The organism is Enemella evansiae, from assembly GCF_002250705.1.
In the GTDB taxonomy this organism is placed as follows: domain Bacteria; phylum Actinomycetota; class Actinomycetes; order Propionibacteriales; family Propionibacteriaceae; genus Enemella; species Enemella evansiae.
On the sequence record NZ_NMVP01000005.1, the window covers coordinates 1 to 110322 of the forward strand.

The 110322-nt window shown below is 68.9% G+C and carries 122 protein-coding genes and 1 other RNA gene (1 of these 123 only partly in view); 43 read left to right on the plus strand and 80 right to left on the minus strand.

From position 1 onward, the window contains the following. Positions 1–300 (minus strand): IS110 family transposase (locus tag BI335_RS05635; RefSeq protein WP_144009076.1); only part of this gene is annotated, 300 nt, incomplete at its 3' end. 302 nt (positions 301–602) lie between these two features. Then, positions 603–794 (minus strand): hypothetical protein, encoded by a 192-nt coding sequence (locus BI335_RS21795; protein WP_208109379.1) that lies wholly within the window; start codon positions 792–794, stop codon positions 603–605. A gap of 69 nt (positions 795–863) precedes the next feature. Here BI335_RS21795 and map point away from each other — a divergent pair, with 69 nt between their 5' ends. After that, complete coding sequence (gene map / locus BI335_RS05640; protein WP_229119461.1) at positions 864–1712, plus strand: type I methionyl aminopeptidase; 849 nt, start codon at positions 864–866, stop codon at positions 1710–1712. A 5-nt stretch (positions 1713–1717) separates the two neighbouring features. Here map and rnpB read toward each other — a convergent pair. Both rnpB and BI335_RS05650 read right to left on the minus strand, forming a co-directional pair. After that, an RNA gene (rnpB, locus tag BI335_RS05645) (RNase P RNA component class A) lies at positions 1718–2066 on the minus strand. A gap of 47 nt (positions 2067–2113) precedes the next feature. Beyond that, the gene (locus tag BI335_RS05650; RefSeq protein WP_094403364.1) at positions 2114–2554 is read right to left on the minus strand and encodes a DoxX family protein; all 441 of its coding nucleotides are present in this window, start codon (positions 2552–2554) and stop codon (positions 2114–2116) included. A gap of 88 nt (positions 2555–2642) precedes the next feature. Here BI335_RS05650 and BI335_RS05655 point away from each other — a divergent pair, with 88 nt between their 5' ends. Beyond that, a complete protein-coding gene (locus BI335_RS05655; RefSeq protein WP_094403363.1) occupies positions 2643–3221 on the plus strand; it encodes a TetR/AcrR family transcriptional regulator in 579 nt (192 codons plus the stop codon). Here the strand turns inward: BI335_RS05655 and BI335_RS05660 are convergent. From BI335_RS05660 to BI335_RS05675, 4 genes are all read right to left on the minus strand, one after another. Then, on the minus strand, positions 3209–4663 hold the full coding sequence (locus tag BI335_RS05660; RefSeq protein WP_094429887.1) for an RNB domain-containing ribonuclease: 1455 nt from the start codon (positions 4661–4663) through the stop codon (positions 3209–3211). The two genes, BI335_RS05655 and BI335_RS05660, sit on opposite strands and share 13 nt — an antisense overlap. Positions 4664–4716: 53 nt before the next feature. Next, the gene (locus BI335_RS05665) at positions 4717–5412 is read right to left on the minus strand and encodes a zinc ribbon domain-containing protein (protein WP_094429888.1); all 696 of its coding nucleotides are present in this window, start codon (positions 5410–5412) and stop codon (positions 4717–4719) included. 117 nt (positions 5413–5529) lie between these two features. Then, entirely contained in the window at positions 5530–6114 is a 585-nt protein-coding gene (locus tag BI335_RS05670) for a histidine phosphatase family protein (RefSeq protein ID WP_094428178.1), read from the minus strand. Then, positions 6107–6973, minus strand: a complete 867-nt coding sequence (locus BI335_RS05675) for an acyltransferase domain-containing protein (protein ID WP_094428176.1) — start codon at positions 6971–6973, stop codon at positions 6107–6109. Before BI335_RS05675 ends, BI335_RS05670 begins: the two co-directional genes overlap by 8 nt. Before the next feature lie 19 nt (positions 6974–6992). On the opposite strand from BI335_RS05675, the gene BI335_RS05680 reads away from it, so the two are divergent. The 3 genes from BI335_RS05680 to BI335_RS05690 all read left to right on the plus strand — a co-directional run bounded on the left by BI335_RS05680 (position 6993) and on the right by BI335_RS05690 (position 10680). Further along, positions 6993–8495 carry an aminopeptidase P family protein gene (locus tag BI335_RS05680; protein WP_094403358.1) on the plus strand — a complete coding sequence of 501 codons (1503 nt, stop codon included), beginning with the start codon at positions 6993–6995 and terminating at the stop codon, positions 8493–8495. Positions 8496–8567: 72 nt separating this feature from the next. Then, entirely contained in the window at positions 8568–9680 is a 1113-nt protein-coding gene (corA, locus tag BI335_RS05685) for a magnesium/cobalt transporter CorA (RefSeq protein WP_094356416.1), read from the plus strand. Between the two features lie 10 nt (positions 9681–9690). After that, on the plus strand, positions 9691–10680 hold the full coding sequence (locus BI335_RS05690; RefSeq protein WP_094428172.1) for an aromatic ring-hydroxylating oxygenase subunit alpha: 990 nt from the start codon (positions 9691–9693) through the stop codon (positions 10678–10680). On the opposite strand, the gene BI335_RS05695 is transcribed toward BI335_RS05690, so the two are convergent. The 4 genes from BI335_RS05695 to BI335_RS05710 are packed head-to-tail and all read right to left on the minus strand — an operon-like array spanning position 10659 to position 13673. After that, positions 10659–11495, minus strand: coding sequence for a 2-deoxy-5-keto-D-gluconate 6-phosphate aldolase domain-containing protein (locus tag BI335_RS05695; RefSeq protein ID WP_172421755.1), 837 nt, complete (start codon positions 11493–11495; stop codon positions 10659–10661). The genes BI335_RS05690 and BI335_RS05695 overlap by 22 nt on opposite strands. A gap of 7 nt (positions 11496–11502) precedes the next feature. Next, positions 11503–12000, minus strand: coding sequence for a YflT domain-containing protein (locus BI335_RS05700; protein ID WP_094356413.1), 498 nt, complete (start codon positions 11998–12000; stop codon positions 11503–11505). Between the two features lie 45 nt (positions 12001–12045). Next, on the minus strand, positions 12046–12708 hold the full coding sequence (locus BI335_RS05705) for a VOC family protein (RefSeq protein WP_144009077.1): 663 nt from the start codon (positions 12706–12708) through the stop codon (positions 12046–12048). Between the two features lie 2 nt (positions 12709–12710). After that, positions 12711–13673 (minus strand): HpcH/HpaI aldolase/citrate lyase family protein, encoded by a 963-nt coding sequence (locus BI335_RS05710; protein ID WP_094429890.1) that lies wholly within the window; start codon positions 13671–13673, stop codon positions 12711–12713. A 54-nt stretch (positions 13674–13727) separates the two neighbouring features. Between BI335_RS05710 and BI335_RS05715 the strand changes: the two genes are divergently transcribed. From BI335_RS05715 to BI335_RS05725, 3 genes are read left to right on the plus strand one after another with little or no spacing between them, the layout of a single operon-like run. Beyond that, positions 13728–14978, plus strand: a complete 1251-nt coding sequence (locus BI335_RS05715) for a magnesium transporter MgtE N-terminal domain-containing protein (protein ID WP_094356410.1) — start codon at positions 13728–13730, stop codon at positions 14976–14978. After that, positions 14978–15547: a DUF1003 domain-containing protein gene (locus BI335_RS05720; RefSeq protein WP_094428164.1), complete on the plus strand. Its 570-nt coding sequence runs from the start codon at positions 14978–14980 to the stop codon at positions 15545–15547. The genes BI335_RS05715 and BI335_RS05720 overlap by 1 nt, the downstream gene beginning before the upstream one ends. A 21-nt stretch (positions 15548–15568) precedes the next feature. Beyond that, positions 15569–16768: an Mrp/NBP35 family ATP-binding protein gene (locus tag BI335_RS05725; protein WP_094429891.1), complete on the plus strand. Its 1200-nt coding sequence runs from the start codon at positions 15569–15571 to the stop codon at positions 16766–16768. Between the two features lie 99 nt (positions 16769–16867). Here BI335_RS05725 and BI335_RS05730 read toward each other — a convergent pair whose 3' ends face one another. Genes BI335_RS05730 through BI335_RS05740 form a run of 3 tightly spaced genes read right to left on the minus strand, consistent with a single transcriptional unit; the run spans position 16868 to position 19578 of the window. After that, positions 16868–17872, minus strand: a complete 1005-nt coding sequence (locus BI335_RS05730; RefSeq protein WP_094429892.1) for a DUF368 domain-containing protein — start codon at positions 17870–17872, stop codon at positions 16868–16870. A gap of 45 nt (positions 17873–17917) precedes the next feature. Then, positions 17918–18706 carry an NAD(P)-binding domain-containing protein gene (locus BI335_RS05735; protein WP_094428158.1) on the minus strand — a complete coding sequence of 263 codons (789 nt, stop codon included), beginning with the start codon at positions 18704–18706 and terminating at the stop codon, positions 17918–17920. Further along, positions 18706–19578 (minus strand): pyridoxal-phosphate dependent enzyme, encoded by an 873-nt coding sequence (locus BI335_RS05740; RefSeq protein WP_208109381.1) that lies wholly within the window; start codon positions 19576–19578, stop codon positions 18706–18708. The genes BI335_RS05735 and BI335_RS05740 overlap by 1 nt, the downstream gene beginning before the upstream one ends. 93 nt (positions 19579–19671) lie before the next feature. On the opposite strand from BI335_RS05740, the gene BI335_RS05745 reads away from it, so the two are divergent. After that, entirely contained in the window at positions 19672–20172 is a 501-nt protein-coding gene (locus BI335_RS05745; protein ID WP_094428154.1) for an Lrp/AsnC family transcriptional regulator, read from the plus strand. A gap of 248 nt (positions 20173–20420) precedes the next feature. Here the strand turns inward: BI335_RS05745 and BI335_RS05750 are convergent, their stop codons facing one another. The 5 genes from BI335_RS05750 to dapA form a co-directional block, all read right to left on the minus strand. Further along, entirely contained in the window at positions 20421–20807 is a 387-nt protein-coding gene (locus tag BI335_RS05750) for a sec-independent translocase (RefSeq protein ID WP_094356403.1), read from the minus strand. An 18-nt stretch (positions 20808–20825) separates the two neighbouring features. After that, a complete protein-coding gene (locus BI335_RS05755; RefSeq protein ID WP_094428152.1) occupies positions 20826–22163 on the minus strand; it encodes a S1C family serine protease in 1338 nt (445 codons plus the stop codon). A 16-nt stretch (positions 22164–22179) separates the two neighbouring features. Further along, complete coding sequence (locus tag BI335_RS05760; RefSeq protein ID WP_094428150.1) at positions 22180–23712, minus strand: zf-HC2 domain-containing protein; 1533 nt, start codon at positions 23710–23712, stop codon at positions 22180–22182. Continuing rightward, positions 23709–24368, minus strand: coding sequence for an RNA polymerase sigma factor SigE (gene sigE / locus BI335_RS05765; RefSeq protein ID WP_094359248.1), 660 nt, complete (start codon positions 24366–24368; stop codon positions 23709–23711). The genes BI335_RS05760 and sigE overlap by 4 nt, the downstream gene beginning before the upstream one ends. Positions 24369–24447: 79 nt before the next feature. Then, positions 24448–25338, minus strand: a complete 891-nt coding sequence (gene dapA / locus BI335_RS05770; protein WP_229119462.1) for a 4-hydroxy-tetrahydrodipicolinate synthase — start codon at positions 25336–25338, stop codon at positions 24448–24450. Between the two features lie 75 nt (positions 25339–25413). Between dapA and BI335_RS05775 the strand changes: the two genes are divergently transcribed. The 3 genes from BI335_RS05775 to BI335_RS05780 are packed head-to-tail and all read left to right on the plus strand — an operon-like array spanning position 25414 to position 26662. Beyond that, the gene (locus BI335_RS05775; protein ID WP_094359244.1) at positions 25414–26112 is read left to right on the plus strand and encodes an O-methyltransferase; all 699 of its coding nucleotides are present in this window, start codon (positions 25414–25416) and stop codon (positions 26110–26112) included. After that, on the plus strand, positions 26109–26303 hold the full coding sequence (locus BI335_RS21800; protein ID WP_229119463.1) for a hypothetical protein: 195 nt from the start codon (positions 26109–26111) through the stop codon (positions 26301–26303). The genes BI335_RS05775 and BI335_RS21800 overlap by 4 nt, the downstream gene beginning before the upstream one ends. Further along, on the plus strand, positions 26297–26662 hold the full coding sequence (locus BI335_RS05780; protein ID WP_229119464.1) for a GNAT family N-acetyltransferase: 366 nt from the start codon (positions 26297–26299) through the stop codon (positions 26660–26662). Before BI335_RS21800 ends, BI335_RS05780 begins: the two co-directional genes overlap by 7 nt. 33 nt (positions 26663–26695) lie before the next feature. On the opposite strand, the gene glgC is transcribed toward BI335_RS05780, so the two are convergent. After that, the gene (gene glgC / locus BI335_RS05785) at positions 26696–27925 is read right to left on the minus strand and encodes a glucose-1-phosphate adenylyltransferase (RefSeq protein WP_094359240.1); all 1230 of its coding nucleotides are present in this window, start codon (positions 27923–27925) and stop codon (positions 26696–26698) included. Positions 27926–28067: 142 nt separating this feature from the next. On the opposite strand from glgC, the gene glgA reads away from it, so the two are divergent. After that, positions 28068–29261: a glycogen synthase gene (gene glgA / locus BI335_RS05790; RefSeq protein WP_094429940.1), complete on the plus strand. Its 1194-nt coding sequence runs from the start codon at positions 28068–28070 to the stop codon at positions 29259–29261. A gap of 155 nt (positions 29262–29416) precedes the next feature. On the opposite strand, the gene BI335_RS05795 is transcribed toward glgA, so the two are convergent. From BI335_RS05795 to BI335_RS05820, 6 genes are all read right to left on the minus strand, one after another. Further along, entirely contained in the window at positions 29417–29584 is a 168-nt protein-coding gene (locus tag BI335_RS05795) for a DUF3117 domain-containing protein (protein ID WP_094359238.1), read from the minus strand. A 145-nt stretch (positions 29585–29729) separates the two neighbouring features. Beyond that, complete coding sequence (locus tag BI335_RS21805) at positions 29730–30221, minus strand: DivIVA domain-containing protein (RefSeq protein ID WP_094359236.1); 492 nt, start codon at positions 30219–30221, stop codon at positions 29730–29732. After that, positions 30221–30997 (minus strand): LOG family protein, encoded by a 777-nt coding sequence (locus BI335_RS05805; protein ID WP_094429894.1) that lies wholly within the window; start codon positions 30995–30997, stop codon positions 30221–30223. Before BI335_RS05805 ends, BI335_RS21805 begins: the two co-directional genes overlap by 1 nt. After that, positions 30994–32085 (minus strand): succinyl-diaminopimelate desuccinylase, encoded by a 1092-nt coding sequence (dapE, locus tag BI335_RS05810; protein WP_094429941.1) that lies wholly within the window; start codon positions 32083–32085, stop codon positions 30994–30996. Before dapE ends, BI335_RS05805 begins: the two co-directional genes overlap by 4 nt. A 10-nt stretch (positions 32086–32095) precedes the next feature. Continuing rightward, positions 32096–32329, minus strand: coding sequence for a helix-turn-helix domain-containing protein (locus BI335_RS05815; RefSeq protein WP_094359233.1), 234 nt, complete (start codon positions 32327–32329; stop codon positions 32096–32098). After that, entirely contained in the window at positions 32329–32952 is a 624-nt protein-coding gene (locus tag BI335_RS05820) for a DUF2975 domain-containing protein (RefSeq protein ID WP_094429895.1), read from the minus strand. The genes BI335_RS05815 and BI335_RS05820 overlap by 1 nt, the downstream gene beginning before the upstream one ends. A 95-nt stretch (positions 32953–33047) precedes the next feature. On the opposite strand from BI335_RS05820, the gene dapD reads away from it, so the two are divergent. Continuing rightward, positions 33048–33983: a 2,3,4,5-tetrahydropyridine-2,6-dicarboxylate N-succinyltransferase gene (gene dapD, locus BI335_RS05825; RefSeq protein WP_094429896.1), complete on the plus strand. Its 936-nt coding sequence runs from the start codon at positions 33048–33050 to the stop codon at positions 33981–33983. Positions 33984–33988: 5 nt separating this feature from the next. Continuing rightward, a complete protein-coding gene (locus tag BI335_RS05830; RefSeq protein ID WP_094429897.1) occupies positions 33989–34861 on the plus strand; it encodes a hypothetical protein in 873 nt (290 codons plus the stop codon). Positions 34862–34932: 71 nt separating this feature from the next. Here the strand turns inward: BI335_RS05830 and dapC are convergent, their stop codons facing one another. Further along, positions 34933–36060, minus strand: a complete 1128-nt coding sequence (dapC, locus tag BI335_RS05835; RefSeq protein ID WP_324252823.1) for a succinyldiaminopimelate transaminase — start codon at positions 36058–36060, stop codon at positions 34933–34935. Further along, entirely contained in the window at positions 36057–36383 is a 327-nt protein-coding gene (gene fdxA, locus BI335_RS21810; protein ID WP_208109383.1) for a ferredoxin, read from the minus strand. The genes dapC and fdxA overlap by 4 nt, the downstream gene beginning before the upstream one ends. An 87-nt stretch (positions 36384–36470) precedes the next feature. Between fdxA and BI335_RS21330 the strand changes: the two genes are divergently transcribed. Both BI335_RS21330 and BI335_RS05845 read left to right on the plus strand, forming a co-directional pair. After that, on the plus strand, positions 36471–37022 hold the full coding sequence (locus tag BI335_RS21330; protein WP_172421757.1) for a hypothetical protein: 552 nt from the start codon (positions 36471–36473) through the stop codon (positions 37020–37022). A 42-nt stretch (positions 37023–37064) separates the two neighbouring features. Further along, entirely contained in the window at positions 37065–38015 is a 951-nt protein-coding gene (locus tag BI335_RS05845; protein WP_094429900.1) for an endonuclease/exonuclease/phosphatase family protein, read from the plus strand. Positions 38016–38269: 254 nt separating this feature from the next. On the opposite strand, the gene BI335_RS05850 is transcribed toward BI335_RS05845, so the two are convergent. The 12 genes from BI335_RS05850 to pepN all read right to left on the minus strand — a co-directional run bounded on the left by BI335_RS05850 (position 38270) and on the right by pepN (position 53716). Next, positions 38270–39058: an MOSC domain-containing protein gene (locus BI335_RS05850; RefSeq protein ID WP_094429901.1), complete on the minus strand. Its 789-nt coding sequence runs from the start codon at positions 39056–39058 to the stop codon at positions 38270–38272. 40 nt (positions 39059–39098) lie between these two features. Beyond that, a complete protein-coding gene (locus tag BI335_RS05855) occupies positions 39099–40754 on the minus strand; it encodes a VanW family protein (RefSeq protein WP_094429902.1) in 1656 nt (551 codons plus the stop codon). A gap of 133 nt (positions 40755–40887) precedes the next feature. Then, complete coding sequence (locus BI335_RS05860; RefSeq protein ID WP_094359218.1) at positions 40888–41418, minus strand: flavin reductase family protein; 531 nt, start codon at positions 41416–41418, stop codon at positions 40888–40890. After that, positions 41411–42361 carry an N-acetyl-1-D-myo-inositol-2-amino-2-deoxy-alpha-D-glucopyranoside deacetylase gene (mshB, locus tag BI335_RS05865; RefSeq protein ID WP_229119465.1) on the minus strand — a complete coding sequence of 317 codons (951 nt, stop codon included), beginning with the start codon at positions 42359–42361 and terminating at the stop codon, positions 41411–41413. The genes BI335_RS05860 and mshB overlap by 8 nt, the downstream gene beginning before the upstream one ends. A gap of 17 nt (positions 42362–42378) precedes the next feature. Further along, complete coding sequence (locus tag BI335_RS05870) at positions 42379–43218, minus strand: zinc-binding dehydrogenase (protein WP_094429903.1); 840 nt, start codon at positions 43216–43218, stop codon at positions 42379–42381. Positions 43219–43275: 57 nt separating this feature from the next. Continuing rightward, a complete protein-coding gene (locus BI335_RS05875) occupies positions 43276–44943 on the minus strand; it encodes a peptide ABC transporter substrate-binding protein (protein WP_144009078.1) in 1668 nt (555 codons plus the stop codon). Positions 44944–45192: 249 nt separating this feature from the next. Continuing rightward, positions 45193–46260, minus strand: a complete 1068-nt coding sequence (locus tag BI335_RS05880; RefSeq protein WP_094429905.1) for an ABC transporter ATP-binding protein — start codon at positions 46258–46260, stop codon at positions 45193–45195. Then, positions 46257–47351 (minus strand): ABC transporter ATP-binding protein, encoded by a 1095-nt coding sequence (locus tag BI335_RS05885; RefSeq protein ID WP_094359209.1) that lies wholly within the window; start codon positions 47349–47351, stop codon positions 46257–46259. Before BI335_RS05885 ends, BI335_RS05880 begins: the two co-directional genes overlap by 4 nt. Before the next feature lie 10 nt (positions 47352–47361). Then, positions 47362–48306 carry an ABC transporter permease gene (locus BI335_RS05890; RefSeq protein WP_094359207.1) on the minus strand — a complete coding sequence of 315 codons (945 nt, stop codon included), beginning with the start codon at positions 48304–48306 and terminating at the stop codon, positions 47362–47364. Further along, positions 48299–49237 carry an ABC transporter permease gene (locus tag BI335_RS05895; RefSeq protein ID WP_094403330.1) on the minus strand — a complete coding sequence of 313 codons (939 nt, stop codon included), beginning with the start codon at positions 49235–49237 and terminating at the stop codon, positions 48299–48301. The genes BI335_RS05890 and BI335_RS05895 overlap by 8 nt, the downstream gene beginning before the upstream one ends. A gap of 125 nt (positions 49238–49362) precedes the next feature. Beyond that, positions 49363–50973 (minus strand): peptide ABC transporter substrate-binding protein, encoded by a 1611-nt coding sequence (locus BI335_RS05900; RefSeq protein ID WP_094429942.1) that lies wholly within the window; start codon positions 50971–50973, stop codon positions 49363–49365. Positions 50974–51220: 247 nt separating this feature from the next. After that, positions 51221–53716, minus strand: coding sequence for an aminopeptidase N (gene pepN, locus BI335_RS05905; RefSeq protein ID WP_094429906.1), 2496 nt, complete (start codon positions 53714–53716; stop codon positions 51221–51223). A 57-nt stretch (positions 53717–53773) separates the two neighbouring features. Between pepN and BI335_RS05910 the strand changes: the two genes are divergently transcribed. Then, positions 53774–54766: an LLM class F420-dependent oxidoreductase gene (locus tag BI335_RS05910; RefSeq protein WP_094429907.1), complete on the plus strand. Its 993-nt coding sequence runs from the start codon at positions 53774–53776 to the stop codon at positions 54764–54766. Positions 54767–54985: 219 nt separating this feature from the next. Here BI335_RS05910 and BI335_RS05915 read toward each other — a convergent pair whose 3' ends face one another. The 3 genes from BI335_RS05915 to BI335_RS05925 all read right to left on the minus strand — a co-directional run bounded on the left by BI335_RS05915 (position 54986) and on the right by BI335_RS05925 (position 58029). Beyond that, positions 54986–55897 (minus strand): type IV toxin-antitoxin system AbiEi family antitoxin domain-containing protein, encoded by a 912-nt coding sequence (locus tag BI335_RS05915; protein WP_094429908.1) that lies wholly within the window; start codon positions 55895–55897, stop codon positions 54986–54988. A 136-nt stretch (positions 55898–56033) separates the two neighbouring features. Beyond that, complete coding sequence (locus BI335_RS05920) at positions 56034–57371, minus strand: MFS transporter (protein WP_208109384.1); 1338 nt, start codon at positions 57369–57371, stop codon at positions 56034–56036. Positions 57372–57459: 88 nt separating this feature from the next. Next, on the minus strand, positions 57460–58029 hold the full coding sequence (locus BI335_RS05925) for an NADPH-dependent FMN reductase (protein ID WP_208109385.1): 570 nt from the start codon (positions 58027–58029) through the stop codon (positions 57460–57462). A gap of 192 nt (positions 58030–58221) precedes the next feature. Between BI335_RS05925 and BI335_RS21335 the strand changes: the two genes are divergently transcribed. The 3 genes from BI335_RS21335 to BI335_RS05945 all read left to right on the plus strand — a co-directional run bounded on the left by BI335_RS21335 (position 58222) and on the right by BI335_RS05945 (position 62562). Next, positions 58222–59355, plus strand: coding sequence for a hypothetical protein (locus BI335_RS21335; protein ID WP_166646883.1), 1134 nt, complete (start codon positions 58222–58224; stop codon positions 59353–59355). 171 nt (positions 59356–59526) lie between these two features. After that, positions 59527–61740, plus strand: a complete 2214-nt coding sequence (locus BI335_RS05940) for an NADP-dependent isocitrate dehydrogenase (protein WP_094428126.1) — start codon at positions 59527–59529, stop codon at positions 61738–61740. A gap of 201 nt (positions 61741–61941) precedes the next feature. Then, positions 61942–62562, plus strand: a complete 621-nt coding sequence (locus BI335_RS05945; RefSeq protein ID WP_172421759.1) for a type 1 glutamine amidotransferase — start codon at positions 61942–61944, stop codon at positions 62560–62562. 4 nt (positions 62563–62566) lie between these two features. Here BI335_RS05945 and BI335_RS05950 read toward each other — a convergent pair whose 3' ends face one another. Genes BI335_RS05950 through BI335_RS05960 form a run of 3 tightly spaced genes read right to left on the minus strand, consistent with a single transcriptional unit; the run spans position 62567 to position 65009 of the window. Further along, complete coding sequence (locus BI335_RS05950) at positions 62567–63148, minus strand: GNAT family N-acetyltransferase (protein ID WP_094356105.1); 582 nt, start codon at positions 63146–63148, stop codon at positions 62567–62569. Positions 63149–63150: 2 nt separating this feature from the next. After that, positions 63151–64434: a low temperature requirement protein A gene (locus tag BI335_RS05955; RefSeq protein WP_094429911.1), complete on the minus strand. Its 1284-nt coding sequence runs from the start codon at positions 64432–64434 to the stop codon at positions 63151–63153. Beyond that, complete coding sequence (locus BI335_RS05960; RefSeq protein WP_094356103.1) at positions 64431–65009, minus strand: TetR/AcrR family transcriptional regulator; 579 nt, start codon at positions 65007–65009, stop codon at positions 64431–64433. The genes BI335_RS05955 and BI335_RS05960 overlap by 4 nt, the downstream gene beginning before the upstream one ends. Before the next feature lie 64 nt (positions 65010–65073). Between BI335_RS05960 and BI335_RS05965 the strand changes: the two genes are divergently transcribed. Continuing rightward, positions 65074–66414 (plus strand): MFS transporter, encoded by a 1341-nt coding sequence (locus BI335_RS05965; protein ID WP_172421761.1) that lies wholly within the window; start codon positions 65074–65076, stop codon positions 66412–66414. A gap of 9 nt (positions 66415–66423) precedes the next feature. Continuing rightward, positions 66424–67245 (plus strand): HAD-IIA family hydrolase, encoded by an 822-nt coding sequence (locus tag BI335_RS05970; RefSeq protein WP_094356101.1) that lies wholly within the window; start codon positions 66424–66426, stop codon positions 67243–67245. A gap of 10 nt (positions 67246–67255) precedes the next feature. On the opposite strand, the gene BI335_RS05975 is transcribed toward BI335_RS05970, so the two are convergent. After that, positions 67256–67600, minus strand: coding sequence for an iron chaperone (locus BI335_RS05975; RefSeq protein WP_094429913.1), 345 nt, complete (start codon positions 67598–67600; stop codon positions 67256–67258). A 48-nt stretch (positions 67601–67648) separates the two neighbouring features. Between BI335_RS05975 and BI335_RS05980 the strand changes: the two genes are divergently transcribed. Next, entirely contained in the window at positions 67649–68050 is a 402-nt protein-coding gene (locus BI335_RS05980; protein WP_094356099.1) for a DUF3224 domain-containing protein, read from the plus strand. 13 nt (positions 68051–68063) lie between these two features. Here the strand turns inward: BI335_RS05980 and BI335_RS05985 are convergent, their stop codons facing one another. Genes BI335_RS05985 through BI335_RS05995 form a run of 3 tightly spaced genes read right to left on the minus strand, consistent with a single transcriptional unit; the run spans position 68064 to position 69840 of the window. Continuing rightward, a complete protein-coding gene (locus tag BI335_RS05985; protein ID WP_094429914.1) occupies positions 68064–68810 on the minus strand; it encodes a DUF429 domain-containing protein in 747 nt (248 codons plus the stop codon). Then, complete coding sequence (locus tag BI335_RS05990; protein ID WP_094429915.1) at positions 68807–69370, minus strand: AAA family ATPase; 564 nt, start codon at positions 69368–69370, stop codon at positions 68807–68809. Before BI335_RS05990 ends, BI335_RS05985 begins: the two co-directional genes overlap by 4 nt. Continuing rightward, on the minus strand, positions 69370–69840 hold the full coding sequence (locus BI335_RS05995) for a methyltransferase family protein (protein ID WP_172421762.1): 471 nt from the start codon (positions 69838–69840) through the stop codon (positions 69370–69372). Before BI335_RS05995 ends, BI335_RS05990 begins: the two co-directional genes overlap by 1 nt. Positions 69841–69898: 58 nt before the next feature. Between BI335_RS05995 and BI335_RS06000 the strand changes: the two genes are divergently transcribed. After that, a complete protein-coding gene (locus tag BI335_RS06000) occupies positions 69899–70270 on the plus strand; it encodes a DUF4186 domain-containing protein (RefSeq protein WP_094428107.1) in 372 nt (123 codons plus the stop codon). A gap of 24 nt (positions 70271–70294) precedes the next feature. Beyond that, positions 70295–70792: a DUF6630 family protein gene (locus BI335_RS06005; RefSeq protein ID WP_094429917.1), complete on the plus strand. Its 498-nt coding sequence runs from the start codon at positions 70295–70297 to the stop codon at positions 70790–70792. A 4-nt stretch (positions 70793–70796) separates the two neighbouring features. On the opposite strand, the gene BI335_RS06010 is transcribed toward BI335_RS06005, so the two are convergent. Then, on the minus strand, positions 70797–71378 hold the full coding sequence (locus tag BI335_RS06010; protein ID WP_094429918.1) for a dienelactone hydrolase family protein: 582 nt from the start codon (positions 71376–71378) through the stop codon (positions 70797–70799). Positions 71379–71449: 71 nt separating this feature from the next. On the opposite strand from BI335_RS06010, the gene BI335_RS06015 reads away from it, so the two are divergent. After that, positions 71450–72016, plus strand: a complete 567-nt coding sequence (locus tag BI335_RS06015) for an ArsR/SmtB family transcription factor (RefSeq protein WP_094429919.1) — start codon at positions 71450–71452, stop codon at positions 72014–72016. A 9-nt stretch (positions 72017–72025) separates the two neighbouring features. After that, positions 72026–72463: a VOC family protein gene (locus tag BI335_RS06020; RefSeq protein ID WP_094429920.1), complete on the plus strand. Its 438-nt coding sequence runs from the start codon at positions 72026–72028 to the stop codon at positions 72461–72463. Positions 72464–72466: 3 nt separating this feature from the next. Here BI335_RS06020 and BI335_RS06025 read toward each other — a convergent pair whose 3' ends face one another. The 12 genes from BI335_RS06025 to BI335_RS06080 form a co-directional block, all read right to left on the minus strand. After that, complete coding sequence (locus BI335_RS06025) at positions 72467–73195, minus strand: hypothetical protein (protein ID WP_094429921.1); 729 nt, start codon at positions 73193–73195, stop codon at positions 72467–72469. 25 nt (positions 73196–73220) lie between these two features. Then, positions 73221–73796: a GNAT family N-acetyltransferase gene (locus tag BI335_RS06030; protein WP_094429922.1), complete on the minus strand. Its 576-nt coding sequence runs from the start codon at positions 73794–73796 to the stop codon at positions 73221–73223. A 105-nt stretch (positions 73797–73901) separates the two neighbouring features. After that, positions 73902–74363, minus strand: a complete 462-nt coding sequence (locus BI335_RS06035) for a hypothetical protein (RefSeq protein ID WP_094429923.1) — start codon at positions 74361–74363, stop codon at positions 73902–73904. Positions 74364–74366: 3 nt separating this feature from the next. Continuing rightward, entirely contained in the window at positions 74367–74612 is a 246-nt protein-coding gene (locus BI335_RS22360) for a helix-turn-helix domain-containing protein (protein ID WP_411266748.1), read from the minus strand. Next, complete coding sequence (locus BI335_RS22465; protein WP_411266749.1) at positions 74500–75333, minus strand: NUDIX domain-containing protein; 834 nt, start codon at positions 75331–75333, stop codon at positions 74500–74502. Before BI335_RS22465 ends, BI335_RS22360 begins: the two co-directional genes overlap by 113 nt. Then, positions 75317–75739, minus strand: coding sequence for a VOC family protein (locus BI335_RS06050; RefSeq protein ID WP_172421763.1), 423 nt, complete (start codon positions 75737–75739; stop codon positions 75317–75319). Before BI335_RS06050 ends, BI335_RS22465 begins: the two co-directional genes overlap by 17 nt. A 156-nt stretch (positions 75740–75895) precedes the next feature. Beyond that, positions 75896–76645, minus strand: a complete 750-nt coding sequence (locus tag BI335_RS06055) for an ABC transporter permease (RefSeq protein ID WP_094429924.1) — start codon at positions 76643–76645, stop codon at positions 75896–75898. 1 nt (position 76646) lies between these two features. After that, positions 76647–77393 carry an ABC transporter permease gene (locus BI335_RS06060; protein ID WP_229119467.1) on the minus strand — a complete coding sequence of 249 codons (747 nt, stop codon included), beginning with the start codon at positions 77391–77393 and terminating at the stop codon, positions 76647–76649. Beyond that, complete coding sequence (locus BI335_RS06065; RefSeq protein WP_094429926.1) at positions 77393–78301, minus strand: ABC transporter ATP-binding protein; 909 nt, start codon at positions 78299–78301, stop codon at positions 77393–77395. The genes BI335_RS06060 and BI335_RS06065 overlap by 1 nt, the downstream gene beginning before the upstream one ends. 89 nt (positions 78302–78390) lie before the next feature. Beyond that, positions 78391–79053: a response regulator gene (locus tag BI335_RS06070; RefSeq protein ID WP_094429927.1), complete on the minus strand. Its 663-nt coding sequence runs from the start codon at positions 79051–79053 to the stop codon at positions 78391–78393. After that, on the minus strand, positions 79050–80219 hold the full coding sequence (locus tag BI335_RS06075; protein WP_094429943.1) for a sensor histidine kinase: 1170 nt from the start codon (positions 80217–80219) through the stop codon (positions 79050–79052). Before BI335_RS06075 ends, BI335_RS06070 begins: the two co-directional genes overlap by 4 nt. Positions 80220–80426: 207 nt before the next feature. After that, complete coding sequence (locus BI335_RS06080; protein ID WP_144009080.1) at positions 80427–80648, minus strand: hypothetical protein; 222 nt, start codon at positions 80646–80648, stop codon at positions 80427–80429. A 57-nt stretch (positions 80649–80705) separates the two neighbouring features. Between BI335_RS06080 and BI335_RS06085 the strand changes: the two genes are divergently transcribed. Next, positions 80706–80954: a hypothetical protein gene (locus tag BI335_RS06085; protein WP_094400291.1), complete on the plus strand. Its 249-nt coding sequence runs from the start codon at positions 80706–80708 to the stop codon at positions 80952–80954. Between the two features lie 49 nt (positions 80955–81003). Here BI335_RS06085 and BI335_RS06090 read toward each other — a convergent pair whose 3' ends face one another. The 4 genes from BI335_RS06090 to BI335_RS06105 all read right to left on the minus strand — a co-directional run bounded on the left by BI335_RS06090 (position 81004) and on the right by BI335_RS06105 (position 82506). Further along, entirely contained in the window at positions 81004–81411 is a 408-nt protein-coding gene (locus tag BI335_RS06090; RefSeq protein ID WP_094400289.1) for a RidA family protein, read from the minus strand. Between the two features lie 108 nt (positions 81412–81519). Next, entirely contained in the window at positions 81520–81942 is a 423-nt protein-coding gene (locus BI335_RS06095) for a PIN domain-containing protein (protein WP_094429929.1), read from the minus strand. Further along, a complete protein-coding gene (locus BI335_RS06100) occupies positions 81939–82154 on the minus strand; it encodes a type II toxin-antitoxin system VapB family antitoxin (protein ID WP_094400284.1) in 216 nt (71 codons plus the stop codon). The genes BI335_RS06095 and BI335_RS06100 overlap by 4 nt, the downstream gene beginning before the upstream one ends. Positions 82155–82272: 118 nt before the next feature. Continuing rightward, positions 82273–82506 carry a FitA-like ribbon-helix-helix domain-containing protein gene (locus BI335_RS06105; RefSeq protein WP_094400282.1) on the minus strand — a complete coding sequence of 78 codons (234 nt, stop codon included), beginning with the start codon at positions 82504–82506 and terminating at the stop codon, positions 82273–82275. A 557-nt stretch (positions 82507–83063) separates the two neighbouring features. Here BI335_RS06105 and BI335_RS06110 point away from each other — a divergent pair. The 5 genes from BI335_RS06110 (at position 83064) to BI335_RS06130 (ending at position 86988) form a co-directional block, all read left to right on the plus strand. Next, on the plus strand, positions 83064–83939 hold the full coding sequence (locus BI335_RS06110; RefSeq protein ID WP_172421764.1) for a sensor histidine kinase: 876 nt from the start codon (positions 83064–83066) through the stop codon (positions 83937–83939). Further along, entirely contained in the window at positions 83936–84592 is a 657-nt protein-coding gene (locus BI335_RS06115; RefSeq protein ID WP_094400278.1) for a response regulator, read from the plus strand. The genes BI335_RS06110 and BI335_RS06115 overlap by 4 nt, the downstream gene beginning before the upstream one ends. Positions 84593–84683: 91 nt before the next feature. Continuing rightward, positions 84684–85397, plus strand: a complete 714-nt coding sequence (locus tag BI335_RS06120; RefSeq protein WP_094429930.1) for an ABC transporter ATP-binding protein — start codon at positions 84684–84686, stop codon at positions 85395–85397. Next, a complete protein-coding gene (locus tag BI335_RS06125; protein ID WP_094400274.1) occupies positions 85394–86206 on the plus strand; it encodes a hypothetical protein in 813 nt (270 codons plus the stop codon). Before BI335_RS06120 ends, BI335_RS06125 begins: the two co-directional genes overlap by 4 nt. Then, a complete protein-coding gene (locus BI335_RS06130; protein WP_094400272.1) occupies positions 86203–86988 on the plus strand; it encodes a hypothetical protein in 786 nt (261 codons plus the stop codon). Before BI335_RS06125 ends, BI335_RS06130 begins: the two co-directional genes overlap by 4 nt. Positions 86989–87463: 475 nt before the next feature. Here the strand turns inward: BI335_RS06130 and BI335_RS22470 are convergent, their stop codons facing one another. From BI335_RS22470 to BI335_RS06160, 4 genes are all read right to left on the minus strand, one after another. Further along, complete coding sequence (locus tag BI335_RS22470; protein ID WP_411266750.1) at positions 87464–87646, minus strand: hypothetical protein; 183 nt, start codon at positions 87644–87646, stop codon at positions 87464–87466. A gap of 490 nt (positions 87647–88136) precedes the next feature. Then, positions 88137–89210, minus strand: coding sequence for a redox-regulated ATPase YchF (gene ychF, locus BI335_RS06150; RefSeq protein ID WP_094356083.1), 1074 nt, complete (start codon positions 89208–89210; stop codon positions 88137–88139). Between the two features lie 1173 nt (positions 89211–90383). Next, positions 90384–91472, minus strand: a complete 1089-nt coding sequence (locus BI335_RS06155; RefSeq protein WP_094429931.1) for a GNAT family N-acetyltransferase — start codon at positions 91470–91472, stop codon at positions 90384–90386. A 72-nt stretch (positions 91473–91544) separates the two neighbouring features. Next, positions 91545–92843, minus strand: coding sequence for a M18 family aminopeptidase (locus tag BI335_RS06160; RefSeq protein WP_094429932.1), 1299 nt, complete (start codon positions 92841–92843; stop codon positions 91545–91547). Positions 92844–92971: 128 nt separating this feature from the next. On the opposite strand from BI335_RS06160, the gene BI335_RS06165 reads away from it, so the two are divergent. From BI335_RS06165 to ilvA, 3 genes are all read left to right on the plus strand, one after another. Next, positions 92972–94516 carry a DNA recombination protein RmuC gene (locus tag BI335_RS06165; protein WP_229119468.1) on the plus strand — a complete coding sequence of 515 codons (1545 nt, stop codon included), beginning with the start codon at positions 92972–92974 and terminating at the stop codon, positions 94514–94516. A 351-nt stretch (positions 94517–94867) separates the two neighbouring features. Next, positions 94868–96073, plus strand: coding sequence for a DUF480 domain-containing protein (locus tag BI335_RS06170; protein ID WP_229119469.1), 1206 nt, complete (start codon positions 94868–94870; stop codon positions 96071–96073). A gap of 29 nt (positions 96074–96102) precedes the next feature. After that, the gene (gene ilvA / locus BI335_RS06175; RefSeq protein ID WP_208109388.1) at positions 96103–97356 is read left to right on the plus strand and encodes a threonine ammonia-lyase IlvA; all 1254 of its coding nucleotides are present in this window, start codon (positions 96103–96105) and stop codon (positions 97354–97356) included. Positions 97357–97361: 5 nt separating this feature from the next. On the opposite strand, the gene BI335_RS06180 is transcribed toward ilvA, so the two are convergent. Beyond that, complete coding sequence (locus tag BI335_RS06180) at positions 97362–97745, minus strand: MerR family transcriptional regulator (RefSeq protein WP_166646887.1); 384 nt, start codon at positions 97743–97745, stop codon at positions 97362–97364. A 22-nt stretch (positions 97746–97767) separates the two neighbouring features. Between BI335_RS06180 and BI335_RS06185 the strand changes: the two genes are divergently transcribed. Genes BI335_RS06185 through BI335_RS06195 form a run of 3 tightly spaced genes read left to right on the plus strand, consistent with a single transcriptional unit; the run spans position 97768 to position 101210 of the window. Beyond that, positions 97768–98550: an alpha/beta fold hydrolase gene (locus BI335_RS06185; protein ID WP_208109389.1), complete on the plus strand. Its 783-nt coding sequence runs from the start codon at positions 97768–97770 to the stop codon at positions 98548–98550. Then, entirely contained in the window at positions 98547–99713 is a 1167-nt protein-coding gene (locus BI335_RS06190; RefSeq protein ID WP_172421766.1) for an MFS transporter, read from the plus strand. The genes BI335_RS06185 and BI335_RS06190 overlap by 4 nt, the downstream gene beginning before the upstream one ends. Positions 99714–99734: 21 nt before the next feature. Next, complete coding sequence (locus tag BI335_RS06195) at positions 99735–101210, plus strand: MDR family MFS transporter (protein WP_229119470.1); 1476 nt, start codon at positions 99735–99737, stop codon at positions 101208–101210. Here the strand turns inward: BI335_RS06195 and solA are convergent. The 4 genes from solA to BI335_RS06215 are packed head-to-tail and all read right to left on the minus strand — an operon-like array spanning position 101125 to position 104865. Next, a complete protein-coding gene (gene solA, locus BI335_RS06200) occupies positions 101125–102276 on the minus strand; it encodes an N-methyl-L-tryptophan oxidase (RefSeq protein ID WP_094429934.1) in 1152 nt (383 codons plus the stop codon). The genes BI335_RS06195 and solA overlap by 86 nt on opposite strands. Further along, positions 102276–103037 (minus strand): amino acid ABC transporter ATP-binding protein, encoded by a 762-nt coding sequence (locus tag BI335_RS06205; RefSeq protein WP_094429935.1) that lies wholly within the window; start codon positions 103035–103037, stop codon positions 102276–102278. The genes solA and BI335_RS06205 overlap by 1 nt, the downstream gene beginning before the upstream one ends. Beyond that, positions 103034–103954, minus strand: a complete 921-nt coding sequence (locus BI335_RS06210) for an amino acid ABC transporter permease (RefSeq protein WP_094429936.1) — start codon at positions 103952–103954, stop codon at positions 103034–103036. Before BI335_RS06210 ends, BI335_RS06205 begins: the two co-directional genes overlap by 4 nt. After that, positions 103954–104865 carry an ABC transporter substrate-binding protein gene (locus tag BI335_RS06215; RefSeq protein ID WP_172421767.1) on the minus strand — a complete coding sequence of 304 codons (912 nt, stop codon included), beginning with the start codon at positions 104863–104865 and terminating at the stop codon, positions 103954–103956. The genes BI335_RS06210 and BI335_RS06215 overlap by 1 nt, the downstream gene beginning before the upstream one ends. Before the next feature lie 189 nt (positions 104866–105054). On the opposite strand from BI335_RS06215, the gene BI335_RS06220 reads away from it, so the two are divergent. After that, entirely contained in the window at positions 105055–105957 is a 903-nt protein-coding gene (locus tag BI335_RS06220) for a LysR family transcriptional regulator (protein ID WP_094405713.1), read from the plus strand. Here the strand turns inward: BI335_RS06220 and BI335_RS22260 are convergent. Next, on the minus strand, positions 105954–106085 hold the full coding sequence (locus BI335_RS22260; protein WP_267489859.1) for a hypothetical protein: 132 nt from the start codon (positions 106083–106085) through the stop codon (positions 105954–105956). The genes BI335_RS06220 and BI335_RS22260 overlap by 4 nt on opposite strands. A gap of 39 nt (positions 106086–106124) precedes the next feature. Next, a complete protein-coding gene (locus BI335_RS06225; protein ID WP_094429938.1) occupies positions 106125–107024 on the minus strand; it encodes a LysR family transcriptional regulator in 900 nt (299 codons plus the stop codon). A 117-nt stretch (positions 107025–107141) separates the two neighbouring features. On the opposite strand from BI335_RS06225, the gene BI335_RS06230 reads away from it, so the two are divergent. Then, complete coding sequence (locus tag BI335_RS06230) at positions 107142–108374, plus strand: MFS transporter (protein WP_094405711.1); 1233 nt, start codon at positions 107142–107144, stop codon at positions 108372–108374. Between the two features lie 3 nt (positions 108375–108377). Here the strand turns inward: BI335_RS06230 and BI335_RS06235 are convergent, their stop codons facing one another. Then, entirely contained in the window at positions 108378–109067 is a 690-nt protein-coding gene (locus tag BI335_RS06235) for a DUF2848 domain-containing protein (RefSeq protein ID WP_094405710.1), read from the minus strand. Positions 109068–109176: 109 nt separating this feature from the next. Between BI335_RS06235 and BI335_RS06240 the strand changes: the two genes are divergently transcribed. Next, a protein-coding gene (locus BI335_RS06240; RefSeq protein WP_094405709.1) for an MFS transporter crosses the window boundary here: on the plus strand, positions 109177–110322 show its 5' portion. The gene runs 192 nt beyond the window's last position; 1146 of the gene's 1338 nt are visible here — the first part of the coding sequence; it begins with the start codon at positions 109177–109179; the stop codon falls past the right edge of the window.

A 110322-nucleotide genomic window follows, 5' to 3' on the forward strand; every position in this document is an offset into this window, starting at 1 on the left:
CCGGGTGGTCTTATCGGGCCGGTTGACCTCGATCACCTCGATCCCGGCCGCCAGCAGATGCACCGTCAACCCGGCCCCATACGAACCGGTCGACTCGACCCCGATCGCGGTGATCGGTCCGTGGCCGACGACCCAGTCCACCAACGCGGCATAACCCGCGCGGGAGACCGGGAACTCCCGATCAGCCAACAACACCCCGGTCTCGGTGAGCACGACCGCGTGATGGGTGCGTTGATGGGTATCGACCCCGGCCACCACCGGGGTCGGGTCTTGAGGCGTGGCATGGTTGGTGGTCATCATGGGTGATGTCTCCCTCTACAACTGGATCGAGGGATGACCTCCCAGGCCGGGCGGACACCACAGTGATGAGACACCGATCAAGGTCCTATCAAGTCACACCCGCCCGGTCTGGCCATCCAAACCGAAAGAGGGGCCCGGCGGGCCGGCCGTCGACAAGTCGCGTTCAAGGCACCCAACCAACAGCGCCAGTGTCGAGATCGGTCAAACGAACAACCCAGACCCCAAAGACATCATCCCCAAGGCCACCGGACCCCCACCACCATCCTCACTGTGTCGAGATGAGCCGCCGTGGGCCCCCCGCATCACTCGTCCTTGTCGTTCCACTTCGGGTCGTCGTCCCAGGCCTCATTGCGCTCCTGGACGGTCTCCAGCGCGTTCTGTGCGGCCTCCTTGGTCGGGTACGGACCAAGGCGATCCTCGGCCCGGCCGCCGTCGCCGTGTTCGACCTGACGGGTCTTGAGGTTGTAGTACCAGAGGTCTTCGCGCTCGCTCATCCTGCTCCTTCTCATCGGCCCTGTTCGCCGACCGCTGGCCGGCTGGTGGAACGGCATATCATCGCTGCCGTGACCGTAGTGCAACAGTATCCGGTGAACCCCGTCCGCCCCGTCCCGGCGCGCATTCCGCGTCCTCGCTATGTCGGCAGGGACCGGCCGGAGCCCTACACCGGGTCGAACGTGCAGTCGGCGGAGGTCATCGAGAAGATGCGGGCGGCCGGGAAGCTGGCGGCACAGGCACTGGCCGAGACCGGCAGGCATGTCGCCCCCGGGGTGACCACCGACGAGCTCGACGCGATCGCGCACGAGTTCATCTGCGATCACGGCGCCTATCCCTCGACCGTCGGCTACCGCGGTTTCCCGAAGGCGATCTGCACCTCGATCAACGAGGTGATCTGCCACGGGATCCCCGACCAGCGGCCCCTCGAGGACGGCGATCTGGTCAAGATCGACCTCACCGCCCACCTCGACGGCGTACACGGCGACAACTGCGCCACTTTCTTCTGTGGTGAGGTTTCCGAGGAATCGAGGCTGCTCTCGGAGCGCACCCACGAGGCGATGATGCGCGGCATCCGCGCGGCCAGGCCGGGCCGGCAGGTGAACGTGATCGGCCGGGTGATCGAGGCGTACGCCAAGCGCTTCGGCTATGGCGTGGTGCGTGACTACACCGGGCACGGGGTGCACACCGCATTCCATTCCGGGCTGGTGATCCCGCACTACGACGCGCCACAGTTCGACGATGTGATCGAGGTCGGGATGACCTTCACCATCGAGCCGATGATCACCCTGGGCGGCATCGACTGGGAGATGTGGGACGACGGCTGGACCGTGCTCACCACCGACCGCTCCCGGGTGGCGCAGTGGGAGCACACCGTGGTGATCAACCCCGACGGTGCGGAGATCCTCACCCTGCCCTGAGATGGAGGACGAGGCAGCCGGTAAGCCGGATTCTGTCGAGGGCGATCATCCATCTGCGACCGTTGTCACCAACGGCCTGGTGCGACCTACCCGGCAGCTCGGGCGAGCAACCCTCGAACGCTGCCTGTCTGGTCTTGCTCCGGGTGGGGTTTACCAGGCCACCCCGGTCACCCGGGGTGCCGGTGGTCTCTTACACCGCCTTTTCACCCTTACCCCGGCGCGAACGCCGGGGCGGTCTGTTTTCTGTGGCACTGGCCCGCGGGTCACCCCGGGTGGGCGTTACCCACCACCCTGCTCTGTGGAGTCCGGACTTTCCTCGACACCCATGGGTGCCGCGATCGCCTGGCTGCCTCGTCTGGGCACGATTCTAGGGCGGCGGCGACCGCGCGACCAATCCACGGTCAACCGACGACGACCACGAGACAGGCGGCCAGGAAGACCACCTGGGTCAGCGTCCGCGCCCACAGGGGCATCGAGACCATCGGGCTCTGTCTGAACTTCGTCTGGACGCGCCAGTTCGCCGGGAACATCACCACCAGCAGCAGTGCCAGGCAGCCCGCAGCGAGACCGCGGGTGAGCGGGACCAGCAGGCCGACCGCTCCGGCGAGTTCGAGAACGCCGGTGATGGTCACCAACAGATCCGGCCGCGGAAGCACCGGCGGGACCATCATCACCATCCCCCGGCGCTTGGCCGGGGTGAAGTGGGCGGACCCGGTGACCAGGAACATGGCGGCCAGCCCGAGGGCCACGGCCGTGCTCCAACCGTCCAGCGGTGCATACCCGAGCCAGCCGACCAACCGGGCGAGACCGGTCGTCACGAGCAGGATGAGCAACGGCGCCATGATCGGACTCCCCGCATCTAGACATTGACTAGATTGAGTGTCGGCGATCGAACTTGCCAGTGTCAAGTTTCCGATCTAGGTTGCCGCCATGACGCCATCGGGAACGAGCTATCACCATGGCAATCTGCGGGCCGAGCTGCTGGACCACGCCGCAGCCATGGTTGCCGAGGTGGGCCCGGATCGGGTGACGCTGCGCCGACTGGCCACCGCTGCCGGGGTGTCCCATGCCGCTCCGGCGCACCACTTCGGCGACCGGCGCGGGCTGTTCACCGCCCTGGCCGCTCAGGGCTTCGAGCGGTTGGCGGCCGCACTCGGCGAGAGTGTGCAGGATTTCGCGGGACAGGCGGTTCGCTACGTCCGGTTCGCCCTCGACCACCCCGGCCACTATCCGGTGATGTTCGACGCCGCCCTGGTGCACACCGACGATCCGGCGCTGGTCGCCGCCATGGCAGCAGCCCGGGCACGGCTCGACTCAGGCGCCGCCCAGGTCGCCGACGAGCAGCGGATCGACACCGTGCGGCTCGTCGGATTCTCCGTGGTGCATGGTTTTGCGACGCTCTGGCTGAACGGGGCACTCGATCCGCGGTACACCGCCGAGGACCCCGAGACCTGGGTGCGGCGGATGACCGCCGCACTCTTCACCCCCGCCGGGACTCAGGCGGACTGAGCAGCCTCCCCCGGGCCCACCTCAAAGCGGACCTCGCCCTTGGCCACATCGGCCTTGACCAGGGTCGCGGTGACCTGCTCGCCGAGCGGCAGCTGCTTCCCCGTCACGTTCGCCTCGACGGCGGGGTCGGCGACGACCAGGCGGCCCTTGGACCCGTCCTCGTCGATGCTGACCACGGTGCCGGTGAACTGTTCCCCGACCCGGGTCGAGAGCACCAGCGCCTCGGTCAGGTCGACGATCCCGCGTTCGTACTGCTTGGCCCGCCGGTCCGAGGCGGCCATCGTCTCGGGCAGCCCGTCGAGTTCGCTGGTCACCCACTCCGGTACCGGCTCCCCCGCGCTGATCGCGACACAGATCTCCCCGGTGTAGCGGTCAATCAGCCGGCGCAGCGGCGCGGTGCAGTGGGCGTACTCGATCGCCAGCGCGGCGTGCTGCGCCTGCTCGGGTACCGTGCCGTTGAAGGCCGCGTAACCGGCCCCGCGGAACAGGGTCGTGCAGGCGTACATCATCGCCGCATCCCTGCTCCTGCTGGGATCCAGGCTGCGCACGAACTCCGGATAGTCCATCTCGGCCGGCCAGTCGATGCCGAGCGCACGGGCGGTGGTGCGGAGCTTGCGCAGCGAACCCTCATCGGCCGGCGGCAGGGTGCGGACGATGCCGATCTTGGCGGCCAGCATCAGCTGCGCGGCCGCCATCCCGGTGAGCAGCGAGATCTGTGCGTTCCAGCCCTCCACCGGCAGCGTGGAGCGGAACGCCAACACCCAGGAACCGTCGTCGGCGACGTGCACCTCCTGCTCGGGAATGTTCAGGCTGACCCCGCCGCGTTCGCGCTCCACCTGTTCGCGCAACAGCCCGACCTCCTTGAGCAGCTGCAACGATTCCCCGGCGGTGCCGTCGTCGAGCTGGGCCTGCACCTGCTCGTAGGTCAGCCGGGCCCGGCTGCGGACCAGCGCCCGCTGCACACTCGGTTCGGTGCACTGGCCGCGCTCGTCGACCGGCAACCGCCACAGCTGCGCCGGGCGCACCTGGTCCTCCAGCAGACTGGCGGCATCCTCCGACAGCTCCGGCGGATGCAGCGCGGTGCGCTGGTGCGGGGCATAGAAGGTCTGCCCGCGGCGGTGCGCCTCCGCATCGATCGGGCCGCCGGGATCGACGAAGGCGGCGACGTCGGCGATCGCATACCAGACCAGGTAACCGCTGCCGTCGCGCTCGATGAACAGCGCCTGATCCAGATCCATCGAACCGGGCGGGTCGATGGTGACGAACTCCAGGCCGGTGCGATCGGTCTGCGGCAGCCGCGGTGCGGCGGCGGCCCGCTCGGCGGCGGCGGTCACCTCCGGCGGGAAACCGTCGGGGACGCCCAGCTCGGTCCGGAGTCGCTCCAGTCCCTCGGCCAGTTCCGGCGGCACGGTCTGGAGAATCGGCGCAGGACGGATGGGCATCGTTGCTCTCCTTCGTCAGGCTCGGTGTTCGGGGCGGAGTACCGGGGGCGAAACTACAGGCCCGAGTTCGCGGTGCGCACCAGGATCCGGCCGCACTCCTCGCAGCGCAGCACCTCATCGGCGGGTGCGGCGGCGTACGCCCGCAGGTCGGCGGCGTTCAGGTCGAGCCGGCATCCGCTGCAGCGGCCGTGCACCAGTTCGGCCGCGCCGACCCCGCCCTTGCTGGCGCGGGTCTTCTCGTACGCCGCCAGCAGGGCCTCGGGGATCTTGGCAGCGATGGTCGCCCGCTCGGTACCGGCGTGTTCGATCTTGGTGTCCAGTTCGCCGACCTGACCGTCCCGGGTCCGCATCAGCGCCCGGATCTCATCCTCCAGGGTGCCGCGCCGCTGCTGCAGCTCGCCGAACCGGCTGGTCGCCTGCTCGAGTTCCTCCATCACCTCGAGCTCGGCGTCCTCCAGATCCGAGATCCGCCGGGTGAGGTGCTCGACCTCGTCGATCAGGCCGCGCAGCGCCTTCGGGTCGGTGATCGCACCGGAGTCGATCCGCTCCTGGTCGCGGACCTTGCGGGCCCGGACCGGCTCCAGGTCGGCCTCGGCCTTCGCCTGGTCGCGCTGCAGGTCGCTGACCCGGGTCTCGGCCTCGGTGTAGTCGCCGAGCAGCTGCTTGCGGTCGGCCAGCATCCCGGCGATCTGCTGATGTTCGGGCAGGGCGCCGCGCTGGTGCTGCAACTGCGCGATCTCGGTGTCCACACCCTGCAGGGTGAGCAGTTGCTGCTGGGCTGCTGGTTCGGCTTTGATGTCGGCTCCCCTGTGGACTGGAACATAGGACTCGTGCCCCGCGATCCTAGCGCGCGGGAACCGGGGCGTTCAGCGTTCGGTGGTCAGGTTCCAGCGCCGGATCGCCGGCGATTCCTTCTCCCAGCCGAGCACCGAGATCGAGGCGGTCTCCAGCGGGAAGCTCGCCCCGTGTTCGATGCCCAGGCCCAGCCAGGCCAGCGTCAACACCCGCAGTGAGTGCCCGTGGCCGAAGCAGATGGCGCGGTCGACGCCGCTGCGGCGTACCCGGTCGACGACCCGACCCAGCCGCTGCAGCACCTCCTCGGCCGTCTCCCCGCCGGGGACCGCACCGGTCCAGATCCGCCAGTCCGGCACCTGCTCGCGGATCTGCACCGAGGTGAGCCCCTCGTAGTCGCCGTAGTCCCACTCGGCCAGGTCCTCGGTGACCTCGTAGCGCCCGCCGAAACCGGCCAGGTCGGCGGTGTGCCGGGCCCGCAGCCGCGGGCTGCTCAGCACCAGGCCGAAGTCGCGGCCGCGGAGCAGCGGTTCCAGCGCACTCGCCTGCATGGCGCCGACCGCGGTCAGATCCAGATCGGTACGCCCGGTGTGCCGGCCCGACTGGCTCCACTCGGTCTGCCCGTGCCGGACCAGATAGAGCTCGGTTTGGTCAGCCATGTGCAGAGAGTATCCCGGTCCGGACCTGCCAGTGCTGCCCCGCGGCCAACCGGTCGGCGACCAACCGTTCCAGGCTGGTACGCCGCGGCAGCACGGCCGGATCGGTGGTTCCCCGGCGCCGGTAGGTGAAGAAGATCGCGTCGGCGTCCCCGGGGCTGGTGCCCTGCTCGGTCAGCGCGAACCGCTCGGCGAAGCTCGCGATGTTGCTGCCCGGCAGGCCGGCGCCCAGTTCCGGGTCGAGCAACCAGCTGGTGCAGCGATAGCGCACCGGCAGCCGGTCCGGGAAGTGGCGGGCGAAGAACTCCTCGGCGAGGGCGAGCGATTCGTCGACCGCGGCCGGGGTCAGCGAACCGGTCTGCGGGATGTGGATGGACGCCTCCCACCCGCCGCCGTCGAGTGCGGCCAGTTCGTACTGCAACCGGCCCAGCCAGAACAGTCGGCCGGCCCAGGCGATCCGCAACCAGCGATGGGTGTGCAACCCGAACTCCCCGAAGGTCTGCCGGTGCACCCACACCTGCTGGCCCAGATCGGACAGCGAACGCCAACCCAGCTCGTCGGGGATCTCGCGTTCCCGCAGCCGCTGCACCACATCGTCGGCGGTGGCGATCATCGCCAGCATCGGCAGCAGCCCGGCGCCCAACGGGTGGTCGGCGTCGTCGTCGGTGTAGAGCTCGGCGCCGGGGTCGTCCAGGTGCGCCACCAGGGCGGCGGCGAGCTCGTTCAGCCGGGCCACCGCGGCGGGGTCGGCGCCGATGGCCGGGATCCGGGTCAGCAGATCGAAGAGGTCGTCGTCGTGGAATCCGAGCAGCGGCAGGCGGGGGTCGAGGTGCTCCTCGCGGAGACGGAGGCGTACGTCCACCCGGCCTATGATGCCCAATATGAGTGAGCAGCAGCCGAAACAGCCCGCCCGCGGAGTGCCGTTCTCCGAGGCGTTCAAGGAGTTCATCCCGACCGGATGGGCGCCCTACGCCACCGAACTGCCCGAGCCGCTGGCCACCGCCGCGTGGACCCCGGCGCGCCGGAACAAGGTCAGCGAGCAGTTCCCCGGTGACCGGCTGGTGATCCCCGCCGGTGGGCTCAAGGTGCGCTCCAACGACACCGACTACCGCTACCGCCCGCACTCGGCGTTCGCACACCTGAGCGGGTTGGGCAGCGACCGGGAACCGGACGCGGTGCTGGTGCTGGAGCCGACCGACGACGGCCACGAGGCGACCCTGTATTTCAAGCCGCGGGCACCGCGGGAGGCCGAGGAGTTCTACGCCGACGCCCGCTATGGCGAGATGTGGGTCGGCCAGCGCGAGTCGCTGGCCGAGATGGAAGCGCTCACCGGGGTGTCGGTCGCCGATATCGCCGATCTGGAGGACGCGCTGGCGAAGAACCTCGGCAGCACCCGGGTGCGGATCGTCCGGGACGCCGATCCGGGGCTCACCGAACGGCTGGATTCGCTGCGCAGCAAGGAGACCGAGGCCGCGGTGACCGAGACGACGGCGACCGAGGAGGCCGACCAGCAGCTGGCGACCGCACTCAGCGAGCTGCGGTTGGTCAAGGACGAGTTCGAGGTGGAGCAGCTGCGGCAGGCCTGCGCCGAGTCGGCCAAGGCGTTCGAGGCGGTCGTCCGGGATCTGCCCGAGGCGGTCCGTCGGGGCCGCGGTGAGCGCTGGGTGGAGGGCGTCTTCGGGCTGCACGCCCGGCACGCCGGCAATGCCGTCGGTTACGACACCATCGCCGCCGCCGGCAACCATGCCTGCACCCTGCACTGGATCCGCAACGACGGCGACATCCGAGGCGACGAGCTGCTGCTGATGGACGCCGGGGTGGAGCTGGACACCCTCTACACCGCCGACATCACCCGGACCCTGCCGGTCGGTGGCCGGTTCACCGACGCCCAGCGCGAGGTCTACGAGGCGGTGCTGGAGGCCCAGCAGGCCGGGATCGAGGCCGCTCGGGCGGGTGCGAAGTTCCTGGACGTGCACAATGCGGCGATCGCGGTGATCGCGAAACACCTGCACCAGTGGGGAATCCTGCCGGTCGAGGTCGCCGAGACCCTCGACCCGGAGACCGGCGGCCAGCACCGCCGCTGGATGGTGCACGGCACCTCGCACCATCTGGGCATCGACGTGCACGACTGCGCCCAGGCTCGCCGGGAGATGTACCGCGAGGGTACGCTGCTCCCCGGCATGGTGATCACCGTCGAACCGGGTATCTACTTCCGCGAGAACGATCTGCTGGTACCCGAGCGGTTCCGCGGGATCGGCGTACGGATCGAGGATGACATCCTGATCACCGAGGACGGCAACGAGAATCTGTCGGCGATGCTGCCGCGCAGCGCGGCCGAGGTGGAGTCGTGGATGGCTCCACTGCTCGACGCCGACCGGGGCTGAGGGACAGCCGAGGGGTCGATCACCGGGCCACCGTCGTGAAGGAGCATCGAGTGCAGTCCGAAGGAGGTCACCATGGCAGACCAAGGCCCGCGCCGGCCGGCGACTCAGCCGACGCGTCCCCGCTACCCCTCCCCGCTCCGCGGACTGAGCAGACCGAAGCCCCGGATGCTGCAACCGGAGGGTTCGGCACCGCCGAGCTCGGTGGTGGCCTGGGCGCACTACGTGGACGGGGTGCGGGACGACTGCACCGAGCTGGAGGTGGCCACCGAGCGCGCCCTGCGCGGTGAGGGGTTCGTCTGGCTGGGGTTGAAGGATCCCTCCGATGAGGACATGTCCGGCTTCGCCAAGCAGTTCAACCTGCACCCGCTGGCGATCGAGGACGCGGTCGAGGGCCACACCCGCTCCAAGCTGGAGCAGTTCGGCGACACCCTGTTCGCGGTGATCTCGACGGTCGCCTATGTCGATCACACCGAGCTCACCGATTCCTCCGAGATCGTCTCCACCGGTCAGGTGATGATCTTCGTCGGCAGCAACTTCGTGATGACGGTACGCCGCGGTGAGCATGCCCAGCTGCGGACGCTGCGATCCCGACTGGAGGCCGATCCGGGGCGGCTGATGCGCGGCCCGGCCGAGGTGCTCTATTCGGTGATGGACAAGATCATCGACGACTACATGGGGGTGGTCGCGGAGTTCGAGAAGGACATCGACGAGATCGAGGGGCTGGTGTTCTCCCGGCAGGGGGCGCACGAGATCAACCGGGTCTACAACCTCAAACGCGAGCTGATCGAGTTCAAGCGCTCGGTGGTGCCGCTCGGTGCCCCGCTGCAGGCGCTGGCATCGCGGCCGATCGTCACCATCCCCGAGGACGCCCGGGCGTACTTCCGCGAACTGAGCGACCATCATCTGGAAGCCCGGGAAGCGGTGCAGTCCTTCGACGAGGTGCTGTCCACGATCCTGTCGGCGGCGCTGGCGCGGGCCAGCGTCGAGGACAACCAGGACATGCGCAAGATCTCTGCCTGGGTTGCGATCGTGGCGGTTCCCACGATGATCGCCGGCATCTATGGGATGAACTTCGAGAACATGCCGGAGCTGAGTTGGAAGTATGGCTACTTCCTGGTGCTCGGGCTGATCGCGATCGTGATGCTCTCCCTCTACTTCGGCTTCCGCCGCAACCGCTGGCTCTAGGAGGCCGAACATGTTCGAGGGATTCGCCCGCCAGTGGACGCCGGTGCTGCCGCTGCGCCGGATCGGAGCGCGGCCGCAGCGGGTGGCGGTGGCGGGTGAACAGCTTGTCGTCTGGCGGGTCGACGCGGACCGGGTCGGAGTGCTGCTGGATCGCTGTCCGCACCGCAGCGTCTCCCTGGCGCTGGGGAAACGGACCGCCGACGGTGGCATCCAGTGCGCCTTCCACGGTTGGCGTTTCGACGATGCGGGCAGCTGCACCCGGATCCCGTTCAACCCGGACCTGACGGCCGGTCACGGCCGGGACCGGCGCGGTGCGACGGCGCTGCCGCATCGCGAACTGGGTGGTCTGCTGTGGGTGTTCACCGGATTCGATCCGGACACCGAACCGCAGCTGCCCGAGACCCTGCTGGATGACTCGCTGATCCGCTTCACCCATACCGAGACCTGGGACGCGCACTGGACCCGGGCGATGGAGAACATGCTCGACTATCCCCATCTGCCCTATGTGCACCGCAACACCATCGGCCGGTTCGTGCGGGCCAAGCAGACGCCGGATTCCCAACTGCACCAGGAGATCCGGGACACCGACTTCGGTTACGACCTGGTCCCCTGGCTGGACGAGAACGACCCCGGGGCGACACTGAAGTGGTACGCCCCGAACTCGATGGTGCTGGACACCCTGCCGGCGCCGCGGATGATGCGGATCCAGGTCTACTGCATCCCGGCCGAGACCGACCGGGTCCGGATGCTGCTGATCACCACCCGCAACTTCGCCCGCAATCCCGCCGCCTCGCTGGCGTTCAACCGGTTCAACACCCTGGTGCTGCACCAGGACCGGGCCGTGGTGGAGTCCTCGGATCCGGTGGTGGTGCCGCGCGGCGCGGTGGAGACCTCGGTCCCGACCGACCGGGCCACGTTACGGTTCCGCAGCTGGTTCAACCGGGAGCTGCGCGACAGCGTGGTGGCCGATCCGCGGGCTCAGCGGCCCGCGGAACGATAGGAGCGGACGCAGGCCGCGAATCGCTCGGTGATCTCGGCCAGGCCCGTCGACCGGGTGGTGGCGTCGCGGTGCAGTTCCTGCAGCGCATGCCACCAGACCGCCCGGCCCACCGCGAAACCGGAGAACCCCTCGCCGGCAGCCTGCGCGATCCGCTCCTCCAGCACCGCGATACCGCGGCCGGCGCCGGTGACCAGCAGACACTCCGCGCCCTGTTCGTCGGCGGTCTCCCGCAGCATCCGGTACGCCGCAGCGCCCGCCTGCGGCGGCACGGCCCAGAAGTCCACCTCGGCCGCCTCGCCCAGGGCGCGCATCGCGGCCGCCGTCGATTCCGCCGGCTCCGGGTCGTCACCGTCATCGGTGCCGGCGAGCCGCAGTTCCACCAGCACGTTGGCGTCGGCGGCATGGGCGGCCCGGCAGGTCTCGGCGAGTCGCCGCCGCATCGTCTCCGGGGCCGCACGATCGACGGAATCGTGACGGAGCAACACTTTCACGTGGTCGGGCCGGTAGCGCCGCAGCAGGTCCGGGAGCTCCTCCGGACCGGGGTCGTCATCCCCGGCCGCGTCGAGCGCGATCGGCAACGCGAGCTGGAACCGGTGGGCCCGTGCCCACTCACCGATCCCCGGCTCCAGCCGATGGTCGATGACCAGACCAGTCTCCCGCCGACCACCGGCGGCCGGCACCAACCCGTCGAGCACCAACCGGATGGCCTCGGTGACGAACGGTTGCTCCCCCGCCTGCGGCGGCCCGTCGTGACCGAACAGTTGCCGGATCAGCCACCGACGGTCGTCGACGGCGAGCAGCAGCAGATCGGCCACGGCCGACTCACTGGAAGTCGGCGGCGCGGGCGCCGGGCAGCTTGGCCAGCTCCTCACGGGCCTGGGCGGCGACCTTGTGCTCGCAGAGGATCTCGTATTTCGAGGGGACGGTGGTGCGGACCGAGTTGAAGTCGCGCTTGCCGCCGGTCATCGAATAGGCGAGGCCACCGAAGATGATGCTGATCACCACCGCGACCAGGATCGCGACGAGCAGCATCACCAGGAAGTTGTTGCCCTGGGTGAACAGCGACAGCAGGATGCCGACGAGCAGACCGGTGCTGATCCCCGACAGCGCCGAGGACCGGATCACCGTGGCCCAGCTCTTGCGGCCGGTGACCCGCTCGATGAGCTTCAGGTCCGTGCCGACGATCGCCAGGTTCTGCACCGGGAATCGGTTGTCGGCAAGGAAATCCACGGCTCGCTGGGCGTCTTCATACTTCTCGTAGACCCCGACCGACTGCGGGAACTCGAGTTCGAAGCTCAGCCCCTGGAATGGTACGGACATGGTTTCCTCCCGGGTTCGGCGTGGGGCCCAGTCTACCGAGACCGATCAGTCCTCCGTGAACACGCAGAACTCGTTGCCCTCCGGGTCGGCGAGCACGTCCCAGGGCCGGTCGTCGGCGCGCGGCGACACGATCCTCGCACCGGCGTCGGTGAACTCCTCGACGCTGCCCCAGACATCCCAGTGCAACCGGTTCTTCCCCTGCCTGGGTTCCGGTACGCCGACGAACACCATGCTCTCGAACGGCAGCCCGGCACCGGTGATCCACCACCAGTCGACATCCGGTTCGGTGTCGGCGGGTACGCCGAACCGCTCACCCCACCAGCGGGCCTGGGCACCCGGATCGGCACAGTCCAGCACCAGTTCGTACAACCGGTACGTCGGCACCGTCTCCCGCACGAACACGCAGAGCTCGAGCCCGTCGGGTGCGCGCAGCACCGTCCAATCGGGATGTTCGGCGACCATCTCGGCACCGAGTGAGGTGACATCCTCCACCGAGGCCGCATGCACATCCAGGTGGGCTCGGGCCTTCTGCGTCTTCGGTTCGGGCACCACGTTCACCCAGACGGTCTCCTCCGCGACACTCCCGCGCAGCGGCTGCGGCTCCCCCGGATCGCGCAGGTCGGCGTCCAGGCCGAGCACCGCCGCCCAGAACTCCACCGAGGTCGCCTGGTCGTCGGTGTCCAGAGCCAGATCCTTGAAGCGCGCCATCTTCACTCCCCGTCGTAGATGTCGGTGCCGGCATCCCGGGCACCGTCGTCCAGCCCGGCCGCGCGGCCCTTGGCGACGATCCGCTGGGCGATCTTCATCCCGGCCTCGTCGACCATCTCGTCGTCCACCACGATCGCCCCGACCGCGCCACCGGCGGACGCGGTCGCTGCGGCGTACGCCTCGATGATTCGTTGCGAGCGTTCGAAGTCGGCCCTGCCGGGGGTGAAGATCTCGTTGCCGGCGGCGACCTGGTCGGGGTGCAGCACCCATTTGCCGTCATAACCGAGGGCGGCGCTGCGCCGGGCCGAGCGGCGGAACCCCTCCAGATCGCGGATCGCGACGAACGGCCCGTCGATCGCGGCCAACCCGTGCGCCCGGGCGGCGACCAGGATGGTGAACAGCACGTGGTGGAAGGCGTCGGCGTCGTAACCGGCCGGCTGCTCCCCCACATTGGTGGATGCCATCCCGACCGAGGCCATGAAATCCCCCGGCCCGAAGACCAGCGACCGCATCCGCGGGCTGGCACCGGCGATCGCCTCGACCGCCAGCAGCCCGCGGGCGTCCTCGATCTGGGCCTCGATCCCGATCCGGCCCACCTCGAGACCCTGCCCCCGTTCGAGCTGGGTGAGCAGCAGATCCAGGGCGACGACCTGGTCGGCGGACTGCACCTTGGGCAGCACCAGCGCATCGATCCGCGCCCCGGCGCCGGAGACCACCTCGATCACATCGGCATAGGTCCACTCGGTGCTCCAGTCGTTGACCCGCACCGTCAGCAGCGGCGCCGCCCAGTCCTGCCGGAGCGCGGCCACGATCCGCTGCCGCGCCTCCACCTTGGCGCTCGGCGCCACCGCGTCCTCCAGGTCGAGGAAGACCGCATCGACGCTCAGCCCGCGGGCCTTGGCGAGGAAACGGTCCGACGACCCGGGCACCGCCAGCACCGTGCGGCGTACCTGTTCAGCGTCCATGCCACGACCCTAGACCGGACACATCCGCTGGTCGGTAGGCAGTAACCTTCCCGGGTGACTTCCTCGACCTCCATCTTCATCTCCCGGATCCGCGGCATGAATGTCGTGGACGCCGGCGGTGACCAGATCGGCAAGGTCCGCGACGTGGTCATCCAGGTCCGTACCGAGGGCCGGGCGCCGCGGGCGAAGGGCCTGGTGGTGGAGCTGTTCGCCCGGCAACGGATCTTCGTGAACATGGCCCGGGTGCACTCCATCGACGCGCAGCAGGTGGTCATCTCCGGCACCATCAACACCCGCCGATTCACCCGCCACGAGGCCGAGACGCTGGTGATCGACGACCTCTTCGACCGCCGGGTGCACCGGCGCAACCACACCGAACCGGTGACGGTCTACGACATCTCGATGCAGCAGGTCCGGGGCCGGGAGTGGGAGCTGGCCGAGGTGGCGGTGGCCGAGGTCGCCGGCCGCGGATTCCGGCGCAAGCCGCACGTCACGATCGTCGACTGGTCCGATGTCGATGTGCTGCGTCCCTCACCGCAGAGCCGGGAGCACGACCAGGTGCTGGCCGAGCTGGAGGACATGCACGCCGCCGATGTCGCCCGCGAGCTGCACGACATGGATCCCGAACGCCGCGCCCAGGTGGTCGAGGCGCTCGACGACGCCCGGTTGGCCGATGCCCTGGAGGAGCTGCCGGAGAGCGAGCAGATCGAGGTGATCTCCAGCATGGAGGTCGAGCGCGCCGCCGACATCCTCGAGGAGATGGACCCCGACGACGCGGCCGACCTGATCGCGGGGCTCGGCGAGGAGAAGGCCGAGGAGTTGCTCGGCCGGATGCAGCCCGAGGACGCCTCCGACGTCCGCCGCCTGCTGGTCTATGAGGAGTCCACCGCCGGTGGCCTGATGACGCCGGAACCGGTGATCATGCCGCCCGACGCCACCGTCGCCGATGCGCTGGCGAAGGTCCGGATCGCCGAGCTGACCCCGGCTCTGGCCTGCATGGTGCACGTCTGCCGCAGCCCGCTGGAGACCCCGACCGGACGCTACGTCGGCGGCGTACACATCCAACGCCTGCTCCGCGAACCCCCGTCGACGCTGATCTCCCAGCTGATCGACGACGACCTGGAACCGCTGCCGGCCGATGCACCGCTGACCGCGGTGAGCCGCCACTTCGCCACCTACAACCTGGTGAACGCGGCGGTGGTGGATGCCGACCAGCACCTGGTGGGTGCGGTCACCGTCGACGACGTGTTGGACCACATGCTGCCCGCCGACTGGCGCGGTCAGCACATGGAGGGAGGTGACTGATGGCCCGCGAACGCGCCGAGAAGCGAGACCGGCCCGAGAAGCGGGATCGGGACAAGGGCGACCGCGACCGGCTGAACACACCGGGACGGGAGAGCAGTCGATTCCCCCGGATCCGGATGGACGGCGACACCTTCGGCGAGTTCGCCGAGGCCTTCGCACGGTTCATGGGCACCGCCGGCTTCCTGATGTGGATGACGATCATCATCATCCTCTGGATCGCGTGGAACACCCTGGCGCCCGAGTCGGTGCGCTTCGACCCGTTCCCGTTCATCTTCTTGACCCTGGTGCTGTCCCTGCAGGCGTCCTACGCCGCCCCGCTGATCCTGTTGGCGCAGAACCGGCAGGAGGCGCGGGATCGGATCTCGGTCGAGGACGATCGCCGGCAGGCCGCACAGAGCCGGGCCGACATGGACTTCCTGGCCCGCGAGATCGCCAGCGTCCGGATGAACGTCGGCGAGCTGGCCACCCGCGACTACATCCGTTCCGAGCTGCGCAAGGAATTGCGCGAGCTGCTGGCCGAGCACGACGAGCCCGCAGCTGGTCCCGAACGCGGTTCGGTCGGGGGTTGATCCCGAGATAGGCTGGCACTCATGTCCGAAGCGCCGACCATCCAGTACGCCGACCCGGATCACCCCCTCGTACCGCGGGTGACGACCGCCCTGGCGACGGTCAACGACCCCGAGATCAAACGCCCGATCACCGATCTGGGGATGGTCGAGCGGGTGGACATCGACGCGGCCGGTGAGGTGTTCGTCGGCATCCTGCTGACCACGGCCGGTTGCCCGTTGAAGGGCCCGATCGAGCGCGACGTGACCAATGCGGTGTCCCGGATCGCCGGGGTGTCTGGGGTACGCGTCCAGCTGGGCGTGATGACCGAGGAGCAGCGCGCCGAACTGCGCAAGACCCTCAACGGCGGCCGGGCGCCGCGGGAGATCCCGTTCGCCCGCCCCGATTCGCTGACCCGGGTGATCTGCGTCGCCTCCGGCAAGGGCGGGGTCGGCAAGTCCTCGGTGACCACCAACCTGGCGCTCGCGCTGACCGCCCAGGGCAAGAAGGTCGGCGTACTCGATGCCGACATCTATGGCCACTCGATCCCTGCCATGCTTGGGATCGCCGACGCCCGGCCGACCTCGATCGGCGATGAGAACGAGTCGATGATCCTGCCGGTGCCGACCAACGGCCTGCAGGTGATGTCGATCGGCATGCTGAAGCCGGAGCGCTCCCAGGTGGTCGCCTGGCGCGGCCCGATCCTGGACCGGGCGCTGACCCAGATGCTGGCCGATGTGCACTGGGGCGACCTGGATTTCCTGCTGGTCGATATGCCGCCCGGTACCGGTGATGTGCAGATCTCGATGGGCCAGAAGCTGCCGAACGCCGAGGTGATCGTGGTGACCACCCCGCAGGCGGCGGCCGCCGAGGTCGCCGAGCGGGCCGGCACGATGGCCTCGATGATGAACCAGCGGGTGATCGGGGTGGTCGAGAACATGGCCTACCTCGACTTCACCGCCCCCGACACCGGCGCCAACTATCGGATCGAGTTGTTCGGCTCCGGTGGCGGCGAGCAGGTGGCGCAGACGCTGAGCACCCGGCTCGGCTATCCGGTGGCGCTGCTCGGCCAGGTCCCGCTGGACGAGTCGCTGCGCGCCGGCGGCGATGAGGGTACGCCGGTCGTCGAGTCCGCGCCGGAGCATCCGGCCGCGATCGCGTTGAGCGAGTTGGCCGCCGGGATCGGTGCGAAGAAGAAGTCGGTGGTCGGCATGCAGCTCGGGCTCAGCCCGGTGGGCCGCTGACGCGCGGGCGAGACACCAGAAGCTGACACGAGGCCCCAGTTGCAACTGGGGCCTCGTGGCAGTTTCTGGTGTCTCGCGCGGAGGGGTGGCTCGGTCGAGTCAGCCGACCGGGGCCGGGGCCACGGCGGCGGCCCGGCGCCGCATCAGGACCCGCTCGATGCCCCACATCACCAGCACGACGGCGACACCGACCACGAAGAGCCCGATCGCCGACCACGGTGCGGCGGGCATTGCGAGCAGCGAACCGTCGGCGGCCTGCCAGGGCCACAGCGCGCGCAGCGAACCGGCCATCAGACCGAGCATCACCAGCAGGGTCCAGCGGCGGTGCTTGCGGAGCAGCCAGTTGAGCACCTGCACGAAGGTCCCGAGCCCGACGATCGCGCCCAGCGCGAACACCGCGAGGTAGCCGAAGTCCCGGTTGCTCACCGCGGCCAGCGTCGGGGCGTACAGGCCCATCGTCAGCAGCAGGAAGGACCCGGAGACGCCGGGTACGACCAGCGCGCAGATCGCCAGGGCGGCGGCGACGAAGACGAAGACCGGAGAAGGATTGGTCGCGGCCGCGCCCGGGTCCCGCAGGCCGAGCAGCCAGAACAGCCCGGCCGCGACCACCAGCACCACCGCGAGTTCGAGGACCCGGCGGCCGGCCCCGCCCGGGGCGCGGGTCTGGGTGCCCAACATCGAGATCGGCACCAGCAGGCTGGCCAGCACCATGCCGGCGAAGAGGGCCCGGGACAGTTCCGGGCTGCCCTGGACGAAGGCGTGCATCACACTGGACAGCGCGACGATGGCGGTTCCCATGCCGATCAGCACCGGGATCACCAGGGACCAGCGCACGGCCCCGATCTGCTCGCGGAACGCCTGGCCCCGCGTCCTGCCCTCCGGGGGTCGGATCAGTCCGACGACCCCGCGGACGACGTGGGAGGCCGATCCGATCAGCTCGTCGTAGCAGCCGACGACCAGGGCGACGGTACCGCCGGAAACGCCGGGTACCAGCTCGGCCATGCCGATGAGGATGCCGCGCAGCCAGTTGATCAGCAGGGCGAATGGGGATCGCCGCGGTGCACTGGGTCGGGCGTCGGACTCTGGGCGCGTTTCGACAGTCATGAGGCTCCGCGGAGAGGGTGACAAAGTCCAAACGGTACCTGCGGTTCATGGTGAACCCAAGGAATTGTGAGCAATGCCACGGGATCGGGCCGCGACCTGGTCGAGGGCGGCCGCCAGCCGTGCCCGGCCTGCCGGGCCCAGCCAGGCGTGTCGAACCAGTTCGTTGATCCCGCCCGGGGTCTCGTGGTCGCCGACCAGGACGGCCAGCGAGCGTCCCGGATCGGCGAGCGACTCACCCAGCCCCAGCGCCATCCCGCGGACGAATCCTTCGGCAACGGCGGGTTCCAGCCCGCGGCCGGACAGCCAGTCGGCGATCGTGGCCAACAGGTCGAGCTGGCTGGAGAGCGTCGCGGTGGCCGCCGACAGGGCTTCGAACCGGTCCTCGTCGGGCGGCACCAGCACCTCGCCCAGGGAGCCGAAGATCTCCTTGCTCGGTTGATGTTCCGGGAAGATGGCCGTGATGCCGTGGTGCGCCCGGACCGCCGGGAGCGGGATCACCCGCACCACCTGCGGCTGCTCCGGCAGCAGCTGCTCCAGGTCGGCCAGTGAGACGCCGGCTGCCGCGCTGACGAGCACGCGGCCGGCCGGGACGCACAGGTCTCCGAGCACGGCGGTGACCGCCCTGGGCGGGACCGTGAGCAGCACCAGCTCGCACCGATCGACCACCGCCTGATTGCTCGACTCCACGCGCACCGCGTCGTATCGAGCGGCGAGCGCGCCCGCGGTCCGCGCTCCCCGTGGCGAAAGAGAGATGCCCGGGGGTTGTTCGGTAGTGGCCAGGCCGTCGACGATCGCCTCGGCGATGGCACCGACACCGATGATGCCGATTTGCATCAGATCTCACCCATTGCCGGATTCCGGTTGGCGCCGGTGATGATCGTTGCGATCCGTTCCCCACCGGTGCGGCCGGCGGCGATCGCGGCGATGCCGGCGGCACCGGCCGGTTCGGCGCGCAGAGCCAGGTGCCGTTCGATGAGCGCCATCCCGGTCCGCAGCTCGGCATCGCTGACCAGCACGATGTCGTCCACGGCATCGGTGACGCGGGTGAGCGCCTCGGGGTGCGGGCGTGGGATCGTGATGCCCTCGGCCAGCGCCGAGGTCGGGCGCACCGCGATCGGCCGCCCGGCCCGCCAGCTCTCGCGCATGGTCGGCGCGGTGGCCGGGTTGACGCCGACGATCCGGACGTTCGGGGCGTACGCCCGCAGCCCGAGCGCCAGACCGGTGACCAGGCTGCCGTCCCCGATCGGTGCGACCAGGGTGTCGAACTCGGCAGCGGCGAGCTCGTGGGCGATCGTCGCCGCACCTTCGGCGATGGCCGGGTCGACACCGTCGACGATGAGGCGTACGCCGTCTCCCTCCGCCTCGGCGGCGGCGCGTTCGCGGGCGGCATCGAACCCCTCGGCCACCTCGATCACCGTCGCGCCGAAGGCCGCCATCCGTTCCCGTTTCACCGGGTTCAACTCCGTGTGCGCGTACACCCGCGCGGCCGCACCGCGCGCCGCTGCGGCGTACGCCACGGCCTGGCCGAAGTTTCCGCTGGAGGCGCAGACCACCGTCTCGCCCGGGGTCAGGTCGCGCAGCGCGAAGCTGACCCCGCGGCCCTTGAAGGAGCGCAGCGGATTCAGCGTCTCCACCTTGAGCGTGACCCGAACACCGAGCGCGGCGGAGAGCAGGGGGTCCTCGAACTGCGGGCTGTCGAGGAACACCGCGGGAATCGCTTGCCTGATTGACGAATCATCAAAGTCCATGCCGCCAAACCTAGGGATCATCGCCCGGGTACCGCTTGCAAAGTTTGCGCCATGACGCAACAATTTTGCGTGCCCGGAATCCGTCTGCAACTCGACGAGATCGACCTCCGTCTGCTCGACGAACTGCAGGCCGACGCCGATCGCACACTGCGCGAACTCGGTGAGCTGGTCGGCCTGTCGCCCAGTGCGGTGCAGCGACGGATCCAGCGGTACAAGAACAGCGGGCTCATCCGCACGGTCGCCCGGATCGCACCGGACCAGGCTCCTCAGGTCACCCGCGCGCTGGTTCTGCTCTCGCTGGCCGACGAATCGGTGGAACACCACCGGCGGCTGGCGGACACCCTGCGCGCACATCCGGCGGTGCAGCAGTGCTTCCTGCTGTCGGGCCGCTACGACTATGCGGTCCTGGTGTCAGCCGCCTCGATCCCCGAGCTGCGCGACCTGGGTAACGAGCTGTTCAAATCCGACGACAACATCCGCCGCTACGACACGATGTTCGTGCTGGATTCGGTGAAGGATGGTGCCCCGCTGCCGGCACGGCTGCTGTTCTGAGTGTCAGCGCGCGAGCTCACCTCGACACGCGATGAGCGTAGAAATCGGAGGCGAGCGTCGGGGCTACAGCGCCGCCGCGCGAGCCGACAGAAGCCGGAGGCGAGCGTCGAGGCGGCGCGCCCCGCGATGCAGGCCCACCAAGGAGAAATCCCGCGTCAGCCAACCCGCCCACACCAGAAACCGACGCGAGGATTTCGACGACTGGGCCGAAGAGCGGGGCTACAGCGCCGCCGCGCGAGCCGACAGAACTACGTCGCCTCGGGGTCGAAGGGGGCCATGCCGAGGCCGGAGCCGACCTTCTCGTCGCGGGCGTCGCTGAGGTTGCTGCGGACCTGGGCGACCTCGGCCCGGACGTCGGCGTCGGCCTGCTGCAGGTCGCGCTTCACATCGTCGATGACCGGCTGCACCTCATCGAGGAGATGCTTCTGCACAAAGGCGCGGGGGTTCAGGTCGCGGATGTCCACATCGGTACCGAGCTCCCGGGACAGCGTGGACTGCGCATTGTTGGCGACCCCGCGCAGGTAGTGCAGCACCCGAGCCGCCTTCTTCGCGAACTCCGGCAGCTTCTCGGGGCCGAAGAGGATGACTGCCAGCACCACCAGCAGCACGAATTCCCCGGGGCCGACATCGAACATGGGGGCCAGCCTAGCCGCTCAGCCGACCCTCGATCCCAGGGTGACCGCGACCTCGCCCCGGCCGCGGATCGACAGCTTCACCTGCTCGGTCGGCCGGTGGCTGCGGACCCGCACGATCAGCTCGGTTGCGGTGTTCACCGCCTTGCCGTCCACCGACTCCACGACATCACCGCTGCGCAGCCCGGCAGCGGCGCTCGGCCCGCCCGCCTGCACCGAGGCGAGCCGCACCACCCCGTCGGCGTCGGCGCTCACCGAGGCACCGATCACCGGATAGGTGGCCCGGCCCTCGCGAACCAGTTGATCGGCGATCTCCCGCACCTGATTGATCGGGATCGCGAAGCCCAGACCGATGTTGCCGCCGCGGTCGGCCGACGAACTGCCGCCCAGCGTGAGAATCGCGGAGTTCACCCCGACGATCCGGCCCTGCGCGTCGGCCAGCGGCCCACCGGAGTTGCCCGGGTTGATGGAGGCGTCGGTCTGGATCCCGTTGATGTACGCCACCGCGTCGTCGGCGCTCTGCCCGCCACCGACGCTGAGGGGCCGCTCGACGGCGGAGACGATCCCCGAGGTCACGGTGCCGCCGAGGCCGAGCGGGGCACCCACCGCGACGACCGGCTGGCCGGGGCGTACCGAATCGGAATCGCCGAGCTGGACCGGTACCAGCTGATCGCGCTGCGCGACCCGGATCACCGCCAGGTCGTAGCTGGGGCTGCGGCCGACGATCTCCGCCGGCACCCGTTCCCCGCTGGGCAGCTGGACCTGCAGCTCGCCGCCGCCGGAGGCCGGTTCGACGACGTGGTTGTTGGTGATCAGCAGGCCACCGGGCCCATCGATCACGAACCCCGACCCGGTACCGGTGCGGCCGGCGTTGCGGAAGGCGATGGTGACCGTGCTCGGCAGCACCGCCTCGGCGACCTGGCTGACATCGCTCGGGGCACCGGCCGGTCCGCCGGCTGCCCGCTCGGGCGTCGGCCGGGTGCTGCTCGCCCCGGCCGGTGCCGGCAGCGCGGTCGGCGCGCCACCGGTCGCCACCGGCGTACCGGGGCCGGTCGAGCGCGCCAACCACATCCCGCCATAGCCGGCGCCGCCACCGACGAGCAGCGCGGTCACCGCGGAGACCGCGACCACCGTGGCGAGCCGGGGCCGCGGCGGCGACTGCCGAGCTGGCGGTGGCAGCGGAGCGGTCGGTTGCGTCGGAGCGACCGGGCCGGGCGGCACCGGCTGGTACGGCGGCTGGTTCGGGACCTGCGTCGGGGGCGGCGGGGTGACGTGCTGCCAGGGTTCGGGTCCCCAGGATGGGCGCTGGAACGACGGCTGCTGATCTCCCCCGTGATCACCGCCGGGCCACTGGCTCACTGTCGGCTCCCGGACATCAGCCACCGCCCAGGATCCGCTGCCAGCCGTCGACCACCCGCTGGGTCCGGGTCCGCAGCACCGGCGGGTCGTGCGGCAGCGACGCGACGGCGGTGGCCGCCACCTCCTCCGACCCGTCGGTGACCACGGTGATCACGGTATCGCCGCTCTGCCAGACGAGTGTGGTGGTGATCCCCAGACTCCGGTACGCCCGCAGCTGCGGATCCCAGACGAAGCCCTCGGGCGCGCCGCCGAGCGCACCGCGCTGCTGGATCACACTCAGCGTGGTCACCCCGTCGCCGTAGACCGTGTGCAGGGCCTCCTCACCACCGCCGGCGGCGTTGTCGATCTCGCCGCGGCGAACCTGCACCAGATCCAGTCCGGCCAACCGGTCCGAACAGCTCCAGCCCTGCTGGGTCAGCACCCGTGCCTGGGCCGGGCCGGTCCCGGAGAGGGTGAGGGTGTCCTGGGCAGCCAGGGCCTGGACGCCGCCGGAGGCCGCCCCGGCGCCGATCCGTACCCGGCTGAAGCCGGCGGAGAGCACGGTCTGCCCCTGCTCGTCGAAGGTCTGCTGCCACAGCACCACCGCGGTCTGCCGGTCCAGCCACCAGCGGGCGACGACCCGGCCGCTCTCGTTGCGGGCCTCGACCACCTGGCTGTCGTGCCCGGCGATCACCGGTCCGGGCGCGGTCGCCAGCTCGTGGTGGGCGGCGGCCAGTTCGGCGGCCGTGGCCCCGGGGGTCGCACCGGGGGCGGGCCACCAGCTCTGCGCGGTCTGCTTGTCGGAACCGGCCGCCAGCACCCGGGTCCCGGTGGCCGGGTCGGTGACCACCTGCGCGCTGGCGACCCAGTAGCCGTTGAGGTGCCGCACCTGGACCTGCTGGGTGCCGGAGATCGGGGTCGCGGTGCCGGCGCTGTCGGCGCGCTGCAACCACTGCCTCGCCTCGGGGCCGGGGACCAGCACGGTCGGCACCGGGGGCGCCACGGCGCTCTCCACCCGGGGGCCGCCGCGATCGGTGCCCCGCACCGCGGCCACCGCCCGGTTGCCGATCCCGTCGTCGGCGAGCACGGCAGCGAACTCCCGGCGCGCGGTCGAGGTCGGGTCGATGGCGGGGGTGTGGGTGGGCGGCGCGGCGACCCAGCCGACACCGACTGCCCCGACCAGTCCCAGGCAACTACCGGCGACCGTGCCCAGGGCCAGCACCCGGACCCGGCGGCGTCGGCTCGGCAACCGGGTGCCGCCGCGCGGCGCGCGGGACCGGCCGGCGTCGAAGGGGCGGGCATAGAGCGGGGTGGCGTGGCCGTCCCCGGCGATCGCGGTCAACCGGTCGGCGAGATCGCGTGGCGCCGCGGGGTCGGGGGCGCTGGAGCGTACCCGGTCCTGGAGCCGGCGCAGCTCATCGAGCTCCTCGCGGCAGCCGGGGCAGTCACTGAGATGGGCGAGCAGGCGTTGCCGATCGGGGTCGCCGAGCGCGCCGTCGACGAATGCCGACAGCGCATCGTGCCGGTCGGGGCAACCACCGCCCCGCCGGTGCCCGCCCGAAGCGGTCACCCCTGTTCTGCCTCCACGCCCAGGTAACGACGGCGGGCGCCGGTGGGTTCCCGATGCGCCAGGGCGGAACGCAGTTGCGCCCGGCCGCGGTGGATCCGGCTGCGCACGGTGCCCAGCTTGAGGTCGAGCACCTCGGCGATCTCCTCGTAGCTGAGACCCTCGATATCGCAGAGCACGACGCAGGCCCGGAACTCCGGCGACAGGCCGGCCAGGGCGCGGGCCACATCATGATCGAGATCGGCGTCGGCGACCGCGTCCTGCGGCTGCCGGGCATCCCCGCCGAGCCGCTCCTCGGGGTTGTCGCCGAGCCCGTCGAAGCGGATCCGGCGCCCGCGGCGGGCCTGATCGAGGAAGAGGTTGGTGGTGATCCGGTGCAGCCAGCCCTCCAGGGTGCCGGGCTGGAACCGGTGCAGCGAGCGGAAGACGCGGATGAACGCGTCCTGGGTGAGGTCCTCGGCATCGTGCGGATTGCCGGTCAGTCGGTACGCCAACCGGTAGACCCGGGCGGAATGGTCGCGGACCAGCTCCTCCCAGGTGGGCGGCACCCAGTCGGGATCGGCCGTGGGGTCGGGCTTCTGGCGTCGCCTGGCGTTGGTGGTCTCGGGATCCTGCTCAACCGTGGTCGACTGAGCGCGCCAGCGTCCGGTCAGCGGCATCGATCCCCCTCTCGACGTCATCGGGTCCTCATCATGGCGGATGAACCTGTGCGTCACCTGTGAGCGGCTGTGGGGACCCCTAGAGCAGACCGGAGGAGGTCAGGGCGTCGGCGAAGGTACGCCGCTGCTCGTCGGTGGCCTCGATCATCGGCGGCCGCAGCCCACCGACCCCGCGGCCCTGCAGCTCCAGGCCGGCCTTCACCATGATGCAGCCCTGGGTGGCGAACACCCCGGTGAAGGTGGGTTCCAGCCGGCGGTGCAGCTCCAGCGCCTCGGCGACCTCGCCGGCCACGAACCGTTCGATCATCTGCTTGGCCAGCGCCCCGGTGAAGTGCGTCGAGGTGCCGACCAGCCCGACGCCGCCGATGGACAGCAGCGGCAGGGTGGCGGCATCGTCACCGGAATAGAAGGCCAGGTCGGTCGCGGCCATCACCCGGCCGGATTCGGTCAGGTTGCCCTTGGCGTCCTTCACCGCCACGATCCGCGGGTGCTCGGCGAGCCGCTTCAGGGTGTCGGTGGCGATCTCGGCACCGGAGCGGTGCGGGATGTCATAGAGCATGATCGGCAGCTCGGTCGCCTCGGCGACGGTGCTGAAGTGCTGCACCAGCGCCGGCTGCGGCGGCTTGGAGTAATAAGGGGTCACCACCAGCAGACCGTCGGCGCCGGCGGCCGCGGCCTGTTCGGCCAGCTCGACGGTGTGCCGGGTGCTGAACGTGCCGACCCCGGCCAGCACCTGGGCCCGGTCCCCGACCGCGGCGACCACGGTGCGCAGCAGGTCGGCCTTCTCCGCATCGGTGGTGGTCGGCGACTCACCGGTGGTGCCGGAGATGACCAGCGCATCGTTGGCCATCTCATCGACCAGGTACGCCGCCAGCTCGGCCGCCTTCTCGTGGTCCACCGCACCCTGCGCATCAAAGGGTGTGACCATCGCGGTCAGCAGGCGGCCGAAGGGCAGATTGGCGGTTGGCATGGAGGCGATGTTACTCGTCGGCATCGGTCGGGCGTGGGTACTACCCACCCGTGTGCCGACGCTAGGCTGACCTGTGTGAATGCGAACCCAGGCGGCAACAGCAGTTCTCGTACCGCGAGCAATCGCGGCCGGTCCGGCAACCAGGCGGCACCGCGCGCCGCGTCCTGGTCGTTCGCCGAGGACTTCGCGGCCGAGCCCGACGGCGCGGCCGATGCCCGGGTGGAGGCCGGCGAGCTCGGGGTCACCCCGGTCTCCCGCGGTGCGGCCAGCCTGCTGACGGTGCTGGCGAAGTCGATCGGCGCCCGTGCGGTCGTCGAGATCGGCACCGGCGGTGGCGTGTCCGGGCTGGCCTTCTTCGCCGGCATGGGCGAGCAGGGCATCCTGACCAGCGTCGACCCCGAGCACGACCACCAGACCGCGGCCCGGAACGCCTTCACCTCCGCCGGGATCGCGAACCGCCGCTTCCGGTTGATCGCCGGTCAGCCGCTGGACGTGCTGCCCAAGCTGAGCGATGGGGCGTACGACCTGGTCTGGATCAACGGCGACAAGCTGGAGTACGGCGAGTTCGTCGCCGAGGCGATGCGGTTGCTGCGGCACGGCGGTCTGCTGGTGCTGCACAACGCCCTGTGGGGCAACAAGGTCGCCGATCCCAACAACACCGAGGACGAGACGATCGTGATCCGCGAGGCGCTCACCGGCATCCAGACCGATGAGGATCTGACCGTGTCCCTGGTGCCGGTCGGCGACGGCCTGCTGGTGGCCGTCAAGGCGTGAGCGACCCCGTCCTGCGGCTGGTCCGTGAGGACGATGCCGCCGAACTGGCGGCGCTGCTGATCGCGAATCGGGAATTCCTGGCGCCGTGGGAGCCGTTGCGCGACCCGGGCTGGTTCACCGAGGCCGGTCAGCTGACCGCCCTCACCGATGCGCTGCTGCGGCACGCCCGGGCAGCAGCTATCCGATGGTGATCGAGCTGGCCGACCGGATCGTCGGCCGCGCCAACCTCAACTCGATCGTCCGTGGCGCCGGACAGTACGCGAGCGTCGGCTACTGGGTCGCCGAATCGGTCACCGGGCGCGGCATCGCCACCGCCGCGGTCGCCGAGCTGCGGCGTACCGCCTTCGCCGGCTTGAATCTGCACCGCCTGGAGGCGGGCACGCTGCCGGACAACCTGGCCTCCCAGCGGGTGCTGGAACGCAACGGTTTCACCCGCTACGGGTTCGCGCCGGATTACGTCCGGATCGCCGGCCGCTGGCAGGACCACGTCCTCTACCAGGCACTGAACCCGGACTGGTCCCCCGGTCCCGCCGAGGCGTACGCCGGCTGAGCGATCGAAGCCGAGTCCGCCCCCGGTGGGCGGTCAGTCGCGGGTGACGTGCACACCCTTGCCGACGACGGTCACCCCGTTGGGTGAGATGGTGAAGCCGCGGGCGCGGTCCTTCTCGGCATCGACGCCGACCTCGCAGCCCTCGTCCACGACCACGTTCTTGTCCAGGATCGCCTTGCGTACCACGGCATTGCGGCCGATCCGCACATTGTCCATGATCACCGAGTGCTCCACGTTGGCCCACTTGTCGACGCGCACGTTCGGCGAGAGCACCGAGGCGTCGACATCGCCACCGGAGATGATGCACCCGGCCGAGACGATCGAGTCCTCGGCGTTGCCGCGGAGCACGAACTTCGCCCCCGGGCGCTGCGGCTGATAGGTCCAGATCGGCCATTCGTCGTTGTAGACCGAGAAATTCGGGTTCACCGACACCAGATCCATGTGCGCCTCGTGGTAGGCGTCGATGGTGCCGACGTCGCGCCAGTAGTTCTGGTCCTTCGCGGTCGCACCGGGCACGCTGTTGGTGGTGAAGTCGTGCACCTGGGCCTGCCCCCGCTCGACGAACCGCGGGATGATGTCGCCGCCCATGTCGTGGCGGGCGTTGGTGTCGGCCGCGTCGGCCTCCAACGCCTCCACCAGCGCATCGCGGGTGAAGATGTAGTTGCCCATCGAGGCGAACGATTCCTCCGGCGAATCCGGCAGGCCGGGCGGATCGGCGGGCTTCTCCAGGAATTCCTTGATCTTGTTGTCCGTGCCGGCGTCGATGATGCCGAAGGCGCTCGCCTCCCGCCGCGGCACCCGGATCCCGGCGACCGTGCAGCCCAGCCCGGATTCGATGTGCTGGTTGAGCATCTGCGAGACATCCATCCGATAGATGTTGTCCGCACCGAAGACCACCACATAGTCGGGATCGTCGTCGTTGATCAGGTTCATCGACTGGAAGATCGCATCGGCGCTGCCCTGGTACCAGCGCGGGCCGAGCCGCTGCTGGGCCGGCACCGGGGTGACGTAATTCCCCAGCATGGTTGACATCCGCCAGGTCAGCGAGATGTGCCGGTCGAGGGAATGCGACTTGTACTGGGTGAGCACGCAGATCTGGCGCAGATCACTGTTCACCAGGTTGGAGAGCACGAAGTCGATCAACCGGTAGGTCCCGCCGAACGGGACGGCCGGTTTCGCCCGGTCGGCCGTCAACGGCATCAGGCGCTTGCCCTCGCCGCCGGCGAGGACGATGGACAACACCCGGGGACGCCCTCCTGTCATGACACGAACCTATGGGCCGGTGGTCCCGCCAGACAAGCCCAGTGAGCCCATGGGACGAACTTTCCTTTCCCGGGGTGAGAATTCACTTTCCGATGATTCCTGCGGACCGGGCACCTGCTGTGCCACGATCAATGCCATGACCATGCGCATCGCCGTCTTCACGCGGGAATATCCCCCTTCGATCTACGGCGGCGCGGGCGTGCACGTCGCCCAGCTGGTACCGCAGTTGCGTCGGCTCGCCGAGGTCGACGTGCAGTGCATGGGTGAGCCCCGCGAGGGCGCCACCGCGCACCCGGAGAACTTCCCCGCGGGCGCGAATCCGGCACTGCGGGTCTTCGGCGCCGACCTGGCGATGACGGCCGCGGTGCCCGAGGTCGATGTGGTGCATTCCCATACCTGGTACGCCAATCTGGGTGGCCATCTGACCGGGCTCTTCCAGAACATTCCGCATGTGGTCACCTCGCACTCCCTGGAGCCGGATCGGCCCTGGAAGGCGGAGCAGCTGGGTGGCGGTTATCGGCTCAGCTCCTGGGCCGAGCGGACGGCGTACGAGGGTGCCGACGCGGTGATCGCGGTCAGCGAGGCGATGCGTCCGGCGATCCTGAATGCCTATCCCGATGTCGATCCCGACAGGATCCATGTGGTGAAGAACGGGATCGACCCCGAGGAGTTCAAGCCCGATCCGGACACCTCGGTGCTCACCGGACTGGGGGTCGATCTGGACCGGCCGGTGGTCACCTTCGTCGGCCGGATCACCCGGCAGAAGGGGCTGGTGCATCTGGTCCGAGCGGCCGAGCAGTTCGACCCGGACACCCAGCTGCTGCTGCTCGCCGGTGCCCCGGACACCCCCGAGATCGCTGCCGAGTTCAACGACGCCTTCGCCCATCTCAAGCACGCCCGCTCCGGTGGGGTGATCTGGGTGCAGGAGATGCTGCCGCGGGCGAGCGTACGCCAGGTGCTGTCGCATTCGACGGTGTTCGCCTGCCCCTCGATCTACGAACCGCTGGGCATCGTGAACCTGGAGGCGATGGCCTGTGAGACCGCGGTGGTCGCCTCGGCGGTCGGCGGCATTCCCGAGGTGGTCGCCGATCAGCAGACCGGGTTGCTGGTCGACTACGACCCGGCGCGGGCCGACGATCCGGAGTTCGTAGCGGGCTTCGAGGCCGAGTTCGCGGCGAAGGTGAACGAGTTGACCCGCGACCCCGCCCGGGCCGCGGAGATGGGCCGTGCGGGCCGGCAGCGCTGCATCGACGAGTTCTCCTGGGAGAAGATCGCGCAACAGACGATGGACGTGTACGCCGCAGCGATCGAGGCGCATGCCGCCCGCACGCGCTGACTCCGAATGATCATGGAATATTCGGCCCTTCATCTGCAAACATCCGTATGCAGGGACGAATATTCCATGATCATTCGCTGCCGGGACCGCGATGCATGAAAAACGGACCCCGGGAAACGATCCCGGGGCCCGATCACATGGCTGGCGAGGGTGGGTCAGCCGACGACTCCCTTGAGAGCTGCGGCGAGCTCCTCCGCCTCCTGCGCGTTCATCTCCACCACCAGGCGCCCGCCACCTTCGAGGGGGACCCGCATGACGATCCCGCGACCCTCCTTGGTGACTTCCATCGGGCCGTCTCCGGTTCGCGGCTTCATAGCTGCCATCGCGCATCCTCATCTCTCGTCAGTGGACCTCATGCTCGGGTCCCCAGGGTGACTCGGCACCCATTATTCCGCATTCGGGCCCGTTGCGGTTGATTGACCCCTGCTGGGCGTGTGATGCTGCCCCACCACAGCTCGGGGGGTGCACTCAGGGGGCGTCGGTGCGGGTGCTGCCGCCGGATCCGGAGCCCGGCCGGTACTGCGCCCAGTCCGACTCGTCCTCGTCCTTGCCGCGCCACCGGTCCGCCTTCTGCCGGGTCTCCGGATCCGGCTCGGGGTCCTCGTCCTCCGCCTCGGCGCGGTCGTCGAGCCACTCGACCCGATCCCCCGGTTCCTTCGTCACGCTGGCCCGGCCGGGCACCCGGCCCTCACCCAACTCGCTGATCCGGCGGTCCCGCTCGTCCAGTTCCCGCGCCATCCGGGCCATCAGGTCGTCGACCTCGGCCATGTCGTAGCCACGCGCCTGCACCCCGAACCGGACCCCCTCGAGGTCGTCACCGTGCAGCTCGCCGTCGGCCGGCAGCGGCGGTTCGTAGACATCGCGGACCGGTTCGGCCTTCATCTCCCCCAGCTTGCCGGCGGCGACCATGGCGGCCAGTCCGAGCACGACAACCGCCACGATGACGATCACCATTTCCATCAGGGGCCCTCCTCGGCCGGCGTGTTGCGTTCCACCATGATGGCCACCGCCTCGTCCACATCATCGACGATCGGCAGCAGATCGACATCCTTGGGTGAGATGTATCCCTCGCCCAGGGCCTTGTCGACGAGCCACTGCTTCAGCCCACCCCAGTAGTCGGAGCCGAACAGCACCACCGGGAAGTCGGTGACCTTGCGGGTCTGCACCAGGGTCAACGCCTCGAACAGCTCGTCGAAGGTGCCGAACCCGCCGGGCATCACCACGAAACCCTGGGAGTACTTCACGAACATCGTCTTGCGGGCGAAGAAGTAGCGGAAGTTGATGCCGAGGGTCACGTATTCGTTCAGCCCGGTCTCGAACGGCAGCTCGATGCCCAGTCCGACCGAGACCCCGCCCTCATCGCAGGCGCCGCGGTTGGCGGCCTCCATGATGCCGGGGCCGCCACCGGTGATCACCGCGAATCCAGCGCGAACCAGCTTGGCACCCAGGTCCTGCGCGGCGGCGTACATGGGATGGTCCCGCGAGGTCCGCGCCGAGCCGAAGACGCTGATCGCGGTGCCCAGTTCGGCGAGCGTGCCGAAACCCTCGACGAACTCCGACTGGATCCGCAGCACCCGCCAGGGGTCGGTGTGCACCCAGTCCGAGGGGCCGCGGGATTCCAGCAGCCGCTGGTCGGTGGTGGTCGGCTGCACCATGTCGCGGGAGCGGAACACCGGCCCCTGCTGGCGACGCTCGTGGTCGTCCAGCCCGCGCTGCGGCGGCAACTGCGGGGTCATCGTGCACCCCCCGAGAGCCAGCCGCCGAGCACCTCGCGGCAGCGATGGAGCTGGTCGATCGGGCAGTACTCGTCGTCGGTGTGTGCCTTGATCGGGTCGGCCGGCCCGAAGTTCACCGCGGGTACGCCGAGAGCGGCGAATCGCGACACGTCGGTCCAGCCGTACTTGGCACGCGGCTCGCCGCCGACGGCCGCCAGGAAGCCCTGGGCGACCGGCAGGTCGAGCCCCGGCCGGGCACCGGCGGCCTTGTCGGTGATCCGGAAATCCAAGCCCTGCAGGAAATCGGTGAGGTACGCCTCGGCGGCCGCCAGGTCCTTGTCGGGTGCGAACCGGTAGTTCAGCTCGATCTCGCAGCGATCCGGGATCACGTTGCCGGCGATGCCGCCGGTGATCCGGACCGCGTTCAGGCCCTCGTGGTATTCGAGCCCGTCGACCACCGGTTTCTCCGGCTCGTAGGCGGTCAGCCGGTTCAGCAGCTCGGCGGCGTCGTGGATCGCGTTGTGGCCCATCCAGGCGCGGGCCGAGTGCGCCGCGGTGCCGGTGAAGGTGACCACCGCCCGCATCGTGCCCTGGCAGCCGCCCTCGACCCCGGCACCGGTCGGCTCACCGAGCACGGCGAAGTCGGCGGCGAGCAGTTCGGGGCGCTCGGCGGCCACCTTGTTCAACCCGTTCTTGGCGGCCTCGACCTCTTCGTTGTCGTAGCAGACCCAGGTCACGTCATGGACCGGTTCGGTGAGCTCGGCAGCCAGGCTGAGCGCCACCGCGACCCCGCCCTTCATGTCGCAGGTGCCGCGGCCGATCAGGACCCGGTCGGCGCCGCTGCCCTCGAAGCGGGAGGGCAGGTTCGGCTCGGGGGTGGTCAGCGGGACGGTGTCGGTGTGCCCGGCGACCAGCACCCGGTTGTCGCGGCCGAGCTCGGTGCGGGCGATCAGGGTGTTCCCGATCCGGTCGGTCTTCAGGTGGGGCTGGTTCTGCAGGGCCGCCTCGATGGCGTCGGTGATCGGCCCCTCATTGCCGGAGACGGATTCGATGTCGACCAGTGTCTGGAAGAGGTCGACGACGTCACCGGACAGGTCGAGGTCACTCATGGCCCCCACCCTAGCCATCCGAGGGTTGGCGCACCTCGAACAACTCCCCCGGCGTGCAGTCGAGCGCGTCACACAGCGCGGTCAGGGTGGAGAAGCGGATCGCCTTGGCGCGATCGTTTTTCAGCACCGACAGATTCACCAGGCTGACCCCGACGCGTTCGCTCAGTGCGGTCAGGGTCAGTCCGCGCTCGGCCAGCAGCCGGTCGAGATGGCAGACCACCCGGTGCGGTTCCTCGACCGGCATCAGACCAGCCCGGCCACGTCGTCGGCCAGTCGCTGCCCGCGCCGGAAGGCGTACGCGATCGCCACCAGCAACAGGCCGAGCACCAACGGTGCCAGATAATCGCCCAGCGAGAACGGTGCGACGCCGAACTCGGCGACCTGGTCGGTCCGCGACTGCAGTTGCGCGAACAGTGAACCGCCGAAGCGCAGCATCGGCGCGGCGGCCCCCCAGACCATCAGCAGCAGCCCGAGCAGCCCGAGCAACCGGGCGCTGCGCGGCGCGAACGGCTCGGCCCGCAACTGCCGGACCAGCCGATCCAGCAGCAACACCCCGACGGCGAGCGCCACCAGGGTCAGCACCGGTTCGATCAGCAGGACCGCCAGCAGGCCCGGCTCGGGATCGATCAGCCAGGTCTGCTGCGACCAGTGCACCGACACCCCCGGCGCCTGCCCGGCCTCGACCGCTGGCCCGGTGAGGACCGGCACCTCGAGTGGGTAGCGGCCGGTCAAAAGGGCCGCCACCTGTGCGAACGGCCCGCCGCCGGCCAGCAGACCGGCGACCAACCACGGCAGCACCCGCAGCACGAACCAGTCCGACCGGTCGAATCGCATCCCGAGCACGCGCTCCTGATCGTTCGTCATCATCCCATCTCTCCTCACCAGCCTTATCGTTTTTCGATATTAATGTTTCTCGATAAGGATGGCAAGGAGGCTGGTCTCGGTTCGGTAGGGTTGCCGCCATGACTGAGCAGCAGAACGCGCGCATGGCCTGGGGGTGGGGACTGGTGTCCCGGCACGACTCCGGACAGGTCCTCGACACCTGGTTCCCCGCACCCGCCCTCGGCACCCACGACGGGTCCGAGGCGCCCGACGAACTGGCCGCCGCGGCCGGCCGGGACGACGTGCGCCAGGTGAGCACCGCGGTCGAGCTGGTCACCATCGATCTGGACACCAAGCCGGCCGACATGCCGGATGCCTACCTGCGGCTGCATCTGCTCAGCCACACCCTGGTGCAGCCGAACACGATCAACCTGGACGGCCTGTTCGGCGTCCTGACCAATGTCGTCTGGACCTCCGCCGGCCCCTGCGCGGTGGAGGGCTTCGAGAGCACCCGGGCCCGGCTGCGCGCCGCCCGCGGCCACGTCACCGTCTTCGGGGTGGACAAGTTCCCGCGACTGGTCGACTACGTGATCCCCACCGGGGTGCGGATCGGTGACGCCGACCGGGTACGCCTCGGCGCCCACCTGTCCCCCGGCACCACCGTGATGCACGAGGGCTTCGTCAACTTCAACGCCGGCACCCTGGGCACCTCGATGGTCGAGGGCCGGATCTCCCAGGGCGTGGTGGTCGGCGACGGGTCCGACATCGGCGGCGGCGCCTCCACGATGGGCACGCTGTCCGGTGGCGGCACCGAGCGGGTCTCGATCGGTGAGCGCTGCCTGCTGGGCGCGGAATCCGGCATCGGCATCGCCCTCGGCGACGACTGCGTGGTCGAGGCGGGGCTCTATGTCACCGCCGGCACCAAGGTGGATGTGGGCGGTGAGGTCGTCAAGGCCGCCACCTTGTCCGGCAAGGACGGCCTGCTGTTCCTGCGCAACTCCCAGACCGGCGCCGTCGAGGTGCGCGATCGCACCGGGCGCACCGTGGCGCTCAACGACATCCTGCACGCCAACTGAGCTCGATGGCACGCGCGACCAGCACCGGGCGAACCGGCCGAGCCGGGCGGACCGTCGGCTGTTTCGCGGTGGTGATCCTGATCGTGATCGCGGTGGGCGTGCTCGGGCTCGCCTTCCTCCGGGACCGGCAGCAGTTGCCGCCGACGCAGTTCGAGCAGCGCTGCGTGGCGACCGCCGACGGCCGCTCGGTGACGCTGACCCGTGAGCAGGCGTACCTCACCGCGATCATCGTCGGCATCTCGGTGCAGCGCCAGCTCGATCCGCAGGCGGCGACGATCGCGATGGCCACCGCCTATCAGGAGAGCGGGATCCGCAACCTCAGCTACGGCGACCGGGACTCGATCGGGTTGTTCCAGCAGCGCCCCTCGCAGGACTGGGGCACCCAGCAGCAGATCATGGATCCCTGGTATGCCAGCAATGCCTTCTACAACGCGCTGGTGAAGATCCCGAACTGGCAGAACGGTGACGTCAACGACACCGCCCAGGCCGTGCAGAAGTCCGGCTTCCCGGACGCGTACCGCAAGCACGAGCAGAACGCGGTGGTGCTGAGCAAGGTGTTCACCGGTCAGGCACCCGGCGGGTTGTCCTGCTTCGACGAGCGCAGCAACGCGGGCCAGCCCGACGCGTTCAGCACCCAGCTGGCACTCACCCACGGCAAGCTCAGCACCCGCACCTCCGGCAAGACACTGACGATCACCGCCCGCAATCCCCAGCAGGCCTGGTCGATCGCGCATTACGCCACCGCGAACGCCGGCCTGCAGGGCATCGCCCGGGTGGAGACCAATGCCCGCAGCTGGGAACCCGACGGCAACTCGATGCCGAAGTGGATCAGCGCCGGCAGCAGCGGCGAACGGACGGTCATCGTCACCTTCCGCTGACCCGACGCTCATCGAGTAGGCCGCATGCGCAGCGAAGCGGAGCAATGGCGGCCGTGTCGAGATGAGCGGTATCAGCCGGCGACGGCGGCCAACCGGCTTACCGCGGCGTCGATGCGCTCATCGGTGGCGGTCAGCGCGACCCGCAGATGGTCGGCCGAGTCGTTGCCATAGAAGTCCCCCGGCGCGGCCAGGATTCCCTGCTCGGCAAGGAAATCCAGCGATGCACGACCGGACTCCCCGCGGGTCACCCACAGATAGAGCCCCGCCTCCGAGTGCTCGATGGTGAACCCGACCGCCTCCAGCGCCGGTCGCAGCACCGCGCGCCGGCGCCGATAGCGTTCCCGCTGCTGTGCGACGTGCTGCTCGTCATCCAGCGCGGCCGCCATCGCGGCCTGCACCGGCTCGGGCATGATGAACCCGGCGTGCTTGCGCACCTCCAGCAGCTCGGCCAGCAGTGCCGGGTCACCGGCGACGAACCCGGCCCGGTAACCGGCCAGGTTGGAACGCTTGGACAGCGAGTGCGCGACCAGCAGATTGGCGTGGCTGTCGCCGCAGATGTCGGGGTGCATGACCGAGACCGGATCGACCTCCCAGCCGAACTCCAGATAGCACTCGTCGGAGGCCAGGATCGCGTCGTGCTCGCGGGCCCAGTTCACCCAGCCGCGCAGCAGCCCGGGATCGCTGACCGCACCGGTCGGATTGGACGGCGAGTTGATCCAGGCCATCGTCGCCGCGGGCGCGGTGTCCGGATCGTCGGTGACGACCACCCGGCTGCGGCTCAGCCCCCCGCCGACGGCGTAGGTCGGGTAGGCGACGCTCGGCACGATCAGGGTGTCGTCGCTGCCGAGCCCGAGCTGGGACGGCAGGTTCGCGACGATCTCCTTGGTCCCGATCGCGGGCACCCCGGCCAGCTCACCGAGACCCTGGACCCCGCAGCGCCGGACCAGGAAGTCGGCCATCGCCTGCCGCAGCCGCGGCGTACCGATGGTGACCGGATAACCCGGGGAATCCGCCGCCTCGATGAGCGCCCGCTGCACCACCTCGGGAACCGGGTCGACCGGCGTACCGACCGACAGGTTGATGATCCCGTCGGGATGCGCGGCGGCCCGCTGCTTCGCGCCGGCGATGGTGTCCCAGGGAAAGTCCGGGAGCGCCGCCGCGAGGGGTTGCCTGACGCGTCCGCCGCGCGGCTCGATCACTCGTCGTGTTCCTGCGGGGGCAGATCCTTGACGAACTGGTGATCGTCGTCGACGACGCCCATCTTGGACGCACCACCGGGCGAACCGTACTTGTCGAAGAACTGCACGTTCACGTCGTAGTAGTTGGCCCACTCGCTCGGAACGTCGTCCTCGTAGTAGATCGCCTCGACCGGGCAGACCGGTTCGCACGCACCGCAGTCAACGCACTCGTCGGGCTGGATGTAGAGCATGCGTGCACCCTCGTAGATGCAGTCGACGGGACACTCCTCGACACAGGCACGGTCCTTAAGGTCCACGCATGGTTGAGCAATGATGTAGGTCAACGTTCCACTCCTCGTCCCGCGCCCCTTCGGCGCTGCTGTCCAACCTAGTATCGCGTCCCGCTCCCCCGCCTCGCAAAGGACCCTCCGATGGTGAGACATGACCCACTCGATCGGCTCGAGGGGGTACGCCCCGGCATGCGGCTCTCGCTCCGGCTGGGGACCGAGGGCCAGGTCACCGATCTGATCGGATTGCTGCTGTCGTTGGACGATCTGGAACTGCACATCGAGGACCGCCGCGGGGTGCGGCACACGGTGTCCCGGGGTGAGATCCTGTTCGCCCGCCGGATCCCGACGGTGCCGCGCGGCCGGAACCCGCTGGCCTTCGAGACCGGCGGCCTGCGCGCCCTGGCCCACGACGACTGGCTCGCCGGCACCGGTGACTGCTGGGTGGCCCGGCTCGTCGATCTGGTCGATCACCTGGACGACAGCGGGGTCACCGCGGAGGCCGGCGACCGGGTGCACCGCGGTGAATCGCGGGCACTGGTGAACGGCGAGTGGGTCGCCGTCCGACTCGCCGACGCCGCCGCGCTGGAACCGCTGGCCGCCTGGGCCGCCCGCCGCGGCGCCCGCAACCTGGTCCTCACCAGCGACCTCCCCGCGACCACCCTCGCCGGGCTCGGCCTGACCACCATCCAGTAGCGTTCCGGACATCCCATCAACCACCCCCAGCCGAGGAGAACCATGGGAGCAACACAGTTCACCCGCCGCGGCGTGCTCGGTCAGGCGGCCGGTGTCGCCGCCGCCGGCACCCTGGCCGCCACCTTCGGATCGTCGTCGAAGGCGACCGCCGCGCCGGCGGACAACGGTGCCGGCGCCGCGCTGATCGGCCGCGCGAAGGAGCCGGATCTGCACGCGATGAGCTTCAACATCCGCTACGACCGGGAGGGGATCACCAAGCCCGGGGAGCCGGACTACTGGCCCGAGCGGGCGCCGCTGGTGACCGAGTTCCTGAAGCGGGAGCAGCCGACACTGCTCGGCGTCCAGGAGGCCGAGTGGAACCAGCTGCCCGCGATCGAGGCGGGCCTGGGCAAGGACCACCGGATGCTCGGCTACGGTCGCGCGGGCGGGTCGGCGGGTGAGTACTCGGCGATCTTCTATGACGACCGGCGGCTCGAGGCGCTCGAGTGGGACCAGTACTGGCTCTCCGACACCCCCGACGTGATCGGCTCGGCGACCTGGGGCAACCGGGTCACCCGGATCGTCACCTGGGTGCGCTTCACCGATCGGGAGACCGGCAAGGAGTTCCTGCACATCAACTCCCATTTCGATCACCAGTCGCAGAACGCCCAGGTGCGCAGCGCGGAGACGGTACGCGACCAGATCGCCGCCAGCGGTCTGCCGGTGATCTTCACCGCCGACACCAACGCCGCCGCCGAGCAGTCGGTGCCCTACGACGTGCTGGTCACCAACGGCGGCCTGCAGGACACCTGGCTGGCCGCCGCCAAGCAGCTCACCCCGCGCGTCGGCACGTTCCCGAACTACAAGACGCCCGATCCGGCGGGAGTGCGGATCGACTGGATCCTCGCCACCAGGGGAATCCAGGTCCTTGAGGCGGCCATCAACACCTGGACCCGGCGCGGCCGCTGGCCGAGCGACCACACCCCCGTCCAGGCGCTGCTCCGGCTCCCCTGACGTTCATCGAGTAGCGCCGCCGGCGCAGCGAAGCGGAGGTCGTCCCCCCACACGTTCATCGAGTAGCGCCGCCGGCGCAGCGAAGCGGAGGTCGTCCCCCCACACGTTCATCGAGTAGCGCCGCCGGCGCAGCGAAGCGGAGCCGGCGGCGCGTGTCGAGATGAACCCCCTGGCTCATCGAGCAGGTTGCGCAGCGACCTCCCCCGCACGCTCATCGAGTAGGTCGCGCAGCGACCGTGTCGAGATGAACGTGACTAGTCGATGAGCGTGACGTCGTCACCGAGGGTGAGTTCGCCGTCGGCGAGGGCGACCAGTGAGACCCCGAAGATCGGCTCGGGGAGGTCGAGGCCGCGGGTCAGGGTACGCAGCACGTTCAGGTCACGTTCCCCGGTGCTGGGGTTGGCGTGGGTGGCCAGGCAGCGCACCAGCGGCTGGTGCACCCGGAACCGCATCCCGCCGATGGCGATCTGGCGGCCGGCCCAGCCGAGTTCGGCCAGCGGTTCGACCCCGTCGATGATCACGTTGGAGCGGAACCTGACCTGGTCCACCTCGCCGCCGGTCGCCTCGGCGAACGCCTCGATGCTGGCCCGGCTGTGCAGGGTGACGTACCCCGGCTCGCGATCCTGCAGCTGCGGGGTGCGGCCGTCGCCGACCACACGCAGCGGCCGATGCGGTGAATCCGCCGGCAGGTCCACCTCGGGCTGGTCGGCGAGCAGGGCCGCGACCCGCTGCCGGCCGGCGGCGTCGAGGGGCTCGTCGGCGATCAGCTCGTCGCCGCGCAGCAGCCGGATCCGGTCACCGTCGGTGTGCACCGTCAACCGGGCGATCGACGGGGTGTTCATCAGCACCACCATCTGGCGCTTGGTGCCCCAGCCGTCGCCGGTCTCCTCCGCATCGGCGTACCGGAATCCCAGCACCCGGTCCCCGACGACCCGACTCTCGAGTACCGTCAACCGATCGAGGGTCTGCGGACCGAAACCCTTGACCGGGTAGCGATCCAGCCGGACGACGTGGCTTCGACTCGCTGGCGCTCGCTCAGCCATCGTGGGCCTCCCGCGCTCGCTCAACCATCGTGGCTCCCGCTCAGGGTTTGGTGCACTTGATCTCGTCGGTCGCGGAGTACTTCCAGCTCTGGTCCTCGCGCTTGACGACCTGCCCGTTGACCTTGAACAGCCGGTAGTAGCTCGCGGTGAAACCGGGCGAGGCCGACTGCGGCTCGCAGGTCGGCGAGTTGTCGGTGATCGTCTTGCCGTTGTAGAAGTTCGACTTCGTCGGCTCCGGGGACTCGATGTCCCACTTCTTGGTGCCCCAGATCTTGACCGTGATCGAACCCTTGCCGCCCGGGGAGGACCGGTTGACCGACGACTCCAGATAGATGGCGTTGTCGGTGGTGTTGCGGAACTTCACATCGATCACACCGGAATAGATCGTCGACTCCCGGCCCGCCGGGTAGCGGTCGAAGTAGAGGGTGTGCGGCTGATGCTGGACGTCTTCCAGGCCGGCGAACCAGGCCGCGTTGAACACGGTGGTGGCGGACTGGGAGATGCCGCCGGCGTTCTCCTTCTTCAGCTTGCCGCCGTCGATCACATATCCGTCGACGTAACCGGAGCTGCGGCTGCCGAGCGCCTTGTCCAGCGAGAACACCTCACCCTTGGGCACGGTGTTGCCGCTGATCCGCTGGGCGGCCAGGCCGAGGTTGGTGTTGCGGTAGTCGGCGTGCGGGTAGTAGGTGGTGAACTCCCCGATCACTTCCTTGGGCAGCTGCTGGTTGGCCTGCTCGGTGGTGAACTTCGCCGGCGCCGGGGTCAGCTCGGCCTTCACCTCGCGCTTGTCGGTCGTCGGCACCGCGGGCAGCACGGCCTTGAGGAAGTTGTCCTTGCCGAGCTGGGCACCATCGACCGAGGGCACCACCGTCGGTCGGCCGCCCTCGAACTTGAACTGGGCGTCCTTCGGTTCCTTCAGATCCAGCTTCTTGATCGCCGACTGGGCCTCCTTGAACAGCTTCTCGCCGTCGGTGCTGCCCTGCAACTTGTCGCCCTCGACCTTGATCGTGCTCGAGTTGCCGATCATCGTCGGGGTGACCTCGACGACCCCCTTGCCGGTGTCCACCTTGATCGGCCCGGAGACCGCCGGCCCGGCATAGCTGTTGACGACCTCCTCGACCTTCGCATCGGTGATCGTCGGCGGGGTGCGCTTGATCTTCGCCTCGACATCGGTCTGGTTCAGGTACGCCGACTTGAGCGTGTTGGTCAGCTCGGTCTGGCGCAGCTCGATCGCGTCCTCACCGGGGGTACGCTTCAGCTCCGCGCCGGCGAAGGCGACCGTGGCGTCCTTGGGCTCCTTGTTCACCTGACCGGCCAACTGGCCGACCGCGCCGGTGAGCTTGTTCTGGTCGACCCGGGTCACCGGCTCGATCGCGCCGCCACCGGTGAGCACCCGCCAGATGTGGGTGGGCGCCAGGCTCTTGCCGGCACCCGCCTGGTCGACGGTCTGCGGGTAGTCGACGCTCATCCCCGCGTCCGAGGGCTTCAGCTCCAGCCGTCGGCCCTCGGCGTTGATGACGAACGGCTTGTCCGCCTGGCCGGCGTATTCGGTCTGCAGCTTGCTGACCGCCTCGTCGGCGGTCAGCCCGCCGATCTGGATGCCGGCCATCGAGGTGTTCTTGGGCAGCTTGTCCCCGGCCATCGCATATCCGGCGAAGTAGATGCCACCGAGCACCAGCAGCAACCCGATCAGCACCAGAAGGATGATCCTGCCCTTGCGGGAGCGCGTTCTGGGCGCGGGTGTACTCACTTGGGTGGTCAAGTTTCTACCTTCTGACGGGAGACGAACGCGTCCGATAGTACGACAACCGAAGTCCCGGGCTGAATTCTCAACCGGGTCCGGGCAGGAAAGCCCCCCGAAAATAGGTCAGCGGACGCCCGGGCCGTTCGGTGACCCAGCAGCTGTGGACGGCGCCGATCAGCAGGCTGTGATCGCCCGCCTCGACGACCCGGTCGGTGACGCATTCGAACCAGGCCAGGGACCCGAGCAGCAGCGGCGACCCGGTGATGGTCGAGATCCGGTGCGGCACGGTCTCGAACTGGCGCAGCCGGTCCCGGTGCGCGTCGGAGAAGTGCCGGGCCAGTTCCAGCTGGTCGGCGCCGAGCACCGACACCGCCCAGGCGCCGGCGTCCAGCACCGGCCGATGGAACCGCCCGCCCCGGGCCACCGAGACCATCACCAGCGGCGGGTCGAGGGAGAGCGAGGTGAACGAGTTCGCGGTCATCGCGTACTGGATCTCCCCCGCGTACGCAGTGATCACCGTCACCCCGGTGGCGAAGGTGGCCATCCCGCGGCGCAGGTGCTCTGCCGCTGGTACGCCGGCGACCAGGTCGTCGCGCGGTTCGGCCGGCTCACTCATCGCGGAGCCCGGCGAAGATGTCGGTCGCCCCGGCCGGCAACGCCTCCCCGCCGGCGTGCACGAACCACTCGTTGGCCCAGGCCTGCGGGTAGGTCTCGGCCATCTGGAAGAACGGGCTGTCGAAGGAGATCTGGGTGCGGTGGGCACGGAACGCATCCAGCTTGCGGTCGACCAGCTCGGGTGCGGACACGGTGAGCGCGATCTGGTCGTCGGGACGGACCATCGGCGGCATCGGCCCCTCGGGATCCATCCCGCCCCAGGACTCGGTGTCCCCGGCGGCCCGCATCTGGCGCAGCCCCTCGCGCATCCAGGACTCGCTCATCGTGGTCCACAGGATGCGGCGCACCTGCCATGCCTCACCGAGGTCGGGACGGTACGCCGGGATCGCGGCGAGCTGGGCGGCGTACATGGCCACCCGATGGGCCTGGATGTGGTCGGGGTGACCATAGTTGCCGTAGTCGTCGTAGGTGATCAGCACCTCGGGCCGGCGGTCCCGGATCACCGGCACCAGATCGGTCGCCGCCTCGCGCAGATCGGCGCGCCAGAAGGCCTCGTCGTGCACCAGATCCACCGGCACCACCCGACCCTGGTCGTCGGTCGCCATCCCGGAGTCGCGGTATTTGCCGTCGTGGCCCAGCCGCAGGCTGTCGGTGACCCCGAGGGCGCCGAGGGCGGCGTTCAGCTCACCGATCCGGTATTCCCCCAGGCCACCGTCCCGGTCGGCGCCCAGATGTTTGAGGTCGTCGACGACGATCTCGCCCTCCTCGCCGAGGGTGCAGGTGACCAGCGTCACCTGGGCGCCGTCGGCGACCGCCCGGGCCATCGTGACGCCGGTCGTGGTGACCTCGTCGTCGGGATGGGCGTGGACGAGCAGCAGCCGGTGCGGTTCGGGGCGCTCGGTGGTCGCGGTGTCCTCGGTGGTCGCGGTTTCGGGTGCCAGCACGGCCCCCACCCTATCGATCAGATCCACAGCAGGGTCCGGCCGATGGTCTCCCGGGCGGCGATCGCGGCGTGCGCCGCCGTGGCCTGGTCCAGGGCGAAGGTCTGTCCGACGCAGGGCACGGCGGTACCGTCGGCGACCGCGTGCAGGGCCGCGGCGTTCAGTTGGTCCCAGTCGAGCCGTGGATCGCCGGTGATCTCCAGCAGCGAGGTGCTGGTGATGTCGCCCCGCTGGGGGCCGGAGTCCTGCGCGAATGCCCCGTCGGCGGCGCCGAAGCCGAGGTACCGCCCGCCGGGTGCGACGGCCGCCAGGGCCGCGGCACCGTAGCGGCCGCCGGCGCCGTCGATGACGACCTCCGGGCGGGTGGGCAGGGCCGCGGTCCATTCCGGCTCGGTGTAGTCGACCGAGACGTCCGGGCCGAGCCGGGTGAGCAGCTCCTGCTTGCGTTGCGAGGCCGCGGTGAACACGGTGGCACCGGCGGCCCGCAGCAACTGCACGAGCAGCACCCCCACACCGCCGCCGGCCGCGGTGACCAGCACCGTTTCCCCGGGTCGCACGGCGGCACTGCGCAGCAGGGCCTGCGCGGTCTGCCCGTCGTGCACGATCGCGGTCGCGGTGACCAGGTCGACCCCGGCACCCACAGCCACGATCTCACCGCCGACGGCGCCACCGGGAACGTAGGGCAGGGTCAGATCGAAGAAGTCCTGCCCCCAGCCGGCCCGCAGCTGGGTGTCGAGGTACATGACGTCGGCGTACCGGGTGCGGATCAGCACCTCACCCGGTCGGGGTGCGACGTCTTCGATCTCGGTCGGGGTCAGGACCTGGGGTCCGCCGAACTGCTGCACGGTGATTGCTCGCATGCTGCGAAGCTAGAACTTCAAGTTACCTTGAAGTCAACCGGCGCTGCGGCGTACGCCTCACTTGACCCGGATGCTGCTCAGATCGAGGGTGCCGAACAGGGTCACCTTCACATCGGTGACCCGGTTCGACCAGCCGACCGGGGTGCTGGCGTACCACAGCGGCACCGAGGGCGGATCCTGGGCGAGCAGTTGCTCGGCCCTGCGGTACGCCTCATTGGCCGCGGCCTGCGAGGTGGCACCGGCCGCCTGGGTGACCAGCTGGTCGTAGCTGCCGTTGCTGTATCGGCCGACGTTGTGCCAGGCATCGGAGCGGTAGCGGCTCAGGTAGGGCTCGGGGGTCAGGTAGCCGGACAGGTCGTCGACCCCGACCATGCCGGTGGCCCGGCCGCTGCCCGCGGCGCCGAGGACCGCCGCCTGGTTCGGCAGCAGCCGCACCTGGCAGTCCAGATCGAGGGAGTTGGTGAGCTGGTTGCACAGCGCGTCGGCCCACTGCTTGTTGCCGCCGGCCGCGCTCACGGTGATCACGAACTCACCGGAGTAACCACCGGCCGCGGCATAGAGATCGCGCGCGGCGACCGGATCATAGGCACACATGTCGGCGCAGGCGTCGGTGCGATAACCGGGCACCACCGGGGAGACCCAGCTGGTCGCCGGCGCCCGGGTGTTGTTGAACACCTGCCCGGCCAGCGCCTGCCGGTCGATACCCATCGAGATCGCCCGCCGCAGCCGCGGATCGGCCAGCTGCCGATCACCCGCGGCGAAGCTGAGCTGCTGCACCGCGCGGGTGTCGCGCAGCGCGAAGCGGTTCTCCAGGTCCTTCTGCCACTGGTCGTCGATCAACTGATCGGTGGGGATCACGTCGGTGAAGTCGAGCCGGTTGGCGACCACGTCGTTGTACGCCTTGGACAGGTTGTAGTCCTTGGCGGTGTCGTCGTACATCCGCACGGTGACCTTGCGGATCTGGGCCGGGTAGCGGCCGGTGTAGCCGTCGAAGCGCTCCAGCGCGATCTCGCTGGTGGTGTTGCTGGCGATCTTGAACGGACCGGCACCCACCGGCAGCTTGCCGAAGGAGTCCTTGCCGTCGTCCTCGGCGAAGAAGGCGTCCGGCAGCGGCGCGAACACCGGGTGGCTGACCCGGGCCGCGAAGTCGGTCAGCGGCTTGGTTGTGCGCACGGTGAAGGTGTAGTCATCGAGCACCTTCAACCCGCTCATCGCGGTCGGTCGGCCGTCCTTGGAGCAGGCGGCGCCCGGTACGCAGGCGAGCTGGTCGGCGCCCTCGATCGGGGCGAAGAAGCTCTGCCCCGCCATCTTGTTCGGGCCGTACGCCGCCCAGTTCCAGGCGGAGACGACGTTGCGGGCCTTGACCTCGGTGCCGTCGTGGAAGAGCCGGCCCCTGGCCAGTCGCACGGTGAAGGTCTGCGAGTCGGTGGTGTCCACCGATTCCGCCAGGTCGGGTTCGATCGCCCCGGTGTCGCTGTTCGCGCGATAGAGCCGGGAGGTCAGCGGATCCATGATCCGCAGCCCGCAGCTGTCCAGGGTGTTCGCGGGGAGCAGGGGTTGGGCGGGGGTGCAGCCGCGGATCGTGATGTCGCCGCTCACCCTGGCGCCGCCACCGCCCGCCGCGGCGCTCGCGGGCGCCTGCGGATCCGCCGGCGGAGCCGGCTCCGGCGTACAACCCACCAGCAGCAGTACACCCGCCAGTACGCCGAGCAGCAGCCGAACCATCACCCTCCTCCGTTCGCGGGTCGATGCTAGCGGAGAAGCCCAACGATCCCCGATTCGGGAACGCTCATCGAGTAGCCCTGCGGTGCCGCAGCGAAGCAAGGCAGCGCAGGGCATGTCGAGACGAGTCCCCCCAGACGATGGCTGAGCGAGGGAGGAACGACCGAGTCGAAGCCACCGCGCCTCATCTCGACACGCGACCCATGGCTCCGCTTCGCTGCGCCTGGCTCGCTACTCGATGAGCGTTGGGAACTAACGCAATCCTTCCTGGGCCAGCACATCCCGCGGCTGGGCGAAGTGGCAGGCCGAGGCGTGCTCGCTGGCCCCGTCGGGACGCAGCTCGAGGATCGGCTCCTCCACCGTGCAGCGCTCCTGCGCCTTCCAGCAGCGGGTGTGGAAGCGGCAGCCGGTCGGCGGATTGGCCGGGCTCGGCACGTCACCGGTGAGCACGATCTGGTTCTTGGCCTCGCGCAGCGTCGGATCCGGTACCGGCACCGCGGACAGCAGTGCCTGGGTGTAGGGGTGCGTGGGATGGGAATAGATCTGGTCCTCATCACCGATCTCGACGAGCTTGCCCAGATACATCACCCCGACCCGGTCGGAGATGTGGCGCACCACCGACAGGTCATGGGCGATGAAGATGTAGGCCAGCCCCAGCTCGTCCTGCAGCTTCTCCATCAGGTTGACCACCTGCGCCTGCACCGACACGTCCAGCGCCGAGACCGGCTCGTCGCAGATCAGCACCTTCGGGTTCAGCGCGATGCCGCGGGCGATCCCGACGCGCTGCCGCTGGCCGCCGGAGAACTGGTGCGGGTAGCGGTTGATGTGTTCGGGGTTCAGCCCGACCATCTCCAGCAGCTCCTGCACCCGCTTGCGCCGGCCACCCTTGGGCACCGCGTCGGGGTGGATGTCATAGGCCTCCCCGATGATGTCGCCGACGGTCTTGCGCGGGTTCAGCGAGGTGTAGGGGTCCTGGAAGACGATCTGGATGTCGCGCCGCAGTCGGCGCATCGCGGCACCGGACTGGGCGTACATGTCGACGCCCTCGAAATAGGTCTTGCCCTCGGTCGGATCCTCCAGTCGCATCAGCAACCGGCCGAGGGTGGACTTGCCACACCCGGACTCCCCCACGATGCCGAGAGTCTCACCCTTGTAGAGATCCAGGGAGACACCGTCGACCGCCTTGACGTGACCGACGGTACGCTGCAGCACCCCCTTCTTGATCGGGTAGTGCTTCTTCAGCCCCTCGGCGGAGAGGATCACCTCACGGGTCGGCGCCACCGCGGTCGAGCCACCGGAGGACGGCTGGGTCTCGGTCATCGCAACTCCTTGATCTGTTCGGGTTCGGCACCCTCGACGACCTGGTGGGCGTAGTGGCAGGCACTGGCCCGGTTGTGGCCGAGCTCCACCAGTTGCGGCGGGGCACCGGTGCGGCAGATGTCGGTGGCGAACCGGCAACGCGGGTTGAACGCGCAGCCGTCGGGGATCCGCAGCAGGTTCGGCGGCAGGCCGCCGATCGCGGACAGCGTCTGCCCCTTCTGGTCCAGCCGCGGGATCGATTCCAGCAATCCCTTGGTGTAAGGGTGTCCCGGCCGGGCGTACAGATCGAAGACATCGGCGGTCTCGACCAGCCGGCCGGCGTACATCACCGCGATCCGGTCGGCGACGTCGGCGACCACACCGAGGTCGTGGGTGATCAGGATCAGACCCATCTTGCGCTCGACCTGCAGTTCCTTGAGCAGCGACATGATCTGCGCCTGCACGGTGACATCGAGCGCGGTGGTCGGCTCGTCGGCGATCAGCACCGCCGGGTCGAGCGCGATCGCCATCGCGATCATGATCCGCTGCCGCATGCCGCCGGAGAACTGGTGCGGGTAGGCCCGCACCCGCTCCCGGGCGGCCGGGATGTTCACCTGCTCCATCAATCGGACGGCCTGTTTCCAGGCATCCGACTTGTTGGTGCCGCGGTGCTGGCGGAACATCTCCGCGATCTGCCAGCCCACCGGGAAGACCGGGTTCAGCGAGGACAGCGCGTCCTGGAAGATCATCGAGATCTCCGGGCCGCGGACCTGCTGCATGTCCTTCTCCTTGAGCTTCAGCAGATCGGTACCGCAGTAGCGGACCTGCCCGCCGGTGACGTAACCCGGCGGGGTGTCCAGGATGCCCATCACCGCCTGCGCGGTGACCGACTTGCCGGAACCGGATTCGCCCAGGATGGCGAGGGTCTCCCCCTCGTCGAGGCTGAAGTTCACGCCGTTGATCGCCTTGGCGACCCCGTCGCGGGTCCGGAACTCGACGTGCAGGTCCTCCACCTCGAGCAGTCGGCCGTTGATCGGCTGCCATCGCTGGCTGCGCTCGTCGATGCGCTCCACCTTGTGGGTGGAGTCCAGGGTTTCGCTGTTGCTGGCCATGGGGCTCCTCTCAGCGCAGCTTCGGATCGAGGGCGTCCCGGATCGCCTCACCCAGCAGGATGAACGCGAGCACGGTGATGGACAGGAACGCCGAGGGCACCAGCAGCATGTGCGGCGCGGCCGCGATGTAGCCGATACCGGAGGCCTCGGAGATGTCCACGCCCCAGGAGATCACCGGGGCCTGCAGGCCGATACCGAGGAACGACAGCGTCGCCTCGGTGGCGATGTAGGCGCCCAGGTTGATGGTGGCGACCACGACGGCCGGCGCGAACGCGTTCGGCAGCACGTGGCTGAAGATCAACCGGCTGGACCCGGCGCCGAGCGCCCGACCGGCCTGCACGTAATCGGTCGGGATCACCTGCAGCACCGAGGATCGCATCAATCGCGCGATCGTCGGCCAACCGAGCACGACGATGGCGGCCACCACCTTCAACACCACCACCATGTAGGGGGTGTTCAGCTTGTTCGGGAAGGTGTAGAGGATGATGATGCCGCCGAGCAGCAGCGGGATGGCGAAGAAGACATCGCCCAGCCGGGACAGGATGATGTCCACCCAGCCGCCGAAGTAGCCGGCGACGACACCGATCAGCGAACCCAGCAGCAACGTGCCCAGCGAGGCCAACAGGCCCACCAGGATCGAGGACCGGGCACCGTAGACGGTGCGGGCGTACACATCGCAGCCCTGCAGGGTGTAGCCGAACAGGGTGCCGTTGGCACCCGGCTTCTTCAGCGAGTTGTTCAGGTCGCAGAAGTAGGGGTCGGCCTTGGTGAACAGCTGCGGCGCGATTGCCATCGCGACGATGAACACGATCAGCACCGCGGCGATCCAGAACATCGGGCTGCGGCGCAGCTCGAGCCAGGCATCGCCCCACAGCGAGCGGGTCTTCTCCTGCTTCGGCGACGGCGAGGGCTCGGGCGTCGGCGTGGTGTCGGTGGTCAGTTGTGTGTCAGCCATGGCTGATCCTCGGGTCCAGGAATCCGTAGAGCACGTCCACGATCAGGTTGGCGAGCAGATAGACGAGCACCAGCACGGTCACCGCGCCGACCACCGACACCCCGTCCTGCTGGGTGATCGAGCGGAAGATGAAGAAACCGATGCCGTTGACGTTGAAGATCCGCTCGGTGACGATCGCCCCGCCCATCAGCGCACCCAGGTCGATACCGATCTGGGTGATCACCGGAACCAGCGAGTTGCGCAGCGTGTGTACGCCGACGGTGCGGTTGCGGGAGAGGCCCTTCGCCTTGGCGGTGCGCACATAGTCGGCGCGCAGGTTCTCCACCAGCGAGGTCCGGGTGAGCCGGGTGATGTAGGCGATCTGCAGGCTGGCCAGCACCATCGCCGGGAGCACCAGGCTGTATATCAACTCTGGTGTTATCGGCCCGTTCTGCGCTGTCACAGGGAACCACTGCAGCTTGATGCCGAAGATCATCTGGTAGAGACCGCCGATCACGAAGACCGGCATCGAGATCAGCAGCAGGGTCAGGATGGTGATCAGCACGTCGGGCAGCTTGCCCTTGGTGATGCCGGCGATCACACCGAGGGTGATGCCGATGACGATCTCCAGGATGATCGCCATGATCGCCAGGGTGAAGGTCGTCGGGAGCCGCTCGATCAGCTCCTGGCTGACCGGCTTGTTGTAGAAGTTGATGCCGAGGTCGCCGCGCAGCAGCCGGCCCAGGAAGAGCGCGTACTGCACCAGCAGCGGCTTGTCGAGGTTGTAGTCGGCCTTGAACTTCTCGATGTACGCCGCATCGCACGGGCGCTCGCCGCAGCGGCCCTCCCAGGGCTCGCCGGGCAGGGCGTACACCAGCATGAAGATCAGGAAGGTCGAGCCGAGCAGCACCGGAATCATCTGGAGCAGCCGGCGCAGGATGTAGGTGGCCATGCCGTCCTCCTTTCCACGGCCGCAGCATCACTGCAGACGGCCAGGGCGGGTGAGTGGGGTCGTCCGGACGCGGCCTCGGCCCGCCGGCTGGAGGGCCGGCGGGCCGAGGCTCGGTCAGGAGCGAATCACTTCAGGGTGATGGACGACACGTCCAGGGTGCCGAAGGGGGTCACCTTCACGTTGTCCACCTTGGTGGAGTAGCCGTAAGGCGTGGTGGCGTACCACTTCGGGACGGTCGGCAGGTCCTTGGCGAGCATCGCCTCGGCCTCCTGGTAGAGCTTGTTCGCCTCGTCGGAGGACTTGGCCGCATCGGCCTGGACGAGCTTGGCGTCGAACTCCGGGTTGGAGTACTTGAAGTCGTTCGAGGATGCACCGGTCTTGTAGATCGGGGTCAGGAAGTTCTCGATCGACGGGTAGTCCATCTGCCAGCCGGAGCGGAACAGACCCTTCAGTTCGCCCGCCTTGATCTGGTTGCGGAGCGTCTTGAAGTCCGGGGTGATCTGCACGCGGCAGTCGATCCCGAGCACGGTGCGCCAGTTGTTGCAGGCCGCGTCGGCCCACTGCTTGTGGCCACCGTCACCGTTCACCGCCAGGGTCATCGGGCCGTTGTAACCGCCGGCCTCCTGCCAGAGCTGCTTGGCCTTGGCCTCGTCGTAGGTGCAGGCCTCGCCGCACTGACCCGGCTTGGCGCCGTCGACGACCGGGGAGACCCAGCCGGTGGCCGGCACCCGGGAGCCGTTGAAGATCTGCTTGGTGACCAGGTCGCGGTTCAGCGACATGGACAGCGCCTGGCGCTTGCGGACGTCCTTGAGCTGCTCATCGTTCGGCGAGAAGGCCAGCGACTGGATGACGCCGGACTCCTTCTGCCCGTTGCGGCCGTTCAGGGTGGCCTTCCAGGCATCGCCCACCAGCTGGTCGGGCGGGATGATGTCGGTGAAGTCCAGGTTGTTGGCGACGACGTCGTTGTAGGCGGCGTTGGCGTCGTTGTAGATCTTGTAGTTGATCTTGTCGACCTTGCCGGGATCGATGCCCTTGTAGTCGGCGTTCTTCTCCAGGACGATCGCCTGCTCGTTGTTCTGGGTCACCTTGTAGGGGCCCGAACCGACCGGCATCTTGCCGTAGGCCTCGGGATCCTTGAAGAAGGAATCCGGCAGCGCGGCGAAGGCGGTGTAGCCGAGTCGCTGCGGCAGGTTGGAGACCGGCGAGGTGGTCTTGATGGTGAAGGTCCGGTCGTCGACGACGTTCAGGCCGCTCATCTTGTCCGACTTCGGGTCGCCCTCCTCGGGGGCGACGTCGGCGTAACCCTCGATCGGCTCCATGAAGTAGCCGGACACGTAGCCCTGCTTGGCGCTGGCGGAGAAGTTCCAGGCGTCGACGAAGTTCTTGGCCAGCACCGGGGTGCCGTCGGAGAACTTCATGTCCGGCTTCAGCTTCACGGTGAAGGTCTGGTTGTCGGTCGTCTCGATCGACTCGGCGAGGTCGTTCTCCGGCTTCGCGGTGTCGGCGTTGTAGCGCACGAGCTTCGCGGTCACCGCGTCGAGCACGTTGCCGCCGCACACCTCGTTGGTGTTGGCCGGGATCAGCGGGTTCTGCGGGGTGCAACCACGCATCGAGATCTCGCCGCCGGTGTTGTTGCTGGTGCTACCAGAGTTGCCGCCGCCACCGCAGGCACTGAAGGCCAGCGCAACAATGCTGGCCGAGGCTGCGGCGACCATCAGGCGAGAGCGTCCTCGCATGAACATGTCCTCCTAGATCGGGGGGCGCCCGCGATACGGACGCCGCGACGTGCCATGCACGGATGTCGTGCTCGGCACTGAACTTGCGGACTTTTCTATGGCATCCGAGCATGTCTGAACAAGCGACTGCACAAAGCGCAACGCTTTTGTGACCTCCGAGTAGGCAGGTTGACCAATCGGTTGCGCTCGTGTTCACAAGCAACGCGTCTCGCTCATCAACCGACCTGATCGAACTATCGTCGATGCCTCAGCGGGTCGCGGCGCTCGGTGCGTACTTCTCCAGCGAGGTGACCGCGCGACGGAGCTGATCGGTCGCCTCCAGCAGCGGCCGGCGCAACCGGGGATCGAGGTCCTCGGTGGCCAGGGTCTGCTCGGCCAGTTCGAGGGTGGTACGCCGGCTCGCCGAGGCCGGGAAGGCCTGCAGCGCGAGCCGGGACAGCGACCAGCCGCGCCGGAAGGCGGCGGTGGAGTTGATGCCGGCGAAGAACCGCTGCACATACGGTTCGGTGAGCTCGGCCTGCTCGGGGGCGAAGAAGCCCTCCGCGGTGGCGTACAACTCATAGGCCGAGAGCTGCGAGGGGCGCATCAGCTGCCAGAACGCCTCCTCCTTGGCCTCCGGATCGGGCAGGCTCGCCAGCGCCCGGGCGCGGTGCACCCGGCCCGAGGCCGAGCGATCCAACCGGTACGCCTCGGCGATCGCCGCGCGCGCACGGTCCAGCGCCGGCTCCCCCGCCGCCAGTGTCGCCAGCCGCCAGACCGCCGCCCAGCGCAGCTCCGCGTCGAGCTCGAGTCCCGGTGGCGGCGGCGCGCCGTCCAGCCAGGCCGCGAGCTGGGCGACGTCATCGGTGCAGCGCAGCAGGCCGCGCCAGGCGACGAGCTGGCGGTCCGATCCGGGTGCGGCGCCGTCCAGCAGCCGCTGCGCCAGCTCGGCCAGCCGGTGCAGCCGGGGTGCCCGATCGGCCGGGGCTGCGTACGGCCCGGCGAGCACGCCGTGCGCCCAGGCCAGGATCGCGGTGACCACCACATCGTCGGGTTCGTCGGCGAGCTGGCCGGTCACCACGTCCAGCGCCACGGCCGGGTCCACCTCGGCCGCGCGCACCTGGTCCCGCAGGCTGTTCCAGAGCACCACCCGCAGCATCGGGTCGGTCACCGCGGCCAGCGGCGGCCACTGTTCGACCGGTGCGGATGGCCGGATCCGGGCCCAGGTCTCGTCGCCGGCGTCCGGTACCCAGAAGCCGTCCGGCAGTTCGAGCGGGGTCTCCTCGCTGGTCGCGGTCACCTCGATCCGGCCCTGCTCGGCGGCGTCCGCGGCCAGGCTGACGAGCTGCACGGTGTGGGTACGCTCCCCCGCCGCTCCGGCGTGCCGGTGCAGCACACCGGAGCGACCGGTGCGCTGCTCCGCCCGCAGCAGGTCCATGCCGCTGGTGTTCAGCCAGGCGTCCGCCCACGCGGGCAGTTCGCTGGCACCGGCCCGTTGCCAGCACGCCAGCAGGTCGGCGAAGCGGGCATTGCCGTGCGCATAGCGGTCGAAGTAGTCCCGCAGACCGGCCAGGAAGACCTCGGGGGTGATCGTGGCGACCAGCTGTTTGAGCACCCCGGCGCCCTTGGCATAGGAGATGCCGTCGAACTGGGCCAGCGCCTGCTGGGCGTCGGCGGCGCCGTTGCCGGCGACCGGGTGACTGGCCGGCCCCTGATCGGCGATCGCACCCCAGTCCTTGCGCTGGATGCCGAACTCGACCCAGAGCGGATAGTCGGTGAAGTCGCTGCACACCCAGTGCGCCATCAGCTCGGCGAAGGACTCGTTCAGCCACAGGTCGTCCCACCAGCTCATCGTGACCAGATCGCCGAACCACTGGTGCGCCAGCTCGTGCACCAGGGTGCCCGCCCGGTGGCCCCGCTCCGCGTCGGTCACCGAACCTCGGAACAGGTACTGGTCGCGCAGGGTCACACAACCCGGGTTCTCCATCGCACCGGCGTTGAAGTCGGGCACGAACACCTGGTGGTAGTCGCCGAATGCGTACCGTCGTTGGAAAAGCTCGTGGTAGGCATCGAAGGCCTGCCCGGTGACCCGCAGGATGTCCTCGGACTCGGCGGCCAGCTCGGGGGCCAACGAGGCCCGGGTGTGCACACCGAGCCGGATGCCGTCGTGCTCGGCGTGCACCGAGACGTAGGGCCCGGCGACCAGGGTGACGAAATAGGAGGCCAGCGGTGGGGTCTCCTCGGTGAGCCGCCAGTCGCCCGGTTCGGCCTCGGTGAAGCGGCCGTTGCCGAGCACGGTCCAGTCCGGTGGGGTGTGCACCCGCATCAGATAGGGGCATTTCAGGTCGGGCTGGTCGAAGCTGGCGAACCAGCGCGGGCCGGCGTCCAGGAAGCTCATCGCATAGAGATAGGGCTGATCGTCGGCGGGGTCGAGATGTCGATGCAGCCCCTCGCCGTCGTTGGAATAGGCCATCTCGCCGACCACCTCGAGGGTGTTCTCGGCCAGCAGCCCGGGCAGCTGCAATCGCTGCTCGGACAGGGATTCCGGCGGCAGGTCGGTGCCGTTGAGGGTGGCCCGGAGCAGCCGTTCCGGGGCGATGTCGACGAAGCTGCCCGCCCCGGGCTCGGCGCAGCCGAAGTCGATCCGGGTGCTGCTGGTGAAGGTGTCGGCGCCGGGTTCGCGCAGGTCCACCTCGACGCTGGCCCGGTGCACGGTCAGCAGCGTGGCTCGGGCCTCGGCCTCGATGCGCGTCAGTGGCGGCATGGTGGGCACGCTATACCCCGCCCCTGCCGGGCCGGTCGGGGTCACTACGGTTGTGCCATGAGATTCGGCGTATTCATTCCGCAGGGCTGGCGCTTCGACCTGGTCGGCATCGAACCGGACTCCCAGTGGTCGGTGATGAAGTCGCTGGCCCAGCAGGTCGATGCCGAACCGGGTTGGGAGAGCGTCTGGGTCTACGACCACTTCCACACCACCCCGCAGCCGAGCGATCAGGCCACCCACGAGGCGTGGACGCTGATGGCCGGGTTGGGTGCGGTCACCGATCGGGTGCGGCTGGGTCAGATGTGCACCTGCATGGGTTATCGCAATCCGGCATACCTGGCGAAGGTCGCGGCCACCTGTGACCACATCTCCGGCGGCCGGGTCGAGATGGGCATCGGCGGTGGCTGGTATGAGCACGAGTGGAAGGCCTACGGTTACGGCTTCCCGCGGGCCGGCGTACGCCTCGGCATGCTCGACGAGGGCGTCCAGATCTTCAAGCAGGCCTGGGAAACCGGGACCGCGACGCTAGATGGGAAGCACTACCAGGTGGACGGTGCGATCGTCGAACCGCGGCCGGTGCAGTCGCCGCGGATCCCGCTGTGGATCGCCGGTGGCGGTGAGAAGGTGACGCTGAAGATCGCCGCGAAGTACGCCGACTACACCAACTTCGCCGGCACCCCGGACGACTTCGAGCACAAGTCGCAGGTGCTGGCCGAGCATTGCCGCGAGGTCGGCACCGATTTCGACGCGATCACCCGCTCCGCGAACTACAACGTGTTCATCGGCCGCGACGAGGACGAGGTCGCCGAGCGGCGGGCCGCTTACATCGACCGGGTCAAGGGCTACCTGAGCGAGGAGCAGCTGGCCGGCCAGTTGCGTGCCTACGACGGGATGCCCGGGGTCGGTACGCCGGAGCAGATCGTGGAGAACCTGCGGGGCCTCAAGGCCAAGGGCCTCGGTTACGCCATCACCTACTTCCCCGAGGCCGCCTACGACACCTCCGGCATGGAGCTCTTCGCCCGCGAGGTCATCCCCGCCCTCCAGGACTGACGCTCATCGAGCAGCCGGCCCGGCGCCCCCACGCTCATCGAGTAGCTGGCCCGGCGCAGCGAAGCGGAGCCGGGCCCGCGTGTCGGGATGAGCCGAGCCACCGTGTCGAGATGAGCCCTGCTCGCACCGGGCACCCAAATGTGCGACCGGGCACCCGATCCGGCCTGACTGGATCGGGTGCCCGGTGTCATTCTCGGGTGCCCGGACGGGTACGCCGGTTCACGCGGCCCGATCGGCCAGCTCGAACGCCCGGGTCAGCAGCCGCCCGAACGCCTGCCGATCGTCCAGGTCCGTCCAGATCCACCGGCTCATCCACGGTCCCTGGCGCCGGATCGCCTCCTCGCGGTGCTTCTCGAACAGCACGACGTCCTGCACCGACTGCCCGGGCTTCAGCTTGCGCCCATACTTCACCAGGCCGTCGAATTCACCGACCAGGTTGTACCGCTCCCAGTAGAAGTCACAGCGGGCGACGAACTCCCCGTCGGGGGTGAAGAACTCCTTCTGCAGTTCGGGTTCGGGGAGTCCGAGCTCATGGATCAGCCAGCGGGAATGGGACTCCCCGACCGATTCGCTGGCGGGATTCGCGAACCGGACGAGCCGCCGCGCCTGGATGCTGCCGGTCAGGTGCGGACGAGCCAGGATCGCCAGGATCTCATCCCGATCTGCTCCCTTGGCCAGCGCCACATCGAGCGCGGCTACGGCGTGCACCGCGGGCAGCGAGCGCGCCAGGTCCGCGGCGGTCCACTCCAGCGAGGTGACCACACCTGACTCGGTCTGCCGCTGATGTTCCGCGGGGACCAGAGCGCGATGCAGGTGCATCCCGGCGCGGACCTTGCCACCGTGTCCGGGGCGGGTGATGTGCACCGGCCCGAGCCGGCGCTCCGGCACCGGGAGTTCATGGACGATCGCGGCGGAGAGATGGCTCAGCACCCCGCCGGGCCTCACCCGCGGCAGCGTCGCTTCGATCCGGCGGAGATGTTCGGCGCAGCGGTCCAGTTCGTCTGGTTCACCGAACCCGGCACGCCAGTAGACGCCATTGCGTACCCGGGTCAGCTCCCCCTTCCGCACGAGCGCCCGGATCTCATGGGTGCACAGGCCCTCGTCGAGCAGCTCTGCGGTGCGGATCAACATGGAACCCAGTCCAGCGCACCCGACGCACCCGTGGGGTTCCCCGGAAGCGGTTATCCACAAGAAATCCGAGCCGCCGTCACGCGTGCCCGACCGGGCACGCCCTCATCACCAGCTCATGCGCGCGGGTTCGCACCCCTCACTCGGCGAGCGCACGGTCCTTCTGCTCGGGCATCGTGAGAGCGGCGAGCGCGCCGATCGCGAAGGCGGCGGCGAAGGTGGCGAAGACCAGCCAGTTGGAACCACCGGCGGCCTTGACCAGCACCGGTACCAGCAGTGGGGCGACGATCGAGGCGATCCGGCCGAACCCGGCGGCGGCACCGGTCGCCGAGCCGCGTACCGCGGTCGGATAGAGCTCGGGGCCGATCGCGTACAGCGCACCCCAGGCGCCCAGGTTGAAGAAGGAGAGCGCGCACCCGGTGGCGATCAGCGTCGCCGGCGTACCAGCCAGGCCGAACAGCCCCGCGGCGACCGCCGAACCGATCAGGAAGGTGGCCAGCGTCGGGCGCCTCCCCCAGCGTTCGATCAGGTAGGCCGCGGCGGCGTACCCGGGCAGCTGGGCCAGCGTGATGATCAGCGTGTACTCGAAGGATTTGAGCAGCCCGAAGCCCTGATTCACCAGCAGCGTCGGCAGCCAGATGAACGCGCCGTAGTAGCTGAGGTTGATGCAGAACCAGACGATCCAGAGCGCCGCGGTACGCCCCCGCAGCCGCGGGGACCAGATCGACATCGGGTTCGCCGGGGGCTCCTCGGCCGCCGGCGGTGACGGCACCGGTGCCACCCCGGCCGACTCCTCGAAGGTGCGGACCGCCCGCTCGGCCTCGTCGATCCGTCCCCGCTTTTCCAGATAGCGCACCGATTCCGGCAATCCGAAGCGCACCACTGCGGCGTACACGGTGGGGACCAGACCGACGGCCAGCGCCCATCGCCAGCCGTCCGGCACATTCGGGATGAGGAGGTAACCGAGCAGTGCCGCGAGGATCCAGCCGACGGCCCAGAACGCCTCCAGCGCCACCACGATCCGACCGCGGATGTGGCGGGGGGCGTACTCGCTGACCAGGGTGGAGGCGACCGGCAGCTCCGCCCCGAGGCCGAGCCCGACCAGGAAGCGCAGCGCGATCAGCACCGCGACCGAGCCGGCGAGCGCCGACGCCCCGGTCGCCAACCCGTAGACCAGCAGGGTCAGCGCGAACACCTGACGCCGGCCGAAACGGTCGGCGAGCAGCCCGCCGAGGGTGGCCCCGACGGCCATCCCGACGAAGCCGATGGAGCCGATCCAACCGAGGGTGGTGGCGCCGAGTCCCCATTCCTTGGCCAGGGCGGCCATCACGAACGAGATCAGCCCGACATCCATCGCATCGAGCGCCCAGCCGATCCCGGAACCGCCGAGCAGCCGGCCGTGTGCGCGGGTGAACGGCAACCGGTCCAGCCGCTCGGAGCGGGTCAGGCTGGTGGTGTCTTGCGGAGTGCTGGTCACGGTGGCTCCTCGTTCCCGCCCGGGCGGGCGCGACGTTCGCCCGGCAGGGCGCGACAGGTGGGGTCAACCTATCGCGCCCCGGAGGCGATTATTCGCCGGTTCGTACCGTGTGCAGCGCCCGGGAGAGCTGCTCGAGTTGATCAAGCTCGCCGGCCAGGTCCGCGGCGTGCCGGGCATCGGGGTCGAATCCGTTCGGCCCGAAGTCGTTGAACAGCGACAGCGACACCTGGTCGCGGACCGCGATCAGCCGCAGGTTGGCGGCGATCACGCGCCACTGCTCGATCGCGCGTACGCCGCCGGCGGCGCCGTAGCCGACCAACCCGAGCGCCTTGTCGCTCCACTCCGAACCGAGCAGATCGAAGGCGTTCTTCAGCGCGGCCGGAACGCCGTGGTTGTACTCCGGGGTGACGAAGACATAGCCGTCGTAGGAGTCGACCACCTTGCTCCACTCCCGGGTCTGCGGGTTCTCGTACTGCTTGTTCGCCGCACCGGGCACCGTCGGCTCCGCGAGCAGGGTGAGGTTGAAGTCGGCGAGGTCGACCAACTCGTAGTCGGCACCCGCCCGGTTGGCGGCCTGCGCGGCCACCCAGTTGGCCACGGATTCGCCCAGCCGGCCGGGCCGGGTGCTGCCGATGATGATGGCGATCTTCAGGTTCATGGGTCTCCTCGTCCTTGGTGGTTGAGCGTTCGATTCCCGGGTCGGCAACCGTACGCCCCCGCCGCAGTATTCCGTACCGGCCCGGCCCGGTGAACGCCGGTGAGCAACCTCACGGCCGCCCCGCTGGCGCTCGCTTGTCGGCACCCTCTACAGTGGCAATGATTTCTCTCAGGTGTTTCTCAGGAGTGACTGGTGTCCCGACCGGCCCGACGTGCGGCAGGCCCCCTTCCCGCAGCCGACCCCGGTGACGGCCGACCCCGCCGCGCCCAGGCCCAGCCGGCCCGCGCCGCTCGGTCCGCCTCCGCCTCCGGCAGCCTGCGCCCCCGGGCGCTGCGCGTCGGCCTGCTGAGCGCCAGTCTGACGATGATCGCGGTGGCTGCGGTCGCCGTCACCCCCGACCTGATGGCCGGCCGGCTGAGCGAGACCCCGGCTCCGGTCGCCGCCCGGGTCGACCTGGCGCCCGCGGTCGTCCCGGGCGTCGCCCCGGAACTGCCGATCGCGCCGGCCGAGCAGCGCGCCGAGCGACCGGATCGCGACCTGGTCCGCCCGGAGCTGCCGATCGCGCCCTCGCCGGCACCGGTGCCCACCACCGCGCCACCGGCCCCGGTCGCACCCCCGCAGACCAGCAAGCCGGCTCCCCCGCCGCCCCCGCCCCCGAAGCCGGAGGTGGCAGGCATACCCAACCCGTGTTCGATCGACCTGCCGATCACCGATTCGATGAGCGCCGCGACGATCGCCGACCGGGCAGAACGCCAGTGGGGGTTCACCCTCACCGGCCCGCAGTGGCGCGACAACAGCTACCGCCCGGTGGTCAAGCTGTTCGCCGAGACCCTGGACTCGGTCGACTGCACCGACTATCTGAACCGCGTCAAGGCCGGCAACGGCGGCAGCCTGGAGATCAACTCGCGCTCCACGAACTCCTGGGCCTGGGGTGACTACGGACTCTCCCGCGCCGGTGTGGTCACCCTCGACCTGACCAAGTTCAAGCAGGGGTACGCCGATGGCGACCGGGGCCGGTTGGTCCGGTTGATCATCCACGAGATGGCCCACTCGCTGAACGCCGACCGTGGCGAGGAGCCGGCGTACTGGCAGCGCTATCAGCGCGTCTGGTCGGCCAACGGGCCGGTCACCGACTACGGCAGCAACCAGACCGAGGGGTTCGCCGACGCGGTCGGCTACTACGTCGCCCGTTGCGCCGCGGACAACCCGTACGCCACCACCAAGCAGCGCGCCTACTACGAGTTCGTGAAGACCAACATTTTCGGCGGCCGGGAGTTCGGTGGCCCGGTGGGCACCGGGCAGAGCTGCGACGGCGAGGGCCGCTGACCCTCCCCGACGGCGGTTGAGCGAGTGCAAGCACCCCCACACACGGCGGCTGAGCGAGCGCAGCGAGTCGAAGCCCCGTACCCCCAAGACCGGCCGGCCGACTGGTGTCGATCCGATACGCTGCCCAGTGGACAAGACCTGTAATCGGCAGCCGAGGGAGACACCACACCGATGCCAAAAATCATCTACACCCTGACCGATGAAGCGCCGATGCTGGCGACCTTCTCGTTCAAGCCGATCGTGGACGCGTTCGCCGCCGCGGCAGGCGTCGAGGTGGAGGCCCGGGACATCTCGCTGGCCGGCCGGATCCTGGCCGCATTCGCCGACCGACTGCCCAGCGATCAGCGGGTCGCCGACGCGCTGGCCGAGCTCGGCGAGCTGGCGAAGACCCCGGACGCGAACATCATCAAGCTCCCCAACATCTCCGCCTCGGTCCCCCAGCTGAAGGCTGCGGTCGCCGAGCTCAAGGCCCAGGGATTCGACCTGCCGGACTACCCGGAATCGCCGCAATCCGAAGCAGACAAGGAGATCCGGGCCCGCTACGATGCGGTCAAGGGTTCTGCGGTGAACCCGGTGCTGCGCGAGGGCAACTCCGATCGCCGCGCCCCCGCGGCGGTCAAGAACTATGCCCGCAAGCACCCGCACTCGATGGGTGCGTGGACCCCGGAGTCGAAGACCGAGGTCGCCACAATGAGCGATCACGACTTCCGGCACAACGAGGATTCGGTGATCATCCCGGCCGCCGACACCCTGCAGATCCGGCTGGAGGCCAACGACGGCAGCACCACCGTGCTCAAGGAGAGCATCCCGGTGCTCGAGGGCGAGGTCATCGACGCCACCTTCCTGAGCGCCGGTGAACTCGATGAGTTCCTGGCCGAGCAGATCCGCCGCGCCAAGGAGCAGGACCTGCTGTTCTCGGTGCACCTGAAGGCGACGATGATGAAGGTCTCCGACCCGATCATCTTCGGCCACGTGATCAAGATCTTCTTCGACGAGGTCTTCGCCAAGTACGGCGACGATCTCGCCGCCGCCGGGCTCAGCCCCAACGACGGTCTGGCCGCGATCTTCGCCGGCCTGGAGAAGCTGCCCAACGGTGCCGAGATCCGGGCCGCCTTCGATCAGGCGATCGCCGACGGGCCACGGCTGGCGATGGTGAACTCCGACAAGGGGATCACCAACCTGCACGTGCCCAGCGATGTGATCGTGGACGCCTCGATGCCGGCGATGATCCGCACCTCGGGCCAGATGTGGGGCCCGGACGGCAACCAGGCCGACACCCTGGCGGTGATCCCGGACAGCTCCTACGCCGGCATCTACCAGGCCGTGATCGACGACTGCCGCAAGCACGGGGCGTACGACCCGACCACCATGGGCTCGGTCCCCAACGTCGGGCTGATGGCCCAGAAGGCCGAGGAATACGGCTCGCACGACAAGACCTTCGAGATCCCGGCCGCCGGCCGCGTACAGATCGTCAACTCCACCGGTGAGGTGCTCACCGAGCACCAGGTCGAGGCCGGGGACATCTGGCGCGCCTGCCAGACCAAGGACGCCCCGATCCGCGACTGGGTGAAGCTGGCCGTCGACCGGGCCCGTGCCTCCGAGACCCCGGCGGTGTTCTGGCTGGACGAGACCCGCAGCCACGACCAGAACCTGATCACCCTGGTGAAGAAGTACCTGGCCGAACTGGACACCGACGGTCTGGACATCCAGATCATGTCCCCGATCGATGCCGCCCGCTTCTCGGTGGAGCGGATCCGCGAGGGCAAGGACACCATCTCGGTGACCGGCAACGTGCTGCGTGACTACAACACCGACCTGTTCCCGATCCTGGAGCTCGGCACCTCGGCCAAGATGCTGTCGGTGGTGCCGCTGATGGCCGGCGGTGGCCTGTTCGAGACCGGGGCCGGCGGTTCGGCACCCAAGCACGTGCAGCAGCTGATCGCCGAGGACTACCTGCGCTGGGATTCCCTCGGCGAGTTCCTGGCGCTGGCCGAGAGCCTGCGGCACCTGGCCGGCACCTACGACAACGCCGGCGCCCGGGTGCTCGGCGATGCGCTGGACAAGGCGACCGAGACGCTGCTGAACGAGAACAAGTCCCCCGCCCGCAAGCTCGGCCAGATCGACAACCGCGGCAGCCACTTCTGGCTGGCCCGCTACTGGGCCGAGGAGTTGGCCAAGCAGACCGAGGATCCCGAGCTGGCGAAGAAGTTCCAGCCGGTCGCCGAGCAGCTGGTCGCCCAGACCGATGCCATCGACGCGGAGCTGATCGGGGTCCAGGGCAAGCCTGCCGACATCGGTGGCTACTACCGCCCCGATGAGGACAAGACGATCGCGGTGATGCGGCCCTCGCAGACCCTCAACGAGATCATCGACCAGCTGCGCTGACCTCAACCCCCGACGCTCATCGAGCAGCAACCCCGGCACCGCGAAGCGGAGCCGGGGTTGCGTGTCGAGATGCCCCGCTCGCCCAGGGAACGGAACGGGCTGGGGGCGCTAGCATCCGACTCGTGCCGACGATCACCGTGCTGCAACCCGATCCCCGAGGTCCCGCTGGGCCGCTTCGAGCCCTGGCTCAGCGAAGCCGGGATGCAGCTCGAGCTGGTACCACTGTGGAACGCGGAGCTCCCGCAGATCGCCGACGGGCTGCTGATCCTGGGCGGTCGGATGAACTGCCACGCCGAGGCCGAGCACCCCTGGCTGCCCGGTGTACGCCGACTGGTCACCTCCGCGGTCGAGAACGGTACGCCGACCCTGGGCATCTGCCTGGGGCACCAGATCCTCGCCGAGGCGCTCGGCGGCGCCGTCACCGTCGACCATCCCGACGGCCGCGAGGAGGGACCCCAGGAGCTGCACTGGTCCCCCACCGCCGGATCCGACCCGATGCTCGGATCCCTTGCCACCCAGGGATCCTGCCCGGTCGCGATGTCCCACCGGGACGTGGTCACCAGGCTGCCCCCGGGTGCGATCGAGCTGGCCCGCACCGACCGCTTCGCCCACCAGGTGTTCCGCGCCGGTTCCGCGGTCGGCGTGCAGTTCCATCCCGAGGCGTCACCGGAGCAGGTGGCCCGCTGGGCCGAACTGACCGGCGGTGATGCCGTCGGCGATCGGGCCGCGCTGACCGCGGTCGACGCCGAGGTGTCCGCCGCGGCCCGCGCGGTGGCGTACGGCTTCGCCGATCGGCTCGGCGCGACCCGCACGGCCCGCTGAGGGGTCAGTCCTCGGGCACTTCTTCCTGCTCGACCTCCCAGTCCCGGTCCGGGACGTGCGAATAGACCCACATCGAATAGCGCTCGGCCCCGATCCGCTGGTAGGCCCGCAGTAATCCCTCGCGCTGGTAACCGGCGTCCTCCGCGGCGCGCCAGGAACCCTCGTTCTGCGGTTCGACGTGCAACTCGACGCGACCGATCTCATCGATCGTGTCGGCCCAGTCGGTGATCAGCCGGAGGGCCGCGGCGGCGTACCCCTTGCGGCGATAGCGTTTCGCGATCCAGTAGCCGACCCCGGCTCGGCCGTGCTGGACCTCGTGGGTGCGCAGGATGATGTGCCCGACCGGGGCGTCGGTCTCCAGATCGGCGATCGCGAAGGCGTACCCGTAACCGGTCACCATCCGCTCGTGCTGGCGGGCGATCCACTCCATCGCGTCGTCGTGGCGGCCACTGGTGGGGACGGTGGTGATCAGCGGGATCAGCGGATCGTCGGCCACCTCGCGGACGATGGGCACATCGTCGTCACGCCAGGGGCGCAGCCGGACCGGGCGCCGTTCCAGTATCGGCAGTTCCTGTGGCAGCGCCATCCTCACCCCTGTTTCTTCGCGGCCAGCAACGTGGCCTCGTCGCGGGCGATGTGCCTGTGGCCCACTGTCTCATAACCGACCACCGACACCCACGGCGCCAGCATCACCACGATCAGGCACCAGCCGATCGAGACACCCCGGCTGGCCATCAGCATCGCGACCGCGATCACGGCACAGGTGGCGATCACCAGCATTCCGTGGAACCCCTGGTGGCCGCCGTGCGCACCGCGATAGACCGCGTAGTAGAAGGCGTTCACCGACAGCACGAAGAGCAGCACCGGAATCGCGACCGCCCCGACGACCTGGAACTCGGAGATGGTCGCCTCTCTGGTGATCCAGTAGGACGAGACGTGCAGGCCGGCGCCCACCGCGGCGATGCTGATGAAGACGGGGAAATGCAGATAGGCGAAGCTCAGCACACGTTCCCGGTAGTGCTCCAGGATGGTCGCCGAGTTGGCCGCGTAGTAGACCCACCACATGGCGAAGGTGAGGCCGATACCGGCGATCACGACCAGCACGGCCTCGAAGGACCAGTTGTCGTTGCCGACCACCGCGCTCAGGCTGGCCACCGTGCCGATGACGCCCTTGCCGAGGGTGACGATCGCCAGCAACCCGTAGCGTTCGGCGATGTGCTCGGGATGCCAGGGGGTGCCCACCCGTCCGCGCTCGGCGAAGACCGGTCCGATGAGTTCCAGAACGACCAGCACCACACTGATCCCGAGGCCGACCGGCAGGCTGAACGGGACCAGCGCGACCACGATCCAGCCGGCCTGCGCGATCACCAGGTTGGTCAGGTAGGCGTTGATCTGCGAGCGCCGCTGGGGGTCGTTCCTGCGCGCCCGCAGCCAACCGACCAGCAGGGCCAGCCGCATCACCACATAACCGAGCACGATGGTGCGGTTGTTGAGGTGGTCACCCTCCTCCACCGACTTGAACATCGGCGGGATACCGAGCGCGAAGATCACCACGCCGACCATCACGGCCATCGCCATCAGGCGCGAACCCCAGTCGTCGTTGCCATAGGCGCTCGCGAACCAGGAGTAGTTGATCCAGGCCCAGACGATGCAGAAACAGGCGAAGGTCATCCCGAGCAGCGCCGGCCTGAGTTCACCCTTGGCGAGCAGTTCGGCGAACTGCGTGCCAGCGACGGAGAAGGCGGCGGCGAAGGTGAGGTCGAACAGCAGCTCCAGCGGTGAGGAACTGCGGCCCTTCTCGTTCGGGTCACGCGGGACCAGTGGCCGCAAGCGATGCAGGGTGCCCGGGGAGGTGCTCTCCTGGTTGCTCATCTTGACATTCTCGCCGATCGGTCGAGGAATTCGGAGAGGGATTCTGCTGCACATACAGCGGTCGTGTGACCGGCGAGCACCAGCGAGCCGAGGCCGTGCACCAGGGCCATCGATTCGCGTGCCAGCCCGGCCGCCTCGTCCTCGGTGAGTATCGGGTCGGTGCGCCGCCAGAGTTCGGTCAGCTGACCGGCCAGCTCTGCGAGATGGGCCCGGTACGCCTCCGCGGCGGGTGAGTTGGTGGTGATGGCGAGCAGCTCGAGGGAGACCCCCACTCGATGCAGGGAACTGCTCGCCTCGTCGGTCGGCAATGCCGCGAGCAGGAAACTCTCCAGCGCCCGGGTCGGATCGTCGATGGCGTCGGAGGCGGCTCGCCAGCGCGCGATGCCACGGGTGGAGAGTCGGGTCAGCGCGGCGTGCAGGAGTTCGTCCTTGCTGTTCCCGTAGTACTGCACCAGCCGCAGCGAGACCCCGGCGCGCGCGGCCACGGCGCGCATCGTCACGGCATCGAGGCCACCCTCACCGAGCAGCGCCTCGACGGCGTCCAGGATCTGGCTGGTTCGGTCCTCCGCGGCCATGGGTACGCCTCCTGATCAGCTTGATACGTTTGTATCAGTTATACGCACGTATCAAGGAGGCGTGGTGTCGGAGCGGTTGACGTTGTGGGTGGCTTCGGTGGCTCAGCTGGTGGTGGTGCTCGACGTCTCGGTGATGAACGTCGCGCTGCCGGCGATCCGGCGGGATCTGGGCCTCGGCCCGATCGGCACCTCCTGGGTCGCGATGGGTTACAGCATCGCCTTCGCCGGAGCCCTGCTGGCCGCCGCACGGCTGGCGGATTCCTTCGGCGCGACCCGGGTGCTGCTGGTCAGCGTCCTCGGATTCACCATCTCCAGTGTGATCGGCGGGTTGGCGACCAGCGGGTGGCTGCTGGTGGCCGCCCGGGTCGGGCAGGGGTTGTCCGCGGCCGCGATCTCACCGGCCACCTTCACCTTGCTCACCGTCACCTTCGCCGAGGGTCTGGAGCGCTCGCGCGCGATCGCGATCTGGACCGCCGTCGGTGTGGCGGGTGGCGGCATCGGCAACATCCTCAGTGGGGTGCTGACCGAGCTCGTCTCCTGGCGTGCGGTGCTGCTGATCAACCTGCCTATCGGGCTCGTGGTGACCGCTGGGGCGTACCGATTGGTGAGGGGGCGGCCGACGGAGCACCCGACTCACGGGCGGCCCGACTGGCGCACGGTGCTCGCATCCCTGGTGGCGATGGGCGCCCTGGTCCAGGGACTCTCGCTGCTGTCCGAGGATGGCCCCAGCGCGAGCACGGGTGGCGCTCTGTTCATCGCGGTGGCGGCCGGTGCGGTCTGGCGGCGGCTGGATCACCGCAGCCACGTGCCGCTGATACCGCAACGGTTGTGGCGGCGAACGAACATCGCGCTCGCCACGCTCGCAACCCTGTTGACCGCATTCTGTTTCCAGGTGGGGATCTGGTACTTCCTCACCTTCCGCCTGCAGGACGGGCGGGGTTACTCGCCGATCCGGACCGGGCTGGCGTTCCTCCCGCTGACCGGGGCAGTACTGGCGGTCAATCTGTTGCTGGTGCCGCGACTGCTGGGGTGCTTCGGTCCGCGGTTGCTGATCGGAACGGGCGCCCTGCTGGCCGCGGCCGGCGTGCTGTGGTTGGCGTACGCACCCGAGGGCGGAGTCTGGGTGGGGCTGGTGCTGCCCTCGCTCGTGGTCGGCGCCGGGGGTGGGTTGTTGAACACGCCGCTGGCCACCGTCATCAGCTCCGGGGTCCCGAGCGACGAGGCGGGTGCGGCGTCCGGGTTGTTGAACACCGCGAAGCAGTTCGGCGGGGCGCTCGGGCTGGCGACGGCGAACATCGCGCGGGTGCTGTCCGGTGATCCCGACGCACCGTTTCTGCTGATGGCCGGTGCACTGGTGCTGGTGAGCGGGTCGTCGGTTCTCCTCCGCCGGCCGATCGGGCCCTAGACTCATCCCATGGCCATCACACCTCCTCCGGCGAACGCGCCGCACGTCGATTCGTGGCTGACCGATATGGACGGCGTCCTGGTGCGCGAGGAGCATGCGATCGGTGGCGCGGCGGAGTTCATCGAGGCGCTGCAGAGCAACGGGTTGAAGTTCCAGGTGCTCACCAACAACTCGATCTACACCCCGCGGGATCTGCGGGCGCGGTTGCTGGGCAGCGGGATCGACGTCCCGGAGGACCACATCTGGACCTCGGCACTGGCGACCGCGAGCTTCCTGGCCGAGCAGCGGCCGGGCGGCACGGCGTACGTGATCGGCGAAGCGGGGTTGACGACCGCGCTCTACGAGGCCGGTTACACGATGTCGGTACGCGACCCCGATTACGTGGTGCTGGGTGAGACCCGGACCTACTCCTTCGAGGCGATCACCCGGGCGATCCGGTTGATCGAGAACGGTGCCCGCTTCATCGCGACCAACCCTGACGTGTCCGGGCCGTCGGCCGAGGGCACGCTGCCGGCGACCGGTTCGGTGGCCGCGCTGATCACTGCGGCGACCGGCCGAAAGCCTTACTACGTGGGAAAGCCGAACCCGTTGATGATGCGCACCGCGCTCAATCGGATCGAGGCGCACTCCGAGCACACGGTGATGATCGGCGATCGCATGGACACCGATATCGTCAGCGGGCTGGAGGCCGGGTTGCGGACGATCCTGGTGCTCACCGGTTCCACCTCCCCCGCCGACATCGAGAAGTTCCCCTATCGCGCGACCCGGGTCGCCGACTCGATCGCCGATGTGGTGGATGTGGTGCATGAGCGCACCCCCTCCGCCGGCTGAGCGAACCCAGTCAGCCGAGGAGTGCGCGCAGCGTCCGCCGGATCAGTTCGGCCGGCAGCGGTTCGGTCAGCGTGAACCAGAGCGTTCCCTTGCCCCTTTGAAAAGGCGCCAGTTCGGCGGCCAACTCGTCATCACCGGGAATCGGGTAGATCGCGACGTGGCCCCGCCAGCCGGAGATGTACGCCCGGCCCTTGCGACCCGGCACCTGGTAACCGAGGATCCCGTAGCTGAGCACCTCGGTCGCGGCCGGTAGGGACTCCCGGGCCAGTCGCCGCAGCTCGTCGAAATGCTCCCGGGACGCCGCCGGCACCGATTCGACGTATTCGTCGACCGTCTGGGGCTTGTTCTCGGCCATGGCGGCATCCTACGGTGAGGAGAAGCGTCGACCTGCAGGGAGCGAGCAATGGCCGAGGATCCAGACACCGAGCGCGAGGCCACGGCCGAGTTCGACATCGAGATGACTCCCGGTGATCCGCTGCTGACCACCACCGGGCGCCTCGATTTCACCAAGACCTGGACCGGTGGGATGGTCGGCACCGGCCGCGGGGTGATGATCTCCGGTGGTGATCCCGGAGCCGGTGAGGCGGGATACGTCTGCCTGGAGATCTTCGAGGGCAGCATCGACGGTCGCGAGGGATCCATCGCGTTCCAACAGTTCGGCAAGATGTCCGACGGCAACAGCGAGCTGCGATACGAGATCGTGCCGGGCTCCGGCACCGCCGAGCTGTCCGGGATCACCGGGGTCGTCGAGCTCGAGGTCGATCAGCAGGGTCAGCATCACGTGCGACTGCGGTATCGCGGTTGAGCCGATCCAGCGGTCAACGGGCGGACGGCACACCGACCGGAATGCAGATCCACCCTTCGCGGGATGCCTTGTCCTGCAGGGATTCCGGCGCCCGGTGATAGTTGTCGCGAGCCACCTCGCGGGCGATCAGGGCGGCGAGCACGGCATCCAGCGCGTTGTCATCGGCCACGCATGGTTCCCGGTGACCGTTCCAGTCCAACCAGGGCAGCAGCTCGGTCAGGGCGCCGACGAGTTCGGTACGCCGGGCCAGGCTATTGGCGGCCTTGTAGCCACGATGAGCCAGTCCCCAGCTGGCGAGGGCGCCCGCCGGGTATGCCTCGATGACCCGTCCGGTGCCGTCGCGGGTCAGGTCCGATCCGTGCTCACGCAACCGCGCCTCGATCCCGGCCCAGCGCAGGGCCGGGTGGGCGATCCGGTCGGCGGCCACGCTCAACGGTGTCAGCCCGAACTGCTCGTGCACCCACCGGTCCGTCGCGCGCAGCTCGTGCTCACGCCGCCAGTCCGGGCCGGTGGATTCGGGTGCCGCCAACTCACCGGCCGCGTGGCGGCGTACCAACTCCACAAAGGAATCCGGCCAGCCGATCGGCACGTCCACCCCGACCCGGTCGGCATCAGCGACCGCGTCGATGATCCCGTCATCCTCGACCCCGACCACCACCCGCTCGACGACCACCCCGGCGGCGGACTCACGCAGGGCCGCCAATCCGGTGCGCACCGGATCGGCCGCCAGATCCACGCCGACGAACACGGCTCCGCTCACCGCTCGGACCACCGCCCGGTGGTGTCGCGGTCGACACCGGCCAGGAAGCGTTCCACCTCCGCGGTCGTCCGCAGTCGGTGGAAGGTCAGGTGCGCGTTCGCCGGGTCGTCCATCGCGGCGAGGTAGCGGCGCCGGTTCTGCGGGTAGGTCGTCCAGGCCCACCACAGGATGGATTCCTCACCACGCCAGAACATCAGCGCGCGCCAGCTCTCCCGGTTGCTGCCCCACAGTTCCTCCCGGGTGAGGATCCGGCCCAGCACTCGCGTGAGGGATCGCCACATCACCAGCCAGCGGGGCGGGTCGACCCAGACGACGGTGTCGGTGCGGTCCCAGACCAGCCTGCCGAGCTTGCTCTCGTAGTTGCCGTCCACGACCCAGCCGTCACCGCGAGTGGCCTCGGTGACCAGCTGCTGCAGGTCCTCGGCCGTGGCGGCCGCCCAGTCCGGGCCCCAGTGCAACGCGTCGAGTTCGACGTGCGGTATGCCGAGGGCGTCCGCGAGCCGCCGGGAGACGGTCGACTTGCCCGAACCGGAGGTGCCGACCACCGAGATCCGCTGCATCAGTTGGCCTTCCCGAGCGACGGCAGCCACCGGGGCACACGCCGGGCGTACCCCTCGAACTCGGAGCCGAACTTCTGCCCGAGGGCGCGCTCCTCGGCGGGGATCTGGATGCGGTCGATGACCAGCAGGAACCCGGCGAGGGGTACGCCCGCCGCCCAGGACCGGCGGCCGACGGCGTGCGCGAGCAGCAGGCCGCCCATCCCGAGATAGATCGGATTCCGAGTCAGTGCGAAGACCCCGGTCTGCACCAGCGTGGTGGCCTGATCGGGCTCGTGCGGATTCAGCGTGGTGTCCGCCCGCCGGAAGCTCAGCACCGAGGCGCCCATCAGGCCTGCCGAGGCACCGGTGAGCAATCCGGCGACGATCCGGGAGCCCCGCGTACCCTGCGATCCGCGTGCCAGCAGCGTCTGCAGGGCCGCCGCAGCCGCGGCGAAGACCGGCGGCGGAACCCTCGGCTGATCCTGCTGCATGGACGCGATCCTGCCAAAGGATGGGCCGGCTGTCGCCCCTGCTTGAGATGCTGGGTCCATGGACGAGTTGGACGCGCGCCTGGAACGGATCGGGCGGCATCATTTCCGTGCCCGTTTCGCGCTGCGCGGCCGGGATCGGGCGGTGGTCGAACTGCGCGGCATCGACACGGTGCGCAAGCACGCGCACCAGTTGATCGCCGACCGGTTGGCCCCGGCCGAACCCCGCAACGACGGCCGGCAGACGCCCTACCGTGGCCACCCGGTCTTCGTCGCCCAGCACGCGACCGCCACCTGCTGCCGCACCTGTCTGTCCCGTTGGCACGGGATTCCCGCGGGCCGACCGCTGGATGCGGCCGAGCAGGACTATGTGGTGGAGGCCATCTGCCGATGGATCGCCGGGCAGTATGCACCCGGCCGGCCGCCGCAGTGAGGGGCGGCGACTTAAGATGTCGTCATGGCCGACGAAGAAGAATCCTGGTGCACCTGGACCGAACTCGTCACCGACAACGCCGAGGCACGCTCGGCGGTCAGGCAGTCGGTGGATGATCCGCAGGGCTTCTTCACCGCGCACGAGGACGAGCTCGCGGGCGGCCGCGGGATCGAGGACGTCGAGGAGTTGACCGACGTCATCGCGGTCGTCGAAGCCCTGCGGGAAGCCGGCGAGTTGGCGTACTTCGATTGGAACGAGCCGGCCGACGAGGTGGTCGGCAAGTTGGCCCGGTTGCCGCGGGTCGCGCAGTCAGGTGTGGATCTCGAACCGCTGGCCGACTCCGAGGACGCGCTTGAGGAGGTGGCCGCACAGGTGAACGAACTGCTCCGACCGACGGGGGTGGTGATCGTCGTGCTGGATGAGGATTCCGACGCGTTCCCGCTGGTCGCGATCCCGGTGGACCGGGCCGACCGGGTGGTCGCGCTCGGTCAGCAGCTCGGCTCGGATGTACGCGTGCCCTGAGCTGTCACCGGTCGCGTTCGTCAAGGCCGGTCAGAAAGCCGAGTGTGCGTTCGCGGAGCAGGTCCGCCGCCTCTGGGGCGTACGCCGGCAGGGACGAGTCGGCGAAGAGATGGTCGGTGCCGGAATAGAGGAACAGCTCGACGCTCGGCTGGGATTCGGCCAGCGCTCGCGCGGCGTCCATGTCCTCGCCGAACCAGGGGTCATCGGTCCCGGCATGGACCTGGGCGGGCAGGCCGGCCGGCCAGTCGCCGAACTCGGCTGCCGGGAGACAACCGTCGAAGAAGAGCGCACCGACCGCGCCCGGCCGAGTCTGGGCGAGTTGCTGGGCCGGCATGACACCGAGTGAGAAGCCCGCGTACACCAGCTCGTTGGGCAGTTCCTCGGCGGCCGCCACTCCACGCGCACGGACGGTGTCGAAACCGAGCTGCTGGACATGGGCGACACCGGATTCGACGTCGTCGAAGGTACGCCCGTCGTAGAGATCGGGGACGTGCACGGTGTGCCCCGCGCTCCGCAACCGGTCGGCGAAGTCCTGGACACCCGGGGTGAGCCCCTGCGCGTGGTGGAACAGGATGATCTCGGACATGGTCCCTCCTTGGCCGATCCGCCCAATGATCCAAATAGTTGGAACGTTCTGGAACGCTAGTATGTTCTGCCATGGCTGGCAAGACCCCCGACTACGACCTCGCCGACCGGCTTGCCCTCACCGAGCCCGCGCAGGTCCGCGCCCTCGGCAATCCCCTACGCACCACGATCCTGGGGCTGCTGCACGAACGGGCAGCGACCGTGACCGAGCTGAGCACGGCCGTCGGTCGGCCGAAGAGCACGGTCGCGCACCACGTGAAGGTGCTGGTCGACGCCGGTCTGCTCCGGGTGGTCCGGACACGGCGGGTGCGCGCCATCGAGGAGGCGTTCTATGGGCGCACGGCGCGGCTGTTCTACGTCTCACTCGCCGGTGGTGACACGACGCAGGACTTCAACGACTTCGAGGTCGCCGCGGCCGAGTCCCAGGCGGCGTACGCCGAGGGGCAGCTCTGGGGCTACCTCCGGCACGCCCGCATCGACGAGGAGCAGAAGGCGGAGTTCTGGCAGCGAATGACTGCCCTGCTTGAAGAATTCGACGCCCTCCCCCGGCGCGGCGACCTGGTGCACGGATTCGCGATCGGGATCTATCCGATCCCGGACTATCCGCGACTTCCGCCGCGTCCCGATCCAGATCTCTAGGATGTGGCCATGACCATCCGGATGGACAACATGGGCATCCTCGTCGAGGATCTCGATGCCGCGATCGAGTTCTTCACCGCTCTCGGACTGGAGCTCGAGGGCCGTGGGATGGTCGAGGGCGAGTGGGCCGGGAGGGTCACCGGGCTCATCGGTCAGCGCGTGGAGATCGCGATGCTGCGTACGCCATCTGGACAAGGAAAACTGGAACTCTCCCGCTTCCTCGAACCCGCGGTGGTCGCTGATCACCGCACCGCCCCGGTGAATGCGCTGGGCTATCTGCGGGTGATGTTCGAGGTGGACGATCTCGACGCGGCACTGGACCGGTTGAACAGGTTCGGCGCGGAACTGGTCAGCGCCGAGGTCGTCCGGTTCGAGGACGTGTACCGGCTCTGTTACATCCGTGGACCAGAAGGAATTCTGATCGGGTTGGCCGAGGAAATCGCGTGAGGGCTAGGAATCACCGAATCGGCTGAGGATCGATTCGACGATCGGTTTGGTCAGATTGGCGTCGATGTAGTCGTTGCGGGGTTGGGTGTCCTGGTTGCCGGTGGTGAACGAGACGATCTCGCCATTGCGGTCGTATCGGCTCGGATCCTTCAGATTCGGACCGTGGTGCGGCAGCTGGAAGTTGAGTCGGAACTGGATCCGTCCGGAGTCGTCCACGCACTGGATGCCGGTGTCCACCGGTTCGCAGGTTCCGCCCTTGATGTCGCCCTTCGTCGGCCCGGTTCCCTTGCGCTTGTTGCGCTGCACGAAATCCGGGGATCCGGCGAGCATGATGTCGGTGTGCACGGTGCCTGCGTTGTTGGCGAGCATTCCCACGGGGATGTAGAACCTGGTGGTGCAGCGCGCCTCGGCCACGTTGATCTCACCGGGCACCTTCGTCATATCCGGTGCGGTGATCTCGTACCTCCGCGCCTCCGGCTCCCGGGTGATGTTGCCGATCTGGGGCAGCAACGATCTGAGGGTCTGGTCGGTCACCAGCTCGCAGGCCGATGGCCAGTCGCGGATCGCGCCGTAGGGATCGAGTTCTCCGTCCAACGGGATCGCCGGGCCGACGTCGGCAGGCAGGGTGCCGATTGTGATCGGCGGCGTGCTCGGTTCGGAGGAACAGCCGGCCAGCAGTACGCCGAAGGCCAGGACTGCGGTCGCGGCGGTGATCCGGAGGGAGGAAGTCACCCGAACAGGGTGCCAGCCGTCGGGTTCATCCGGCGCTGCTGCCGGACTCCCCCGTCGCCAGCCAGTCGCGCCGCAGCAGCCCGTACACGTAACTGTCGGACACGTCACCGTTGACGATGCAGTCCTCGCGCAAGGTCCCTTCGCGGATGAACCCGAGCTTTTCGAGTACGCGCGCAGAGGCCACATTGCGAGTGTCCACCTCGGCCTGGACCCGATTCAGGTCGAGCGTTTCGTACGCCCAGCGGAGCAGCGCGTGCGCGGCCTCTGTGGCGTACCCATGGCCCCACGCGGTCGGGCTGAGGCAGTAGCCGAGATAGGTGCTGCGGAAGCCGGGATTCCACCGGTTGATGGTGCACCAGCCGAGGAATGCCTGGTCGGTCTTGCCTTCGATCACCACCCGGACACCGGTGCCCTCGTCCACCATCCTGCGCGCGTCGGCGAGGAATCGGTCGAGTGACGACCGTTCGGTCCACGGCGGCGAATCCCAATACCGCAAGGCAAAACCGTCGCTCTGCAGCGCGTAGAGATCGTCGCGATCGGTCTCGGTGAACGGACGCAGCGTCAGCCGGTCGGTCGTCAGTGTCGGGGCGGTTAGGGGCATGCCGGCATCATCCCACCTGGCGATCTCGATCCTTGAACGCCGTCTGCACCCCCCGAAGCCCGCAGGTGCGAGACGGTCTGCCGATAGCCCCCGAGACCGGCTGGATCAATCCGTCGCTCCCCCACCCGACGGCTCGAACCTGGCATCGGGGCCGTACATGTGGGCTTGGACTACAGAGTCATGCGTAAGGACATGGTCGACGATCGTCCAGAACTCAGCGAGCATCGGATGCGCCAACGCTTCGTCCCGGGTCAGCTTGTGGCCGAAGGTCGCAGCGTCGCTGAATGCTGCGGCCGCGGTCACAAGCGAGGCCGCGGGTCCACTCTGCCCGTCGACCGGCCCTATGCGGCAGCCGAAGGTGAAGCGGTCGTCCACACCGTCAGCCCACGTCGGCGAAAACACGGCATCGATCCACACCTCGTGACCATCATGGTGATAGCAGGACGCAAGATAGATCGCGTGGGCGTCGTTGTCCTGGTTGATGAAGCCCGTCACGCGGACCATCGGCTCACCGCAGTGATGGCAGGTCCCTTCGACCACTTGCGCACCCGGTTCAATCTCCAGCATGGCTCATATTCTGACGTACCTGTCGCCAGCACCACACCCGGCTGACCGGCCGCCGCCCGGCGAGTTCGGCGCCCGGCGGCTTCCACCGCGGCGAGGGCCTCGCGAGCCTACCGCAGCAGGACCGTCCCGGGCTCGGTCAGGGCGACACCGCTGCCGGTGCGATGCAAGCAGGAGGACGCCGAGCCGCCGCTCCAGCCGCTGGATCGCCCGCGACAGCGGCGGTTGCGCGATCGCGAGCCGCTCCGCCACCCTGCCGAAGTGCAGCTCTTCGGCGACGGCGACGAAGTAGCGCAGCTCCCGCGTTTCCACCAGGTGATGTTTTCCAGACGATGGTCACGGCCGATACCGGTGCGGTATCGCCGACCACCCGATCGGTTTTGGACGCGGGCGCCGCGGCGGCAGCAGGATCGGCCGGGTGAGTGAACACAAGACTGCGCTGGTGACCGGCGCGAACAAGGGAATCGGATACGAGATCGCCGCCACGACCAGACGCGCGGTCATCCAGCCTCCACCTGTGGGGAATCCCGCAGAATGACTTCTCCCAGGCGTGCCCCGAATCCCGCGCAGAGCACGTGTGCCTGCTCCAGCAGGATCCATCGGCAGGTCCATCGCTGGGCGGAACCCGCGTCGGATGAGTGATCCTCACGGGCGCTCCATTCCTCTGGGAGATCGCGGCCGAGTGGCTCGAGCTGGAAGACGTGCCGCTCATGGAGCTCAGGTTTGGAGGGCCACACGTCGTAGTGTTCGACCCCGGGGACCGGAGCACCCGTGCTGAAATGCCGGTCTCCTCGAGCACTTCACGAACGACCGCGGACTCCGGAGGTTCGCCGGGTTCGACCGTTCCCGCCGGTACCTGGACGCCGAGGACGTCCAGTGGGAGCTGGTCGTGGGTGAAGACCAGCAAGCGCCGGTCGTGCACGACATAGCCGACGACCTTTCGCACGGCCCGGCGCTCAGGACCGGCGGGCATGCGGCGCTCCCGACCATGATCGGTACTGGATGAGTTTCAGCTGATGCCCGTCTGGATCGCGGACCCAGGCATAGCGGAGCCGACCGTCGGGCGAGTCCATGGGCTCGGTCACGACAGCCGCGCCGGCTCTCACCGCACAGCCGAAGGCGCCGTCGAGATCGTCGGACCACAACGCGACCTCGGCCGACGGATCGATGCCCGGGACGACTCCAAGGCCCGCCAGCTCATTGGCGACCGTGGCCGCCGTCAATCCGATACGTACGCCGGCCGCGTCCACCTCTACGTGTTCGATCGGCCCGGTCTTCGGATAGCGGAACGCCTCCGGTAGCCCGAGCTCGACATAGAAGGCGAGGCACTTCTCCACGTCGGTGCAGAACAGGTTGACCTGGACCTGGGTGATCGTCATGCCCAACATCTTGCCGGGGCGGACGGACAGCACAACCGCCGGTCCGCCACCGTGCGGTGTCTCCCCGGCCGGACCAGGGCTACCCGCGTTCAGCCCCGGAGAGGAGCACGTCGGGACGTCCTCCCAGGTCGGCTCCGGAGCGGGGTGAAGCCCACGTCAGGCACGGGCATCGCGTCGGTTGAGGATGACCGTGGTCGCGCTGATGAGTGCAATGGCCAGTACGCCGGATGCGATCGCGATGGCGATGACATCGCCCGCGGTGATCGAGCCGGAGTCGGCGAAGGTTCCGGTGCCAAGCTGCGTGGTGCGGGTCACGATGCCGTAGGGCGAGACCAACGCCGCGGGTCCGCTGACCATCAGCACCGCTGTGGAGACTCCGGCTCCGACGAGCGCGAACGCGATCGGGCCGGCGAAGGAGCGCAGGAACATCGAGAGCGCCGACTGCATGGCGGCAAGCGGAACAGCTGCGAGGATGAGCAGCGCTGTCACCCCGAAATATTTACCGGGCAGCATTCCCGGCAGACCGAAGCCGAGCTTGCCGACGATCAGTACCGCGCAGAGCATGATGACTTGCATGATCGCGGTCAGACCTGCGACGACGGCGGTCTTCGCGATGACGATCTGCGACGACGGGGTGGGGCCGCTCATCAGCGCGTTCCAGTTGCTGCCGCGATGCTCGGTTCGCCAGACGAGCGAACCGAGGATCGCGACCCCGATCGCGAGTGGGAAGAGTCCGTAGAAGACCGCCGATTGCAGCCACACGGTGTCCCAGCCGTTCTCGGGTGCGCGGCCGCTGGCGAGCCGGGTGGCCGCGCCAGCGAGCACCAGGGCGATGGGCAGCAGCACGACGACCGGCCAGGCCAGCGATCGCTTGAGTTTGATGAGCTCGGCTGCGAAAGCACCCATGTCAGGCCTCCTGCCGGTCGAAGCGGTGGGTGATGAGCCAGAACAGAACTGCGGAGACGACCGTCAACCCAGCCACGCTGAGGTAGGACAGCGGCAGAGCGACGATGGTCCCGCCCTCGTAACCGGCAGCCTGAGCCAGGGCGTAATAGCCCCAGGGTGTCAGATGGGCGTACGCCGGGGGCAGTCCCTGCGAGAAGGCTCCGAGCAGCGCGCCGAGCACCCCGATGCCCAGTGCCACGAGCTGGTTCTCGACCTTCGCGGAGATGACGATGTGCAGTGCGAGGACGACGAGGTTGATCCCCAGCATGCAGGCAGCGAATCCAGCCCAGTGTCCGAGCGGGAGCGGGATGCTGATGCCGACGAGCAGCTTGCCGGCGACGAGGACGCTGAGGTTCTGAGCGAGGGTGATGGCCGTGACGACGATGCCGAGCGCGAGGAGTTTGGCCCGACACACCCCGCCCGGAGTGACTCCGGTGGTGGCTTGCAGGAGCCAGCCGTTGCCCTGGTGCTCGATGTCGGTCTGCCGGGACGCCAGCACCGCCAGGAGCAGTGGAGCAGTGAGCGGGATCCCGAGGGACATGCCGGCGAGCAGGGCGTTCCAGGCACTCGACTCATCCGGATCGAACTCCGGAGTGGAGACAACCGTGAACAGGGACAGGACGAGCACCGCGAGGATCATCACCATCGCAATCACTCCGACACCGAGATGCCGCATCTTCGCGAACTCATTGGCCATCGCCCGCCCCATCACAGCCCTCCTCCGGCGGTCAGGCTCATGAAGACGTCCTCAAGGGTCTGTTCGTCGCGGCGTACGCCGTAGATCCCGACCTGTTCACCGACGAGTGCGGCGACCAGACCCGCGGTCTGTCGGTCATTCAGTCCTGGGACCGTGACTTCTCGCTGCTCGGTCAGCCGGGCCCCGAAAGAACTGAGCCTTGATGCCGCGAAGGCTGGATCGGAGCAGGTGATGACCAGATCCGGAGTGGAGGCCGCCATGAGTTCGGAACGTGTGCCCTGGAAGATCATCCGTCCCTGGCTGAGGATGCCGAGAACGGTGGCTGTCTTGTCGATCTCGCCAAGGAGATGGGAGGAGACCATGACCGTCACCCCGTCCGAGGCCAGGGAACGCAGCAAGGCGCGCATCTCCTCGATCCCTGCCGGGTCGAGGCCGTTGGTCGGTTCGTCGAGGATGAGCAGCTGCGGCTGCCTGGCCAATGCCATCGCGATGCCCAGCCGTTGCTTCATCCCCAAGGAGTAGTCCCGGACCTTCTTGTTCAGCTGGTCCTGCAGGCGTACCGCGCTGACGGCGAACTCGATCTGCTGCTGGTTCAGGCCCAGCAGCCGCTGAATCGGGCGCAGGTTCTCCGCGCCGGTCAGGTGGGCGTAGCCGGGTGGTGCCTCGATGAGCGAGCCGATGTGGCCGAGGAGCGTACGCCGGGTCCCGCGGGTCATCTGTTGACCCATGATCTCCACGGCTCCGTGGGACGGCTGGATCAGCGAGAGCAGCATCTTCATCGTCGTTGACTTCCCCGCCCCGTTGGGGCCGAGGAATCCGTAGACGCTGCCGGTCGGGATGCGCAGATCAAGGTCTTCGACGACAACTCGTTTGCCGTAGCGCTTGGTCAGCTCATGGGTGGCGACGATGGTTGAGGACATGCCTCAACCCTTCCGGGATCTCGCGCGGGAATCGTCCCTCTTCGGGCATATCTTCGGCGTATCACCCAAGATATACGTACGCCGGAGGCCTACCGTCGGCGGGCGTCGACCAGCCCGGTTTCGTAGGCCAGGACCACCGCCTGCACCCGATCACGCAGGTGCAGTTTGGTGAGGATCCGGCCGACATGCACCTTGACCGTGCCCTCGGCAAGCACGAGTTCCGCGGCGATCTCCGCGTTCGACAGACCACGTGCCACCAAGCCGAGCACCTCGTGCTCGCGCGGCGTCAGACCTGCCAACCGCGCGGTCTGGTCACGAGCCACCGGACGGGATCGGGTGAAGTGATCCAGCAGCCGGCGAGTGGTGCTCGGCGCGACCACCGCATCGCCGGCGTGCAGATGCTTGATCGCGGCCGTGATGTCCTCGACCGGGGTGTCTTTGAGCAGGAACCCCGACGCTCCCGCCTGGAGCGCGTCATAGGCGTACTCGTCGAGGTCGAAGGTGGTCAGGATCAGCACCTTGGGCGGGTTGTCGCGTTCGTTCAGCCGACGGGTCGCTTCCACACCACTCATGCGCGGCATCCGCACATCCATCAGCACCACGTCGGTGCCGACGGTGTCGAGCAGTTCCAAGGCCGTGTCGCCATCGTCGGCCTCGCCGACGATGGCGAGATCCGGCTGCGAATCCAGCACCATCCGCAGTCCCATCCGGATCATCTCCTGGTCATCGACCAGCAGCACGCGCACCGTCATGACGAGACCCTCTCATCTCGCGGCAGTACCGCAACCACTTCGAACCCACCGTCCTTGCGCGGACCTGCCCGCAGCTGACCCCGATGAGCGGCGACTCGCTCCCGCATGCCCAGCAGGCCATGACCGCCCTCGGACGCGGTCTCCGGCGTACCCACCCCGTCGTCGGTGATCGCGACCTGCACCTCGTCGGGTCGGTAGCTGATCGCGACGTCGACCTGGGTGAGCGCCTCACCCGCGTGCTTGCGCGCGTTGGTCAACGACTCCTGGACCAACCGGTACACCGTCAACCCCAGACCGTCCGAGATCTGGCCCGGTTCACCGTCGGTGTGGAGCGTGACCGGCAGTCCGGCGGCGCGAGACTGCTCGACGAGAGCGCCGAGCTGGGCGATGCCAGGCTGCGGCGCATCCGAACCCGGCTCCTCCTCGCGCAGCACCCCGAGCATCCGTCGCATGTCGGCCAGCGCCGAACGCCCGGTGTCGCGGACGCGTACCATCGCGGCCCTGGCCCGTGCCGGCTCCGAATCGACCTTCGACGCCGCCCCATCGGACATCAGCACCACGACGCTCAGGCTGTGCGAGACGACATCATGGATCTCCCGCGCGATGCGGGCGCGCTCATCGGCGACCGCAATCCGCGCCTGTGTTTCCCGTTCCCGCTCCGCCTGGACGGCCCGCTCATGCAGCCCTGCGACGTATTGGCGGCGGACCCGCACCAGTGTCCCCCAGGTCCACACCCACAGGGTCACTACGAGCAGTACGCCGAGCTGACCGATATCGACGACATCCTTGCCGAGGTGAGGAATCACGGCGATCAGCAGCCACCCCGCCGTGAGCGCGGCGCCGAGAGCGGAGACCTGCCAATGATGTCTGGATGCCAGGTTGTACAGGCCGAACGCCAGGATCACGTCCGCGGGGAGCAACGGGGCACCGAGAACGAGCTGGACACAGGCAGCCAGCAGCATCACGCCGAGGACACCCGCCGGGAACCGGCGGCGCCACAGGTAGGGCACACAGAGCACCGCCGACACCACGATCAGCCCAGCGGTGTGGACAGCGTCCTGGGCGTAGGCCGGAACGATCGGGAGGTTGTACAGGAACACGCCGAGCGCGATCAGTAGGTCGATCAACCACATCCGCTCCCGCAGCCACTGGCCGGGCCCGGGCATCGGGGACACAGATTCAACCGTCGGAGTTGTCACGCCGTGCGTCCGCCTACGCCGTGCCGCTGTCGTCCGGGCTCATCACCGGTTCCTCTTCCCAGATCGCATCCCGTGCTCCAGCGTAATTCGGTGCGATTGATCCGCTCCCACGCACGGGCACCCACTGTCGACGGCACGTGCAAACTGACCCCATCCGAGACCGGGACCGGCCCGTCACCGCCATGCATCAGTCATGACGTGCGCATCGGCAAGGTCGGCGAAAAGTTCGGCCGATCGCCTCCAGTTTGCATCGGTAGCCTTCGTCACCGGACAGGGCAAATCGTCGTCGAACCGGCGGTTTCGTTGCTCATGACGCAACGGCACTGTCTCTTCCGCGCGCCGGTCCATGTGGGCTTCCGTCTCGTCGTGGGGCCCCTGATCAGTCTCGCTCGTCATGGCGCACCTCCAGATTGGTGACATCATGACATCGATCCATACCGGGAGGACATCATCATGAGGATCTGGCGGTACGTCGCGACGAAGGTCCGGGATGTCGGCACCGGGACCGACTCGTGGGAGATCCGTGAGCTGTACCCGGAGGACGACGGAGGCTTCTCCTACACCGCGGGGCCGATCTCACCGGCTGGCGATGATCTCGCCGAACTCGTCCGTGACCTGGACAACATGGCGGCTGACGCACCCCTCCCTTGGCTCGATCTGACCGGTGACCACCCCCGCCTCGTCAACGACGCATCGACATGACTTCAGAGGGTCGCAGCCCGGGTCAGGAGCCGACCCATCAACCCCCATGTCAATCGATGACGGCAGCCGTGGCTTCCACTTCCACGAGTTGGTGGTCATAGCCGAGTGCGGCCACCCCGATGAGCGTGCTCGGCACGTCGTGGTCCCCGAACGCGTCGCGGACGACTTCCCAGGCCGTCACGAGATCGGCCTGTTCGGATGAGGCAACGAGCACCCGCGTGGCGATGACGTCCTGCAGTGTGGCGCCAGCCTCCCCCAGAGCAATCTTCATGTTCTCGACGCACTTGGCGGCCTGTCCCGCGAAGTCACCTTCATTGCAGGTCGATCCATCGCTGTCCAGTGGACAAGCGCCCGCCAGAAACACCAGGCGGGCTTCTGCGGGCGCTGTAGCGGCGTAGGCGTACTCGGCCACATCCGACAGCAACTTGGAACGAATCAGGGTCACGGCCTTGGGCATTGCATTCCTTCAGGTCGAGCGGCAAGTCCGGTCAGCTTCGCACGTTGATCCAGGTCGACGCAGGTCGGCCATCAACTGCCGTTGCCATCGCGATCGTTGCATGGACAATCAGCAGGCTCCCGTCTCCGGCGCGACGTACTCGTGTTGCAGGTCGCACACCCGTGCGATGTGGCCAAAGTCGTGGTCGGCCGCGAGCACCGTGGCGTCGTTGGCGATCGCGTAGCCAGCGATCAAGATGTCAACGGCACCGGCGGCACGGACAAGGCCGGCCTTCCAGAGCGCGGCTTGGATGTCGAGCACCAGGGCTTCGCCGGGTGCGCGCTCGAGCGGGAAGCCCAACGACATCTGCTCGCGATAACGGGCGTGCTCGGCGGGTGTCCGCGCGCTGTGGCAGAACTCGAGCACCTGCGGCGGACAGGTGACGACGAGATCGGCTGGAGCACGTTCGATGCGCCTCAGGCGAGCGATCATGCGAGGGTTACCGGCGATCGCCCGCGCCCAGACGGAGTTGTCGACGAGGTAGTCGGTCACTCGTCCGGGAGGGGATATTCGATGGTCGGCGCACCCAGCTCTGCGGGCAGATCCTCGAGTTGAAGGACGCCGTCGATCATCGCACCCTTCTGCTTCGACGCGATCAGGCGGCGCAGCGCGAGGTCGAGGACCGCTCGATTGGACTTCTCTCCCGTGAGTTCACGGGCGCGCTCGATCAGCTTGGCGTCCAGGTCAACGCTGGTCATGGCCATGCCCGTACCCCCTCCCACTCATTCTATATGACCCATCATATGGCTTGGTCGACCGCCACGGCTTGACGCCTGGCAGCCACGATGGTGTCCTGCACCCCGTCCCAGGTGTCGAGGACGATCAGGGGAAGTCCACGGACCGAGCCGGGTCGATACGTTCAGGAAGCGGCAGCTTATCGACACCACCGGCCGCCTGCGCAGCCTGGAGGAACGCCAACCCGATATTCGGGCGGGCAGCGGCCTTGGTCAGGATGTCGCGAACCTCAGCCTCCAAGGAACGGCCATGCTGCTTTGCCTGAACCGCAAGCCAGGCCTTGACGGATTCGTCGAGCCCACGAACGACAATCGACGCCATATCACTCCCCCAAGTGCCGAACTGATTTCACTAATGAAAGCACTCGGTGGATGGAATTCAGACGTTGAATCGGAACTCCACCACATTTCGATGGATAAGGCCATCACGGCGACAGTGGCTGCGACTCGCCCGCCCATGGGCTCATCGTCAACTGGACGATCGCCGGCACCACCCTTAGGGGTGAGGAGGTCGACCTCCGGGGCACGGCAACAGACGTCGCGCGAGCGGGGAGGGTGGCATCTGGCATTACATCATCGACAACCCGTTCGGGGTCGCGACGCCCGGATCCTCGAAGGTGCTGAAATGGAGTCGTGGTGGGTCAAGACGGAATCGGTATGCCGCTGAAACGCGGATCATGGCTGTCCGGGGTGACCGACGCCATAGTGGCTTCGCTCATCGTCATGGGGTTCTGGGCTCCGAACTGGCCCTCCTCAGGCACCCCGGCACGTGTGCTCTGGGCAGGGCTTGTTGCGGCGGTCATCGCTGCGGTCCTATTTCGCTGGAGAGCGCCGACAGTCTCACCGATCGTGACGCTCTGTGCGACAGCATGGGGGTGGTTGACGGGACTGAGCGAGGATCCCTTGCTCGCTGCGGCATGGTGTCTGTACCCGCTCGCGTTGCGTCGCGGTGGCCGGACTCGGGTGATCGGCTTGGTCGCGGTCGGCGTACTGCTTCTGGTGTCGACCGTAACGGCCGTACCGGAATCCCTGCTGTCATTCGGCCAGGCTCTCGTCATCGGCATCGGCGCGGTCGGCGCGGCGTGGTTGCTCGGGCACGTCGAGGCGCAACGGCAGGCCGCGACCCGGCAGACCGCACTGGAACGAGCCGCTGCCGAGCGCGCCCGGCAGCAGAACGTGTTGGCCCGCGAGGTGCACGACGTGGTCGGCCACTCCCTCAGCACCATCAGCGCGGAGGCCGCGATCATCCGGGAGCTGCCCGGTGCGGACGAGCAGGAGTGGCGAGACGCGCTCACCGCTATCGAGTTACGGGCTCGCGCTGCCCTGGTGGAGATGCAGGCCCTCGTACGCTCACTTCGCACCGGACACCAAGCTGTCGCCACATCCCCTGACCTCACCGAGCTGGTCACCGCAGCGCGCGTGAGCGGACTCGAGGTCTCGACCGAGATCACGACCCCGCCCATGTCAGACGAGACGCGGATCGCGGTCGCCCGGATCGTGCAGGAGACGCTGAGCAACATCATCCGCCACTCCGGCGCACGGGGCTGCGAGGTGTCCGTGCGTGGGGATGGCGACACGGTGGTCGTGCAGGTGGAGGACAACGGCCACGGTCTTCCCTCGCGTCCGACACCGGGCACCGGGGTCGCGGGGATGCGCGAGCGTGTCGAAGAGCTGGGCGGTTCTCTGACCGTCACGACCCGGCTGGAGGGTGGCACCCGCGTGCTGGCCCGTCTCCCCGCGGGGGCCCCGGCATGACCCGGTCGATCCGCGTCCTCCTCGCCGACGACGACGCTGCATTCCGCCGTGCCTATCGCAGGTTGTTCGACCACAGCGAGGGATTCCAGGTCCATGGCGAGGCAGGAACGGGCGAGGAGGCGCTGCGCCTGATCCAGACGCTGACACCGGATGTCGCGCTGGTCGACGTGCAGATGCCCCGGGGGTCCGGGTTGGACGTGGTGCGGGGTGCGGCGGGTCTCTCGACGAGAATCATTCTGCTGACCACCTTCGATCTCGACGAGTACGTGAGCGAGGCGCTGCACGACGGCGCGGCCGGATTCCTGTTGAAGAACGCGGCTCCAGCTGAGGTACTCGCCGGAGTGCGGGCCGTGCATGCCGGGCACGGATCGCTCGCCCCCGAGGTGACCGCGCGGCTGATGAACCAGTTCTCCGCGCAGCCGCGCCCGGTGCCGCACCCCTTCACGAGGGCACGCCTGTCCGAGCGAGAGTTGCAGGTCACCCGGTTGATCGCCTCGGGGCGGTCGACGCAGCAGATCGCAACCGAGCTGTATCTGAGTCCGGAGACGGTGCGAACGTATCTGAAGCGGTTGTTCGCAAAGCTCGACGTGAGCGACCGTACGCAACTCGCCGTGCTCGCCGTCGAAGCAGGACTCCTGCACGATCAGCGCTGAGGTGTCCCCATCCGGGGGACGCGGCTCCGAGGCTTCGGGCAGCACGGTGGAAGGGAAGTAGTTCCCGAACCATCGTGAGGAGCGCGACCAGGTGATCGAGATCGACAATGTCAGCAAGAGATACGGGTCGAAGGCCGCTGTCGAAGGGGTGACCTTCACCGCGAAGCCCGGCCGGGTCACCGGATTCCTCGGCCCGAACGGGGCCGGGAAATCGAGCACGCTGCGCATCCTGCTCGGCCTCGACCGAGCGACCTCGGGAACAGCGCTCATCGACGGGAAACCGTACGCAGCATTGAATCAGCCGCTGCGTACGGTCGGCGCGATGCTCGACGGTGCGGCCCCGGTGCCCGAGCGGCGCGGCATCGATCATCTGCGCTGGGTGGCGCAGGCGGGCCGTATCCCGAAGCATCGGATCGCCGAGGTGCTGGAGACCGTCGGTCTCACCGACGCGGCGAAGATTCGGGTGCGGAAGTACTCCCTCGGCATGAAGCAGCGCCTGGGCCTGGCCACAGCTCTGCTGGGCGAGCCGCGGATGCTCGTGCTGGACGAGCCGGTCAACGGCCTCGACCCGGAGGGCATCCGCACCGTGCGCACCTTCATCCGGCGCTACGCCCAGCAGGGCAACACGGTGCTGTTGTCCAGCCATCTCATGGCCGAGGTCGCTGAGACCGTGGACGACCTCGTCATCATCAACAAGGGCCGCATCATCGCCACCGGTCCCCTGGACCAGGTGATCGCCGGTCAGGCGACCCTGGAAGAGGCGTTCTTCGCGCTCACCGGCAGCACCCCAGGCGAGAGCTGGTGACCGCCATGATCCACGCCATCCGCGCCGAACTCACCAAGGCCCTGAGCCTGCCCAGCGTGCAGCTCATGCTCGCAGCGCTGACCGCGCTGCACGTCCTCATCATGTCGATGAACATGCCGAACATCCGCGATTCGCTCGCGAACATCACCGCCGACGGGCGGATCGAGTTCTACGGAGGCCAGCTGGTGCCCGCCGAGCAGTTCCTCGCCGAACTGATCGTCGCCTTCACCTTCCAAGGGGTCATGTTCATCTGGGTGATCGGAGCGGTCGCCACCGGCACCGAGTTCCGCTCCGGCCAGATCGGCCAGAGCCTGCTCACCGTCCCCTCACGCCCGCGCATCGTCGCAGCCAAAGCCCTCGCCATCGCACTCATCTCCCTCGCGATGGGCGTCCTCCTCGCCCTGGTCTCCATCGGGATCACCTACTTCACCGTGCGGGCCTGGGATTCCTCCTTCCTATGGAACGAGGAAGCGCTCATCGGACACGGCCGCATGATCTTCATCGCGATCGCCATGAACCTCATCGCACTCGCCGTCACGCTCATCGCGCGGCGTACCCTCGTCGGCATCATCGCGATGGCCGTGTTCCTGGGCCTCACGATGACGCAGGTCGTCGCGTTGATCTCGCCCACCGTCGACGCGCTGCTGCCGGTCAGCGCGCTGCGAAACCTGCTGTTCGCAGACGTCGTCGGCGAGGTCATTCCACCGCTCACCGCCGGACCCGAGCACGCGCTGATCACCCTGACCGCCTGGGCGATCATTCCCCTGATCGTCGCCGTCATCGTGCTCCGCCGCAGGGATGCCCGATGAGCAGCGCCGACACTCCGATTGCCGACAACGGCACCCTCGACAGGGACGAGACGACGACCATCCGCTTCCGCGATGTGGTGGCCGCAGAGGTCACCAAGATCATCACCCACCCCGCCACGCTCCTGGCGGTGGCACTCGCACTCGTCGTGAACCTCGCGCTCGGGGTCGTGGATGCCGCCGGGCTTGTCCGACTCTCCGTCGGGGATCGCCTCGTGCCGGTCTCCGAACTGGGCTCGGTGATGTTCGCCCCCGCCTACCTCTTCCTCATCCTCCCGGTGATCGCCGCGGGCAGCGAGTACGCCAGTGGACAGTTACGGATCACCCTGGCCGCCGTGCCCCAGCGCGGGCGTCTCGCGGCCGCCAAGCTCGCGGCGTTGCTGGGGATCACGACCCCGGCCGCGCTCGTGACGCTTGCACCGGGGAGGCTGACCCTGACCCTTGCCGATGGGCGGGGGTTCGCGGGGGCTCTCGCGGATCTCGGTCTCTGGACGCTGGCGTACACGCTCATGGCGCTCATCGCCTACGCCCTCACCGGCATCATCCGCAGCTCTGTCGCCTCGCTGTCCCTGCTCGTGCTGATCCCGATCCTCATCGCCACCGGGATCCTGCAATGGCCCCTGGTCGTCCGCTTCCTTCCCGATCAACTCGCGCTCAGTATGCTCAGCACACCCGGATACACCGTCACCGAGCTCCCGCCGGTCATTGCTGCTGTCATGCTCACGGCCTGGGCACTCGCTCCCTCGGGCATGAACTTCGCGATGCTCGTACGCCGCGACAGCTGAGGTGCACGCGCGTGTACCGATCGGCGACCGTCGGAGGCGTCGTGGATCGTCCCGCTGATCAATCAGGTGCCGCATCAGGTGCGACGTACTCGTGTTGCAGATCGCACACCCGAGCGATGTGTACGAAGTCCTGGTCGGCCGTGAACACCGTCGCATCGTTGGTGATGGCATAGCCAGCGATCAAGATGCCGAGCGGACCAGCTGCGCGGACAAGTCCTGCGTTCCACAGCGGCCTGGATGTCGAGAACCAAGGTCTCGTCGGGTGCGTGCTCGAGCGGGAAGCCCAGCGAAATCTGCTCTCGATATCGGGCGTACTCCGCTGGCGTCCTCGCGCTGTGGCAGAACTCCAGCATCTGCGGAGCGCAGGTGACGAGCAGGTCCGCTGGCGCACGTTCAATGCGCCGGAGCCGGGTGAGCATGCGAATGTCACCGGAGACCACGCGAGCCCACACGGAGTGGTCGACGAGGTAGACGGTCACTCGTCCGGCACGGGATAGTCGATGGTCGGCGCACCCAGATCGGCGGGCAGGTCCTCGAGCTGGCGAATGCCCTCGGTCATCCCGCTCTTCTGCCTGGACGCGATCAGGCGGCGCAGCGCAAGGTCGAGAACAGCACGAATGGACCTCTCCCCGGTGAGCTCACGGGCGCGCTCGATCAGCTTGGTGTCAGGTCAACGCTGGTCGTAGGCACGAGCGGCTCCCCTCACGCTTGAGCATATGAATGGCCATATACCTGAGGCGACGATGGCCCGCCCGGTTCCTCACAGATGCCGTGGTGGACATGACCGGTCGCGACTGGCAAGCCAGCCGCTTCCGCCAGCGATTAGGCCGTTGTAGCGTGAAGTGAACCTGACGTCGCCGACACCCTGAGATCAGTCCCTGCTCGGAAGGACATCATGGTGAGTTCTTGGCGCTACGTGGCAACGAAAGTCCGGGACGCCGATGCCGGGATTGAGTCGTGGGAGGTCCGTGAGCTCTACTCCGAGGAGGGCGGACGGTTCTCCTACACCGCGGGACCGACCTCACCGGTTGGTGACGATCTCGCAGAACTCATCCGTGACCTCACCAATATGGCTGCCGACGCGCGTCTCCCATGGCTCGATCTGACGGGTGACGAGCCCCACCTTGTCGACGAGCCACCCGACGTGATCACACGTTGAAGCGGAACTCGACCACGTCGCCATCGGACATCACATAGTCCTTGCCCTCAAGGCGCATCTTGCCGGCGGCCTTGGCGGCCTGCTCGGACCCCGCGGCGACCAGATCGTCGTAAGCCACGATCTCGGCCTTGATGAAGCCCTTCTGGAAATCGGTGTGGATCACGCCGGCGGCCTCGGGGGCGGTCGCGCCCTTGCGGATCGTCCAGGCGCGGGCCTCCTTGGGGCCGGCGGTGAGGTAGCTCTGCAGGCCCAGCGTCTCGTAACCCACCCGGGCCAGCACATCGAGCCCGGGTTCGTCGATTCCCATCTCGGCAAGGAATTCCCGGGCCTCGTCGGGTTCCATCTCGGCGAGCTCGGCCTCGATCTTGGCATCCAGGAAGATCGCCTCGGCGGGGGCGACCAAGTCGCGCATCCGCTGCTTCAGTTCCTCGTTGGCGAGCTCGTCCTGGTCGCAGTTGAACACGTAGAGGAACGGCTTCGCGGTGAGCAGGAACAGCTCCTTCAGCGGTTCGCGGTCCAGCCCTGCGGCGTACACACCCTTGCCGGAGTTGAGCACCTCGAGCGCCTCCTGCCAGGCGGCGAGCTTGGGCTGAGACTCCTTCTTGATCCGGGCTTCCTTCTCCAGCCGCGGCAGCGCCTTCTCCAGGGTCTGGATGTCGGCCAGGATCAGCTCGGTGGTGATCGTGTCGATGTCCTTGCCGGGATCGACCGAACCGTCGACATGGGTCACATCGGCGTCGGCGAACACCCGGGTCACCTGGCAGATCGCGTCGGCCTCGCGGATGTTGGCCAGGAACGCGTTGCCCATCCCCTCGCCCTGGGAGGCACCCTTCACGATGCCGGCGATGTCCACGAACGACACCGTCGCCGGGATGATCTCCTTGGAGGAGTAGATCTCGGCGAGCTTCGCCAGCCGCGGCTCGGGTACGCCGACCACGCCGACGTTGGGCTCGATGGTCGCGAACGGATAGTTCGCGGCGAGCACGTCGTTGCGGGTCAGCGCGTTGAACAGGGTCGACTTGCCGGCGTTCGGGAGGCCGACGATTCCGATGGTGAGTGCCACGCCGGCCCACTTTAGCCGAGCATTGGGTGACCCCTCGACACGCTGGCCATTGCTCCGCTGGCGCTCCGCATGGCCAGCTACTCGGGGATCGGAGGGCTACTCGATGCGCGTCAGGAGCCAGAGGCCCTCGATGGGCGTCGGGGCGGAAACCGAGGGCGTCGTTGATGGCGAGCATGTGCGCGTTCTCGTCGGCATTCCAGGTCCGCACCCGGTGTACGCCCGGATGCTCGGCCCGCAGCCGGCGCAGGTTGGCCGCCTTCACCAGCAGCCCGAGCCGGTGGCCGCGGTGGTCCGGGCGGACCAGGGTGTCCTCCTGCCAGGCCAGGCCCGGCTTCTCCTGTGGCACCGACAGATAGGTGTGCGCGACCGGCTCACCGCTCCCCCGGCGTACCGCGATGGTCCACAGGTCGTCCAGCTTTTCCTTTCGGTGGAACTCATCCAGCTCGCTGACCCGCTCGGCGTTCCAGGTCTCCGCACCGCGCGGCAGGTCGCCGATCGGTACGTCGGTGGACATCCGCCCGCGCAGGACCGCGAGCCCGTCACGCAGCTCGGGCGGTGTCGGCCCGCTCCACTGCACCAGCTCGTAGTCGCCGCTGGCCCGCTCGGCCTCGGCCTGCAATCGGTCCAGATCGCCGAGCCCCTCGGGGATCCGCAGCAACCCGCTGCGCTCGACCTGATCGAGCACGAACCCGGTGTCCAGCAGCCAGCGGGCCGTCGCGTCGAGACGGACCGCGCCGGATCCCGTGCTCGCGGTGACCGTCTCCGCAGCCGGGTCCGGGGTCAGGATCGGGTCGGACACCCACAGCGAGACCGCGGTCCGGCCCTCGGCCCGCAGCACCGGGCGTACCGTGTGCCACAGCGCCTCGAGCACCGCGGCCGGATCGACGGACGGGTCCACACAGGGTTCCAGATCGGCCAGGTGCTCGTTGTCCCCCAGCGGCAGATCGAGCTGCAGCGAGCCGACCACCCGCTCCCCCTCGCGTACCACCCACATCCGCCGTGCAACCCGGGACGTGCCGGTCAGACGATGCGCGAGCCCGGCCATCCCGTGCTGGAAATCGTCGTGACCGAAGCGATCCTCACCCCAGCGCCGCCACAGGTCGATCACCTCGGCCAGCTCGGGGTTCGGGGCGCCGTCGATCAGCGGCGGGGCGATCTCGGTGACGGCCACCGTCATTCCGCTCCCAGCTCCAGCTGCCAGACCCCGCCGACGACAGCCGGCCGGAAGCCGAGGGCGGTGTTGATGGAACGCATGTGGGCGTTCTCGTCGGCATTGCCGGTGAGGATCCGGCGCACCCCGGGTGCCTGCTCGCGCAACTGCTCCAGGTTCGCCAGCTTGATCCGCATCCCGAGCCGGTGCCCGCGGTGCGCGCCGGCGACCAGGGTGTCGTTCTGCCAGGCGAGTTCGGGGACCTCGTCGACCACGGACAACTGGGTGTACGCCGCCAGCTCACCGGATTCGCGGTGCCGAGCGACCATCCACAACGTGCGGCGACCCATCAGCTCCTGCAGCGCGTCGGCGTACCGGATCCGGTCCTCATCCCAGCTCTCCTCCTCCATCGCCAGGTCACCGGCCGGCACATCGGTGCTCATCCGGGCCCGCAGTTCGGTCATCGCGGGAATGAGTTCGGCCGGTGTCGGCCCGACCCACCCCTTCACCTGGTACGCCTCAGAGGCCGCCTCCGCGTCGGCGGCCAGCGCCGCGAAATCCTTCCCCACAAAGGAATCGTCAACATCCAGGCGCGCCAGCACCTCGACCTGTTCCAGCCTGAACCCCGTGCTGGCAAGCCAATCGGCGGTCTCGTCGGCGATCACCGCGCCCAAGCCGGTACGCGGTTCCAGTTGCGCCTCACCCGCGTCGGGAATCGCGGTGATGTGCCAGAACCAGACCAGGCCGCGCCCCCGGCGTACCAGCTCCTGCCGGGCCTGATCCCAGAGCGCGTCGAACAGCTCCGACGCCCGCTCCGCGTACTCCGGGTCGAGGATCAGCCAGCCGTCGGCCAACCGCAGATTGTCCTGCAGGGGCAGGCCGAACTGCATCGCCGCGACCACGCGGCCGTCCGTCACGGCCAGCCAGAGCAACTGGTCGGTCTGCTCCCGGGCGACCCACATCGCCGCCCATTCCGAGGCCCGGAACTGATAATCCACAGACGCGAGCCGCGTCTGGTGCGACCGGTCGGAGAGCGTGACGAACTCCTTCAGCCCGGTGGTCCAGCCAGGGGTCGGCGCGTCGGGGGCTCGAACGATCTGCACATCACTCACCCGGTCAGCCTGTCAGCCGGCCGGGTCGCCGCCAATCGATTTTCTGCCCGACCAGCTCTCGCACCGGCCGGGTCAGGCGCCCGCCCAGTAGGCCTGCAGGGCACGGGTGAGGAAGTAGAGGTCGTCGACACCGGCCATCTCGCGGACCGAGTGCATGCTGAGCAGCGGTACCCCGACATCGACGGTGGTGATCCCGAGCCGGGTCGCGGTCAGCGGACCGATCGTCGACCCGCACGGCACCTGGTTGTTGGACACGAACTGCTGCACCGGCACCCCGGCCACCGCGCAGGCCCGCCGCCACAGCGTCTCCCCCACCGCATCGGAGGCGTACCGCTGGTTGGCGTTGATCTTCAGCAGCGGACCCTCGTTCAGCAGCGGCCGATGCACAGGGTCGTGATGGCCGACATAGTTCGGATGCACCGCGTGCCCGGCGTCGGCGGATACGCAGGAGGAGCGTTGCAGCATCTGCCGATACTCATCGGGGGTCGCGCCGAGCGCGGTCGCGGTCCGCACCAGCACATCCTCCAGCAGCGGCCCGCAGGCGCCGGACCGGGACCCCGAACCGACCTCCTCATGGTCGAAGGCCGCCAGCACCGCGATGTCGCCGCCGGTGTCGTCGGTGTTCAGCAGGGCGATCAGCGAGGCGTGCACGCTGGACAGGTTGTCCAGCCGGCCGCAGGCCAGGAAGGAGTCGTCGGCGCCGAAGAGCTTGGGCTTGGCGGTGTCGAAGGCGATCAGGTCGTGTCCGGCCACGTCGTCGGAGGTCAGACCGTCGGGGAAGCGGATGTCGTCGGCGAAGTCGGTGACCAGGTCGAGCACCTGGAGGTCGGGGCGCCGGACGCTGAACACCGGCTGGGTCTGGAACTGCTTGTCCAGCTTCAGCCCCTCGTCGTTCACCCCGCGGTTGAGATGGATGGCGAGCTGCGGGATCCGCATCACCGCATCGGTCTTGACCAGCACCCGCTCCCCACGCGGGGTGACGATCCGGCCCGCGATACCGAGTTCGCGGTCGGTCCAGGAGGCGATCAACGGGCCGCCATAGGCCTCGACACCGACCTGCTGCCAGCCCGCGGCACCGTAGGTGGGGTCCGGCTTGAGCTTGAAGGTGGGCGAATCGGTGTGCGAGCCGACGATCCGGAACCCCGACCGCGGCCCGGCGATCTGCGGTACCCACCAGGCGACCAGCGCCCCATCGCGGACCAGGAAATGGCCGCCCGGGGAAGCGTCCCAGTCCTCGGTCTCCACCTGTTCGGCGAACCCGGCCTCGCGCAGCGCCCGGGCCAGCTCCGCGGCGGCGTGGAAGGAACTCGGTGAGGCCACCACGAAGGCGGCCAGGTCGGCGACGTGTTTCTGCGAGTCGGCGTGCGGCATGGTGTCATCAAACCATCGACCGGCTTCTGGCGTCAGTACGCCCGATCGGGCCGGTGATCCAGCAGCGATCCGGTGGCCGGCGGAGCGCCTGGCGGAAACTGTCAGACCCCTCGTGCAGGATCGCTGGTATGGAGATCACCGCAGCCCTGCTGGTCATCGGACTGATGCTGGTCATCGGCCTCGCCCTCGGCGCCGCGGGGGCCTGGTTCGTGCTACGCTCCCGGACGTCCGAGGCCGCCGCCGACGATCGTTCGAGCGCCGCGGCGTCCCGGGCCGAGGCGGCCGATGCGCGTGCCCAGGCGGCCGACGCCCGCACCGAGACCGCGACCCTGCGCGCCCAGCTGCACCGCCTGGAAGCCGGTGCCGCCGAGGTCCGCGGCCAGATCGCCGAGGCCCGCGCCGAGACCGCCCAGGCCCAGGCCGAGGCGGCCGAGGTGTCCGCCCAGCTGGCGGCCGCCCGGGCCGAGCGCGACGCCGCGCGTGAGCGCGCGCAGCGGCTCAGCGAGGACCGGGAGGCGCTGGCCAACCAGTTCAAGGCGCTCTCCGGCGAGACGCTGGAACGGCAGGGCAAGGCCACCGATGAGCAGACCCGGGCGATCATCACCCCGTTGACCGAGCTGATGGCCACCTTCGCCGACCGGTTGAATTCGGTGGAGAAGGACCGGGTGGCGATGGCCACCGACCTGCGCAACCAGGTGATCGCGGTGCAGGCCACCGGTGAGCATCTGCGCCGCGAGACCCACGCGCTGGCGACCGCGCTGCGCAAGCCGCAGGTGCGCGGCGCCTGGGGTGAGCTGCAGCTGCGTCGGGTCGCGGAATATGCCGGGATGGTGGATCGCTGCGATTTCGACGAACAGGCGAGCGCCACCACCTCGGCGGACCGGGCGATCCGCCCCGATATGCGGGTCAACCTGTCCGACGGCAAGTTCCTCTATGTCGACGCCAAGGTGCCGCTGAGCGCCTTCCTGGAGGCACACGAGACCGAGGACGAGCGGTCGCGCGCCGAGAAGCTCACCCTCTTCGGCCGCAACGTCAAGGGTCACGTCGACCAGCTCTCCGGCAAGGAATACTGGAAGGCCGACACCGGTACGCCCGAGTTCGTGGTGATGTTCCTGCCCAATGAGCAGTTCCTGTTCTCCGCCCTGGAGCAGCTGCCCGACCTGCATGAGTACGCCGCGGCGCGCAATGTGGTGGTGGCGACGCCGAACACTCTGATCGCGATGCTGCGCGCGGTCGCCTATGGCTGGAAGCAGGCGGCGCTGGCCGAGTCGGCCGCCGAGGTCTTCGCGCTCGGCCGCGAGCTGCACGACCGGCTCTCGGCGATGGGTGGCCATCTGGACAAGGTGGGCCGCTCGCTGAAGGCCGCGGTGGGGGCATACAACTCGACCGTCGGTTCGATGGAAGCCCGGGTGCTGGTCACCGCCCGCCGCTTCCGTGACCTCAAGGTCACCGACGCCGAGCTGACCGCCCCGCAGAGCGTCGACGAGTCCACCCGCGATATCGCCGCCCCCGAGCTGGTCGAGGACGCCGCCCGAGTGGAGCCGCTGATCGGCCGCGGCGCGAAACGCCGCAAAGCTCTGCCCGAGCGCGACGAACTGGCCCGCGAACAGCCCGATCTGCTCGGCTGGGCCGACCCGCCCACCGCACGCCGCCGCGGTACCGGCACGGACTGACTCGGCGAGCGTCGGAAGCGCGCCCCCGTTCTGGAAGAGCACCAAGGAGAAATCCCCGCGTCACGAACGCCCCAAAGCACAGGGTCCTCGCGTGGATTTCGACGACTGCGATGAAGAGCGGGGATTGGGCGCGCGGGTGCGAGCCGAGAAAGACCGGCGCGCGGGCGCGAGCCGAGAACCCCTCGGCGAGCGTCGGAAGCGCGCCCCCGCTCTGGAAGAGCACCAAGGAGAAATCCCCGCGTCACGAACGCCCCAAATCACAGGGTCATCGCGGGGATTTCGACGACTGCGATGAAGAGCGGGGATTGGGCGCGCGGGCGCGAGCCGAGGACAAACAGTACGCTGAGCATCGTGGCCGAGATCGAGCTGGACGCGATCGAACAACGGGTGCTGGGTTCCCTGCTGGAGAAGCAGAAGACGGTTCCCGGGAGCTATCCGCTGTCGCTGAACGCGCTGCGGACCGCCTGCAACCAGACCTCCAGCCGGGAGCCGGTCAGCGACTACGACGACCAGCAGCTCGAGGCCTGTCTGCGCGGGTTGAAGGACCGGGAGCTGGTCCGCTTCGTCTGGGCCGGCAAGGGGTCGCGCGCGCTGAAGTACCACCAGCGGCTCGACGAACAGCTCGAACTCGCCGACGACGAACGGGCCCTGATCACCGTGCTGCTGCTCCGCGGCCCGCAGTCCGCCGGGGAACTCAAGACGCGCACCGACCGGCTCTTTCCGTTCCCGGACAAGGAATCCGCCGAGCAGGTGCTGCGCCGGCTGGCCGAGCGGGACACCCCGCTGACCCGCGAACTGGAGCGGCTCCCCGGTCACCGCGACCCGCGCTGGGTGCACCTGTTGGGCCCGGTCGAGGGCATCGCGGAACCGGCCGCGCCGGTTGCGGCGGTGGATCGGGACCAGGTGCTCGCCGACGGTGCGGCGGCCCGCGACGAGCGGGTCCGGGCCAGCTATGACGCGCTCGCCGAGGCGTACGCGGAACGCTTCGGTGACGAGCTGGCCGGCAAGCCGTTCGACCGGTGGCTGCTGGGCCGGCTGGCCGCCGAGTCCACCGGCCCGATCGCCGACATCGGCACCGGCCCGGGCCAGACCACCCGCGTGCTCGCCGACGCCGGCGCGGAGGTCACCGGGTTCGACCTCTCCCCCGAGATGATCCGGGTCGCCCGCGAGACCCATCCGGACCTGCGGTTCGAGGTCGCCGACTTCAATCGGTTGCTGCGCCCACCCAACGCCGCCGCGTGGGGCACGATCGTCGCCTGGTACGCCGGGGTGCACCTGTCCGGTTCCGAGCTGGCGCCCTGGTTCGGCGCCCTGGCCCGGATCCTGGCCCCCGGTGGCCGGATCGCGGTCGCGCTGCATGCCGGGGCCGAGGTCCGGCACACCGAGGAGTATCTCGACCGGGCCGTCTCGCTCGATTTCGTGCTGCACGACCCCGAGGAGATCAAGCGGGCCGCCGAACAGGCCGGCCTGGAGATCGAGGAGTGGTATCTGCGCGGCCCGCTGGCCGGCATGGAACCGGAGACCGACCGGTTCTATCTGGTGGCACAGCAGCCCTGAGGTCGTCCGACGACGGCACAATGACCCGAATGAAGCAGAACGACGTCACCGCGGCCGATATCTCCGACGCCTGCACCCGGCTGCGCGGCGTGATCACCGAGACCCCGCTGCAGCGCAATCTGCGGCTGTCGCTGCGCACCGGCGCCAACGTCTGGCTGAAGCGGGAGGACCTGCAACCGGTCCGCTCCTACAAGATCCGCGGCGCCTACAACCTGATCTCCCAGCTCTCGACGGCCGAGCGGCAGGCCGGGGTGGTCTGCGCCTCCGCCGGCAACCACGGCCAGGGGGTGGCGTACGCCTGCGCCCGGCTCGGCATCAGGGCCCGGATCTTCGTCCCCTCCACCACCCCGCGGCAGAAGCGGGACCGGATGCGGCAACTGGGCGGGGCCCATGTCGAACTGGTGGTGACCGGTGACACCTACGACGAGGCCGCGCAGGGGGCGTACACCGAGGTCTGGGAGTCCGGCGCGACGATGGTGCCGGCCTTCGACGACCCGCGCACCGTCGCCGGCCAGGGCACGCTGGCCGCCGAGGTGGTCGATCAACTCGGCCACGCACCGGACGTGCTGGTGGTGCCGGTCGGTGGCGGCGGGATGCTCGGCGGCTGTCTGGTCTGGTTCGCCGAACACCACCCCGACACCCGGATCGTCGCGGTCGAACCGGCCGGCGCGGCCAATCTGGCGGCGGCGATGGCGCACGGCGCCCCGGTCACCCTGGACCACATCGAGACCTTCGTCGACGGCGCAGCGGTGCGCCGGGCCGGGGATCTGACCACCGCACTCGCACTGGCTCACCAGCCGGAGCCGGTCGCGGTGCCGGAGGGCCAGATCTGTTCGGAGATGCTGGAGCTCTACCAGACCGACGGCATCATCGCCGAGCCAGCCGGCGCACTCGCCGCAGCCAGCCTGGGCCGCCAGCTCACCATCGGCGACGGGCAGAGCGTGGTGGCGATCCTCTCCGGTGGCAACAACGACGTCTCCCGCTATTCGGAGATCGTCGAGCGGTCGCTGGTCTGGGAAGGCCGCAAGCACTACTTCCTGGTGAACTTCCCGCAGGAGCCCGGCGCGCTGCGCCGCTTCCTCGACGAGGTGCTCGGCCCGGACGACGACATCGCGCTGTTCGAGTACGTGAAGCGCTCCAACCGGGAGACCGGGCCGGCGCTGGTCGGCATCGAGCTCGGCAACCCGGATGATCTGGACGGCCTGCTGGAGCGGATGGAACGCTCCCCGATGACCGTCGAACAGGTCGACCCGACGAGCCCGTTCTACCGCTTCCTGGTCTAGGTGAGTTAGGCGATCAGTGCACGGATCTGGTCGCGCTGCTGGGCGATCTCGCGGGACTGGCTGAGCAAGGCGTCAAGCTTCTCGTGCACCACGCCGGCGACCTGCGGGCAGATGTCGATCCGCGCCGGGTCCTCGTCCATGCAGGGCAGCAGGATCGCGACCTCGGCGAGATTGAAACCGGCGCCCAGCAGCCGCCGGATCCGCTGCACCCGTTCGATGGTCCCGGTCCGATAGCGGCGGTAGTCACTGCTGTCCCGCTCCGCGCTGATCAACCCGTTGGCCTCGTAGTGGCGCAGCGATCGGGCCGAGGCTCCGGTCGCCTCGGCGAGTCGACCGATCGTCATCGTTGCCGTGGCGTTGCTCACATCGGCCTTGACCTTGTCACCCATGTCAATGCCTAGCGTCGACGCCATGAGTGATTATTCCTTGCACAGCTTCGGTTCCGGCCCGGTCCTCGCGCTCGCCCACGGTGCGGGCGGCGGCATCGAGGCCAACTTCGCCGAACTCGCGGCGCACCTGCCGGGGCGTACGCTGACCGGTCGCGACTATCCCGGCAGCGGATCCCGACCGCCCGCGGCCACCCCGTTGACGCTGGCCGGGTTGGCCGACGAGTTGGTCGAGGCCCAGCTCCGGGCCGGCAACGACCGCTTCCCGATCCTCGGCCTCTCACTCGGCACCACGGTCGCCATCACCGCGGCAGCCCGGCATCCGGAGCGGGTCAGCGGGTTGATCCTGACCGTCGGGATGGCCGAGATCGACGTCCAGGGTGCGAACTTCGCCACCTTGTTCGCCGACCTCGCCCGGGCCGAACGCTGGCACGACCTGGCCCGGGTGATGCTGCTCAGCGTCGGCACCCCCGCCCAACTCGCGACCCTCGATGCGGACGCCGCGGCGCGCGCGATCGCTGCCACCGTGGCAGATCTGCAGGTCGGTGGGTCGGCCCTGATCCCGCAGATGGAGCTCGTCCGCACCGTCGACGTGCGCCAGGAGGCCGCAGCGATCGGCGTACCGACGTTGGTCATCGGCGCCGGCCAGGACCGGACCGTGCTGCCGAGCTCCACCCGGCGACTGGCCGAGCTGATCCCCGGCGCCGAATACGTCGAGCTGCCGGAGGCGGGGCACATCTTCACCCCCGCGGAGACGCCGACCTGGGCCGCGCAGATCAGCGCGTTCCTGGCGAAGCACCGGTTGTGACCTCGGAGAGAGACGGTACGCCCGGCCGGGCACTCGCCGCCCTGGCCGGGGTCGTCTTCGTCTTCCTGGTGGCCGAACTGCTGCCGGTCGGGCAGCTGCCCCAGCTGCAGGCCGATCTGGACGCCACCCCGGCCCAGGTGGGTGCGCTGATCTCCGGTTACGCACTGGTCGCCGGGGTCTTCGGCATCCCCCTCACCCTGCTGACCCGCCGACTGCCCCGGCGCACCGTGCTCTGCGCCGCGCTGGTCTGGTTGGCAGCCGGTCAGCTGGTGCTCGCCGCCGCCCCGACCCTGGCCGTCGCCGCGGCGGCTCGGGCCGGGATCGCGCTGGTGCACGTGCCGGTCTGGGGACTGGCGCCGCTGGTGGCGGCCGAGTTGGTCGAGCCGGGCCGGCAGGCGTGGGCATCGTCCCGGGTCTTCCTCGGCACCAGCCTTGCCCTGCTGGCCGGCGTACCGATCGCGACCTTGGCCAGTCAGCAGCTCGGTTGGCGTCCGGTGACTGGGGCGGTGGCGATCGCGGCGGTGGTGCTGGCCGCAACACTCTGGCGCCAACTACCACCGGGTCGCGCGGAGCGGGGCCCCGCCGACCCACCGCCGGCCAATCGGGCGGACCGGGCGGGAACGCAGGGCACCGTCGCGATCACCGGCGGGACCCTGTTGGTGGTCACCGCGCTGTATCTGAGCTACCCCTACCTGAGCGTCTTCGCCGCCCGAGTGGATATCGAGCGGGCAGGGTACGCGGCATTGCTCACCGGCTGCGGTATCGGCAGCCTGGCCGCGGTCTGGCTCGCCGGCCGGTGGATCGACGAACGACCGTGGCGAACCAGCGTGCTCACCCTGCTCCTGGTCGGTGTCCTGCAACCCGGCCTGCTCGCCGAGGCTCCCGCGGTGGTCGCGGTCACGGCCGTGCTCTGGGCGGGCAGCATCGCCGCGACTCCGGTGGTGCTGCAGGCCGCGGTGATCCGGGTCGCCGGACCGGGCGGTGACCTCACCTCCTCGGCATACGTGGTCGCCTACCAGGCCGGGATCGCACTCGGCACCTGGGTCGGCGGTCTGCTGATCGGGCGGGGCCTGCTGGTTCCCGCACTCGCCATCGCGCTGGCGGTGCTGTCGATCCCACTGCTCGCCCGTACGGTGCCCGGTCACCGTCCTCTGCCAAGATGAGGCGGTGCGAGATGATCAGCGGTGACAGATGAAGCGGTGACCCGAGCCGGCGTCGGTCTGCGCTCCGAACGCGGACCGGTCCTGCTGGCGGTGATGCTCAGCACCGGCCTGGTCGCCATCGACGCCACCATCCTGGCGACCGCGGTGAACGCGATCGTCGGCGACCTGGGTGGGTTCACCCAGTTCCCGTGGCTGTTCTCGGTCTATCTGCTCGGGCAGGCGGTCGCGGTGCCGATCTACGGCAAGATCGCCGACCTGGTCGGGCGCAAGAAGGTGATGCTCTTCGGCGTCGGCATGTTCGTCCTCGGTTCGATCCTGTGCGGTTCGGCCTGGAACATGACGGCGCTGATCGCCTTCCGCGCGATCCAGGGGCTGGGTGCCGGGGCCGTGCAGCCGATCGGGATGACGATCATCGGCGACATCTACACCGTCGCCGAACGGGCCAAGGTGCAGGGTTATCTGGCCGGGGTGTGGGCGGCCGCCTCGGTGATCGGGCCGACGCTCGGTGGCTTCTTCGCCGACTACGCCGGGTGGCGCTGGATCTTCTGGATCAACATCCCGCTGGGCGCCGCGGCCGCGATCGTGCTGATCCGGCGCTTCCACGAGAACGTCACCCCGACCCGGCACCGGATCGACTATGCCGGGGCCGGGTTGCTGGCGGTCGGCAGCGCGCTGCTGGTGCTGGCACTGCTGGAGGGTGGTACGCGGTGGAGCTGGGTCTCCTGGGAAAGCGGCCTGGTGCTGGGCGGTGCGGCCGTCGCCCTGCTGGCGGCGGTCATCGTGGAACGACGCGCGGCGGAGCCGATCCTGCCGGGGTGGGTGCTCGGCGAACGCACCCAGGGCCCAGCCAATCTGGCCGCGCTGCTGGTCGGGGTGGTGCTGATCTCGCTGACCACCTACATCCCTCTCTACGGCCAGTCCGCACTGCGCACCTCGGCCCTGGTCGCCGGGCTGGCGCTGGCCGCGCTCACCATGGGCTGGCCGGTGGCGGCCGCCAACGCCGGCCGGCTCTATCTGCGGATCGGTTTCCGGGCCACCGCCCTGGTCGGCGCGCTCGTGGTGACCGCCGGGTCGGCGTCGCTGCTGCTGCTGACCGCCACCAGCTCGATCTGGCAGGTCGCGGCATCCTGCTTCGTCACCGGTATCGGCCTGGGTCTGCTGGCCCCCTCGACAATGGTCGCCCTGCAGTCCGCGGTCCCCTGGGAACGCCGCGGGGTGGCCACCGGCGCCAACATGTTCGCCCGGTCCCTGGGCAGCGCCCTCGGGGCGGCGATGGCCGGCGCGCTGGCCAATGCGGCCCTGGCGGTCCCGGTGGGATCGACCGGCATCCAGCCGGGCATGTTCACCCCCGAACAGATCAGCACCGCGGCCCGGACCGTGTTCCTCGGCACCACTGTCGCGGCCGCGATCGCTATCGGGGCGGTGCTGCTGATGCCCCGCGGCGGTGCCGGGAAGGCGGAGCGAACGACTCCGGAAGCCTCGCCCGGCCGCCGGTGACCAGTTCGGCGACCGCGTTCCCGATCGCTGGCGCCATCTTGAATCCCTTGCCCGAGAAACCGGTCGCGCAGAACACCCCCGGCAACCCCGGTACCGGGCCGACCACCGGCATCGCATCGGGGGTGTAGAGGTCGGTGTAGGCGTCGGCACGGATCGGGTCCGGGCGCAGCCCGGGCAGGAACCGGGTGACCGCATCGACCATCACCTCGGTCTCCCAGGTGTCGTGGCGCCGTTGCACCGCGTCCGGATCGGTGATGTCGCGGGCTCGGACCGCACCCGCCACCTTCACCGCGCCCCCGTCCACGGCCGGGGCGCCATAGAGATGCACCCCCTCGCTCTCCCGGATGAAGACCGGGAACCGGTCCGGGCCCCACAGGCCCGGGTCCAGCGGCGAGAACCAGGACAGCGGCACCCGGCGGGGCGCGAGCTCCAACCCGGGCAGGAAATGCGCGCTCCAGGAGCCGGCGGTGATCACCGCGGTACGCACCCGCCAGACACCGTCCCGGGTGCGGATGCTCACCCCCTGCTCGTCGGCGGTGAAGTCCTGCACCGGTGCGTACCGCTGCACCCGCGCCCCCTGCTGCCTGGCCCGGTCGGTGGCGACCACGACCGCCAGATCCGAGCGGACGAATCCCGCCGACGGATCGTGCACGACGATCTCACCGGGCAGCAGGGCATGCTGCGGCCAGCGCCGTTGCGCCTCGTCGGCGCCGACCGATTCGACCTCGATCCGGGAGGCCCGGGCCGAATCCAGCAGCCCCCGCAGGTAGGCCCCGGCCGGGTCGCCGATCGACAGCCCGCCGATCTGCTGCAGCAGCGATGCCCCGGACACCCGCTCCAGCTCACGCCACAGTTCCCGGGCCTCGCTGAGCAGACCGGCGAACGCGCTCCCCTCGGCGTACGCCATCCGGAAGAGCCGGGTCTCCCCGCCGGCCGCACCGCGATCGTGGCCGGGGGCGTACGCCTCGAAACCGACCACGTCGATCCCGCGGTCCGCCAGCTGCCACAGCGTCATGCTGCCCACCGTGCCGCAGCCGATCACCGCGACCTCGGCATCGAAACCCATCAGAGCACCTTGGCCAGGAAAGAACGGGTGCGTTCGTGCTGCGGGGCGGTGAGCACCTCACGCGGGTGCCCCTGTTCGACGACCATCCCCTCGTCCATGAACAGCAGCGAGTCGCCGACCTCGCGGGCGAAACCCATCTCGTGGGTGACCACGATCATCGTCATCCCGGCCTCGGCGAGGCCACGCATCACATCGAGCACCTCCCCGACCAGCTCCGGATCGAGCGCCGAGGTCGGCTCATCGAAGAGCATCACCTTGGGCTTCATCGCCAGCGCCCGCGCGATCGCCACCCGCTGCTGTTGTCCGCCGGAAAGCGAAGCAGGATAGGAATCGGCCTTGTCCGCCAGCCCGACCCGCTCCAGCAGCTCGGTCGTCAGCGCCGCACCGCTGCGGCGGGTCTCCCGGCCGAGCACGGTCGGCGCATAGGCCACGTTCTCCCCGACCGTCATGTGCGGGAACAGGTTGAACCGCTGGAACACCATGCCGATCTCGGTACGCTGCCGGGCGGCGTCGGATTCGGTCATCTCGTGCAGCTTGTTGCCGCGCCGGCGATAACCGAGCACCTCGCCGTTGACGGTGATCCGGCCGGCGTCGATCTTCTCGAGGTGGTTGATGCAGCGCAGGATCGTCGACTTGCCGGATCCGCTCGGACCGATCAGGCAGCACACCTGGCCGGCGGACACCTCGAAGTCGATGCCCTTGAGCACCTCCAGCGGCCCGAACGATTTGTGCACGCCACGGACCGTCACCAGCGGGGTCATCGCGCCTTTCCTTCCACGCTTCGATTCCTGCGCTTCCGGGTCCGAGCGACTAGGGTGGTGCTGCCGCGGCCGAAGTGCCGTTCGATGTAGTGCTGGCCGATGCCGAGCACGGTGGTGAAGACCAGGTACCACAGCGAGGCCACGATCAGCAGCGGGATCGTCTGATAGGTGCGGGAGTAGACGATCTGCGCGCTGTGCAACAGATCCCCGACGCCGAGCACCGAGACCAGCGAGGTGTTCTTCAGCATCGAGATCGCCTGGTTGCCGGTCGGCGGGATGATCACCCGCATCGCCTGGGGCAGCACGATCCGCCCCAGGATCCGGCCACGGCCCAGCCCGAGCGCCTGGGCCGCCTCGGTCTGCCCGCGGTCGACGCCGAGCAGACCGCCGCGGACGATCTCGGCCATGTACGCCGCCTCGTTCAGCGTCAGCCCCAGCAGGGCGGCGCTGAGCGGGGTGATGAACGCATTCGCGCTGCCGCTGTAGAACGTCGGACCGAACGGGATCCCGATGGTGATCACCGGGAACAGGGCGGCCAGGTTGAACCAGAAGATCAACTGGATCAGCAGCGGCGTACCGCGGAAGAACCAGATGTAGAGACCGGCCGCCCCGGAGACCAGCCGATTCCGGGTCATCCGCATCACCGCCAGGACGACGCCGAGCAGCACGCCGAGCACCATCGAGATGACCGTCAGTTCGAGGGTGAGCAGCGCGCCCCGGGCGATCGCCTTGTGGGTGAAGTAGTGCCGGACCACACCCCACTCGAAGCGTGGGTTGGTGGCCAGGATCCACAACAGCCAGGCACCCAGCAGCGCCACCACGACCGCACCGATGATGGTGCCGGTGCTGCGCCGCGGGACGATCTGCAGTTCCTCCTCCGGGGTCGCGGACCGGGTGGCCGATTCCACGGTGGACATCACGCGCTGCCCGTTTCCTTGACCGCCTCGGTCACCACCGCGTTGTCCATCCCCCACTTGGCGTAGATCTGCTGGTATTCGGGACGCTGGATCAGGGTCTGCATCGCCGCCTGCACGGCCGGTGTCAGATCGGAGTCCTTGGGCAGCGCGATGTCGACCGCACCCTTGTTCATCTCATCGACCAGTTCGATGGTGCCGGGCCGCTGTTTCGCTGCCCAGGCGAGGATCGGTGAATCGGCGAGCACCGCGTCGATACGTCCGGTGGTCAGCTGCAGGATCGCCGCGGTCTGGTCCGGCAGCACCACCTGGTTGATCGCCGGCTTGCCCTCCTTGGTGCATCCGTCGGACAGTTCGGGCAGCCGCTGGGTGTGCTGGATCGATCCCTGCTGGACGGCGACCGAGGCGCCGCACAGGTTCTTGGTGGTGAGCTTCTTCGCGTTGCCCTGCTGGACCGCCAGTGACGTCCCCCAGGCGCCGTAGCGGACCATGTCGAGCACCTTGATGCGTTCGGCACTCGGGGCCATCGAGGAGACCGCCATGTCGTAACGCTTCGACTGCAGGCCCGGGATGATGCCGTCGAACTGGACATCGGAGATCGTCACCTCGACACCGAGCAGCTTGCCCAGGGCCTGGGCGATGTCCGGGTTCAACCCGACGATGGTGGTGTTGTCCTCGGCGCGGAACTTGGTCGGTGCACTGGACACGTTCATCACCACGGTGACCTTCTTGGCCTGCTTCACCCGCTCCGGCAGTTTGTCCGCCGCGGCCTGGTCGACGGTGAGCGTGTTCAGATCGACCCCGGTGGTGTTGGCACCGCCCGGCTGGGCTCCCGTGTCACCGCCCGAGCTCGGCGCCGGGCCCTCGGTGCAGGCACTCAGCGCGACCAGGCTGAGGGCGGCGGCGACGGCCACCGCCCTGGGTGCCGTCGCCCTTGACCAACGAGACCGCGTGGATTGACAGATCATGGTGCCCTCCTCGTCGAGCGTTTCGGCCAATGGTGGCCAACACCCCCGTCGCTTGGCCATGCTCCGGGTCTCAGCGATCTGTTCATAAACTGTCAATCATTTGCTGATGGACACCGAGGAATCACCGAGGGCTCGATGCTGAACCCGATCCACCTGCGGACGCTCGCCGCCGTGCTCGAACACGGCACGTTCTCCGCTGCCGCCCAGTCGCTGGGTTACACCACCCAGGCGGTTTCGCAGCACATCGCGGCACTGGAGAAGTCCACCGGATTGGCACTGTTCGAACGGCTGCCACGGGGCATCCAGCCGACGTGGTCGGCGCGCTATCTGCACGACTCCACCGCGAATGCGCTCGCCACCTTGATGGCGGTCGAGCGGGACGCGATCTCGATCGCCGCCGGAGACCGTGGCGAGATCCGGCTCGGCGGATTCCCGACCGCGAGCCGCCAACTCATCCCGGTCGCACTGGCGCGCTTCACAGCCGAGCATCCGGATGCGATCGTCTCCTTCGATCAGGGCAGCCTGGAGGAGATCCTGACGATGGTCACCGAGGGAGTGCTGGACCTGGGGGTGGTGTTCGAGAACGATCTGGGCACCCCGGAGGTCCCGGAAAGCCTGGACCGGTTGAAGTTGATGACCGAGACCCGCTCCTTGCTGGTGCCGGCCACCCATCGGTTCGCGGGACGGGACGCGGTGGGGATCGAGGAGCTGGCCGAGGAGACCTGGGTGGCCAGCCAGCAGTCACCGGTGCTGCAGCGGTTGTGCTCCGCGCACGGTTTCGAGCCGCGGATCGCCCACCGTACCGACGATTTCGATGTGATGCGGGCCCTGGTCGGTGCCGGTCTGGGGGTGGCGGTGGTGCCGGCGCTGGGGCTGCTGCCCGAACGTGATGTGGTCATCGTCGCGACGCGTACGCCGCTGCCGTCGCGTCGGGTGGGGGTGGTCTGGCGCCGCTCCAACACCAACCCGCTGCTGCCGAAGCTCGTCGAGGCTCTGCGGACCGGGGTCGAGCACTACTTCCAGACCTCGCACCCCTAGTGCAGGGCCGCGGTGATCGTGTCCGCATCGAGCGGGCGATCGGCATAGATCTCGTGGAACCGATCCAGGTCGGTCAGCACCGGGGTGCGCAGTCGCAGCCGACCCCGTTCCACGCACTCGTTCGACACATCGGCCACGCTATCGCCCCCGGACGGGAGCACACCGCATCACTCGCGTCGGTCACGCCACTGGCCGACCAACTCGACCAGCGCCCGGGCCGCCGCGCTCGGCGTACGGTCCTCGCGCACCGCCAGGAACACCGGCCAGTCGAGATCGGCCTGTCCGCCCACCGGCACCACGACGACCCCGGCCGGTAGATCACCGGAGAGCAGATAGTCCGGCAGCAGCGCGATCCCGAGCCCGTGCCGCACATAGTCCAGGCCGGTGGACAGATCGGCGATCTCGAGGGTCACCCGACGCTGCACGCCGGCCTCGGCGAATGCGGCATCGGTGACCGCGCGGGTGCCGTACCCCTCGGGTCCGTCGATGAAGTCGCGGCCGGCGAGCTCCCCCAGCTCGATCCGGTCGCGGCCGGCCAACTCGTCACCGGCCGGCACCACCAACCGGAGCACCGACTCGGCCACCTTGATCCGCCGGATCCCCGGTGGCGCGCCGCGGGTGGACAGGAAGGCCAGATCGATGCGTCGCTCGTGCAGCGCGGTCAGCAACCCCTGTGAACCGGAGGCGGCGGCGCTCATCAGCACCTGCACCTGCGGATGGCGACGGTGGTACTCCCCCAGGATCGCGGGCACATCGATCAACCGGATCGCGGTCATCGTGCCCAGCCGCAGGGTCCCGGTCAGCTCGCCCTCGTCCCCGGCGGCCGCCTCGCGGGCCTGCTGGGCGGCATCGAGGACGGCGTACGCCTCGGCCATGAACCGCGTCCCGGCCTCGGTCAACCGCACCTGCCGGGCGCTGCGGTCGAGCAGCAGGACCCCCAGGTCGCGTTCCAGGTTCTTGATCGAGGCGGAGACCCCGGACTGCACCACATGCAACCGCTGCGCGGCCCGGGTGAAGCTCAGTTCCTCCGCCACTGCCAGGAAGTGCTCCAGCTGCCGCAGCTCCACCTGCCACCACCTATCTGAATCAGTGATCATTTCTAGCAGATTTGTTCGTTGGATTTGCTGAGTTGCATGCCGCAGAGTGGTTCCTGAAGCAGTACGCGCGCCCGAAAGGTCACCCCGTTGTCCGCCAGCACCCTTGATCAGATCGCCAGCAGTCGAACCGATTCCGCCCGGCACGGCCGGGGCTTCTGGTTCGTCACCTTCGCCTTCCTGGTCGGGATGGCGTTCTCGACCGTGCCGACGCCGCTCTATCCGCTCTACATGCAGGCCGACGGCTTCTCCACCTTCATGGTGACCGTGGTCTTCGCTGTCTATGCGGTGGGTGTGGTGATCAGTCTGCTGCTGGCCGGCCACGTCTCGGACTGGGTGGGCCGCAAGCGGATCCTGGTCCCGGCGCTCGGGCTGGAACTCATCGCCGCACTGATCTTTCTCACCAGCACAGCACTTCCGGCGCTCATCGTCGCCCGGATCATCACCGGCCTCGGGGTCGGCATGCTGACCGCCACGGCGACCGCCCACCTGCACGAACTGCACTCCGCACACCGCCCGCACGCCTCTCCCCAGCGGTTCCAGATCGTCTCGACCGCGGCGAACATCGGCGGTCTCGGCGCGGGCACTCTGGTCGCCGGCATCCTCGCGCAGTGGCTGCCGGTCCCGCTGCGCACCCAGTATCTGGTCTTCGCCGCGCTGCTGCTGGTCTCGATCGTCGGCATCGCACTCACCCCGGAAACCGTGTCGGTGCAGCTGCAGCGCCGCTATCGCCCGCAGCGGGTCAGCATCGACCACGGGGACCGGGCCGGATACCTGGCGGCCGCCGCCGCGGCGATCGCGGCCTTCTCGGTGTTCGGCCTGTTCACCTCGGTCGCGCCGGGTTTCGTCGCCGGTGACCTGCACCGTCCGTCCCGGGCGCTGGCCGGGGTGATCGTCTTCGCGGTCTTCGGCGCCGCGGCGATCGCGCAGACCGGCACCGGCCGGCTCCGCGAGACCGCGCGCCGCCCACTCGGCCTGCTGCTGCAACTGGTCGGGCTGGCGGCCCTGGTGACCGGGATGCTGCTGGCCAGCCTGGCGTTCTTCCTGATCGGGGGCGTCCTCAGCGGCGCCGGGGCGGGCGTGCTGTTCAAGGACGCCGTCGGCAAGGTGATCGCGATGTCGACCCCCGAACGCCGCGGCGAGGCGCTGGCCGGGCTCTTCCTGATCGGCTATCTCGGCCTGATCGTACCCGCCCTGGGCATCGGGCTGGCCGCCGTCGAATTCCCTGCCAGCACGGTGATGATCGGATTCTCGGTGCTGCTGGTGGTGCTGCTCGCCGCCATCGCGCTCAGCGATGCGCGGCGGCGGACGGCCGCGGCCTGAGCCTCACTCGATCGGCTCCGGCAGCACCCGGATGGCGTAGGCCACCTCGATGGTCCCACCGGTGACCGGGTCGGCGAGCTCGACCCGCCAGCGGTCGGCGAACTGGTCCACTCCCTCGATCATCAGCACGGTGCCCGACATCAGCACCGTGCCCGGTTCGGCCAGGCCCCGCTCGGCGAGCACCCCGAGCCAGTGGTCGGGGGTCAGCAGGTCCGCGCAGCTGCCGTCGGAGATCAGCTCCTCCGAGCCCTCGCCATGGGTCACCCAGGCGCGCAGACTGATCTGGTCCAGGTGGTCCCGCACGTCCCGCAGGGACCAGGCCCGGTCGGCCAGCACGTCGGGGCTGGCGTTCTTCGACCAGGCGACACCGTGCACCTCGAGTGCCCGGTCGGTGTGGTCGCAGGCGGCGGTGAGCAGCACCTCCCCGTCGTCGGCGATCACCAGCGCCCACTCGGCCTCCCCCGAGGTGCGGGCGTGCTGCACCTCGACCAGGTCGACCTGCTGGGCGAGATAGGGCGAGATCGGATAGAGGGTCGGCACCGTCGAGGGTCCGGGTACGCCGAGTTCGGCCAGTTCGTCGATGTGTGCCTGCACCGCTGCGGTGTCCCGGCCGGCATAGCCGGCGTTGAGGGTACGCCGGACCTCGACCCGGCGGGTCGATCCATCCGGGAGCGTGAAGCTGAGGGTGGTCATGCGGGCGTACCTCCGAGGTGACGAGTTGGCTACGGACCGATGCAAGGCTGTTCAATCCCCACTAGGTATGCCTAATGTATACAGCTAGTATCGAGACGAGGGAGTCCCCATGGCCGAAAGCAGCACCGCGCTGCCACCGCAGACCGCCGAGGAACGGCGGAATCTGCGCAAGGCATTCGCCGCCAGCCTCTCCGGCACCTCCCTGGAGTGGTACGACTTCGCGCTCTTCGGCGCCGTCACCGGCACCGTGTTCAGCCGGCTCTTCTTCGAGGGCTCGGATCCGGCGATGGACACCATCAAGGCCTTCCTCACCTATGGCGCCGGGTACGTCGCTCGCCCGATCGGCGGCATCTTCTTCGGCCGGCTCGGTGATGTGATCGGCCGCAAGAAGGTGCTGGTCTGGACACTGCTGCTGATCGGCGTCGCCACCTTCGCGATCGGCATCCTGCCGACCTATGCCCAGGTGGGCATCTGGGCGCCGATCCTGCTGGTGCTGATGCGCTTCCTGCAGGGTGTCGGCGTGGGTGGCGAGTGGGGCGGCGCGGTGCTGCTGTCCAGCGAGTTCGCCCGACCCGGCACCCGCGGGCTGTGGGCCTCGGCCGCCCAGACCGGCGTACCGATCGGTTCGGTGGCCGCCAACCTGCTGCTGATCATCATGACCGCTTCGATGTCACCGCAGGCCTTCCTCAGCTGGGGTTGGCGGGTGGCGTTCTGCCTGTCGCTGGTGCTGGTCGGTTTCGGGCTGTGGATCCGGCACAAGCTCGAGGAGACCCCGGTCTTCCAGAAGCTCGTCGAACAGGGCGAACCGCCCAAGGCGCCGGTCACCGAGGTGCTCACCACCCAGACCCGGGCACTGCTCGGTGCGATCTTCACCCGCTTCGGCCCGGACGTGCTCTACGCCTTCTTCGCGGTCTATGTGATCACCTGGTTGCAGACCGGCCCGAACCGGCTCACCAACACCCAGGCGCTCACCTGCACGATGACCGCCGGCGCCCTGCAGATCGTCACGATGCCCTTCGCCGGTTGGCTTTCCGACCGGATCGACCGCCGCGTGCTCTACGGCGTGGCCGCGGTGCTCGGCGGCATCTGGGCCTTCGTCTTCATCGCCATGCAGACCACCCGCAGCTTCCCGCTGGCCCTGTTCGGCGTGGTCGTCGGGTTGCTCTGCCACTCGTTCATGTACGCCCCGCAGGCGGCCCACATCGCCGAGCAGTTCCATGCCCGGTTGCGCTACACCGGTTCCTCGCTGGCCTAC

Excerpts from the sequence above, each read along its gene's own strand:
- BI335_RS06100 (WP_094400284.1), bottom strand. The coding sequence starts at position 82,154 with ATGGCCATGACCAGCGTTGACCTGGACGCCAAGCTGATCGAGCGCGCC.
- BI335_RS05890 (WP_094359207.1), bottom strand. The coding sequence starts at position 48,306 with ATGGCTGACACACAACTGACCACCGACACCACGCCGACGCCCGAGCCC.
- dapD (WP_094429896.1), top strand. The coding sequence starts at position 33,048 with ATGACTGAGCAGCAGAACGCGCGCATGGCCTGGGGGTGGGGACTGGTG.
- BI335_RS06060 (WP_229119467.1), bottom strand. The coding sequence starts at position 77,393 with ATGGGGCGGGCGATGGCCAATGAGTTCGCGAAGATGCGGCATCTCGGT.
- BI335_RS06085 (WP_094400291.1), top strand. The coding sequence starts at position 80,706 with ATGAGGATCTGGCGGTACGTCGCGACGAAGGTCCGGGATGTCGGCACC.
- BI335_RS06160 (WP_094429932.1), bottom strand. The coding sequence starts at position 92,843 with ATGCCGCACGCCGACTCGCAGAAACACGTCGCCGACCTGGCCGCCTTC.
- BI335_RS05650 (WP_094403364.1), bottom strand. The coding sequence starts at position 2,554 with ATGGCGCCGTTGCTCATCCTGCTCGTGACGACCGGTCTCGCCCGGTTG.
- BI335_RS06015 (WP_094429919.1), top strand. The coding sequence starts at position 71,450 with ATGGCTGGCAAGACCCCCGACTACGACCTCGCCGACCGGCTTGCCCTC.
- BI335_RS05805 (WP_094429894.1), bottom strand. The coding sequence starts at position 30,997 with ATGACCCCGCAGTTGCCGCCGCAGCGCGGGCTGGACGACCACGAGCGT.
- BI335_RS05700 (WP_094356413.1), bottom strand. The coding sequence starts at position 12,000 with ATGTCCGTACCATTCCAGGGGCTGAGCTTCGAACTCGAGTTCCCGCAG.
- BI335_RS05940 (WP_094428126.1), top strand. The coding sequence starts at position 59,527 with ATGCCAAAAATCATCTACACCCTGACCGATGAAGCGCCGATGCTGGCG.
- BI335_RS06030 (WP_094429922.1), bottom strand. The coding sequence starts at position 73,796 with ATGCCCCTAACCGCCCCGACACTGACGACCGACCGGCTGACGCTGCGT.
- glgA (WP_094429940.1), top strand. The coding sequence starts at position 28,068 with ATGCGCATCGCCGTCTTCACGCGGGAATATCCCCCTTCGATCTACGGC.
- BI335_RS21795 (WP_208109379.1), bottom strand. The coding sequence starts at position 794 with ATGAGCGAGCGCGAAGACCTCTGGTACTACAACCTCAAGACCCGTCAG.
- BI335_RS06020 (WP_094429920.1), top strand. The coding sequence starts at position 72,026 with ATGACCATCCGGATGGACAACATGGGCATCCTCGTCGAGGATCTCGAT.
- BI335_RS05720 (WP_094428164.1), top strand. The coding sequence starts at position 14,978 with ATGGCCCGCGAACGCGCCGAGAAGCGAGACCGGCCCGAGAAGCGGGAT.
- glgC (WP_094359240.1), bottom strand. The coding sequence starts at position 27,925 with ATGACAGGAGGGCGTCCCCGGGTGTTGTCCATCGTCCTCGCCGGCGGC.
- BI335_RS06005 (WP_094429917.1), top strand. The coding sequence starts at position 70,295 with ATGGCCGACGAAGAAGAATCCTGGTGCACCTGGACCGAACTCGTCACC.
- BI335_RS05680 (WP_094403358.1), top strand. The coding sequence starts at position 6,993 with ATGAGTGAGCAGCAGCCGAAACAGCCCGCCCGCGGAGTGCCGTTCTCC.
- dapE (WP_094429941.1), bottom strand. The coding sequence starts at position 32,085 with ATGAGTGACCTCGACCTGTCCGGTGACGTCGTCGACCTCTTCCAGACA.
- BI335_RS05655 (WP_094403363.1), top strand. The coding sequence starts at position 2,643 with ATGACGCCATCGGGAACGAGCTATCACCATGGCAATCTGCGGGCCGAG.
- BI335_RS05670 (WP_094428178.1), bottom strand. The coding sequence starts at position 6,114 with ATGGCTGACCAAACCGAGCTCTATCTGGTCCGGCACGGGCAGACCGAG.
- solA (WP_094429934.1), bottom strand. The coding sequence starts at position 102,276 with ATGGGTTTCGATGCCGAGGTCGCGGTGATCGGCTGCGGCACGGTGGGC.
- BI335_RS06050 (WP_172421763.1), bottom strand. The coding sequence starts at position 75,739 with ATGACGATCACCCAGGTCCAGGTCAACCTGTTCTGCACCGACGTGGAG.
- BI335_RS06220 (WP_094405713.1), top strand. The coding sequence starts at position 105,055 with ATGCTGAACCCGATCCACCTGCGGACGCTCGCCGCCGTGCTCGAACAC.
- BI335_RS05660 (WP_094429887.1), bottom strand. The coding sequence starts at position 4,663 with ATGCCCATCCGTCCTGCGCCGATTCTCCAGACCGTGCCGCCGGAACTG.
- BI335_RS05850 (WP_094429901.1), bottom strand. The coding sequence starts at position 39,058 with ATGGCTGAGCGAGCGCCAGCGAGTCGAAGCCACGTCGTCCGGCTGGAT.
- BI335_RS05730 (WP_094429892.1), bottom strand. The coding sequence starts at position 17,872 with ATGACTGTCGAAACGCGCCCAGAGTCCGACGCCCGACCCAGTGCACCG.
- BI335_RS06075 (WP_094429943.1), bottom strand. The coding sequence starts at position 80,219 with ATGCCCGGGCCCGGCCAGTGGCTGCGGGAGCGGATGTGGTTGATCGAC.
- pepN (WP_094429906.1), bottom strand. The coding sequence starts at position 53,716 with ATGCCGCCACTGACGCGCATCGAGGCCGAGGCCCGAGCCACGCTGCTG.
- BI335_RS05895 (WP_094403330.1), bottom strand. The coding sequence starts at position 49,237 with ATGGCCACCTACATCCTGCGCCGGCTGCTCCAGATGATTCCGGTGCTG.
- BI335_RS05950 (WP_094356105.1), bottom strand. The coding sequence starts at position 63,148 with ATGGCGCTGCCACAGGAACTGCCGATACTGGAACGGCGCCCGGTCCGG.
- BI335_RS05820 (WP_094429895.1), bottom strand. The coding sequence starts at position 32,952 with ATGATGACGAACGATCAGGAGCGCGTGCTCGGGATGCGATTCGACCGG.
- BI335_RS05925 (WP_208109385.1), bottom strand. The coding sequence starts at position 58,029 with ATGAACCTGAAGATCGCCATCATCATCGGCAGCACCCGGCCCGGCCGG.
- BI335_RS05955 (WP_094429911.1), bottom strand. The coding sequence starts at position 64,434 with ATGAGCAACCAGGAGAGCACCTCCCCGGGCACCCTGCATCGCTTGCGG.
- corA (WP_094356416.1), top strand. The coding sequence starts at position 8,568 with ATGGCAGACCAAGGCCCGCGCCGGCCGGCGACTCAGCCGACGCGTCCC.
- BI335_RS06130 (WP_094400272.1), top strand. The coding sequence starts at position 86,203 with ATGAGCAGCGCCGACACTCCGATTGCCGACAACGGCACCCTCGACAGG.
- BI335_RS05915 (WP_094429908.1), bottom strand. The coding sequence starts at position 55,897 with ATGTTGATCCGCACCGCAGAGCTGCTCGACGAGGGCCTGTGCACCCAT.
- BI335_RS21805 (WP_094359236.1), bottom strand. The coding sequence starts at position 30,221 with ATGGAAATGGTGATCGTCATCGTGGCGGTTGTCGTGCTCGGACTGGCC.
- BI335_RS22465 (WP_411266749.1), bottom strand. The coding sequence starts at position 75,333 with ATGCCCGCCGGTCCTGAGCGCCGGGCCGTGCGAAAGGTCGTCGGCTAT.
- BI335_RS06070 (WP_094429927.1), bottom strand. The coding sequence starts at position 79,053 with ATGACGGTGCGCGTGCTGCTGGTCGATGACCAGGAGATGATCCGGATG.
- BI335_RS05975 (WP_094429913.1), bottom strand. The coding sequence starts at position 67,600 with ATGGCCGAGAACAAGCCCCAGACGGTCGACGAATACGTCGAATCGGTG.
- BI335_RS06065 (WP_094429926.1), bottom strand. The coding sequence starts at position 78,301 with ATGTCCTCAACCATCGTCGCCACCCATGAGCTGACCAAGCGCTACGGC.
- BI335_RS05980 (WP_094356099.1), top strand. The coding sequence starts at position 67,649 with ATGGCCGAGGATCCAGACACCGAGCGCGAGGCCACGGCCGAGTTCGAC.
- BI335_RS05900 (WP_094429942.1), bottom strand. The coding sequence starts at position 50,973 with ATGCGAGGACGCTCTCGCCTGATGGTCGCCGCAGCCTCGGCCAGCATT.
- BI335_RS06180 (WP_166646887.1), bottom strand. The coding sequence starts at position 97,745 with ATGGGTGACAAGGTCAAGGCCGATGTGAGCAACGCCACGGCAACGATG.
- BI335_RS05870 (WP_094429903.1), bottom strand. The coding sequence starts at position 43,218 with ATGCGAGCAATCACCGTGCAGCAGTTCGGCGGACCCCAGGTCCTGACC.
- BI335_RS06210 (WP_094429936.1), bottom strand. The coding sequence starts at position 103,954 with ATGTCCACCGTGGAATCGGCCACCCGGTCCGCGACCCCGGAGGAGGAA.
- BI335_RS05690 (WP_094428172.1), top strand. The coding sequence starts at position 9,691 with ATGTTCGAGGGATTCGCCCGCCAGTGGACGCCGGTGCTGCCGCTGCGC.
- BI335_RS06055 (WP_094429924.1), bottom strand. The coding sequence starts at position 76,645 with ATGGGTGCTTTCGCAGCCGAGCTCATCAAACTCAAGCGATCGCTGGCC.
- BI335_RS05970 (WP_094356101.1), top strand. The coding sequence starts at position 66,424 with ATGGCCATCACACCTCCTCCGGCGAACGCGCCGCACGTCGATTCGTGG.
- BI335_RS05990 (WP_094429915.1), bottom strand. The coding sequence starts at position 69,370 with ATGCAGCGGATCTCGGTGGTCGGCACCTCCGGTTCGGGCAAGTCGACC.
- BI335_RS05750 (WP_094356403.1), bottom strand. The coding sequence starts at position 20,807 with ATGTTCGATGTCGGCCCCGGGGAATTCGTGCTGCTGGTGGTGCTGGCA.
- BI335_RS05880 (WP_094429905.1), bottom strand. The coding sequence starts at position 46,260 with ATGACCGAGACCCAGCCGTCCTCCGGTGGCTCGACCGCGGTGGCGCCG.
- BI335_RS05845 (WP_094429900.1), top strand. The coding sequence starts at position 37,065 with ATGGGAGCAACACAGTTCACCCGCCGCGGCGTGCTCGGTCAGGCGGCC.
- BI335_RS06205 (WP_094429935.1), bottom strand. The coding sequence starts at position 103,037 with ATGACCCCGCTGGTGACGGTCCGTGGCGTGCACAAATCGTTCGGGCCG.
- BI335_RS06185 (WP_208109389.1), top strand. The coding sequence starts at position 97,768 with ATGAGTGATTATTCCTTGCACAGCTTCGGTTCCGGCCCGGTCCTCGCG.
- dapA (WP_229119462.1), bottom strand. The coding sequence starts at position 25,338 with ATGCCAACCGCCAATCTGCCCTTCGGCCGCCTGCTGACCGCGATGGTC.
- ilvA (WP_208109388.1), top strand. The coding sequence starts at position 96,103 with ATGAAGCAGAACGACGTCACCGCGGCCGATATCTCCGACGCCTGCACC.
- BI335_RS05780 (WP_229119464.1), top strand. The coding sequence starts at position 26,297 with ATGGTGATCGAGCTGGCCGACCGGATCGTCGGCCGCGCCAACCTCAAC.
- BI335_RS05960 (WP_094356103.1), bottom strand. The coding sequence starts at position 65,009 with ATGGCCGCGGAGGACCGAACCAGCCAGATCCTGGACGCCGTCGAGGCG.
- BI335_RS21330 (WP_172421757.1), top strand. The coding sequence starts at position 36,471 with ATGGTGAGACATGACCCACTCGATCGGCTCGAGGGGGTACGCCCCGGC.
- BI335_RS06165 (WP_229119468.1), top strand. The coding sequence starts at position 92,972 with ATGGAGATCACCGCAGCCCTGCTGGTCATCGGACTGATGCTGGTCATC.
- BI335_RS06115 (WP_094400278.1), top strand. The coding sequence starts at position 83,936 with ATGACCCGGTCGATCCGCGTCCTCCTCGCCGACGACGACGCTGCATTC.
- BI335_RS05815 (WP_094359233.1), bottom strand. The coding sequence starts at position 32,329 with ATGCCGGTCGAGGAACCGCACCGGGTGGTCTGCCATCTCGACCGGCTG.
- BI335_RS06080 (WP_144009080.1), bottom strand. The coding sequence starts at position 80,648 with ATGACGAGCGAGACTGATCAGGGGCCCCACGACGAGACGGAAGCCCAC.
- BI335_RS06090 (WP_094400289.1), bottom strand. The coding sequence starts at position 81,411 with ATGCCCAAGGCCGTGACCCTGATTCGTTCCAAGTTGCTGTCGGATGTG.
- BI335_RS06235 (WP_094405710.1), bottom strand. The coding sequence starts at position 109,067 with ATGACCACCCTCAGCTTCACGCTCCCGGATGGATCGACCCGCCGGGTC.
- BI335_RS05910 (WP_094429907.1), top strand. The coding sequence starts at position 53,774 with ATGAGATTCGGCGTATTCATTCCGCAGGGCTGGCGCTTCGACCTGGTC.
- BI335_RS05725 (WP_094429891.1), top strand. The coding sequence starts at position 15,569 with ATGTCCGAAGCGCCGACCATCCAGTACGCCGACCCGGATCACCCCCTC.
- BI335_RS06035 (WP_094429923.1), bottom strand. The coding sequence starts at position 74,363 with ATGCTGGAGATTGAACCGGGTGCGCAAGTGGTCGAAGGGACCTGCCAT.
- BI335_RS05860 (WP_094359218.1), bottom strand. The coding sequence starts at position 41,418 with ATGAGTGAGCCGGCCGAACCGCGCGACGACCTGGTCGCCGGCGTACCA.
- BI335_RS05885 (WP_094359209.1), bottom strand. The coding sequence starts at position 47,351 with ATGGCCAGCAACAGCGAAACCCTGGACTCCACCCACAAGGTGGAGCGC.
- BI335_RS05995 (WP_172421762.1), bottom strand. The coding sequence starts at position 69,840 with ATGCAGCAGGATCAGCCGAGGGTTCCGCCGCCGGTCTTCGCCGCGGCT.
- BI335_RS05745 (WP_094428154.1), top strand. The coding sequence starts at position 19,672 with ATGACGCAACAATTTTGCGTGCCCGGAATCCGTCTGCAACTCGACGAG.
- BI335_RS05710 (WP_094429890.1), bottom strand. The coding sequence starts at position 13,673 with ATGGACGCTGAACAGGTACGCCGCACGGTGCTGGCGGTGCCCGGGTCG.
- BI335_RS05735 (WP_094428158.1), bottom strand. The coding sequence starts at position 18,706 with ATGCAAATCGGCATCATCGGTGTCGGTGCCATCGCCGAGGCGATCGTC.
- BI335_RS05945 (WP_172421759.1), top strand. The coding sequence starts at position 61,942 with ATGCAGCTCGAGCTGGTACCACTGTGGAACGCGGAGCTCCCGCAGATC.
- BI335_RS06010 (WP_094429918.1), bottom strand. The coding sequence starts at position 71,378 with ATGTCCGAGATCATCCTGTTCCACCACGCGCAGGGGCTCACCCCGGGT.
- BI335_RS05875 (WP_144009078.1), bottom strand. The coding sequence starts at position 44,943 with ATGGTTCGGCTGCTGCTCGGCGTACTGGCGGGTGTACTGCTGCTGGTG.
- BI335_RS05830 (WP_094429897.1), top strand. The coding sequence starts at position 33,989 with ATGGCACGCGCGACCAGCACCGGGCGAACCGGCCGAGCCGGGCGGACC.
- BI335_RS05705 (WP_144009077.1), bottom strand. The coding sequence starts at position 12,708 with ATGGCGCGCTTCAAGGATCTGGCTCTGGACACCGACGACCAGGCGACC.
- BI335_RS05795 (WP_094359238.1), bottom strand. The coding sequence starts at position 29,584 with ATGGCAGCTATGAAGCCGCGAACCGGAGACGGCCCGATGGAAGTCACC.
- BI335_RS06105 (WP_094400282.1), bottom strand. The coding sequence starts at position 82,506 with ATGGCGTCGATTGTCGTTCGTGGGCTCGACGAATCCGTCAAGGCCTGG.
- sigE (WP_094359248.1), bottom strand. The coding sequence starts at position 24,368 with ATGCCGCTGACCGGACGCTGGCGCGCTCAGTCGACCACGGTTGAGCAG.
- BI335_RS06000 (WP_094428107.1), top strand. The coding sequence starts at position 69,899 with ATGGACGAGTTGGACGCGCGCCTGGAACGGATCGGGCGGCATCATTTC.